We start from the raw sequence: 113,788 nt of genomic DNA, 5'->3' as shown, positions 1-113,788 counted from the left end.
GCAGAAAGAGGCTTTTCCCCCACCATTTCCATCTGATTTATGGTGGAATGAAGATCAATTAAACAACCATGTGAAACAATTCTCTGATGGTGCTCTATGTATAGAGATTGATGGACAAATCGTCGGATCTATGACGGGACTTATGGTTGAATTTGATATGCATCATTTGGAACATACATGGGAAGAAATCACCGACAATGGTTACATACGAAATCATAATCCTAATGGAAACACGTTATATGTTGTAGACATTTGTATATCTCCACGATTTCGTTCATTAGGATTGGGGAAACACTTAATGCAATCTATGTATGAAGTTGTTGTTCATCTTCGACTAGAGCGCTTACTTGGTGGTGGACGAATGCCGAATTACCACAAATATGTAAATTCACTCAATGCATCACAGTACGTTGAAGAAGTTGTCGCAGGGAACATTTATGACCAAGTCATCACTTTTTTACTTAAATGCGGACGTACACCAGTCGCACCAGTTCCGAATTATTTAGAGGACGAGGAATCTTGTCACTATGGATTATTAATGGAATGGAAAAACCCTTTTTCATAAAAAGAAGGCTTCAACGTAATGTTGAAGCCCCTATTTATTGAAATAGTACTAAGTATTTTTCATATCCTTTCTCCGCCATTTCATCTTTTGGAATAAACTTTAAAGCTGCAGAGTTAATACAATAGCGCAGTCCTCCATGTTCTACAGGACCGTCCTCAAACACATGACCTAAATGACTATCCGCTACAGAGCTGCGAACTTCTGTGCGACGCATTCCATACGAATCATCAAACTTTTCAACGATTTGTTCAAGTTGTATTGGTTTTGTGAAGCTTGGCCACCCGCACCCAGCGTCATATTTATCCCGAGATGAAAACAGAGGTTCACCCGATACAATATCTACGTAAATCCCCTCTTCCTCATGATTCCAAAACTCGTTTTGAAATGGAGGCTCAGTGCCATTCTCCTGGGTTACGTTATATTGCATCGGTGATAATTTGTCTTTTAGTTTTTCTTTTTCATCTTCCGTGTTCCAATGTTGTTCAATAAACGCTTCACGACCTGATCCTTTTTTATACATTTTATAGTGTAAAGGCTGTTTTTGGTAATATTGTTGGTGATATTCTTCTGCTGGGTAAAACGTAGACGCTGGCAATATTTTCGTTACAATTGGTTTCGAAAACTTTCCGCTTTTCTCTAACTGCTCTTTTGATTCCTCAGCTTTTTGTTTTTGTTCATCATCATAATAAAAAATAGCCGTTTCATATGACGGGCCCCGATCGTGAAACTGCCCACCTGGATCAGTTGGATCTATGAGGCGCCAATATATAGCAAGTAACTCATCATATGAAAAGACATTCGGGTCGTACGTAATTTGCACAGCTTCATAATGACCTGTATCTTGTGTTATAACTTCCTCGTAGGTTGGATTCTTTGTACGGCCGCCTGTGTAACCTGACACCACTCTTTTAATTCCTGGACGAGTTTCAAAAGGCTCAACTAAACACCAAAAACAGCCTCCCGCAAAGGTTGCTGTTGCATAAGTTTCATTTGCCATATTTATTACCCCCTCTTCTTCTGCTTATATTATACATATAATTTCGGTTTCGATATTCCTTCCCGTTGCTTTCTTTTTGTTTTTATTTCGTAATCTTCGTCTAGTAAAAACTGTTCTAAATCATATGAACTTTCTACACTATCTTTGAAACTACTTTCATCATCTATTTCTTTTGAAAAATTTTCACTCTCTTCCACCGATTCTTCAGTTGTATCATTTAACATTTTCCACATTTTCACCATAGTCGGTAAATTTTTTACCATCGGACCATACTGTTGAATCATCGGAATCGTTTGTTGGGCCAAATTAATCGCCTGTTGGGCATTTTTCATAATTCCATCAATTCCACCTGGACCGTACATACCCGGCCCCATGTGTCCACCAGCACCTGGATGATTCATACCACCTTGACTTGAAAACCGTTGCATCAGTTGTTGAAGTAACCCTCCACCTTGCTTCGGTCCGATTGGGCGACGTTGATGCATAGGCTGGAACTGAAATGGGTTGTGCGGTGAATGTCCTCTCGGTGGCCGCATTGGGGCTTGCCGATGATTTCCCATAGGAAATGGACTGTTTCTCATTCGACTTGGGGGCAAGATCATAACCTCCTTTTCACACGTATGCTACTTTACTGTACGATACAACGGTTAGAAAAGTGTAGGCGGTTATATGTAAATTTTGTACATATCACGAAATTTCCCAATCTATCGTTGGTTCCCCTATTGATTGCAAATAATTATTTGTTTTAGAGAACGGACGACTACCGAAAAAGCCTCGTCGGGCAGACAACGGACTTGGATGAGGTGCCTCAATAATCAAATGGTGATGATTGTGAATCATCCCTTTCTTTTGTTGGGCTTGCCTCCCCCATAAGATAAAAACGACTGGCTTATCTCGCTCATTTAACAAACGAATCACTTCGTTCGTAAATAAATCCCACCCTATTTTTTGGTGTGAATTCGCTTCATGAGCCCTTACTGTTAATACAGTATTTAATAATAATACCCCTCTTTTCGCCCAATCTACTAAACATCCATGATTCGGGATTGGACAGTTTATGTCCTCATGTAACTCCCGATATATATTACGTAATGAAGGAGGAATTTTCTCCCCCTTTCTTACAGAGAAACTTAATCCATGTGCCTGATTCAACCCGTGATAGGGATCTTGGCCTAATAAGACTACTTTTGTAGCGTGATAAGCCGTATAATGAAAAGCTTGAAACACTTCTTCTTCCTTTGGATATACTGTAGTATTGCGGTATTCTTTTTCTAATGTTGATTTTAACGTTTGAAAATAAGACTTTTGAAATTCACCTTTCAATATTTCATGCCAATCATTTGGTAATTGCATCGAACCGCCCTCTTACTTTCGTAACAAAATAAAAACAGACACAAACAGTGTGTCTGGTAAAAGTTTACCACGCTTCGATGGGATGCTCAATGTATCTACATTTTAGTTTACGCTATATAACGAAACAAGTTGGTACGTACAAACCGTCTTTTGTTCAGCCATCGCTAATTTCTTTACTTTGGCTGTTCCTATTTGGTCTGAATCTTCGTGTCGCATGATATCAATAGGTTCATCTAACGGAAACAGTTTATAGCCATCAAAAACAATTTCAAACGTATTATCTTCCTGATTCACCCGTTGCTCTCTTCCCCTCGTAATAATACGCCATTCTACCGTTAATGGTATTGACATGCAGACCCCTCCGTAATTTTGATATCTCTATCTTACGCTACCGTGTATCCGTTTACAAGAGGGTAATACTTATGGAAATGATTTCGTTCTAACTGGAAACATCGCCAACACTTGTTCCTTATAAAATGTGCGATATCCTTTACGCAAATAACAATACCCATACCACTTTTGATTATTTTCGCCAATGATCTTCACCTTACGTTTGGACCATTCCCCTTGCTTGTTACAATAAATCATTTCGACAAATGGTTCTGTCCCGGCATGATTTTTTGAAAGCATTTAAAACACCTCCATCACCATTATACACGAACAAATGTTCTTTCATCCACTTTAATTCGAATATATGTTCGTATATAATGTATGTAAGAGGTGATGAATTATGCATAAAGACCGAGGAACGATAAAATGGACTTCCCTCATGTTGCCAGAACATGTTGAGAAACTAAAACATATGTGGGCAGACGAATATGATGTAAATCAACCGCCGTTACTTGATGAGCAGCAGCTTGAAGATATGAATCGAATTTGCGCACAAGCATATCACAACAAAACGATCGTCCAAGTCACTGCATTTGACCAACACGAAACGAAACACTTTACCGGAACCATTACAAGGATAAATGAGCAACGGCAAACTTTCACAATCACTACTCCTAAAGAAAACGTAATGATTCCCTTTTCGAGTATCATTCACATAGAATAAGCAAAAATTCCGCGAATGTCTCAAACATTATGCCAATTGACCACATATGGTATTAGTGAAAGTTGCAAAGGAGGGATAACAAATGTCACACACTTATAACCAAGGTTTTGTATTACTTGTCGTGCTGTTCATTTTGTTAATCATTGTTGGAAGTGCTTACGTTTACTAAAAACGTGTAACTCCGATACACTTTTTCACCACCGAAAACAATCTACCGTTTCAAATAAAAAACAGGTTCAGTTATAAACTGAACCTGTTTTATTCTTTTTCCTCTCTCTCATAAACATCCCAAAGGTGGTCGAAGACTCGCAATGCACCACTAAATGGTGAATTCCATTCAAAATAACGACTAACCTCGTCATATGAGCTTGACTGCTTCGGAAAATCATGGTCCTCAAACATCCAGTCTGCCAATCGTCTTTCTTCTGAATTTTTATGTGAACCACGATATCTCATCATAAAGTGATAAAATGAACGCACAATTTAACTCCTCTTTCATATCTTTGTTTTTACTCCACTGTTATTTGCTCCTCTTCTAACCTTAACTTTTTCCGATATGCAATTTCAGATGTAAAGATGGCGACTTCATACAATACGATTAATGGAGCTGCCACAAATAGTTGTAAAAAGAAATCAGGTGGTGATAGCATCGTACCGATAATGACCAAAACGAAATAAGCATATTTTCGGACTTTCTTCATTTTAGTAGGTGTAATAAATCCTAAGCTCGTTAAAAACATAGACACAATCGGAATTTCAAAAAAAAATGCAAATGGCAGTGTAATTTGTAAAAGAAAACGGAAGTATCTCCCCGCCGTAAACATCGTTTCGAACATTCCTTCACTCAAAGACAGAAGAAAGTTGAACACCATCTCTTGAATAATAAAATAACCGAAGCACAGTCCTCCGACAAACAATAGAAATACCGCCGGTATGTAGGCAATGGTAATTTTCCGTTCCTTCGGCGTCAAGGCCGGTTTAATAAATAACCAAACTTGAAAACAAATAACAGGTATGGTCAATGTAAACGCAAATATGCTGGCAATCATTAAATAAATCCAAAGGGCTTCACCAGGGCTTATGATTACCAGGTCGAATGTAAGATTCCGGGTAAAATATTGATAAATTTGTTTTACATAAATAAAACCGATCACAAAAAATGTAATAAAAAATAAAAATGACCAAATAAGACGCTTCCGTAACTCTCCTAAGTGTTCTGTTACTTCCATTTCTTGATCATTTAGAAGTTGTTCCTGCGACATGCTGGCACCTCCACGACACCTTCAAACGATAAGCTTTTGACGAAAAGAAGATGTAAGGCAAATTCCCTTACACCTTCAAATAGTTATTTTTTATTTGGATCTGATGCCTCGACTTTGTGTGCGTCATCCTTTTCGTCAGACATGACACCGCTAGCTGCCTTCTTAAACTCTCTTAACGATGAGCCTACTGCCTTTCCGATTTCTGGTAACTTTGATGGACCAAACACAATTAAAGCAATTACAAGGATTAAAATTAATCCCGGCACTCCAATGTTGGATAACATACGATCACCTCTTAAAGAGTAAGTAAAAATTAGTCTTTTTGATTAGAAATACGTTTTGTTTCTTTTTCATCGTCTGATACGTCATTTGTTAACTCTTTTGTTGATTTCTTAAATTCCTTTAACGTTTGCCCAGCAGCACGTCCTAGCTCTGGTAGCTTTTTTGGACCGAAAATGATTAAAGCTAATATGAAAATTAGAATTAAACCTGGTATCCCTATGTTCACATTCCATCACCTACCGTTATGTCAATTAATTCATTGTATCTATTATAAAATACGATGGCAAGCCTATTAATTTAATTGTACCCTTATTTTGGCCGACTTTCACCAAACATGCAAATATTTTCTCGAGAAAGGTGACAAATGTTTATGACTTTACATATTCACAGAAATAATAATTGTAAGGGTTTTTCTCATCTTTCGTTCCCTTTTCTTTTGAAATTAATTTCCATTGTGATAGGTCAACGTCAGGAAAGAACGTATCAGCTTGAAAATTACCTTCGATTTTTGTTAAATACAATTTATCAGCAAAGCGAATTGCATCTTTAAACAAATGATAGCCGCCAATGACGAATACTTCCTCTTCTGGGTGTTGTTCACTTAATTGATGAACTGCCTCCCAATTATGAATCACTTTGCACCCTTCCGCTTTAAAGTCCTTATTACGGGTAAGGATAATATTTTCCCGTTTCGGGAGAGGTCGTCCAATCGATTCGTATGTTTTACGTCCCATCACAATCGGGTGGTTGACTGTTTTCTCTTTAAAATACTTTAAATCATTTGGCAAATGCCATGGCAATTGTCCATCCTTCCCAATGCCGTTTTCATCATCTACTGCAACGATTAACGAAATCATATTTATTCCTCCTTGCTCTTCATTACACTGCAACTGGTGCTTTAATTGCAGGATGAGGGTCATATCCTTCTAATATAATGTCTTCTACGGAAATTTGGAAAATAGAGTCGATATGTGAATGAATCCGAATCGACGGTAATGGTTTCGGACTTCGAGTTAATTGCTCATGAACTTGTTCCATATGATTAGAATAAATATGAACATCACCAAACGTATGCACAAACTCCCCTACTTCCAATCCACATTCATAAGCAACAAGGTGTGTTAACAGGGCATAGCTAGCAATATTAAATGGTACCCCTAAGAAAACATCGCCACTACGCTGATAAAGCTGACAAGACAATTTGCCGTCTGCTACATAGAACTGAAACATCGTATGACAAGGTGGTAATGCCATTGACGGAATATCTTCAGGATTCCAAGCAGAAACAATTAATCTTCGTGAATGTGGATTGGTTTTAATCGTATGAATTACATCTTTTAATTGATCAATGGTTTCACCGGCAGAAGTTTTCCACGCTCTCCACTGCTTCCCGTATACATCCCCTAATTCCCCATACACTGTAGCAAATTCATCATCTTCTAGTACACGCTGTTTAAAAATGCGCATCTGTTCTTCATACAATTCACGAAATTCTTCATCCTGCTGTGCACGCAGGCCAAAGTTTGTCATATCTGGACCGTTATAGTCTTCACTTTCGACCCATTTTTTAAATGCCCATTCATTCCAAATATTATTATTATGTTGTAACAAAAATCTAATATTGCTATCGCCCCGTAAAAACCATATTAGTTCACTTACAATTAAACGGAACGGAACTCTTTTCGTTGTTACAAGAGGAAAACCTTCCTGTAAATTAAAGCGCATTTGACGACCAAAAACACCCTTTGTACCTGTTCCTGTACGGTCCATCTTTTCGGACCCATTTTGTAAAATGTCACGACATAGCTGTAAATATTGCTCCATCTTTTGATACACCCCAATACTAGATATAAGTTACTATTATTTTAACATCTAATTGACTATATTTGTTAACATCTTTGTTACAACTCGACATTCAAAACATAATTTCTATAAAGCCTCATATAAATGTTACATCTAAATTGAAAAGGTGGTGTTTTCAAATGAGTGGTATTGGCAAACACCCTGTGATTTTTGGGACCCTCGCTACTAGCTTAGCATTCTCCCAACCGTTTTCTGTTTATTTAGAGATAGACATTAAACAGCAGAACGAAAAATTAAAAAACGCAGGAACGTTGTCTTACGGTACACATAACGAAGCTGTTAACATACTGCAGCGCAAATTAAAAAAACTTCATTTATATGAGGGTGAGATTAACGGGAAATTTGATGTCATCACCGAGCATTATGTAAAACAGTTCCAACGAAAATATTTACTTAATGTAACGGGACGTGTGAATAAAGAAACTTTGCAAAAAATTACTGAGTTAGAACGGGAATTTTATTTAGCTCCCCTCTCTTCATTAGAAGAAACAACAGTCGATATGGGATATCATAGCGAAGATGTAAAAAAAATTCAGATGGCCTTACACTACTTTGGATACTATCAAGGAGAGTTTGATGGTATATATGGTCCATTGACAAAGCAAGCTGCTGAACTATTCCAAACAGAACATGACATTCCCGTTAAAACTGAACTTGATAAACAATTTGTTGAACATATGCAATCGATTGAGGAGAGAAATAAAGCCGTTGTTCATACCGTTAAGAAGATTCCCGATCAAAATCAAGTGAAACATAACGTAGCCACAAGTGATATCGTGTCTCTTGCGAAATCTTACTTAGGTACGCCTTACGTTTGGGGGGGCGAATCTCCGAGTGGCTTTGATTGTAGTGGATATCTACAATACGTATTTAAACAAAAGGGCTACCAAATCCCACGAACAGTATCAGATATATGGAACGCCACCGTTCCTGTAAACCAACCTAGTGTTGGAGATCTAGTCTTTTTTGAAACATATAAACCAGGACCATCCCATGCCGGCATTTACTTAGGTAACGGAGAATTTATTCATGCTGGCACAAGTGGTGTTACTGTCAGTCATATGAGTACCTCTTATTGGGAAACTAGATACTTAGGTGCAAAACGTGTTGTGCAGTAAGAAAAACGGGGAAGACATTCATTATATACGAATGTCTTCCCCGTTCCATTCTTTATAAAATGTTTTTAAGTAAAGTTCCATAAATTGATGCCGTTCTTCAGCAATTTTTTCACCTGTTCTCGTATTCATGTATCCTTTCAGTTTTAGTAACTTTTCGTAAAAGTGCTGAATGGTCGTTTTCCCTTTCGATCTGTAGGAAACATTGGCCATTTCTTCAGGTAAAGTTGGGTCGTGCATCGGACTTCCTTTACTCCCACCATATGCAAAGGTACGTGCAATACCGATAGCACCAATTGCATCTAATCGATCAGCATCTTGAACTATCTTCCCTTCCAGTGTCATAGGCACACGGTGGTTGCCTTTGAACGATATATCCATCGCGCTCCATATTGAGTCAATGAGAGATTGTGATAAATGGAAGGAGTGGAGTATTTCATTTACCTCTTCTTTTGCCTGATGAACGGAGTCAGTTAATTTTTCATCCGGAATATCATGTAATAATGCGGCCATTCTGCAAATAAACGTATCTCCCTTTTCTACTTTTGCTATTGTCTCGGTTAATGAATAAACACGTTTGATATGCCAGTAATCATGTCCTGTTGCATCCTTCATTAACCGTTTTTTCACCCACTGTTCCGTCTCTTGTAATATGACTTGTTTATCCAATTTCATGATCCTCCAAATAAATTCATTTGTCTCGGGTGTAACCCTTCATACTCAATTCCTAATAGGGATTGTAATTGTTTTGCGTTATTTGCTGCATCTCCTCCAGAATTATTGTTAAACAAAACTGTAATATGCTTACTATCTTCCTTCAATTGATGTAACCAGTTTCGCCACTGAAGGAGTTCATCCTCATTATAATTATAGAGAAAGCGCACTTCACGCCAATTGTGCCTACCGTTTTTCTTCCAACCATGGACATTACGTCCATGGAACCGTATTAATGTTTTTTCTTTATGTGTTGCTTCTAATACAGTTGGTATTGACCCTTGCCCTGCCTGAGGTTCGTCACATATCGAATGTATCCATCCTTCATTTTTCATAAAAGCAATTGTTTTAGCCGTTACATGATCCGAAGAAAACCAAGATCGGTTACGAAATTCTAACGCCAACGGTAAATCGGCTAAGTGATTTTTAATAAACCTCAACCGTTTAATATTCTTGTTAGTAAGATCAAACCAAGGGGGAAACTGAAACAGTACCATATCAAGCTTACCAGCCTGGATGACTGGTTGTATTGATTCCCGGTATTCCTGTAATAAATGTTTCACCTCTCCAACAGACCGTTCCACCCGATCATGACCTGTTAGCGCTTGAAATGCCTTAACGACAAAGGTAAAGGAATCCGGTGTTTCCTTTACCCACTTTTGATAATTACGTTCTGGTTGAATTGCATAAAACGAAGAATCAATTTCGACGACCGGAAAATGGGAGGCATACTCCATTAATTTTTGTTGATGAGAGGTACCATGCTTATATAGTGAATCGTGATCTCCCCAACCCGTTAACCCTATATGTATTGTCACACTATTGCCCTCCACTTAACTACATTCCATTCTTAACTTATATCATACCAAAAGAAGCACGAAATGTAGAAAGAGATTGCATTGTTCGACATAATTCGATGTTTTATTAGGAAAGTACATCCTAATGGGTAACTAAACTTAAATTGAGTTGACTCAATCGCTATAATAAGCTATACTAATGGGTACAAAGAAGATGTAAGGATTCATGAAAGAACGGGGAACTTCCATACGAAGTGAGAAGATGTTTTATGAACCTTCACTTCTATGGAAGTTGCCCTTTTTTTATTGTCATGCATCTTGTTTGTGAATAAACACATTTTTTGTGAAGTTTTAGGAGGATTTTGAATTATGCAAAACGGTGTTGTTAAGTGGTTTAACGCAGAAAAAGGTTATGGTTTTATTCAAGTTGAAGGTGGAGACGACGTATTCGTACATTACTCTGCAATTCAACAGGAAGGTTTCAAATCTCTTGAAGAAGGTCAAAACGTAGAATTTGAAATTGTTGAAGGCGACCGTGGACCTCAAGCCGCTAATGTTGTAAAAAAATAAATGTTTAACTCATAATAGAGATGGGGATAGTTGGAAAACTATCCCTTTTATTTTGCCAATTACACTTCCTTCAGTTGTTTTAATATTTCATTTTCCTGTGGAATTCGATACAACATTAAGATAATGTGCAAAATTGGAAATAAACAAGCCACCATATAAGATTGAAATAGTAAAGGGATAAAGAAAAATTCTAATCCTACTATAATATAATTCGGGTGACGTATGAACCGATATGGTCCCTTGCGAACTATTGGAGCACGAGGAATATAAACGATTTTCGTATTCCAATAACGTCCTAAAGATACTAAGCACCATAAGCGGAATGCTTGTAGAAAAAAGAACATAAACAGTAACGAGGGCTGTACCGTTTCCTGAAGGGCATGCCTGTAAATTGCTTCCAATAACAAAACAATGAGAAAACAAACATGCGTAAGCACAATCCACTTATAGTGTCCTTCATTCACAATAACGGCTCCATTTCGAATCATCCATCTTTCATTTCGCTTGGCCATGATTAGTTCAATTAAACGTTGAACAACAATGATAAGCCAAAGAATGATATAGATCATATACTTACCCACTCCACCTCAATAAGCTCTGAACTAAAACCCGGACCAAGTGCACTCATAATACTATGGGCCCCTTTTTCCATTCCCTCTACCATCGCATTATATAATACGTATATCACTGTTGGAGAGGACATATTTCCATGATTTCGTAAAATATCATGGGAATGTTGCAATTGTTTTATTGGTACGTTCAATACCTCTTGACATGCTTCTAACACTTTCGGACCACCAGGATGGGCAATAACGGAAGATAGGTGTTCCGTCGTTAAGTTCGATGAAGAAAGAAAGTCCGTTATATGTTCCCGCCAAAACGATCGTACAAGGTTAGGAATACTCTTGGCGAAAATGACATGAAACCCGTCATCTGCAAATTTCCATCCCATTACATCCAGTGCACCCTTCATTAACCTGGAACTAGAACGCTTTACATATGGAACAGTACTTTGTTTAATATCCGGTACAAACGGATGTTCACGACCTAACAGCAATGTTGCTGTTATCCCATCCCCAAACAAGACCGTGCCTATAAAATTACTTTTTCGTGTATCATGCTTTTGAAAGGAAAGGCTACAAAATTCTAAATTTATGACAACAGCACTTTTGTTCGGATTTGCTTTTAACCATTCTGATGCCTTAGCAATTCCGGAAACACCACCAGCACAACCGAGGCCCCATAACGGATATCTAACAACGTCTTGACGAAAAGGCATCTCGTTCATACAACGTGCATCAATAGAAGGTGTAGTAATTCCAGTGCTAGAAACAAAGAATAAACTATCCACCTCTTCAATGGGGAACGGTTTATGTAGAAATAGGTCTTTTCCTAAACAATCCCTTACGGCAGAAACTGAATAAGTGACCGCTTCTTGCTCAAATATATCGTTTCGATCTTGGAATGTATGTTCTTGTTGAAACCATTCAATAGGTACGACGAATTGCCTCTCATTTATAGCTGCATTATCAAAGGCGGGTAACACCCTCTCCAATTCACGTGTATTGCGTGGAAATAATTTCGCCATTAACTGCTTAGCAACATCTTGTGTGATCGTATGTTTTGGTATACTTAACCCGACAGAAGCAATATATGCCATGATTTCATCCTTTTTCTTTTTATGATGTGTAATGGCAATAAGATTATCCAAAAAAAGCCATATCTCGGTTAGGAGATATGGCTCAATCTTAAAATCCGTAAATCGTCATTCCACCATCTACAAAAAGAGTTTGACCAGTTATGTAGTCGCTCGCTTCCGAAGCTAAAAAAACGGCAGCCCCAGCTAATTCCTTTAATTCCCCAATTCGTCGTAAAGGGGTTCGGTCAACGATATCTTGTACATATTGTTCATCTTGTAATAATTTTTCGGTTAAAGCAGTTTCGAAATACCATGGTCCAATGGCATTGATTCGGATGCCATATTTTCCCCACTCTAAAGCTAATGTTTTCGTCATTTGAATTAAAGCGGCTTTCGTCATGCCGTAAACTACGCCTGTGCGTAATGCAACATGCCCTGCAACTGATGTAATATTGATAATTTTTCCGTAGTTCAAATCCTTCATTTTGCGGGCTGCAAATTGAGATAGGAAAAATGCGCCCTTCATATTAACATCCACAATTTTTTCCCACTCATCTTCGGAAACTTTTTCCGCTTCACTACGAATGTTAATACCGGCATTATTGACCCATACATTAATCTCTTTAATTTCGTCCATATGTTCAATAGCAGAAATGATTTCTTGATAATTTTGGACATCTCCGACTATAGTATGTATTGTAGTACCGAATGGAATTAATTCCTCTTTAAATCGATAAAGGTCCTCTTCAGTTCTCGAGATTAATACAACATTAGCTCCTGCTTCAGCATAACTGGAAGCGATGGCACGCCCTATACCTTTTGTAGCTCCTGTTATGACGGCTGTTTTCCCTTTTAAATGAAAATCTGGTAAGTATGTTTCCATCTTTATCACACTCCTTATGTACATTCTATCAAAGTTTTTGATCGACAACATATGAAGTTTACTGAATAAAAAAAAGGTTTTGAAGTTTCACCTTCAAACCTTTTTTTAAAATTGGTATATATCCTTATACTTATACTTCAAGTAATCCACTAAGTAATCAGGATTCAACCCTTCTCCTGTTACATCATGTAATATTTCCAGTGGTTTTTTCATCTTACCATGCTTATGGATATTGTCAGACAACCATTGCTGTATTTTCCGTAAATCATTGTTTTCCACTGCATGATTTACTTGAAATTGTTCATTCATAGCATGAAGGAATTGGGCACCATACATATACCCAAGGGCATAAGATGGAAAGTAGCCAAAACTCCCTCCTGCCCAATGTACATCTTGCAAAACGCCTTCTTGATCATTTTTTGGTCTAATTCCTAAGTACTTATCCATTTTCTCATTCCACAGAGAAGGTAAATCATTGACACTAATTTCTCCACTAATTAAAGCCTTTTCTAGCTCATAACGTAACATAATATGAAGGGAATAGGTCATTTCATCAGCCTCTACCCGAATAAACGATGGTTTCACTTCGTTAATTGCGCGGTAAAAATCATATTTTGACATTGAAGAGATGGATGCTGGAGCGTATTTTTTTAGTATATCAAACTGTTGATTCCAAAAAGGTTCACTTCGAGCAATGAAATTTTCCCAAAATAAAGATTGGGACTCATGGATACCATTGGAAGTTCCAGACGCTAAAGGTGTACCATACAACTTCTCATCGAGGTTTTGTTCATAAAGAGCATGCCCTCCTTCATGAATCGTTCCGAAAACGGCTATACGAAAATCTTGTTCATTATAACGAGTTGTAACACGTACATCCTTGGGATTTAACGAAACCATAAAAGGATGTACCGTTTCATCTAACCTACCTGCATGAAAGTCATAACCCATTTGTCGTAATACTTCTTCACTAAATGCCTTTTGGTTCTCCCTTGGAAAATTTACTAAGATGCTTGATGTATCAGGTTTATAAGGAGAGTTAATGACGGCTTCAAGTAATGGTTTTATTGAATTTTGTAATGTTGGAAATACATCATCCAGGACATCGACTGTAACACCGGGTTCATATAAGTCAAGTAAGGCATCATAAATATGATTATCGTATCCCCAATAGTTCGCAAACTTTATATTAAAGTCCACGAGTCGCTGTAAATATGGTTGAAACATTTTGAAATCCGATTTTTCTTTTGCTTCTTCCCATACTGCTTCAGACTTGGTTTGCAATTGAACATACTCTTTATATTCTTCATTCGGAATTTTCATATTACGATTATATTCTTTTTCACATTCAAAGATAGCCCTTTTTATAATTGGATTTTCAGTTGTACCTTTTAGATCTTCAATATAACCTTTCATTTGTTCAGAGGTGGATAGTTGGTGTACTTTTTGGGATAAAAATCCAATCGTTTCAGAACTTAAACTTACTGATTTTTTTGGGGCGTTCGTTCTTAAATCCCAAAACATTAAGGAAAGAGCTTCATTATAAGATTCGATTTCTTTCATATACGACAAAAAATGTTTTTCCTGCTTTGTATAATCCATCACAATCACTCATTTCTCATTTTATTCAAACGGATTTTCGTACCTTTTTTCCTAGTTCATCCATCATATCAAAAGGGGGGAAAGAGTGTAAAATCTATCTAACAATGTTGATGAAGGACTTTAGTCGTTTTAAGCGAAATGTAAACATACACTAATAAAAAAATGATAGGAGGAATATCTAGTGGGATTTATGAGTGGTATGATGGGCAACTCATCTGAAGTTGATCCAAGCAAAATTAAAGAAGAATTTCAAAATATCTTTGCTCCAAAAGAAGAAGTTTACAAGGGATTCCAGCTAATACGCGATCTGTTCATTTTTACAAATAAACGCTTAATATTGGTTGATAAACAGGGAATAACCGGGAAAAAAATGGAATATTTATCAGTTCCTTATGACAAAATTAATTACTTTAGTGTTGAAACAGCCGGACATTTTGATTTAGATGGAGAATTAAAAATTTGGGTAAGTGGGAAACAAGATCCGATCGAAAAACGTTTTAACAAGAGTGTCAATATATATGAAGTTCAGGCAGTGCTTGCAACATATGCCTGTTAACATACTCAACGTCGTATGGAAATCATTTACTATTGAATTATACAGCATACCTTTGTATTATATATATAGACCAATAAGAAAACACACCTGCAATGTGCGTTTCTCCGTTTGTCTCAAACCGTAGTATAAAAAAGGGATCTTTACATTCCACACATAACAACATGCCCATTAATCGGGAAGTTGAACTGTTTGGTGCGAGAACCCACCTGGTGATTTCCGGGTTTTGAGACATAAGGAAAACGGCAAAGCGGGGATACATATATCTTTCCATTTGTAGTACTCTTCCTATCATTAGGAAGGGTTTTTTGCATTTTATAGCTATATATTTATGGCATGCCCCTTTCGTGCTATACTAGTGGAAAGAGATTAGAGGTGAAACAATGAGAGTTAAATGTATTTTGTGTGATCAAGTGGACAACATTAGTGCCACTTCTTTACTCGCTAAGCAATTACGAAAAAGGCGAGTACAGTCTTACATGTGTACAGAGTGTCGTGAGCGTATTGAAAAACGTACGGAAGAACGAAAAGCGACCGGTAATTTCATCCTTTACCGTGAAAAAAAGAAAGATGATTATATCTAATATAAAAAACGTCCCTCTATGAAGAGGGACGTTCGTCTGCTACGTAATTCGGGAATTTTTCCGGTTCATCATCCATTTGATTTCGAATACATTCGATCAATTCTAGTGGAAAGCGAAATGAACGGGTTTCATCATTTGTCTCACATATTACGAGGTACATATCCTCTTTTTTTTCAACGTGTAAATCCTTTACTGCATGGTCCTCTGTAAGCATCGTACGAAATAGGGCTGCTGTATCTTTTGCTGCTTGATCTTTTGGACGGCTTTCCGCCACTAAATAAATCGTCAACCAGTTATACACAACATCTTGCATAGATTGCATGTAGCTACTACTCCCCTCATCCCTCTTCTACATTTCGTTTGCTTCTTTCAGTATGTAGACGGTAACGATAAATGCCTAACACGACAGCTGAAATTACGAGCACTTCCGCCATTGGTAAGAGAATGGCAAAAATCGTGATGACATAACAGCCTATCGCTAATAACATGTATATGATAAAAGCTTTTAATAATGGTAACTTTCGGGCAAAACCTAGTTTATATGTAATAAAAGAAAAGATATAGATTGTTAAATATAATAACCAAAACCCTGTCTCTCCTCCTATATTTTCAAGAAAAAAGCTTTCAATTGGGCGAAAACCTAAATCAGGTACTGTTTCCGTATTTTGCGCTGCCATGACTGTTCCTCCTTCATTACATTCCTCTCCATCATACTAAAACTTTTCAATTCATGCTACTATTAGAAATAGAATTCAAAATGTTGTCTTGTAGGAATGTTGAAGATTCTGTAAACTATAAGTGGGTGATAATTATGGGAAAATTCAATCTTAAAATGTTTTTATTAGCTGTATCTGTGATCTCATCATTTTCTTTAGTTGGTGTAGCCATTAGTTATCATAATGTTCTATTAACCATTTTCTTTTTCTTATTAGGTTTCGGGTTAATGGGGTTTGGATTAAAACTAAAGGGAAAGAAACAAACGACTATTTCATCATAAAAAAGAAGTGAGGCATTAGACCTCACTTCTTTTTTATTTTTCCCGAATGTAATGATTCACAATATCTTGATGGACCGCACGATTACAGGTAATAACCGTATTCTTTTCTAATATATTAATGGGGCTCCCATCTACTTGTGTTGTAATTCCACCTACTTCGTTTACAATGACAATCCCACCTGCTATATCCCAAGGAGACAGACGCATCGTAATATAAGCATCAATTATTCCTTCTGCTACAAAGGCAAACTCTAATGCAGCAGACCCGTATGAACGGGTCCCTCTTACCTTTCTTATAAGTTCATGAACTCCAGCTTCATCAAGGCGACGGTTGGGCATGGACCAGAAGGCATTCATTGCTAGTAAAGAATCTTCTAGTTTACGGTTTTGCCCTAACATTGGTAGTCGTTCTCCATTCTTATATGCACCTTCACCTTTAATCGCGGTATACAATACATCTGCCATAACATCGTAAATAAAGCCAATTAAGCCTTCGCCATCGACATAAATACCAATCGAAATAGCAAAATTACGCCTTTGGTGAACAAAGTTCATCGTGCCATCAATCGGATCAATAACCCAAATGACACCGTCAACTGAATGGATTTCATCCCCTAACCCTTCTTCTCCCAGGACTTTATGTTCTGGATATGTATGACGAATACGTTTTGCGAAGAACGCTTCAACTTTCTCATCTACTTCTGTTACAAGATCTTTTCGATCAGCCTTCGTATTAACTTCAAAGGGTTTTTCTACATCAATTCGTATTTGCTCTCCTGCTTCTAATATCCACTGTTTCCCTTGTTCAAATAACGAATGTAATTCTTTCCGCTCCATGATAAAACTCCTTTTTTATAGTATCGTTTCAATACATTTGCAAATATTCATATCTTACCCATTGTGCCGGTGTTCCATTTCCCGTTTCACTATATGCATGAAAATTGGGTTTTTTTATAGCATATGATAAAATTTACTAAAATGATAGGATTAAGCTCATACATATATAGAAGAAGGGAGTCACAATCTTGGAACAGTTTAATGGCTTTAATCAAAAAGATTTTGATGTTTTTACCATTACAGGTCTTGAGGAACGAATGGAAGTGCTAAGAGGAACCCTTTCTCCCAAATTAGCAGCATTAGCAGAGGAGATAGCTCCTGAATTGACATCATTAACAGGGGACGAAATGTTTGTCCATGTCGCAAAACATGCACGCCGAACGAAGAATCCGCCAAATGATACATGGGCTGCTTTAGCAAATAATAAACGTGGCTATAAAAAACTTCCACACTTCCAAATTGGACTTTGGGAAACACACTTGTTCATTTGGTTTGCTGTCATTTATGAAAGTCCAATCAAGTCTGACTTTGCTAAAGTCTTAAAGAAACACCAGTCAGAGGTAATGAATCACATACCAACTGAGTTTGTTTGGTCCATTGACCATACGAAACCAGAGTCAATTCCACATAACGGTTTATCGAGAGAAGATTTTTCAAGTATGCTTGACAGACTTGAAACAGTGAAAAAGGCTGAGCTATTGTGCGGTCTACATATTAACCGTCATGACCCAATCTTACAAAACCGCGATGAATTAGTGAATAAATGCGAAGAAACGTTTAAGACACTCCAATACTTATATCAATTAACGAAAGAAAGTTAATGAAAAAACCCTTGTTGTGACAAGGGTTTTACAATTTCACTTTCTCACCTTTTTCTAAGTTCCTGGCTTCTTTTACGACATGATAAGATGAATACCCTGAACCTTCTTCAAACTGTTTCATTAACTGCTTCTCTTCACTTTTACTTGGTACAATCTGTTTAAATCTCGTGTACGCTAATAAAAGGTCGTCCCGACTAACCCCTTTCTCATATGCTTTTTCAATCATTTGAAAAAAATTAACGACATCAATGACTTCTTCTTTTGACCATGTATGGTCAATCGGGTAATGATATTCCATGATATGTCCTCTCCTTCATAAACTCCACTGTTTCCGAATTTGATTAGATTCATCTATAATACGATCAAATAGTTGCTGTACAGTTGGTACATCGTTAATTCTTGCTGCCACCTGACCTGCCCACCCAAAACCTTGTCTTTCATTACCATCATATATATAACGTTTGTTTGCCTCTCCACTTATATACGATTTTAATGTATCGTACGTTTCACCTTGTTCCTCAAGTTGCAATATTTTATCAGTCCACTCGTTTTTTAATGCTCTTGCTGGTGCTCCAAGAGATCGCTTTATTATGACCGTTGATTTTTCATCTGCCCCAAGTAATGCTTGTTTATATGTATCATGTGCATGAACACACTCCTTCGTAGCAATGAACCTTGTACCCATTTCGATACCTTCAGCACCCAGAGCAAAGGCTGCCATTAACCCCTTACCATCGCTAATACCCCCTGAAGCAATAACTGGTATGGAAACAGCATCCACTACTTGCGGTGTTAACACAAACGTACCTACATCATCCCGACCGAGGTGACCTCCCCCTTCATGTCCAACAACCATCACAGCACTAGCTCCGAGTTCTTCAGCTTTCTCTGCCTGTCTTTTGGCTGCAACTAATACCAATGTTTTAATACCCGTACCTTTTACTAAGTCGAGTACAGGTTTAGGATTCCCCCCTGTTACGGATATCACCGGTACTTTCTCGTCAATTGCAACTTTTACCATATGCTCGAATGGACGTCCATGCTGACCGATCGCAAAGTTAACTCCGAACGGTTTATTCGTTAATGTCCGTACTTTGTGTATCTCTTTCTGTAGTGATTGTGAATCAGGTAAACTCATAGCCGTAATTTGTCCTAGACCTCCTGCATTCGAAACGGCTGCAGCTAAATCCGCATATGCTAAATGGGCTAACCCTCCTTGTACAATTGGATATGTAATATTTAACAGCTTCGTGACCCTCGTTTCATAAGACATGATCTCACCCCACAAATTTCCTCTTTTTTTCATGTTATCATGAATGAAATTGATATGTGTGAAAAACTAGTAAAGAGTAGTTGTTTTTGCTATAATTCATATGTTTTTATTCGAAGAAGAGGTGTTTAACGATGTCACAGTATGATACACCCCTGTTTACAGGACTTTTAGAACATGCGAAAAATAATCCAACTCAATTTCACATCCCCGGACATAAGAAAGGGGCTGGGATGGATGAACAGTTTCGGCAATTTATTGGCGACAACGCTCTGTCTATTGATTTAATTAATATCGGTCCATTAGATGATTTACACCATCCCCACGGTATGATTAAAAAAGCCCAAGAACTTGCAGCGCAAGCATTTGGTGCTGATCACACGATATTCTCCGTTCAAGGAACAAGTGGTGCTATTATGACGATGATTATGACTGTATGTCAACCAGGAGATAAAATTATTGTGCCACGTAACGTACATAAATCGGTTACGTCTGCCATCATCTTTTCAGGTGCTACACCTGTATTTATCCACCCAGAATTGGATGAGACATTAGGCGTATCCCACGGCATTACACCGAAAGCTGTAGAAAAAGCGTTAGAGGTTCACTCTGATGCAAAAGGAGTATTAGTAATAAATCCTACTTATTTCGGTATTTCTGCCGACTTAAAGCAAATTGTTGACATTGCTCACTCATACAGTGTTCCGGTTCTCGTTGATGAAGCGCACGGTGTACATATCCATTTTCATGATGCATTGCCTTTGTCTGCCATGCAAGCCGGGGCTGATATGGCAGCTACAAGTGTGCACAAACTAGGTGGCTCATTAACCCAAAGCTCTGTTCTAAATATAAAAGAAGGTCTTGTTTCACCAGAACGCGCCTTATCTATTTTTTCGATGTTAACGACTACATCTACTTCTTACATTTTATTGGCATCTTTAGATGCAGCAAGAAAACATTTAGCTACGAGAGGAAAAGAACTAATTGACCAAGCATTATACCTAGCTGACTATGCTAGGAAACAAATCAATTCTATTTCTCACTTATATTGCCCAGGAAAAGAAATCATCGGAAGTGATGCAAAATTTGATTATGACCCAACAAAGCTAATTATATCTGTAAAACAATTAGGAATTACAGGCTATGATGCTGAAGTATGGTTACGGGAGAAACATAATATTGAAGTGGAGTTGTCCGATTTATATAACATCTTATGTATCATTACTCAAGGTGATACCGAAGAAGATATTAATTTCTTGATTCAAGCTTTGAAGGAATTAGCAGTAGCATTTCAGCACCATGACCAAATTACTCAAGACATAACTGTGAATGTTCCAGAGATTCCTTTGCTTGCCCTATCACCTAGGGATGCTTTTTACTCAGAATCAGAATCTATACCATTAAGGGAAGCTGCAGGTAGAATTAGTGCTGAGTTTGTGATGGTTTATCCACCCGGTATCCCTATATTTATGCCAGGTGAAATTATTACAGAAGAAAATATTCACTACATTGACGAAAATGTTCAAGCAGGGCTTCCTGTACAAGGACCTGAGGATGAGACATTACAAAACATTCGAGTTATTAAAGAGTTTCGTGCATTTCAATAATGAAAATAAAAGCTGTTGTCCCCTGACAACAGCTCATTTTATCAACCATATTATTTCTTTTTACAACCGCAACCTTTTCCATACAACGTTGTTACTTTTTCATCTTCAAAATGAGCAATTACTCTTTGGCAATCTTGACAAACAATTGTACCCATTTCACGCCAACTCCCTTTTTTGATAGCGTTTTCACCCTTTGACTATATTTTAATATGTCACATTAAAGTTTTCAACCTTAAATTAGTATGACATATTTATTTTTTATAACTTTTAATACATTCTTTTTTCAAAACATATGAATAAGTATGTGAACAAATGTGAAAATATTCTGTCATATAAGTCCAGTACATGCTATTATACTTATAGTAGGTTCAATAGGAGTGATGAGATGGGAAGAAGTACGTATGTTTATCCAAAGAATCCAATCACATTACAGGATATTCAAGACCAACTTCAATACTATCAGGAAATCACAACAAAAACTGGAGAGCAATTAAATTGGAATTATGAACAACAAGCGTTCCCTTATGATATTCAATTGAAAGAATATGAAGGTCACCAATATTTATTATTAAAAGGGACATTAGATCGTTATAATTCCATATTAATTGGTGTCATTGATCAACCAAGTCAAAACGCAGTTCAAATTACACTCCCTTCTTCTGCCGAACACGGGGATAAAGGAAAGGCTAATGAACTGGCAAAATTTTTCGCTAAAAAGTTTAACGGAACATTACAATTATTTAACGGAAGGCTGATACAATAAACGACCCTTACTTTTCGTAAGGGTCGTTTTTTTAACCGTTATGGAGTTTGAATTAAATCCGGGTCGACGAACTGAAAGCCTTTATCTTGAATGCCTGTGACAATTTCCTCTAGGGCTTCATATGTCCATTCACGGTCATGCATAAGTAAATTTGCGCCGTTACTAAGAAGTTCGGTATTCACCATAATGTCGGCAATTGCCTCTTTTGTCATGTAATCAGCCATAAAATCATACCCGAAAGACCAATTCATCAGTGCCATACCTTCTTCTTTCACTAAGTTTTTCGCATAATCGGTATTAACACCATGTGGAGCACGGAAAAATTTCGGTCTTTCTCCTGTAATATCTTCAATTAAGTCACTATTTTTCATGATTTCTTCATACTGTTCCTCTTCCGAAATCGTGTCTAGACGGGTATGACCATAAGTATGGTTTCCGATTTCAAACCCCAACTCTGCAATTTGCTTAAGTTGCTCTCGACCATCACCCTTTTCAATAAAAATACCATTTACGAAAAAGATAGCTTTTACATCTAAGTTCTTTAACGTTTTAGCCATTTCCAGGGAGTACTTATCTGGTGCATCGTCTATCGTCATTAATACGACATTATGGGCGACATCTTCTTCCATAGGTTTAATACTCCAGACGTTGGAAACTTCATATAGGGGGGATTTCATCTCTTCTTCTTCAATCCCATTTTCATCAACATCTTCTTCGGGTTCATTGACCTCTTCATCATTTTGGTTTACATCTGGTTTTGTTTGCTCTTCAGGTTCTTGGCCTACCTGTGTATCCCCATCTAGATTGTCTGAATTTTTTGAACAGCCTGCCATTATTGTTGCAATTATGATGAGGCAGATGAATTGTCTCATATGTGTTCCCCCTTTTTTTGAAATTCAATGCTTATTACTTTCATTATACATAAGTATTTAGTATTATGGTGAAGGTTTGCGAAAAAATGTCCCCAGGCTACAAACATACCAAGCATAATATTTACGAAAAAACAAATGACTAACAAGAGACATATGAAAAAATGAACAAGAATTGAACTTAAGGGGTTGAATAATATGACACAACATGTATCACGCGTATTTTATATTGCACTCGTTGTTGCACTCCTATTTATTATATGGGGTATCATTCCGGCAGACACTTGGCCCAATTGGAATCTGGATACGGTAACATCGAAAACACAAACATTTATCGTCCAAAAGTTTGGCTGGTTTTATTTGCTATCAGCTACAGCGTTTTTAATCTTATCCATCTTTTTAATCTTCTCTAAGTATGGAAACATTGTACTCGGTAAGGATGGGTCGAAACCTGACTATCCATACATCACTTGGTTTGGTATGTTATTTAGTGCTGGTATGGGAATTGGACTAGTGTTTTGGGGTGTTGCCGAACCAATGTATCACTTTCATACACCACCAGTTCAAGGCGTAGAAGGGGCAAGTTCAGATGCAGCTAGAACTGCTATGCGTTATAGCTTTTTCCATTGGGGACTACATCCATGGGCCATTTATGCGGTCTTAGCATTAGCCCTTGCTTACTTCCAGTTCCGTAAGGATCAGCCTGGACTTATTAGTAGTGTGCTTACACCAATGTTCGGTGATAAAATGCAAGGTGGTTGGGGAACAACCGTTAACTTTATCGCAGTATTTGCAACAATTTTTGGTGTAGCTACATCATTGGGTTTTGGTGCCCAACAAATTAGTGGTGGGGTTGGCTACCTTTTACCAGGTGTTGAAAATGGATTTCCACTTCAATTAACCGTTATTATTGTTGTTACAGTTTTATTCTTGCTTTCAGCAATGACAGGATTGAACAAAGGGATTAAATACTTAAGTAATACAAACATTGTACTAGCCATTTTGTTAATGTTTTTTGTTCTTTTTGCAGGACCAACAAACTTAATCATGGATTTATTTACAACTACACTTGGTAGTTATGCTCAAAACTTGCCTTCTATGAGCTTTCGCATGACTCCATTTGCTGAAGGAAGTACTTGGGTTCATTCTTGGACTATCTTCTATTGGGCATGGTGGATCGCGTGGGCACCATTTGTTGGAACGTTTATAGCAAGAGTATCTAAAGGACGTACAGTTCGTGAATTTATTCTAGGTGTGTTACTTGTACCAACAATCTTCGGTGCACTATGGTTCTCCACTTTTGGTGGGTCTGCCATATCGTTAGAATTTTATGAGGGTCTGGATATTATGGGGGTAATGTCTGAGCAGGGTACAGAAGTAGCATTATTTACAGTACTAGAACAATACCCATTAGGCGCTTTAACGACAATTATTGCGATTTTATTAATTAGCACGTTCTTTGTTACATCTGCAGATTCAGCTACATTTGTTTTAGGGATGCAAACGACAAATGGTAGCCTGAATCCTAACAACAAAGTAAAATTCACTTGGGGCATCATCCAATCTGCAGCTGCTGCTGTGCTATTATGGCAAGGGGGATTAGGCGCTCTGCAAACTGCGTCAATTATCGCAGCCTTCCCATTTACCATTATCATGATTTTGATAATATTCTCCTTATTAAAAGAATTTAACGAGGAGGCGAAACAATATCCTTTACGCAGACGCCGAAAACATGAGGAAGTTAAATAAAGGATAATATTGAACATCTCTTTGAATGCGGTTGAAAGAGAAAAGTAATTGAGTCAGTAAATCACACAATACAAATAGCAAAACAAAAGGATCAGATTCTATAATCTGATCCTTTTTTGTCTCTTATCAACTGTCTTCTTCAACTAATGCCTCCCCTTTTGTAAAAACTGAGGTACGAGTTAGTAATTGCACACCGAAAGGCCTGTTATCTCATGGTTTCTCCAACCAACCGAACCCCTTAATGAAGAAAGTATTTATCGGTAAATATAATGAGATATCATACAGATATAGTTAATTTATGGATAAAATTGTTAAATATATAATATAATCTAAACTGAATATGAAATTTTTCAATTATGTAACAATTTGTTAACATGTCCAAAAATCGTTCATTAGTTTGATAAAATAGGATAAAACATCAAGTAGGTGTTAAAATGGAAACGAAGAAAATAACGAATACATTTATATGCTTAATGTTGCTTCTAACTACTTCATCTTGTGTGAGAACAGAGGCATCTGTTGATGTTGTATTGTACCAACCATATGATTTTGATGTTCTACTATTTTCTAATAAGCAAAATTATCAAGTTGAGGAATCCTACATAAATGCAATGTTAACATTACAAAGGAAAACAACGAAAAATGAAACTGTTTGGAAACAAACAATTATGGATACACCTCCCAATATTTCCATCCAAGAATACCCTACGCTTATCATCATGAAAGATCAACAAATCCTTATGAAAATATCCGGACCGAAAGAAAAACAAGATATTCTAGCTATTATTTCTGAAATTATTGTCGAAGATGACGTAGATATCTAATACGTGGTTCACAATCATATAAAAAAGCTTGAATCCCCAAGGATTCAAGCTTTTTACTTATAAGTTCAATTCCATTATTTGACGATATGAATTGGCATACCAAGTGCAGCTTCAGCTGCTTCCATTGTTACCTCACCTAATGTAGGGTGAGCATGGATAGTTAATGCAATATCTTCTGCTGTCATACCAGCTTCAATTGCTAAACCAAGTTCAGCAATGACATCACTTGCGCTAGGACCAGCAACTTGTGCACCAATTACTAATCCATCCTCTTTACGAGTTACAAGCTTTACGAAACCATCTGAATCATTGAGAGAAAGGGCACGACCATTTGCCGCGAATGGGAACTTCGCTGCATTTACATTATATCCCGCTTCTTTCGCCTCAGCCTCTGAATATCCTACTGTTGCTAGTTCGGGGTCAGAGAAGACAACAGCCGGAATACCTAAGTAATCAATTTCAGACTTTTCCCCACTGATAGCTTCAGCAGCGATTTTTCCTTCATATGATGCTTTATGTGCTAAAGGTGGTCCATCAACAATATCTCCGATTGCATAAATATTCTCAACGTTAGTACGACATTGCTTGTCAATTTTAATTAGACCACGGTCATCCATTTCAATCCCTACTTGCTCTAAACCGAGCTCATCAGTATTAGGACGACGACCAACTGTTACAAGTACATAATCTGCATCAATTTTTTCTTCTTTACCTTTTGCTTCATATGTTACTGTTACACCGGTTTTCTTTTCCTTAACACCTTTCGCCATCGCTTTCGTAATGATGTTAACACCTTTTTTCTTCAAACGGCGCTTTACTAAAGATGACATTTGTTTTTCGAATCCACCTAAAATTTCGTCTGAACCTTCAAGAATCGTTACTTCAGTTCCGAATCCAGCATAAGCATTCCCTAGCTCGGTACCAATGTAACCACCGCCGATTACAACGAGTTTTTTAGGTACTTCCTTTAAGTTTAATGCACCAGTTGAATCGAGCACACGGTCAGAATACTTAAAGGATGGAATCTCAATAGGACGTGAACCAGTTGCAAGAATTGCGTTTTTAAACTTATATGTCTGGGAGTTCTTTTCATCCATTACTTTAGCCGTATTTTTATCTACAAAGAAAGCCTCGCCGGATACGATGTCGACTTTGTTTCCTTTTAATAGGCCTTCTACTCCACCAGTAAGTTTGTTTACAACACTTTCTTTCCACTTTTGAACTTTTGAAAAGTCTAGTGATACACCTTCTGCTTTAATTCCCATTTCTTCAGAATGTTGTGTTTCTTCATATCGGTGAGAAGCAGAAATTAATGCTTTAGAAGGAATACAACCCACGTTTAAACATACTCCACCTAGTGTCCCTTTTTCAACGATTGTTACTTTTTGCCCTAGTTGTGCGGCACGGATAGCAGCTACATAACCACCAGGTCCTGCGCCGACAACGAGAGTATCAACTTCTACAGGAAAATCTCCAACTACCATACTTTTACGCCTCCATCATAATAAGTTGTGGATCATTTAACAAACGCTTAATATGATTCATTGCATTTTGAGCTGTTGCACCGTCAATCATACGGTGGTCAAAGCTTAATGACAGCGCCAATACTGGAGCGACAACAACTTCACCGTTGCGTACGATTGGTTTCTCAGCAATACGACCAATACCTAAGATAGCAACCTCAGGATGGTTAATAACTGGAGTAAACCACTGTCCACCAGCTGATCCGATATTCGTTATCGTACAAGATGCACCTTTCATTTCGTTTGGTGCTAATTTCCCATCGCGAGCTTTTACTGCCAACTCATTGATTTCGTTAGAAATCTCAAATACAGATTTACGATCTGCATCTTTGACTACAGGTACCAGGAGACCTTTATCAGTATCCGCTGCAATACCGATATTATAGTAATGCTTATGGACAATTTCTTCTGTTGCATCATCATAAGAAGTGTTAAATACTGGGTACTTCTTTAATGCTGATACAAGTGCTTTTACAACATAAGGTAGATATGTGAGTTTCACACCTTGTTCAGCAGCTGCTTCTTTAAACTTCTTACGGTGTGCAACTAATTCTGTTACATCAATATCATCCATTAGTGTTACGTGAGGAGCTGTATGTTTAGAATTAACCATTGCTTTCGCAATTGCTTTACGTATTCCACTAATCTTCTCACGAGTTTCTGGTAATGGACCTTCAGGAATCGGCTGTTTTGCAGCTGGTTGGTCAGAAGCAGTTTCAGTTGTTTCAGCAGCTGCTGCAGGTGCCTCTGCTTGTGCAGCCGGTTGGTCTCCACTTAAGAATCCATCTACATCTTCTTTAAGAACACGGCCGTTTTTACCTGTTCCAGTTACTTGACGGATGTCAACACCTTTTTCACGAGCATATTTTCTAACTGAAGGCATTGCAATGACACGTTTACCTTCTACATCTGCGCTGGCAGCAGGCTCTTCTTTAGTTTCGACATTAGCTGTCTCATTTCCTGCTTTTTCGATTTTTTCTTCTTTTGGTGCTTCTTCTTGGGCTGGTTCGGCTGATTCATAACCTTCTGCTTCAATTGTAATGATCGTGTCACCAACTACAGCTACTTCCCCTTCAGCTACTTTGATATCAAGTACTTTTCCTTCTACAGGAGACGGGATTTCAACAACTGCTTTATCATTTTGCACTTCGCAAAGTACATCATCTTCTTTTATTTCTTCGCCAACTTTGACGAACCATTTCACTATTTCGCCTTCGTGTATACCTTCACCAATATCTGGTAGTTTAAATTCGTAGGCCACAAAAATTCCCTCCTATTCTGTAAAATCCATTAAAAATTGATGGCTTGTTTCGCTTTTTCCACAATATCTTCATGATTTGGCAGCCATACTTCTTCAGCTGAAGAGAACGCATAAACCGTGTCTGGTGCAGCTACTCGTAGTACAGGAGCCTCTAAATGTAAAATAGCTCGTTCTTGAATTTCTGATACGATGTTTGCTGCTACTCCAGCTTGACGTTGTGCTTCTTGAATAACTACTGCACGATTTGTCTTTTGTACAGATTCAAGAATTGTTTCATAGTCGACTGGGCTTACTGTACGAAGGTCAATCACTTCTGCTTGAATTCCGTCGTTTTCCAGTTCTTCTGCAGCTTTAAGTGCTGAATGTACCATTGCTCCGTAAGCAACTAATGTAATGTCACTTCCTTCACGTTTAACAGCTGCTTTACCTAATTCAACTGTATATTCCTCTTCAGGTACCTCTTCACGGAATGAACGGTAAAGCTTCATATGCTCTAAGTATACAACGGGGTCGTTGTCACGAATTGCAGAAATTAATAATCCTTTAGCATCATAAGGGTTAGATGGAATTACTACTTTAAGGCCTGGTTGCTGTGCCACTAAACCTTCCAAGCTGTCTGCGTGTAGTTCAGGTGTATGCACGCCTCCGCCAAATGGAGAACGAATTGTGATTGGCATGTTGTATGTACCACCGGAACGGTAGTGCATACGAGCAGCTTGACCGTTAATAGCATCCATTGCTTCATATACGAAACCAAAGAATTGGATCTCTGGCACAGGACGGAAGCCTTCTAGAGCTAGACCAACAGCAAGACCCATAATACCTGACTCAGCAAGCGGCGTATCAAATACACGGTCTTCTCCGTATTCTTTTTGTAATCCTTCTGTTGCACGGAACACACCACCGTTTTGACCAACGTCTTCACCAAAAACGAGCACATTTTCATCGTTTTTGAGTTCCGTACGCATTGCATCAGTTATAGCTTGAATCATCGTCATTTGTGCCATGATCTATTTCGACTCCTTTGCTTGATATTCTTCCATTTGCTCTTTCAAGTTCGCTGGAAGTTCTTCACTATGCATAATTGAGATTAAGTCAGTTACTTTTTGTTTAGGGGCTTGGTCTGCTTCTTTAATCGCTGCTTTAATATCTTCTTTTGCTTGCTCGATTACTTTTGTTTCTTCTTCTTCAGACCAAATGCCTTTTGCTTCTAAGTATTTACGGAAACGAACTAGTGGATCTCTCTTCTCCCACTCGTTTTCCATTTCTTTTGTACGGTAACGTGTTGGGTCATCCCCGGCCATTGTGTGTGGTCCATAACGGAAAGTATCAGTTTCGATTAATGTAGGACCTTCACCTTTAATTGCACGCTCACGTGCATCTTGAGTTGCTTTGTAAACAGCAAGTACGTCCATACCGTCTACTTTAATACCAGGAATACCAGCAGCAACTGCTTTTTGTGCAACCGTTTTTGCAGCGGATTGCTTTTCAACTGGTACAGAAATCGCGAATTTATTGTTTTGAACAACAAAGATTGCTGGTGCTTTGTATGCCCCTGCAAAGTTGATTCCTTCATAGAAATCACCTTGGGAAGCTCCTCCGTCACCTGTATACGTAATTGCTACAGCCTTACGTCCACGCTTTTTAATACCTAGCGCCACTCCAGCTGTCTGGATAAACTGTGCACCGATAATAATTTGTGGACTAAGAGCTTTTACATCTTCCATTTGGTTCCCAATAAAGTGCCCGCGAGAGAACAAGAATGCTTTATAAAGCGGAAGACCATGCCAAATTAGTTGTGGTACATCACGATATGCCGGAAGCAGGAAGTCCTCCTTTTCAAGTGCAAAGTGCGTACCGATTTGGGATGCCTCCTGTCCCGCTGTTGGTGCATAGAAACCTAAGCGTCCTTGACGGTTTAACGCAATAGAACGTTGGTCTAATACGCGTGTAAAGACCATGCGACGCATTAGTTCCTTTAACTCATCATCCGAAAGCTCAGGAACTGCATCTTTGTTAATGACTTTACCTTCCTCATTCAAGATTTGAAAGGTTTCTTCAAATTGCTTTTCAATGTTTTTAAGGTTTTCAACTATGTTCAATTTCGTCACCTCTTCCTTTCTATAAAAGATGTTATCCATTGTTATGTTTCCCAAAAAACTATGGACAAGTACTCGTCTTTAGATACTTTTCCCTAATCGTTTGGATGAACGTATGTAACGAACAAATAACTGTTACATATAAATTTCATTAATTTATTAGTACAATTGATTACATAATGTAGTTTATCTCAAAACTAGCATAAACGTCAAACACTTTATATTAACTTTAGAATACGTATTGTAAACGGTTTTCCTGTTTTATAACAAGAACTTTTGTTTTCAATTCTGTATTAGTTCAGTTACCCTTCTGTATTAATCCTTCACCCAATTTTATTAAAACAAAAAACTGCCTATATGGCAGTTTTTGATAATGTCATTTATATTATTCGTCTTCTGAGTACTGAACATCTAGGCCAGCCTGTTCGTAAAATTCTTTCTTAAGTTCATTGTATTCAGATGTATATGTATTAAATTGCTCATTTGTCTCAAAAATCTTTTCATACATCTCATTGATTTCTTCAATCTTTGTTTCCAATACATCTTTTTCTAAATCTTCCTGTTGTAATAGCTCATATAGTTCCCGATCCAATGTAATGGACTGTGTATAAAAATCAAATAAATTTTGATAAGCGGCATAACGATCGTTCATTTTCGCTACTAAATCATTAGCAAGAGATTGCACATTTTCGTCTTCTAACTGGTCAATGTATTCTTCTGCTTGGTCGAATTCTTCTTTCGCTTTATCAATGCTATTCTTTTCTTTACTTAATAGTTCTTCACGATTATCCAAAATCGTGATAGCTTCGGAAGATAATTGTTGTATTTGATCTATATCGTTCATTCCTAACTCAATAATTTCGTTATAAAGATCTTTTTCTTTTTGTTCTAGTTCAACCATTTCGTCCTGGTGTTGTTCAAATTCCGCCTCTAATTCCACTGCTGTTTCAAGATGGTTGTACATTTGTTCAATAGCAGAAGGACCGTTTTGACAACCGGCAACAGTTAAGAGAACCAGTAACATGCTGATTAAGATCCCTTTTCCAATTTTCAATTTTGTTTTCCTCCTTCTATACATTGTCCCTTTACCAGTATACCACATATAAAAATCTCTAATATATATGTTTTAATAAAACGATTTAGAATTTTACCAGTTGAAAGAAAGGTTATGATACACTAATGAAGATAAAAGCGAGGAATGAGGAGTGAGGATAATGATTACAATGGATGATATCGTTCGTGAAGGTCATCCTGTTTTGCGAGAAAAGGCGAATGAAGTGCCTCTTCCCCCAAGTACAGATGATCAAAATACATTAGAAAAGATGCTGGAATACTTAAAAAACAGCCAAGATGATGAGATTGCTGAAAAATACAATTTAAGGCCTGGTGTTGGTTTGGCAGCACCACAAATCGGATTATCAAAGCGAATGATAGCCGTCCATTTCATTGACTTTCATAACAAGGAGTATAGTTATGGTTTATTTAATCCGAAAATTGTAAGTCATTCAGTTGAAAAAACGTATTTATCGTCTGGGGAAGGCTGCTTAAGTGTAGACCGAGAAGTTCCGGGTATTGTGCCTCGTTATAATCGAATTACAGTTAAAGCAACTGACTTAGAAGGAAAAGAAGTGAAGTTACGACTAAAAGGTTTTGCTTCCATCGTATTTCAACACGAAATTGACCATTTAAACGGTGTTATGTTTTATGATCATATCGACAAAGATGATCCTTTCACAGTACCAGAAAATGCTGTAGTTGCAGATCCATCATAAGATGCACAAGAAACGGGAACCTTCAAAAAGCAGGTTCCCGTTTCTTGTTTTTATATCAATCCGAACTTTCTCAATCCGTAGACAACCCCAAGCTCATCTACATGCTTTGTTACATAATCTGCGTATCGTTTCACTTCATCTTTCGCATTCCCCATCGCAATTCCAGTGCCAACATATTGCAACATTTCCCGATCATTTAACCCATCTCCAAAAGCAAAGGTGTTTTCTTGTTCTACTCCAACACGCTCAATTAATTTCTGAATGCCTAACGCTTTTGAACCATCTTTCGGGAGAACATCCATAGAATACTTATGCCAACGAATATAGTCAAAGAACGAATGTTCCTGTTCATATCTCTTTTGTTCATCTTCTACACAAAAAACAAGTGCTTGATAAATTTTTTCCTTTTCGAAGAAGGTTAGATCGACCTCTGGATACGAGATGTTAAGCGACCCTAAGCTTTCTGAAATATATGCATGCCCCTCCTCTGATACGGTCATCATGTCTTTTCCTATAAAAGCGACAGGATTTCCCTTAGCCAATGCGTCCTTTGATAACGACTGCAACAGTTTTGTTTGTAGAGGGTTTTCGTATACAACCTCACCTTCAAATACCGCTAACTGGCCATTGAAGCTAACATACGTATTAATATTTAATTGTTCACGAATATGCTTGTGCATAAATGGACCACGTCCAGTCGCAATAGCGGGATAAATCCCTTTCTCCCTTAACTGATCAACCGCTTCTATTGTTTCTTGTCGTACATTACCACCTTCTGAAATTAACGTACCGTCTATATCAAAAAATACAATTTGCTTGTTATTTCCCATAAGTAACCTCTTCTCTCCTTACATACCATTTAATTTTTGCTGTTGATAAGTAAACACCTAGTAATATAAATATTAATCCCGTTATCATCGATAGTGTTATCGGTTCACTTAAAATGACTGCTCCCCATATAATAGCAGAAACAGGGACAAGGTAGGTAACCGTTGAAGCAAATTCAGCACTACCTTTTTGAATTAAATAATATAACATTACGATGGCTAAACCAGAACCAAATGTACCTAAACTAATGAATGACAGGAAAATTTTTGGTTGAAAAATGAGTAAAGTATTCATGTTTCCGGAAAACATGGAAAAAATAAAACCAATCATTGCTGCAAATGAAATGGAAACTGTTGCGATGGCCAGTACGGATACGTCTTTCAGGTGTTTTCTCGTGTATTGAGCCGCAAAGCCGTAACATGCTGCAGCTAGCAACATTGTTCCAATTCCAAGGGCATTATCATTTGCTACAGAAAAATTCGAGAAATCTGTTAAGACAACAATTCCAGCAAATCCAATGATAAGTCCAAGCCATTGAACACCCTTAAGTTGACGTTGAAAAAAGACAAAGCCGATAATAGCCGTCCAAATAGGGGTTGTTGCATTTAATACGGACGCTAAGCTTGATGTAATTGACATTTCACTAAAAGCTATAAAAGCCCATGGTAGACTGTTGTTCATTAATCCGATCACGGCCAACTTTATCCATGGTAGAGCAATTAGTTGTCGTCTGTTTTTCAAAAGTAAAATAGCCCATAATATTGCGGCTCCAAATAGGCAACGCCAAAACACCACTTCCCATACCGAGAATTGCTCTACTAAAAGTTTAATAAATAAAAATGACGTTCCCCAAACTAGGGATAGTATAATTAGTACTACGTATAAGTTTCTCATTCTGACTCCTTTGTTTTACCTTAACAAATTTTCTTTGCGTAAATATGATAGGAACGTAAATTTTACGATAAAGATAAGTATATACTATGGGTTAGATAATGAAAATTCATAAATATGAACATGCGACTATTCAATTCTCGTTCATTTCGTACTATACTATAACTACGAGGGAAGGTCGGCAAACTTTTTTTACAATACGTTTTTTCAATTTAAAAGCTTTTCTAGAGAATTAGAAAGGAGATGTATGGTATAATGTTGAAACGTTTAAGGGAAAAGCTGAAAAAACGTTGGAAAGGTCTTTTAGGTCGAAAAAATTATGCATAATGTTTTCCTCCGTTTCTTTTTCAAACATTACTACCAAACACACACTATATAAAATGGACAGGACAAGGACATAGAATATATACATGTTAGGAGAGATTGAACAAATGGTTTTTAAAGTTTATTATCACGAGCCATCGGAGGAAGTACCGGTTAGAGAACGGACAGATTCACTTTACGTAGAGGCGGAAAGTGTTACAGACGTAAGACGAAAACTAGCTGATCGCAATATGAATATCGCACACGTAGAAAAGCTCGAGGAAGGACATCTTGCTTATGAGCAACGTTCAGAAGACTTTAAGGTGGAAAAAATCTGATGAAATTTGTAAAAAATGATCAAACAGCAGTGTTTGCACTAGGCGGTTTAGGTGAAATAGGGAAAAACACCTATGCTGTACAATTCCAAGACGAAATCATCTTAATTGATGCAGGGATTAAATTCCCTGAGGATGAACTGTTAGGAATTGATTACGTTATTCCAGATTACTCCTACCTCGTGCAAAACGTAGATAAAATTAAGGGACTGTTTATTACTCATGGTCACGAAGATCATATTGGAGGTATTCCGTATTTACTACGGGAAATAAACATTCCTATATATGGTGGAAAGCTAGCGATCGGCTTAATTAAGAATAAATTAGAAGAACACGGATTATTACGTGATGCAAAATTAAATATTGTGCATGAAGATGAAGTCGTAAAATTCCGCAAAACGTCTGTATCTTTTTTCCGTACGACACATAGTATTCCTGATTCGTACGGAGTAGTTGTAAAAACACCTCCAGGTAACGTTGTTCATACAGGAGACTTTAAATTTGATTTCACTCCTGTAGGGGAACCGGCGAACTTGTCAAAAATGGCTGAGATCGGTCGGGAAGGTGTGCTTTGCCTACTGTCTGATAGTACAAATAGTGAAATTCCTGGATTTACATTATCTGAAAGAGTTGTAGGAGAAAGCATTCAAGATATCTTTAGCAAAGTGGATGGACGCATCATTTTCGCCACATTTGCATCGAATATCCATCGCTTACAACAAGTTGTTGAAGCGGCTGTGAAAAACAACCGTAAAATTGTAGTGTTTGGTAGAAGTATGGAAAAAAATATTAAAGTTGGTCAAGAACTGGGATATATTAACGCACCGGAGAATACGTTTGTTGATAGTTCTCAAGTGAATCGTATTCCTAGTGATGAACTTGTCATTTTATGTACAGGTTCTCAAGGTGAACCAATGGCAGCTCTTTCCCGTATTGCAAACGGTTCTCATCGACAAATTCAGATTCATCCTGGAGATACGGTCGTATTTTCTTCTTCCCCTATCCCAGGTAATACCATCAGTGTAAGTCGGATCATTAATATGTTATATCGTGCGGGTGCAGACGTCATCCACGGTTCATTAAATGACATTCATACATCTGGTCACGGCGGACAACAAGAACAGAAATTAATGCTACGTTTAATGCAACCGAAGTATTTCTTACCAATCCACGGTGAATATCGTATGCTTGTTGAACATACGAAGTTAGCGATTGATTGTGACGTAGAACCCGATAACTGTTTCATTATGGATAATGGTGATGTTCTGGCTTTAGGAAAAGATCATGCTTCTATCGCTGGAAAAATACCTTCAGGTTCTGTTTATGTTGACGGTAGTGGTATAGGAGATATCGGAAATATCGTACTACGGGACCGCCGAATCCTTTCTGAAGAAGGACTTGTTATTGTTGTCGTAAGCATCAATATGAAAGAATTTAAAATTGCTTCTGGTCCAGACATTATTTCACGCGGATTTGTCTACATGCGTGAATCAGAAGATTTAATTAAAGAGGCACAAAATTTAGTAGCCAATCACTTAGATAAAGTGATGGAACGAAAGACAACACAATGGTCTCAAATTAAAAATGAGATAACTGATACAATTGCCCCTTTCCTTTATGAGAAAACGAAACGGAGGCCAATGATTCTTCCAATCATTATGGAAGTATAATTAGATTACAGGCGCATGAAGTTTGGCGTCTGTTTTACACAAAACAAAGCCAACCGTGTACACGGTTGGCTTTGTTTAATCATCATCGACGACTAAGTTTTTCTCAAATCGGGATATATCCTGATCAGCTCCAATTACAATTAAAACATCTTCCTCTAATATAGTTTCAGTCGCCATTGGTGAAACGATGATATCCTTTTTCCGCTTAATCGCTACAATGTTGCATCCATATTTAGCACGAACATCTAATTCTACAAGGGTACGGCCACTCATTTTCGTTCCAGCCTTCACCTCAACAACGCTATGATCATCAGATAGCTCTAAATAATCAAGAACATTACTAGATATAATATTATGAGCAATTCTTTTCCCCATATCTCGTTCTGGGTGGATAATATGATCTGCACCTATTTTACTTAACACTTTTTCATGATAATCATTTTGTGCCTTTACGGTAATTTTTTTTATCCCTAATTCTTTTAACATTAAAGTTGTTAAAATGCTCGCCTGGATGTTATCCCCTATTGCGACAATAACATGGTCAATGTTACGAATCCCCAGATCTTTGAGGACATTTTCATCAGTTGAATCTGCAATCACCGCATGTGAAGCGATATCCTTAAATTCATTCACTTTATTCTCATCTTGATCAATGGCTAAAACATTCATGCCCTCTTTACTAAGTTCACGGCAAATACTTCCTCCGAACCGTCCTAATCCGACTACGGCGAATTCTTTTCTCTTCATTATGTTGCCTCCATCTTACATAGTCACAAATTTAGTCTATCACATTCACATTTTATCATAAAATAATGCCTACATTGTCCTCCAATTCTACATTCAGGAATCGAAAAAATTTCTACATTAAGTAAGTTTTATACCTTAACCTACATATACAGAAATTCGATACCATTTGTTTGTTTATCGACTTGTATATCCACTATGATATAATAAGCATGCATTTCCCTAAACTTTCCTTAACATATTTTGCTAGAATAAGGATAATGGATGATGAAAAAAGGGGGAAATAAAATTAAGGCAAAATAATTTGTGATTAGATTGGAAAGATACATAATAAGACGAGAAAAAGAAAAACATTACGGGGGACAACTATGTTTATTTCATTTCCTTTACTGGCAGCACTACTCGCAATGGTTATTGCACAATTTATTAAAATTCCTTTGCACTTTATGGCAACCCGGGAATGGAAGCCCGGTCTCATGTTCAGTACAGGTGGCATGCCAAGTTCACATACGGCAACGGTAATGGCGTTAACGACTTCTATTGGATTATTAGAAGGATTTCATTCAAATCAATTCGCCATTAGCCTCGTACTAGCAGTTATTGTCATGCACGATGCAACTGGTGTTAGACGTCATGCTGGTCACCACGCTCAAATCTTAAACCAAATGGTTAATGACTTCAATATTATCGTTGATGTCATAAAACATCCAAACTTTAAAAAATACGAGACCCGAGAAAAGCTAAAAGAATTATTAGGCCATCAACCTGCCGAAGTCTTTTTCGGTGCGCTATTAGGGATTGTCGTAGGTCTTCTTATGTACGGATTTTATCCTCATATATAACAGAAATGCAACCGTTTTAATGATTAAATAGTTCCGATACCGTGGAGAAAATCCAAAACAACAGATGAAATAACATACGAAAACACATTATGTTTGACATCACAAATAACATTATAAACAGCATACAAAAACGCTTGGATTTTATTATCCAAGCGTTTGTTTGTAAAATTTTCTTGTTCAAGAAACGCACCCGTTAGTTTAATAACTTCAATTTTGTTTTCCGTTAAAAGACCGAACTAATAAAATTCCCGATAATGCTGTAAGAAGAATTTGAGTTTCCGCTAATAAAAACATTTCTATAAAAAACGGAATATTGGCCCCAAACCAAGCAACCCAATATATTCTAGGAATGAAACTTATAATTGCTAATAGTATAGCTGGAACAAGTAACCAATTTACTTTTAGATTCCTATTTAAGATGATGTTATTTAATCCATTCCATTCCACTAGCATGCCGAATAAAAAAGCCCATAAACTCATTTTCAAAAGTGGAATTTGCGGTTGGTAGGCTCTTTTCATTGCCTCTTTAGCTTCCCAATATGTTTCAGTTAATAGGTAAAGAAGAAGTAACATACCTATAACAACAAACAGAGTCCCCATCATTTTTTTAAAAATAGTAAAACCTCCTATAAAAATACTTACGTATAATAAAGTCTATTGTTTTCTCATCTTTGTTAAACATTCCTGCCTCGTTAGTACAATAATTTCAACAAAAAAGAGCTTATCCTTCTTGTAGATAAGCACCCGTTAGTTGATGGCTTCAAGTTTAAATTTTAACCTGTTTAAATCCCAACTATCTTCATCATAATTTTTGGTTACTGTTACTTTTACTCTTTGTCCTACCTTATAATCTTCTACGTTTGATACTCCGATGGGATGTGGCATTGACTCTATTTCATTACCAACTGATTCTTGTGAGTTGCTGATTTTATTATAGTCATTGGTCCTTCTACTTCAATATACCCGCCTTTTTTGTTAATCGAAATAATCGTCCCCTCTATAAGATACTCCTCTTTATTTTGTGAGCAACCAACCAATAAAAGTATTAAAAAGGCAACAAAAAGTATTTTTTTATCTATCATTCCTATATCACCTCTTTATTTTTCTTATTCCACTCTCGCCCCCCATTTAGCTTAACAAAAGGGGCAAACTTTAAAATTTCTCTTTTATGAATTCTAGGAAACAATCTTGAAGTTCTCCTTCAGTATCCTTCGAATCGAGAAGCAATTTTGGCTCTATTGTAGAACTTCCATCAATTATCCCAAGCATATTTGTATCAGCCATTGTTTGTTCAATGATTTTGAATAATATCTTTTTATGGTTTTTATCTAAGGATTTATAAAGTTCTAAAGTTTTTCTCCAATAATCATCAGGTTACCTTATTATTTCAGTCTTTTTATCAATGCTTTAATAATTACTAATATACCAAATACAATACCCACCGAATAAAAATAATTCAATTTTTCAAATGATTTAACATGCCAAAAGCTAAATCCAAAAGTATAGGGCATAGGAGGGTCAAGTGGTGGTATTCCTTGTTTTAAAAAGGGAATAGGAAAACCTAATTTTATAACATAGCCTTCCTGTCTTAAATTTGATAATTCCTCATGTGTTTGAACTCTTTTACCATCCACTAATGGAGTTATACCAACTAATACAATTGAAAGTAATCCTATCAAAACAAAGCTTAATATACTTTTTTTAATTTAATACACCCCCGAAAAACTAAGACCTTATTAAAGTATCAGCCTCGTAAGTTCAATAAGCGAGCAGCTTGTTACACTAATGCCCCCGTGAGTTTAAGTACAATTTTTCACAAACAATAAATTTTACCTTGTGACAGCAAGTAATAATGTAAGAGAATATTATTAGTATGCGATTCCTACACGTGATTGAACATAATCGCTACTTTCTATCTGACGATAAGTAAATTCTGCTGTATCAGGAACTGATATTTTCATACCACCTTCTGGCAAAAAATTACGTTCAATTCGATATTGACCTTCTCTTTCTCCTTCTGGCAAATATGTAGGACATACAATCGTCCAATCGAGTGTTGATTGTCTCAGCATATCGTAAACTTTATGATGTTCTTCTGCTGCACGGGTTGATTTGCGTTTTGATTCACTTGACTGATAACGGAGTACGGTTGGTGTAGTTCTACTTTGTAAGATCCCTGCAGTTCCTATTGTAATAATTCGTTGTATACCTTCGTTTTCCATTGTTTTGATAATTAGCGGCATACTTTCTGATAGAGTGGTTGTGCCATCAGTATTTAGTGCACTAATAACTACATCAATCCCATGCATTGCACGTACTATATCATTTTTACTTAAAACATTCCCTTGAATAATGGTTAAATTTTCACTATTTATTTGAATCTTCTCTGGAGTACGAACTAATACAGTAACATGATGTCTATTATGAAGGGCATAAGTTACTATTTGACTTCCAACTCGTCCAGTTGCACCTAAAATTAAAATATTCAAAGTAAAATCCTTCTTTTTACGATTTAAATATTACACTACACTATAAATGCTGTTATTTCGTCTATTTTAACTTAGGCAGGATTACTTTAAGTATATAAATTCAAACTACTTAAATTCTGAATAGCGAACTAATTTTCTTGACTTTAAAGAAGTCGCTCAACAAACTGGATCGTTTGTTGAATACAAGTTAACAGCACTCTTACACTAACCTGCCCCTTTAGTACAATAATTGTTATGTGGTCTTATTATATCAGTAGATAAGGTAGAACGTAACTGCCCGTGGGACATTAATCCCGTCAACTAAACCGTTTGCCGCCTACTTGTAGAAGCATGTTTGAGACTGGTTGGGACCTAGATCTCGTAAACAAGCGAAGCAGTGATACTACAATAGGCATTAGGGGTTACTGGCAATTTTCAAAGTTTATAGGGGGAGATAGAGATGAATCCAGTCGTTGGTCTGAATATTCAAAAGGGGAAAGTGTTTTGGAAGAGTTTCAAAGTCTCTCATACACTTGAGGGACTTAATTTACTAATAGAATTTCTTGAGGAGTGTAAAGAAAGAGTCTGGTCAACAGCCCCCAGTCATATTAAAGTCAACTGGATATTACCAAACCCCTGTTGTTCATTATTTCGAGGAACGTGGTTATCTATTAATTATCATCAAACCTTTAATTTCATACAAAGCTAAGAGTTTGAGGAAAGTTAAAACGGATGCCATTAATGCCTACCTTCTTTGTGAGTTGTTCTACAATTAGAGCCTCATAAAAAACGTGGGTCCAGCTTTAAAAACCTCATAATCTCACGAGACAACATGAGAATATCACTGGAGTTGCGATTCAAACAAAACTTCAATTTCAGTCAGTGTTGGAACATGATCTCTTTTCACTTGTTTGTGAATTTACAATTTCCTCAACAAGTTGTATTAGTTGATCTTTATAATAACAATTGCTTGTTTTATAAGAATTATCATAGGAAATAGCAAACCATTTAGCAGAGTAAAAATCGCTTTGCCAACAACTATTGTCAATATGCTATTTCGGTTGCACTTTTGTATCCTAATTCAAGGGTTAATATCGTGAAATCTTTGATATATAAGGAAAATGAGGAGACCAAATCATATACGATTTGGTCTGCTATGTCATAAGTTTCTCCACAGAAACAGAACTACATTTTTAATGATACGGTTGCTTTTTTGATGCTGTTGTTAATGATAAAATCCAATCCTTTAAATCTACAATTCGCAAATGCTGGGGTCGTGATTCTGTTCCAGTAATGATGAGTGAGACGAAAGAATCTTGTCCATGAAGACCACCATGACTACCTCCACCTAGATGAGTAGGAGATCCCTCCCCAATAAATTCATACCCTGGTGAGGCGTTCGCCACAACATAATCCCCATCATGGGACCTGAGACTGCTTAGGAGGCGTGCTAGCGGATCGGGATATTGACCATATAAAAGGTTATTGCCAAATGTTCGGATATCTAATAAAGAAATGTCCCCTTCCAAAGTCCAGTTTTGGTTATACTCATCAAATAGTGGGCCACCTTCTCGGAATAAAAGTTCCCCGTCTTTCAACCCTGATTGAACATGAATAACTCCATTTTCTTCCCAAGTTATAATGTCAATCCGTTTATCCTGTTTCAACCTTTCCACAATCTTACGTTTTGGGATGATATCCGGATGTAATGTATAAATAAACGACATCCGTTCATTTACTCCTAATACTAGTTGGTCCTCGTTTGTAATTTGTTTTCCTAGCCGCGGAATTCTATATTTATAAAACATTTTCCGTAAATCAATTAACCCATCCTTTTTCGTATCCATCACCCAGGCTTGTCCATTATCCCCCATCGTAATCCAGACATTTTCTTTAATAGCTTGTTCCCAAGAGTCAAATGAAGATAGCATATGTTGTACTTTTTTATCTACTGTTTGCAAACCAATTGCATCTCTTCTTCCGTGTTTATGAACACGTTGGTCAAAATCTGGCAAATATACAACGGTTACGGCTGGGAGTGACGTTACTGCCTGCTTTAAATGAACAAACTCTTGAGCTGAATATGTATCGTTAAACCCAAATTTATTGATCAGGCCTGAATGTTTACGAGCTAATTTAGCTAGTCCTCCATATATAAACCATTGAGGTGCGTTTATCGGTTCATCCTCTCTACCTGTCATATAGGAAAGAACTTTCCCATATCGAAACCGTTTCTTATGATTGCCACGGTAAATGAGCGCATTTATTGACGCCGTAGGTAATCCCTCATCGGCTAATTCTTCATGAATGGTCTTTACATCAGGACTAATATGATCTTGATTCATATGATACAGTACATCTTTGAAAAATTGTCGCATCCCTAATTTTCGAATCTCACGCCCACTACTACCATAATTTATAATCCGATTTTCATTCGCGTGATACCACACTAACCCGGGAAGTCGATGTTTGTCACAATACTTGCCTGTCAGCAGTGTAGTGTCTACGTTTACAGACATAGTTGGAAACGGACTGACTAAATTCGGATAATATTGTCCATTTTCCTTTAAAAATTTTAGTGCAGGCACTTGGTCTTCCTGAATAGCCAATTGTAAAGGTTCATCCATTAACGTATCTATAACGAGTAAAATCACCGGCTTTTGGGTATTTCCTTCTGACTGGTGCATTCCGACCATCCTTTAATTTCCTTATACTCTTAATATGGCACAAAACGTTTCAATTCATTCATCTGAATAAATTAAATAAACGTTAACTAATAATACATGTTAGAAAGAAGGTGAGAAGGGATGCATAAGATACATATGTTGACCTTTAACATTCATCATGGAAAGGGTCAAGATAAGGAATTGAATCTAGAAAGAATCGCGACCGTGATCCAATCAACCAATGCACAAATTGTTGGTCTAAACGAAGTAGACAAACATTTTTCAGAACGGAGTAATTTTTTCGACCAAGCTTATCGTCTTGCTAACAAGCTAAACATGGAATTTGCATTCGGCCCTGCTATTACGACGAGTAAGAAAGAACGCGACCATAAACTTCAATATGGTAATGCTATTTTATCAACGTACCCGATTGTAGGTTATGAAAATCATCCTTTTGACTTTTTACCTCGTATTGTTGAGGATCGTGCGTTATTAGAAGCAGCCATTCAACTAGAAAATCGAACTACGTTGCGAGTGTATGTAACTCATATTAGCTTCGCCCCTTTTCTGCATAAAAAACAAACGGAATTTGTTATTAACAAGGTGCGAAATCGCGGTGGCCCTGCAGTTATAATGGGAGATTGGAATATGAAACCCACCACGAAAAGTTGGGATAAAGTTGTGAAACATTTTAATGATTCATGGGTCATAAAAAACGGCAATGTGGCTGGAGGTTATACGTACCCTTCTCACCGCCCACGCATGCGATTAGATTACATTTTTACTACGAGTGACATTGATGTCATGCATACAAAGGTCATAAAGCAAGATGAAGATGCTTCAGACCATTTACCTTATATGGCAACTATTCAAATTTAAATTTTTCGAAAAAGAAAAAACATGTGAGTATCCACATGTTAATACGTTTGAATTTGAAAATTATCTTGTAAAACATACCAATTTTGGGAGAAGGCATTTCCTAGAACCCAATAACTAACGCCACGTAAATTCAACTCTTTTACAAGGTCATATTTGGCTTGAACACTACGAGCATCTTCATACCAGACTACATGTTCTCTTCCTTGGTCATCTCGATAATTGTAATAAGGGGATTTTGCCTTTTCATCGAATTTTATCTCCACTTGGTATTGGTATGCACGTTCAATTGCCATCTGTGGACTTAAAGCTGGAGCTCTACGACTAGGGTCATAAGGTAATGTCCAATCATATCCATAAAGGGGCATTCCCATCATAATTTTCTCACTGGGCATCTCAGTTAGCGCATATTGAATCACTTTGCGCACTTCACTTAACGGGGCAACCGCCATTGGCGGACCACCCGAATACCCCCATTCATATGTCATTATGACAACAAAATCGACAATCTCACCGTGTGCCTTATAATCGTGGGCTTTATATAATAAACCTTGTTGTTCTGCACTTAGTTTCGGAGCTACAGCTGTAGAGACGGAAAAGCCTAACGGATGGAGTCTGTCAACTACTCGACGTAAAAATTGATTATAGTGTTCTCGATCCTCTGGATATACGTATTCAAAGTCAATATTTAGTCCAGTAAATCCTTCACGTTGCATCACCTCAATAATTTTCGTTATCAATTGTTCTTTAGCCTCTTCATTATGAAGAAGTTCCCTTGCTAAGTCAGAACTGAAGCTTCCTTCTCGAATGTTCGTTATCACCATTAATGGAGATACATTTACTTCTTGTGCAACAGCAGCTATTGCCGCTGTATCAAATGGCATCAGCGTTCCATCAGCACCTACTTCGTAACTAAAGGGACTAATGTATGTTAAGAATGAACTTACGTTACGTAAAATTTGCTGCCCTCTTTCCGCAACATTGATTATATAACCATTTACATCAATAACCGGTCTTACCCGCCTAGGAACGATAAGACGCTGCCCAGGACGAATAAGTGACGGATTAGTAAGTCTATTCATATTTGCTAATGTTTGGAACGGAACACTATAACTTCTTGAGATTCGCCAGAGGGTTTCCCCGGATTGTACTACATGCTGGCTAACTGGGACACGTAATACTTGGCCTGGTTGAATTACATTTGGATCATCTAATTGATTTTCCACTAATAGTGCATCTATCGTTAAGCCGTATTGTTGGGCAATGTTCCATACCGACTCACCAGGCTGGACGATGTGGTTATGTTCAGTAGGAACGATGATTGCCTGCCCAACTAATAATTGATCTGGACTAGGTAAATCATTGACTTCGACAAGCTGTTGAATGGGAACCCCGTATCGTTGGGCAATTTGCCATAAGCTTTCTCCACGTTGCACGACGTGTATATTCACCAGATGTCCTCCTTCAAAAAAACAGAAGTTATACACATATAACCAAATTATGTATTGGAAGGGAGGATTATGTTAAAGAAAAAACCATACCTTACATATTGTAAGATATGGTTTCGGACTAAATATTACATGGCGTCTAACATTTGGAATTGGGCTTTTACGAGTTCATAATACTCACCTTGACGTTGCATAAGTTCGTCATGACTACCTTGTTCAATAATTTTACCATGGTCAAGCACAATAATGTTATCTGCCTCACGAATCGTAGATAATCTGTGTGCAATGATAATCGATGTTCTACCTTCGAGTAAAACACGAAGTGCATCCTGAATTCGTTTTTCCGTTTCTGTATCAATACTAGCTGTTGCTTCATCTAATATTAAAATTTTCGGATCTGCTAACAATGCACGGGCAAAGGACAATAATTGTCGCTCCCCGACGGAAAGAATATTACCTCGTTCCTCTACTTCTGTTTCATATCCGTCCGCTAACCTTTGAATGAAGTCATCAGCACCAACCACTTTCGCTGCTTCAATAACCTCTTCGTCTGTTGCCTCCGGATTACCAAATCGAATGTTTTCCATAATTGTACCAGAGAAAATAAATGTATCTTGTAATACGACGCTAATATTTTGACGTAAGCTATCTAATCGGACGTTCCGTAAATTATAACCGTCTATTTTTACTTCGCCTTCAGTCGGATCATAGAAACGACTAATTAAATTAGCAATTGTTGTTTTCCCTGAACCAGTATGGCCAACTAAAGCTACCGTTTGGCCTGCCTTCATTTCTAATGAAATGTTGTGTAAAGCTGTTCGCTTTTCATCATAGGAAAACTTAACGTTATCAAACTCAATATGCCCTTTCATATTTCTAAGTTCGACGGCATCTTCTTTTTCCTCCACATTTGGCTTTTCATCTAAAAATTCAAAAATACGTTCAGATGAAGCCATTGCCATTAACAACTGATTATAAATTTGACCAAGACGGGAAATTGGTTCCCAGAACATACCTAAATAAAAAGCAAAGGCTACGAAAACCCCGGTCGTTAAACTACCACTTTGGATTAGATGTGCACCATACCAGATTAAAATAACAGTTCCGATAGCATTACTCATCTCGACAAAAGGACGGAACGTTGCGCTTTTACGCGTAGCCTGGCGCCAGTATTCAAAGTTATCAGAGTTCACACCGTTAAAAAATTGGGCATTTTCTTTTTCTTGTGCAAATGACTGTGTTATCCGCATTCCTTGAAGACTTTCGTTTAAATGAGAGTTTAATCTTGATTGTTGGATACGAACTTGTTGCCAAGAACGACGGATTTTCTTACGTAACTTAGTTGAAATAAAGAACATGATTGGTAACACAATCATGATGGCTAATGCAAGGTCAGGACTTAAAATAAACAAAATGACGAGAATGCCAATTAAGGTTACTGCATCCATCAATAAGTTAATGATACCGTTCGTAAACAGCTCTTGTAACGAGTTAATATCATTCATAATCCGAACTAATATTGAGCCTGCCGAACGAGAATCAAAAAAGCGATGGGATAATTGCTGAACATGAGAAAACAAATGCTTCCGCAAATCAAAAATAACATTTTGCCCTAACTTGTTAATCCAACGAATACGGAAAACATTCCCTAAATAGTTCAAGAAATATAATAAAGCAATAGTTGCAACTAATATAGTTAGTAAGTTTGTATCACGATTTGCTAGTGCTACGTCAATTGCATATTTACCGATAATAATTGGGACAGCCAGTCGAACGAGTGTAGAAATGAGCATGGCTAGCAAAGCCGCCGGCAACAATGTTTTCGCATAAGGCTTCATGTAACTTAACAATCGCACCATTTGCTGCCAGTTAAATGGTTTATCAATTGCTTGATCTACAGTGTAAAAAAAGCGATTTAAATGTTTATTTTCTGTTTCTGTTTTCTTCTGTTTCATACTTCCCCCCCTTACCCTTTCTGACTTTGCATAATTAGTTCTTTATCTTGATACTGAATGTCATAAATACGCTGATATGGTCCGTTATTTGTCAACAGATGTTCGTGTTTACCACGTTCTACAATTTCCCCATCTTCTAACACTAAAATTTCATCAGCATGTTTTAATGAGGAAATACGGTGAGCAATAATGAATGTTGTACGATCCTTCATAACTTCTTTTAAAGCTTTTTGGATTTTAAATTCTGTTTCCATATCAACCGCTGACGTAGCATCATCTAAAATTAAGATACTAGGGTTTATACAAATTGCCCGGGCAATGGCAATTCGTTGTTTCTGTCCCCCAGACAATCCCATACCACGTTCACCAAGCATTGTGTCATAGCCATCAGGCATTTCCATAATAAAATCGTGGGCTTGCGCTCGTTTCGCTGCATCAATGACATCTTCCATTGAAGCATCCGGATTTCCGTAACGAATATTTTCTTTTATGGATGTTGAAAAGAGAAAAGATTCTTGTAAAACGAAACCGATATTTTTACGTAATGTTAGTAGCGAATAATCTTCAACTTCTACACCATCAACGAGCACTTTTCCTTTTTCAGGCTCGTAAAAACGAGTAATTAATTGTGTAATACTCGTCTTACCTGATCCGGTTGCCCCTATAAGTCCGACAACTGTTCCTCGAGGAGCATCGAAGGAGATATTTTTCAATGCTTCATCATCGTCTTTTACATAGGTTAGCGTAACATCTTCAAAGGTAACGTGCCCTTCTAGACGTTCTTTCACAATCGCATTCTCTTTCTCTTGGATATCTTCTTCTGCCTCTAAAATCTCTAGCAAACGTTCCCCGGAAGCCTTTGCTTGCGAGAACATATTAATGACAAACCCTAAATTCATTAGTGGCCACATAATGTACCAAACCAGACTGAAGAATGCCACTAGTTCACCAAGGCGTACATCACCTTGAATGACTAAATATCCACCAAAGGAAAGTAAAGCAACAACACATACATTTCCGATAAACTCCATTAATGGAAAGTACTTCGCCCAAACGTCAGCTGTCTTTAAAAAGTTTTGTCGATAATTTTCATTTCGATCTGTAAAACGGTTTATTTCAAAACCTTCTCTAGATAAGGATTTTACGGTGTTAATTCCACTTATGTTTTCTTGTACTCTCGTATTCAACTTACCGAAAGATTTACGGATTCCCCGGAATGCCGGATGCACCTGTTTATCGAACTTGAAAACTACAACAGCCAAAAACGGCATTGCAGCCATTGTGACAAGAGTTAAAGGTACGGAATAATAAAACATGACAGATAAACTTAAGAAAATTAACAAGGTGATCCGAATGACTTCAGAGAACCCGAATGATAAAAAGAAACGAAACCCTTCCACATCCGCTGTTAGTCGTGACATAATATCACCTGTTTTTGCATTATCGTAGTATCGGAACGGTAGACGTTGTAATTTTTTATACAAACCATCTCTCACTTCATATACTGACCTAATCCCGAAATAGTCACCTAAGTATTGATGAAAGAAGGTTGCAAAACCTTTTATAACCATAATAACGATAAAGCCAAATGCAATATATGGTATATAATCATACTTTTCTCCTAAGATCACTTCATCGATGGTAACTTGAAGAATCATTGGATAAATAACTGTAATGGCTGTTACGAATAACAAAAAAACTAATGATAAGAACAAAAACCGTTTGAACGGCCAATAATAGTGCATCAATTTTTTAAATGTATCCAAAGTTCTCCCCCCTTTTTTTGTTTCACTTTTTTGCACGTATATATAAATATATCGGGAATCGAAATAAATTTCTACCCTTTTATCTGAATTTAACCAATTTTTAGGTCGACAAGATTTTACATTATATAGACGATTAACCGTCAATTACTTTCAGTAAAAAGATACATCCTTGGGAAGGATAATCATAAAGAGGAAAAAAGGCAGGTGTTCAAATATGGATGTACATGAAGCATACGACCAGCAATATGAACCCGGAGACATCGTATATGTCATTTATCGAAATCCTCATATTCAAAATGTAGCAAATATTCAAGAAGCAGCCATTGTGCAAAACCCAGACCATGAAGAAGAAATTTCATTATTTTTATATGAAACGTATTACCCTGTGTCAGATGAGTTAGCTATTTTTAAAACGAAGGAAGAAGCACTTGAAGCTTATGAAACGTACTTCGGGGATTTAGAAGGAGCGAATGAATTATGGTAAAGCCGTTCGTACCCCAGCTGGTTTATATTGAGCCACGCGCCCTTGAATACTCCTTAGGAAAAAAATTAAAGGAAAAGTTCGAAAAGGATGGCATAGAAATACGTGAAACTACTTCACATAACCAAGTACGAAACTTACCAGGGGAAAACGATTTTCAAAAATACCGAATTGCTAAATCAACACTAGTCGTTGGGGTAAGGAAAACATTAAAATTTGACACGTCCAAGCCTTCAGCAGAGTATGCCATTCCACTGGCAACAGGGTGCATGGGGCATTGTCATTATTGCTATTTGCAAACAACAATGGGAAGTAAACCATATATTCGAACATACGTAAATGTCGAAGAAATATTTGATGCAGCAGATCAATATATGGAAGAACGAGCTCCAGAGGAGACACGTTTTGAAGCATCTTGTACATCTGACATTGTTGGAGTCGATCATCTTACACATTCGTTAAAACAGGCGATCGAACACTTTGGCAAATCAACTTATGGCAAGCTCCGTTTCGTAACGAAATTTTCCCATGTGGACCACTTACTCGATGCCGATCATAAAGGGAAAACAAGATTTCGATTTAGTGTGAATGCAGATTACGTCATTAAATACTTCGAACCTGGCACTTCTAGATTAAAGGACCGAATCGAAGCTGCTGCCAAGGTCGCTGAGGCCGATTATCCTTTAGGATTTATTGTTGCGCCTATCTATTTATACGACGATACTTGGAAAGAAGGGTATAAGGAACTATTTGAGCAACTTGATGCCTACCTTCCACACCATGCCCGTAAAAACCTTACGTTTGAATTAATTCAGCACCGGTTCACGAAACCGGCAAAAAATACCATATTAAAAAATTATCCTATGACAAAGTTGGAAATGGAGGAAAATAAACGCCAATATCGTTGGGGGAAATACGGGATTGGAAAGTACGTTTATCCGAAAGAAGATCAACAGGATATGAAAGAAACTCTTAGTGACTATGTGCATAGCCACTTCCCAGAAGCTGAAATTGCTTATTTCACGTAAAAAGCCCCAAAACATGATTGGGGCTTTTATCGTTATTATTTTGGTTCACCTAAAACACGATTCACACGCTTTTCTAACATTTTCATGCCTTTTCCTCCTGCTTGGAAATGGCGAAGCTTTCCTTCCTCATCAAATACGTAATATGCTGGTACATATTGATTTTCAAAGGCATCTGTTAGTTTATGTTCATTATCTACAAATATAGGTTGTGTGATTTCATGTTGTTCCGCCACTGCTTTAATTTGATCAAGATCTAAGTCTTTTTCAGAACGAGGCATATGGACTGCAATAACATTTAGTTTATCTTGATATTGATCACGAAATTCATTTACCTTCGGCATTGCTTCTTTACATAAGCCACAACTTACAGACCAAAAGTGGATTAGGGTTGGCTTATCTCCTACCAAATCTTCTCTAGAAACCGATCCGTTAAACCAAGCTGTTTCACCTGATAATTCGGGCATTTCATCACGTAAACGCATCATTCTACCTCCCTTAGACAGATTAAGTAAAAAAGGTCTAACAACATAGTGTTAGACCTTACTAGTTTCAAAGATTATACAGTAAGGGTTTTTTGACCTGGCTTCCAGTTAGCCGGGCAAAGTCCACCAGTTTGAAGGGCTTGAAGTACACGTAATGTCTCATCAACATCACGGCCAACATCATTATGGAATACAGTTTGGTACTTCAATTCACCATCAGGGTCGATAATGAATAGACCACGAAGTGCGACACCTTCTTCTTCAATTAGAACACCGTATTCACGGGATACTGCATGATTGGTGTCAGCAGCTAGAGGATAACGCAATTGCTCTAGACCATTGTCTTCACGGCTAGTGTTAATCCATGCTAGGTGTGTGTGGATTGTATCTGTAGATACTCCAACAACCTCTGCATCTAAGTCTTCAAATTCGTCATAGCGGTCTGACATTGCTGTTATCTCTGTTGGACATACAAAAGTGAAGTCCATTGGATAAAAGAACAATACAGTCCACTTGTCATTTTTCATATTTTCTTCCAAACTAACTTTTCCAAACTCTTTGCTTGGCAATACAGCATCCATTTCAAAGCGTGGTGCTTGTTTTCCTACCATGCGTTCTGCCATATGTAATCCCTCCATTTGTTGTTTGTTGTCGGCACAGAAATTATTATAACGAGACTATTAATTGAAGTCAATTTTTATTAATAATTAATGTAATCTGTACAAATCTTACCAATTTTATACCGTATTATGGGCATTACGTCTAATAGAATTCATTTTTTTCACAACCATTTTCAGTTAAAATATAGAGAATATGATTAACGGTTGCCAATTCGTGGAATAACAAATACCGTACATATTGGAAATGAGCATTAGGAGGAGAACAAAATAGAATGGAATTTTTCGCAAATTTAAACATTGACTTCGACTCATTAATCCAACAGTTTTTCGCTGTTAGTCTTAAAATCATTCTCATATTAATTGCATACGCTATTGCCAAACCATTAGGAAGAAAAATCATTACAACGTCGATGACAAAGATGACGGAACAACAAAAATTGTCTGAAGGAAGAGCAAAGACATTAGAAAAATTAATGCTAAGCACGTATTCTTATGTTTTATTTTTCATGATGATTGTTACCGTTTTAAGCATTTTACAAATCCCTATTGGACCGCTATTAGCCGGTGCAGGAATACTTGGGCTAGCCATCGGGTTTGGGGCGCAAGGTCTTGTAAGTGATGTCGTTACAGGTTTTTTCATATTATTGGAACGTCAAATTGATGTAGATGATTATATATCTGTAGCAGGCCTTTCAGGAATTGTTGAAGAAATAGGGCTTAAAACGTTAAAGCTACGTGATTTTGATGGCACACTACATTATATTCCAAATCGAGACATATCTAATGTGAGTAATCATTCTCGAGGAACGATGAGAGCACTAGTAGATATAGGTATCGCCTACGGTGAAAATATTGATGAAGCTGTCAAAGTGTTAAAACGTGTTTGCGAAGAGTTTGCGGCCAGCGATGAACGAATTGAAGAAGGACCGGACGTATTAGGGGTACAATCTCTCGGGTCATCTGATGTAGTCATTCGTGTAATAGCAAAAACCGTAAGCATGGAACAATGGAGCGTAGAACGGGCACTAAGACAAAAGCTAAAAGAAGCACTAGATCAAGCAGGGATTGAGATACCTTTCCCACACCGTGTACTCATTCAACAAAAGTCAGAAAGCAAATAATTCGCAAGCGTGTAAAGTTGAATTATCTATTTTACACGCTTTTTTTTTGCAAACGCTCGTGAGGGATACTTAATAGATGAAATGGGTATAAAAATAGGTTATTTCATAGGTACCATTACGGAACACTGAAGTATAATAATGATAGAAAACTGTGGTTCATAGATTATAGACTCTAGGGGGGAAGGTTATGAAATTTACATTATCGAAATATTTAACGAAGGAGGAATATCAAACACTTCATTTACTACGAAAACGAATAAAAAAATGTAAATCTACAAAAGAATTAAGCGCGATGCAAACTTCCTATCAACTATTACAAAAGCTTGCATTCGCCCGATATGAACATGAAAAGCGACAAACTCAATATCAACAACCTCCGTTAGGTAAACTGGTTCAGGATAGTGATGATTATCCAAATTCATTACGACAGTTTTTCATAAAACATCAAACATATCATAAATTGAAAAACCAACTTATGAGTGCCCAAACGAATGAGGAAGCTAAACGTTATTATGAAATGGCTAAAATATATATTGCAGAACAATTATTAAGCAAGGACATTACCTTCATAGAAAGGATGACTGAACAGGTTAACAATCATGTAATCGAAGGTATTGCGAAAAGATCAGACCAATATACAGAAATAACAGGAGATAAAAGTGACGAGCAGGCACGAGAGAAAATCCACGATCTAAAAGATGGTAACGAATCAATTGACAAATGATTTCATTAATCATCCCGGCGAACTTCGATTTGTTTAATTTGCCCTCCTTCTTTGTTTACCACAGTAAAACGAAAATCTCCATAATGTACTGTTGTCCCCTCTTTCGCATCAATATCTTGCGTATATATCCAACCAGAAATTGTATCAATTTCATGATTGTCCAATTCAATATCAATGAGTTCATTTAAATCTTGAATCGACATTTTTCCATCAACAACGTAATGTTCTTCATTTACTTTTTTATATGGAAGCTGTTCTTCGTGGTCGAATTCGTCACGAATTTCTCCTACGATCTCCTCTAAAATATCCTCTAATGTAACAAGCCCTGATGTGCCACCGTATTCATCCATTAGTATGGCTAGTTGTGTACGCTCTCTTTGTAATTTGACAAGGAGTTCATGTATAGGGATATTTTCAAACACTTTCATCACAGGACGGATAAAAGGTTTTATCGATTCGATTTTCATTCCATCTATAAATATTTCCTTAATATGAATCATACCAATGACATGATCCCGATCCCCTTGCACAACGGGATACCTCGTATATCTTTCGCTTTTCATTTGGGCGATGATGGACTGTAAAGAGTCCTCAATATCAACAACGGCCATGTCTGTTCTTGGAATCATAATCTCTTTTGCTGTACGATTATCAAACTTAAAAATCCGGTCTACATACTCATACTCAGAGCGATTAATTTCCCCTTTTTGAAAGCTTTCCGATAAAATATGCCGCAATTCTTCCTCGCTATGAGCTTCTTCTTGCTCGTTAGCCGATTTAAAGCCGAACATCCGGACAACTAAGTTACCTGAGCCATTTAAAAGCCATATGAAAGGAAACATTATGCGGTGAAACCATATTAATGGTCGTGCAAAACGAAGCGTAATGGCCTCTGCCCTTTGAATAGCTACTGTTTTCGGAGCAAGCTCACCTAAGACAACATGTAAAAAAGTTACAAACAAAAATGCAATTAAAAAGGATATTGTATGGGCGACCGTCTCTGGTATTTCCGCCATGTGAAACAAAGGGTATAGCAAATGATGGAACGTCGGCTCACCAAGCCATCCTAATCCTAACGCTGTCACTGTAATCCCGAGCTGGCATGCAGACAAATAATCATCTAAATGATCTACGACGTGTAAGGCCATCTTTGCCTTGGGATGACCTTCTTCCAACAACATATTTAACTGACTTTTCCTCACCTTTACAATCGCAAATTCACTTGCAACAAAAAATGCAGTTAACACAAGTAGAACGACTACCATAAACATGTTGAAACCGATCATAGCCTTTCTCCCCTATATATGTCTTTATGATGAGAAAAAAAGCAGCTTTCCGCTGCTTTTATGATCCTTGCTGCTCTAATCGTTCTTCTACTTCATGGATGACATCTTCTGCTGTTAAACCTTTCGCTTGAATAACTGCTCCACCTGGTACATCCGCTGTCATCCCCATCACATTTTGATCTAAGCCAGTTACTACACAACATTCACAATTTGCTGCATCCTCCATACGTTCAAGATCAACAACATCGTAACCCTTTTCTTGTAGAGCTTGTTTTACATCTGTTAATGATTGCTCAACACCAATGCGGTTCATGACAATTCCTCCTGTATTGATTATTGTCTCCCCTATTCTACCCTACAGATGTAAATCTATTCAGTCATGGACAGTGAGTTGATGAATCATTTCGGTAACGACTTTCACCCCTACTTCTAATGCTTCTTCCTTAGGGTTTAACCGGCCGTTATGTAGACCGAAATCAGAATTAACACCTAACCAAAACATAAAACCAGGTATTTCTTTCAACATGTAACCAAAATCTTCACCAGTCATCGCTGTAGGTGCTTCTACAAATCGAACCCCAACGTTAGATAGGGTTGATGAAAATTGGTCTACATACGTACGGTCATTATATACTTGATAATAATTCGAGCCGTAATCCACAGTTCCTTGACAATCATAACGGAGTTCAATCGCTTCTATATACTTTTCGATTTTTTCTTTAATAAAAGTCATTGCTTCAGGTGTTAACGTTCGAATTGTTCCTTCTAAACGAGCATGTTCAGCAATTACATTTTGAACAAATCCACCTTCCATTTTGCCAACGGTTATAACTGCTGAATCTAGAGGATCAATCATCCGTGCAATAATTTGTTGAATATCTACAACAAATTGGCTCGCTGCGACGACCATATCTTTTGTCTTATGCGGGTATGCTGCATGACCACCTTTACCGTGAAAATCAATAAATAATTCACTAGTATTTGCAAACAATAACCCTTCTTTTGATGATACGGTACCTACTGGCAGTTCAGGTGCAATATGAAGAGCAAATACTGTATCAGGGCGCCATTTTTTCATTGTGTCCGTTTGTAACATCGGTAATGCGCCACCTGGCCCTTCTTCGGCAGGTTGGAAAATAAATAAGACGTTATGTTTTGGTCGTCTTTCAGTCAAAGATTTTAATGCACCTAACGCAATCGTCATATGAAAATCATGCCCGCAGGCATGCATATTCCCCTCGATTGTTGAAGAGAATGGAAGACCGGTTTCTTCCTTAATCGGCAATCCATCAATATCTGCCCGATATCCGATTGTTTTCTCCCCTTCAGTTCCTTCTAATTTAACAAAGATTCCTGTTTTCCATGTTTCTACTTTTATATGTTGTTGAGGAAGACTGTTTATAAATTGCATCAAATAGGCATGCGTTTTATGTTCTTGAAAGCCTAATTCAGGTATTTGATGTAAGTCCCTACGAATAGTCTGTAACTGTTTTCGTTCCATCGTTTTAATCACCCCGGTCCAAAGTATAGAGAAAAAGCAGGAGTGATTAGCTCCTGCTTTCTACTTATTCTTCATCTAGTTTACGAAGCTCTTGTTTGATTTCAGTTTTTGATCGCGTTTGTTCATCAATTTCTTTAATTACTTTAGCTGGAGTACCTGCAACTACTGTATTTGGTGGTACATCTTCGGTAACGATTGCCCCAGCTGCAACAACGGCTCCTTTACCTACTGTAACTCCTTCTAAAATAACCGCATTAGCACCGATAACAACATCATCCTCTACGATTACCGGCTTAGCACTTGGTGGTTCAATTACACCTGCTAAAACTGCACCTGCACCAACGTGACAATTTTTCCCTACTGTTGCGCGTCCACCTAACACAGCATTCATATCAATCATAGTACCTTCGCCTACAACAGCACCAATGTTAATGCTAGCACCAAGCATAATAACTGCACCATCGCCGATTTCTACTTGGTCACGAATTATAGCGCCAGGCTCAATTCGTGCATTAATCCCTTTTAAATCTAATAATGGAATAGCTGAATTACGACGGTCATTTTCGACTACATAGTCTTCAATGGAACCTTTATGTACATCTAAAGCTTCTTTTACCTCTTTCCATTCACCGAAAAGGACACCGCTATTGTCTTCAACAAAAGCTTGAACATTGCCAAAGTCTAGCCCTTTCAAATCTTGTCCTTTAACGTATACCTTTACAGGTGTTGATTTTTTACTGTTTGATATAAATTGAATAATTTCGTTTGCATCCATCATTTTCATGATTGCTACTTCACCTCTTCTTCATTGTTTCCTTTACTGTACCAAAATCCTCGTTATTTAGACAAGTAAAATTATGTTTCCTCTTTTTTCGGAAGTTGGGTAATCAGGAGAAAACTAATAATTGCTAAAATAAATAACCCAATGTAAACAACGTGTAAACCGTCTGCTAACGCATTCTGTAAGACTTGGCGTACATTATCATGTAAACTTTCTCTCCGCTCGGCATCCATTAAAATATTGGTGGAGTCTACAGATACCGTTTCCTCTAATTGATGTGTTTCAATTGATTGTAAAATTTGCTTATTTAATAAACCACCTAATAGTGCTGCACCTATGGCACTACCCATCGTACGCATGAACATATTTGTCGCTGTAGCGATCCCTCTAAGTTTCCAACCAACAGTCGTTTGGATGGAAACGATGAATGAAGTTGTTGATAGCCCCATCCCGATTCCGATAAAAAATGAGCCCGTACCAGCCCATATCGGTCCTTTTTCTGGAGTTAATGTAAGAAAGAAAAGCCCACCTATCATTAATGATAAGCCACCTAATAATGCCGTTGTTCGAAATCCGATTTTCATATATAATCTGCCGGCTAGCGTAGCAGCGATTGGCCAACCAATGGAAAGAGTCGTTAATGTGAAACCTGCAACCGTCGCGGAGCGTTCCATCACTCCTTGGACAAAAGCTGGTAAATAACTAGCCATACCGATTAAAATCATACCTGTTGTGAATGAAGTTAAGTTGGCGAATAGGATCGTTCGATATTTCCAAATATGAAAGGGCATCATCGGATTTAACGCCCGCTTTTCTTGAATAAAAAAGGAGGTTAGGCCTGTAATGAATATAAAAATAAGGCCGTACATAATAGGCGAGTTCCACGGAATACTTACTCCACCTTCAACCAATATCATGACGAGGGAACTAATAGAAACGACCATGAGTACCGAACCAATGTAATCAATATGTCGTTTTTCTTTTTCAATCTGTTCATGAAAGAAAAATACAATCCCAATAATGGCCAGTAACCCTAATGGAATATTCATCAAGAATACGTAATGCCAACTTAAGACATCTACAAAAAAGCCTCCAAGAACGGGGCCAGATACGGCAGAGATCCCCCATACACTGGATAAATAACCCTGTATTTTAGCCCTCTCCTCTTTTGTGTATATATCTCCAACAATGGTTGTCGCAATCGGCATTAACGCTCCGGCACCTATCCCCTGAAAAAAGCGTGCTGCCACTAACATTTCCATCGAGTCTGCCATAGCACATGCAGTAGACCCTGCTAAAAAAACACAAACACCGATAATGTAAATTGGTTTCCTCCCGAATATATCGGACAGCTTCCCAAAAATTAAGACTGTTCCAGCATTTGTTAATAAATATGCAGAAAAAACCCAACTATAAGAGGAAAATCCACCTAACTCTGAAGCGATCGTCGGCATGGCTGTAGAAACGATGGTCGCTTCTATTGCAGCTAAAAACATCCCAACCATAATTGCTGCCAATACAAAAGGACGTCGAGTCTTTTTTTGTACTTTCCTATTCTCCATCATCGTTCCCCTTGCTATATGAATTTGTTTATCTCTTCTCCTGTGCAATTTTTATATGGAATTCACTTGAAATGAGAAAAAATTGTTGGCATAACTGCCAACAATTTTAGCTTGAACTGATTTGTTTATTCTCATGTACATACCGGTTAAAACGTTTTAAAATTACTCGTCGAGTTAAAATACCATCGAACGTACCATTTTCTCCAACAACGCAAACAAATGGATGGTTAATAACCAGTTTTAAACCTTTTAAAAAATCATCATCCCGCTTTAATGTTGGGATATTCTTTTCCATAACATCTTTTACCGTATGTTGAGACAACTTTTCGACTTCAAATCGCTCAATTCCTAAAATGCTATCAATAATCATTGTTTTACTTACGATACCTTCAAACTGAAAGTTTCCACTTATAACAGGTACAGCAGAGTAGCCTGTTTTTACTAATACTAACAAAGCGTGTTCCAATGGGTTTAGACTTTGTACATGGGCTACCTTTTCAGCAGGTATCATTAAATCTTCTACTTTAAGTTTTTGTAATTCTGTGCTTTGTAAGTCTAACATCTCTGTCACTCCTTTTTCGCACAGGAGTAAAACGCAACAAATACGTTCACAACAATATTTTAACATATATGGTTATCAATAGACTACTTTCCCATTTATGGCATGGTAAAGAAGGCTGAAGAAACCGATAATATTAATACCGGTTATCACTTTTCATTTTGTCGGAAAGTTGATGCTGCACATTTATTTCTATAGGACTTAATGATTTTTTATGACAAAGTGGACAGCTTTGGGGATACCTTGTAACAATACAACAATGGGCACAATAGTAAAACATTTATGTCACCTTCTTATCATTACATTCTTATATTATAAAATATGAGTGAACTGTCCTTGAGGTTAATAAACAACGTTCTTTTAGATATTACTCCTGCACAATATATGCTTCGTATCAATCGTAAATATTATAGGCCCGCACCTACATAGACAGATTATGAATGGAAAGGAGAAACCTTATGGGCCACGATCATAGTCACCATCACGGACACCATCATCACCACACAAACAATAAAACAGCGTTAAAGTGGAGCTTTATATTTATTTTTAGTTTTATGATAATTGAAGCAATCGGCGGATTATTGACAAACAGTTTAGCCCTTCTTTCAGATGCAGGTCATATGTTTAGTGATGCCTTTGCGTTAGGATTAAGTCTATTTGCAATGAGCATTGGTCAAAAAGGTACGTCTGCTGCCAAAACCTATGGGTATCGGCGATTTGAAATCTTAGCTGCTTTTTTTAATGGATTAACACTACTTCTTATTTCTGTTTATATTGTTTATGAAGCACTTCATAGGTTTTTCGCTCCTCCACAAGTCAGTCCGGCGATGTTATACATTGCAACGACTGGACTAGTCGTCAATATTATTGTTGCCTGGATATTAATGAAGGGAGATACGAAGGATAACTTAAATCTTCGTAGTGCGTTTCTTCATGTATTAGGGGACCTCCTAGGCTCGGTCGGTGCTATTACAGCAGGTCTGCTGATTTACTTTTTTAATTGGAATATTGCAGACCCAATTGCAAGCATGATTGTAGCCGTTCTTGTATTTGTAAGTGGCATTCGTGTTTTCTTCGCATCGATACACGTTCTTATGGAAGGTAAGCCCCAACATATATCATATGACAAGCTAAAAGACGAATTACAATGTCTTCCCGGCGTTTGTGCCGTTTATGACATGCACATATGGTCCATTACTTCCGATTTCCCGGCTATGAGCTGCCATCTTGTCGTTACGGATGATATTGATCGAGATAAATTGCTTGAAGAAACAAAGGAAATGTTAAAAGATAAATTCCACATTTCCCACTCAACTATACAAGTCGTTGGCAAACAAGCTTACCATATCCATCACCAGGACCGATGTCACTGACACGATATAAGAAATCAAAAGAATCGCCCCACTATCAATCAACGGGGCGAATCCATTTTTATGACACATGCTATTTTGAACATCAAGAAAAAATTCCCCACTCATTCATGCTATAGGTACCTGCTTGAAACATATTTACACTTATATTATTTTCGGTATCAATTTATAACCTTTTTGTTGTTTTAATATATGGGTTTGCGAAGTTCATTATGTTTCTCTCCATACAATTGTCCACAGATCCCTCCATGGACGTTAGACTAACGCGTTTCTCGTTTGGGAACTTTTTTAAAAAGAACACTGTTGAATCCGTCTTATATATGCGGGGATTTATGTATCGTTATGCAGGCAGGTTATCGGGAACTGTTATTCATTTTTCCAATCCTGTTTTACTTCGTAAAGAAGTACTTACGCTTAAAATGGATATTCATTTAACCATTGACCTCCGTCTAAAGTTACGACTTCCCCATTCATATAAGATGCTTCGTTGGAAAGAATAAAGTTGGCCAAGCTTGCAACCTCCTCAGGTTGACCGAGACGTTGTAGTGGGACTGAACCGACCGTTCTTTTTGCTGCTTCCTCAGATTCCCATAACCGCTCGGCCCCTCCTGTTCGATCTATTGGACCAGGTGCAATGGCATTCACCCGTATCCCATATTTTCTCCCCCACTCAACCGCTAATGTTCGGGTTAAAGATAAAACACCCGCTTTGGCCGCGGCCGAATGAGCGACTCCTACACCAGCATTCCAAGCATACGTTGCAACCATGTTTAAGATGGAGCCTTTGATTTTATGTTTAATCCAATATTTTCCTACTTCTCGACTACAATAAAAGGTTCCATTTAATACGATGTCTACGACAGCCTTCCAGCCATTAACTGACAAATTTTCAGTCGGAACGATAAAGTTACCAGCTGCATTGTTGACTAAACTGTCGATTCTCCCAAATGTATCGACTGTCTCCCTGACCATCCGCTGAACATCTTCATAACTTCGTACATCCATCGTTATGGAAAGTACGTTACCACCAGTTTGCTGTTGCAGTTCCTCTCTTGCCTTTTCTAGCTTCTTTTCATCACGACCAGTTATAACAACTTGACGACCTTCTTGTAGAAATCGATCCGCCATGAATTTTCCCATTCCGCTTGATCCACCAGTTACGATCACAACACTGTTCTTCACTTTCTCCTCACCCCTTCTTAAAACCAGTTACCATTCTATTCCATATCACACAAAAAAATCCCTTCCCTCCTTCACTTAGAAAAAAGTTCAATTATATATATGGCGTGTTATAATGGGATACGCATATGACAGGAGAAACGAAGGATGGAAGATGACAAATGGTTGAGAAGAACACGCTCACTAGGCGCTCTTTTATAAAACGTATGACAACCAGCTTATTCGGACTTTTTGGTATTGGCGGAGGCACCTATTACTACGCAAAACATTTGGAGCCTGCAATGATACATATACAGCGGGATAGCATTCAATCTGATAGCATCCCCGCTGATTTTCATAATGTGAAAATTGTTCAATTTGGAGACACACATATTGGATTTCATTATGATATTGACCAGCTTGAACATTTGGTGAAAGAAATAAATGCAGAAAAACCGCATATTGTTTTGTTCTCGGGAGACCTTGTAGACAATCCTATGCAACTACTGCATAGTGAGTTTCGACGAATTGTGAATGTCCTAACTAAAATTAGTGGTCCCTACGGAAAATTTTGGATATATGGAAACCACGATCATGGTGGCTACGGAACTGAAACAATTGCTAAATTAATGGAAGAAAGCGACTTTCAACTATTACAAAATGAATCGTCGGAAATACAAATCGGAAACAGTAAAATCAACATAGCTGGATTAGACGATGTCATCTTAGGCAAACCCGATTTGAATAAAACATTTGCAGATATAAATCTTAATACCTTTACACTTTTATTATGTCACGAACCAGATTATGCAGATCATACTGTTCAACATCCAATTGACTTACAGTTATCTGGTCATAGCCATGGTGGTCAAGTACGAATTCCGTTTTATGGTCATTTATATTCCCCACCTTTTGCAAGGAAGTACGTGGATCGCCAATATACAATCGGTCAATATCCGCTGCAACTATTTATCACAAGAGGTGTTGGTACAACCCGATTACCATATCGGTTCCTATGTAAACCCGAGTTTAATGTTTATACGTTACAATCTAACCAAAGCTAAATTACAGTTTAGGTAGAGAGGCCACTATGATCTCTACCTTTTATAATATGGTTTATGTATAATGAGTAATAAAATTGTCAAATAATCTGAAAACCACCCTTCATCAACGTGGTAAAATAGGCGTAGAAAGATATATAGGAGGTCTTTTTGGAATGAAAACAGTGTTTAAGCTACTTGCATTTAGTTTTATACTTATATTAGCAGCGTGCGGTGAGAATAGCACAAAATCTTATGAAGGTGATTTTTCCTACAAAATCAACTCATTTTCATACATCAACCAAGATAAAAAAGAGGTTTCATTAGAAGATTTAGAGGGTAACTTTTGGGTAGCGAACTTCATTTTTACTAACTGTGACACCATCTGTCCACCTATGACAGGTCATATGGCTAGACTACAGCAACAAATCATTGAAGAAGATTTGCATGATGAAGTTTCATTCGTATCGTTTTCTGTTGACCCTGAGGTAGATGATCCGGACACATTAAAAGAATTTGCTGACCAATACAATCCAGATTATTCAAATTGGCATTTCTTAACAGGATACAGCCAAGAGGAAATTGAGAGTTTCGCCGCTGACTCCTTCAAAACATTAGTCTCAAAGGTAGACGGACATGATCAAGTCAATCACGGCACTAGCTTTTTTATCGTCACCCCTGATGGTAAGGCAATTAAGCGTTATAAGGGTACCGACGCATCATCTATGCAAACATTAATGGCAGATCTAAAAGATTACTTACAATAAATAACGGGAGGCTTATCTCCCGATCATCAAAGGAGAATACTCATGACGAAAGGAAAAAAACCTTCCCCGCAACAAATTGCTGAAGCTTTATCTGTTGTCAACCGACACGCTAAAGCAGCTCCTGATCCCCGGCACTTATATGACCTAAAAAAGAATGCTATACAAAAACTTTTAGAAGAACATAAAGCTGAAAAGGTTGGACTCCATTATTCAAACCATCCGAAGTTTAGCCAACAACACTCCACTCTTCTCATCCAAGTTGGAGATTATTCTTTTCATATTCCTCCTTCAAAAGAAGATATGAAAAGTGTTCAACACTTAGGGCATATTGACGGATCATATCGCAACCCGAAACCGCAGCTATCTTTAAAGCGAGCAAAACTCGTTTTATACGATTATCTAGGATGGGAGAAACCATTGCGGAAACATCAGCGGACAACCTCTACGATCCAACCATTCGGCTCAACACGACGTCCACGCCTTCAAATGAGAGATAAATATGGTCGCTTCTTATAAAAAACCTCACAAAAGTGAGGTTTTTGTTATTTCAAACAATAACTTAGTCATTTCGAATGATAAGGTATATAATGAGACCAATGACAGGAAAAAACAACGTCCCAATTAAGACAACAATCGCATATTCTTTACTGTTCCCTTTTTTGATTGCATCTTTATATGCCCAAATACTTGTAATAATGTTTAATACGATGAGTACAAGACCAAAAAGTAAAATATATATAAGAAACGCACTTAATGCACCAAAAACAGAAAGCATACTTCCCTCCATCATCATCAAATTTCCCCCTTACGTTAATTGCAGTATTCATAATTATTTTACCATAATTGAATTTGCATGCTGGGAAATTTCATATAGGAAATATACCTTCCAACTGACATCACATGTTCTTATGGGGTTGATATGTATTTCGTTTTTGACGGCTTTTCAAATATTTAATGAGTGATGAAATCAAGTGTGTTAACCCTAATAGTAAACCAAAAGCTAATACTGACAATAGTCCACTCGTCATATCAGAAAATTGCATCACTCCGGTATTATGAACTCCCTGATACAATTCCAAAAAAGTCATCCCTAATAACATAATGATTCCACAAATCCAGTATGTAAGCACTTTGCCCCAATTCACGTGCATTAACCAACGAATAACCGGATGTAATAAGTAATATAAGAAAATAATCGAAAAAAGTCCGATGACAAAATGCACCATATCAGCCGTAATACCTAAGGGACCAAGTTTACCTGTATCGATAAACCATCCTAATACCTCTGAATTAGCCATAGAACAAACCTCCTTCCACATATTACTAATATGGTCGGCATTTTTGTTCTTTTTTAAACCTTTTTTAAAAAATACAAGTTGAATGCATCGCAAAATTGAAATTTTACCGTATAATCATGTAATGTAGACTTTTATTACAAAATGATTTAACGACAAAGGTGATGCAGAATGACATCAGTTTTACTCGGAAGTACATTGTCAGCCCTTGCAACAGGGTTGGGTGCACTGCCAATTTTATTTATGAAAAATGTTACGCATAAATGGCGTGATATTTTACTGGCTTTCGCTGCAGGAATTATGATGGCAGCTTCTTTGTTAAGTTTAATACCTGAATCATTAGCATCAGGAAACTTTATACAACTTGCAATTGGAATATTTTTAGGTGTACTTGTCCTTACGATATTAGAAACAAACATGCCTCATATACATGTGGAAGATGCTTCGAAAAAAATTGAAATTGATCAAAAAGCAATGCTTGTTGTAGCAGCTATTACGCTCCATAACATTCCGGAAGGATTATCTGTCGGAGTCAGTTATGCAGGAGGAGAAGAACAGCTAGGGAATTTAGTTGCCTTGGCGATAGGCTTACAAAATGCCCCAGAAGGGTTTCTAGTTGCCCTTTTCCTAGTAAATCAAAACATTAATCGCTTTGTCGCCCTTGGTATTGCCACGTTAACAGGTGCAATTGAAGTCGTAACCGCACTCGGTGGATTTGCGCTAACAAATATTTTTGCTTCACTAGTGCCTTACGGATTGGCCTTTGCAGCAGGAGCTATGTTATTTATTATTTATAAAGAATTAATTCCCGAAAGTCATGGGGATGGATATGAACGGCAGGCGACATATTCGTTTATTGTCGGGATTTTGTTTATGGTATTATTGATTCACTATTTTGAATAATCCACTTGATCTATTCAAGTGGATTTCTTTTTTGTTTTCTTTTGCTACAATAGGAACATCAGATGGTGGAATATCATGAATTGAAACAAATTATGGAGGGTAACGATGGAACATCTACTAAATAGTAACGTTAAAAACATCGAAATATCTGGAATTCGTAAATTTTTTAATTTAGTGGCTGGGAAACAGGATGTTATTTCTTTAACGATTGGACAACCTGACTTCCATACACCGAACCACGTCAAAGAAGCTGGCAAGAAGGCAATTGATGAAAACTTTACAACATACACACACAATGCTGGAATGCTGCCGTTAAGAAAAGCGATTAGCCAGTTTGTAGCCGAAAAATATAACCTTATATACGATCCAAACGACGAAATTATCACAACCGTTGGCGCTTCACAAGGTATTGATATTACCTTCCGTACCCTATTAACACCTGGTGACGAAGTAATTTTACCTGCACCGATTTATCCTGCATATGAACCGTTAATCCGTTTAGCAGGTGCGAAACCCGTTTTTATAGATACGTCGAAAACGGAATTTAAACTTACTGTTCAACAGTTACAAGAATATGTAAATGAACGGACAAAATGTATTGTCCTTCCCTATCCTTCGAATCCTACCGGGGTTCGGTTAACAGATGCTGAATTACATGACATAGCGCAGTATGTAAAAGGGAAAGATCTATTTATTATGGCCGACGAAATTTATAGCGAATTAACTTACGGTCGCTCCCATAAATCAATCGCAACATTTGAAGAAGTCAGATCGCAAACAATCGTAATACAAGGCGTATCGAAATCTCACTCCATGACGGGGTGGCGCATTGGCTACGTATTAGCACCTAAAAATATTGCAAAGCATATGTTAAAGGTTCATCAGTATAATGTTTCCTGCCCAACGTCAATTAGCCAAAGAGCAGCGTTAGAAGCTTTAACAAATGGGAAAGATGATCCTATTCAAATGCGTGATACATACGAACAACGATTAAACTATGTATATGATCGATTAGTAAATATGGGGCTTGAAACAATTAAGCCAGAAGGTGCTTTTTATTTATTTCCGAAGTTTCCAATTCAGAATTGTACATCCTTTGATTTAGGAGTAAGGTTAGTTGAAGATGCAGGAGTTGCATTGGTACCTGGGGATGCCTTTTCCCATTATGGAAATGGATATATGAGGTTATCATATGCTTATAGTATGGACACATTAAAAGAAGGATTAGATCGAATTGAACTATATTTGTCAAAAGAAGATAACGTTTAAACACAAAAAGCAGCGTTTTTTTCCGCTGCTTTGTTTTTTTTCCAAATATCTAATTATGCTTGTTGCGTTCCAAAAGTTGATATCGATTTAATAATTGATCAAGTTCTTGGCTCATCTGAACCGACTCATCGTTGGAAAACCCTTTTTTTGTGGCTACTTCCATTAGTTGGCGCCGAAGTAATTCGATTTCAATTAAGAGACTTTCCAAACTTTGGCTAGACGCCACTCAGTTCCCCTCCTAATCATGGACTTGCAAGTACTTTCTCAATGTGTTGCTTTTTTTTCTTCTAATTTACTTTTCAAGTACAAAGCAATCAAGTCGTCTAGTTCTCTACTAACTTTTAGCGTATGGGAACTTTCTAAGCCATAACACCCCGCCGTTTTGACCATAATTTTTCTTTTTCTGCTAATTTCTTCCTTTAGTGCACTTAAGCTTATAGCTGTATTCTGTGACCTTCTCATATTCCCCAATCTCCCTATCTTTTCTTTTTCCAGTTTTTCAAAACACGCTTTTGATTATGACAAATGGACTATGAAAAGTAAATAGAATCGCAAAATAAGACAAAATTTTTCGAAAAATGTGTGAAAATTGGTGATTCCCTGTACTAAAGGGCTATTTTTCGACATACATTTTGTCGTTTCGTGGCATCGAATCTATTAGGGATGATAGAATCAGTCACCTAAGTGCGTTCATATTTCCTGTATACCCTCATTCTCCTTTTAATAAACAATGTCATGACAACAAAACTTACAGTAAAATGTTTAAATTTTGGACAGTTAAGGTAATATTTTAATGTATGTTTGTGGTACGATAGTATATGTACGTTTCAAGAAAGGACGGGTAAAACTTGTTAAGGGAAATATGGGAATGGGGAAAAGCCATCATCATTGCATTAATGCTCGCCTTCGTTATAAGGTCTTTTTTGTTTGCCACTTCTGTAGTGGAAGGTGCAAGTATGTATCCAACATTGGAGAATGGTGAACGTGTTATTTTTAACAAGGCAGTTTACCTTGTGTCAGAACCTGACCGTGGAGATATTGTCATTATTCAACGACCTACGAAAAACTACGTAAAACGAGTTATCGGTTTACCAAATGATACAATTGAAATTCGAGATCATGTACTCTACATAAATGGTGAGCCTGACGAGCAATTATACCTAGGTGAAGAAGAGATTCAAGCAACAGCCGACTATGGACCAGTGGATGTACCTCCAGAGAATTATTTTGTGATGGGGGACAACCGATCCATCAGTAAAGACAGCCGTAATGGTCTTGGATTTATTGAAGAAAGTGAAATTATCGGTAGATCGGAAATAGTCATTTACCCGTTTCACGAGTTTGGTTGGACGCGTTAAAAAAAGAATAGTGAAAAAGCGGATTGAGACTAAATCAATCCGCTTTTTACTGTCTTATCTTTTCGGGTAAAAGGTGGATGGATTCAATTAAAACGTCTAGTTTCCCCTCAATACGGTGTAACAAATAAAAGGTTACCATGACAGGAAACCCTACCTCAGGTATCCATCGAACCCAGTCTCCCATTATATCTCCTCCTATTAGTTAAGGGGAGCTTGTCCCGCTCCCCTTGTCATTATGAAAGCTCAATTTCATATACATTTCGTTCTACAATACGTGCTCCACTCTTCTCAATAAGATCACCGCCTGATGACGTAAACGTATTTTGAGCAATGAGTTCATCCATTGCCTGATTGACTAAATCAGGGTCTGCCGGGTCTACTGGGTTATCGAGTGTAACAGTAACGGTTCTCCCCTCTTCGTTTAAAAAACGTAATTCCAATCTTTTCGACATCTTCTTTCCCCTCTCTTACATGACGAATCGGATTACTGACTAATAATTACTGATGAGTCGTTCCGTTCAACTCGGTACAGTGAATATTGTTGTAGTGGCTCTAATGCGACAGCAATTGCATGAAGTTGGTCGGGAGTTGATTCTGGTTTAATGTTACGGAAGGTTTTTGTCCTTAATATTTGATTTCCGTTGTCATCAAGCCCTTCGTCAAATATTAACTGTAATTGGGAACGGACTTTCTCTTCTACAGCCAATATTCATCACCTCCTTCACTTATAAAATCGGTGAAGGTTTGTACAGCGTGTCTATAAATTGGAAAGTTTAATCAAATGAAATTATGCACGAATTACAGTAAAATAGAAGTAAGGTTCGTCGGACTGTGAATCAATCATAAAAAAATCCCAACGCCTATGTAGCGTGGGATTTTACAATTCCATGTTAAGCATGGTCAAATATACAAAAACCAATATTTACTAGTAAAATAATGACTCCAATAATCCCTAACGCCGTTTCGACCAAGTTTCACACCTCCTATTGTTTAGTAACCTAATGTTATTGTACCAAAAAATGTAGGAACAAATAATCAATTTAAACACTTTTCAAATTTTCTGTCGAAATGGTATTCCAAACTAGTTCGCCTATGTTAAAATCTAGTATGAAACGATACAACTTACAAATCCTTACATTTAAAAAGAAATCAGGTGAGAAGTGATGGCACACTGCCCATATTGTAGTACAGAAGTGAATAATGACGAACAATATTGTATTAAATGTGGACGAGAACTGCCTACTGACCTAGAAGAACGACTGCGTCAAAAAAGAGAAGAACGTGCATCAACATCATTCTTCCATAAATGGTGGCTCTTACCAATCGGAGCTCTTTTCCTTGCAGTACTGCTATTTACCGGAACTTATTTTTACCTTGATGCCCAAACATCAAAAGCAAAAGAACTGTATGAAAATGGAGCTTTATTAGCTGTTGAAGGTCATTACTCTGATGCAAAAGAACTGTTCGAACAAGCAATGGAGGTAAAAGGTAACTTCTCCGAGGCACAGGATACGGCCAAATTTATGGATATCGCCATTAACATTCAACAACAATTAACTTCTGCGAAAAAGCTAATGGACGAAGGCGCTTATCAACAAGCCGTTGACATAACAAAGCAAGCCGAAAATAAATTAAAACATTACAATGGACAAGTGGTTAGCTTATTACTAGAAGATATCTTAGCAACAAGAAATGAAGTGAAAACAGCTGAGGTAGAGAAGCAATTGGTCGATAAGCCAACCATAGAAGATTTAAAACTTTTATTGTGGCAAGTCGAATCGATTCAAAGCGAAAAGGCTCAAGAATTAGCATCTGAAATACGCAAACGCCTCGTTGACCACACCTATTCGTCTGCCAACGAACTACTTAAGGTAAAGCAGTTTAACACGGCACTCGGTGTGGTAAAGGATGGGTTAAAATATGCACCGGATAATGAAAAATTAACAAGTATGAAAACAACGATTGAAAAAGAAAAAGTCGCTTTTGAAACTGAACAACGGAAACGAATTGAGCAAGCTATGAATGCAGCTGAACAAGAATATGAACGAAATAAAAATGATGCAATTGAGATTATTTCCATAGAAACACAATTAGAAGAATACGGTGGTTTAGTTGTTAGAGGCATTATCGAAAGTGTAGCAACGGTTCCCATTTATTCAGTCTCAGTTTCTTATAAACTATTAAATGAAGACAAAGAAGTTATGGAAGAAAATGAAGTATATTTATATCCAGAAACATTATATCCGAACGAAATAGGACAGTTTGAAATTAATCATTTTGATATTGAGGAAGAACTTACAGCCGAGATTGAAACGGTTAAGTGGTTCTTAGATTCTCAATAATTACTCTCCGAAAAAATTGGAGTGAGAGCATGGACAAACATCAATTAAAATGGCCATTATTAGCAACTGGAATTATTTTATTTATAGTAGTTATGGTAATCTCTTCATATTGGCAAACATGGGTACAACAAAGTGTACCTGTTAGCAATGACATTGCGGAACTCGTAAGCGATTCTTCATCAGAACCAGATACGAAGGACTTAAAAACAATTATTCACGAATCACAAAAGTTCGTCGTCCAAATTGAGGCTGAAGGTGAAAGCGGGCAAAGTATTGGATCTGGTTTTATTTATAACAACCAAGGCGATATTATTACGAATGCCCATGTCGTTCAAGGAGCTGATTCCATATACGTAAAAACGTCAGATGCGCGAACATACCCTGCTGCATTAATTGGCATAGGAACGGAGGAAGACGTAGCACTTATCCGTGTTCCCCAATTAATCGACCGAAGTCCGAATTCTGTAAATCCAGACTTCGAAGCAGATATTGGTGATGAAATTATTGCTGTTGGAAGCCCTCTTGGCTTTCAAAATACGGTAACAGTTGGCATTATTTCTGGTAAAAACAGAAGTTTTTCCATACAAGGCTATGATTACAATAATGCCTATCAAATCTCTGCCTCAATTACTAACGGAAACAGTGGCGGTCCGTTAATTCATCGACAAACAGGGCAAATTATCGCCATAAACTCAGCTGGAACGAAAGAAGGAACGATGGGGTTCAGTATTCCATTAAATAATGTATATGACCTAGTTCAAATGTGGACCGACCAAGCTGAAAATATGGATCTTGAATTTAATGTAGATTCATCGATATATGATAAAGTATCTCCAGAGCAACTGGAAGAAGAAGCGAAATATATTATTGATTATTTCTTTAAAAGCATTAATTTACGAGATTACTTCAATGCGTATGCTCTGTTAGGTAGTGATAGGCAAAATGAAACGAGCTACCAAGAGTTCCGGGAAAACTACATTCAAATTATGGAGATTAACAAGCAAATAGTAAATTACGAACTGTTATCAAATAATAGAATGAAATTTACAATTGAAGAAGATAGAAAAATGCGTGAACAAGGTCAAGGTGTTGTCACCGAGCATTATCAAAGTGAATTTACTGTTGGTTACGAAAACGATCAAATTAAAATATTACATGATACACAAACACTAATCTCAATTACAGAACATGAGTCAGAGCCAAACAGAGAAGAATAAAAGATCATCCCGGATTTTTCCGGGATGATCTTTTATTGTGAATTTATCTCAACTATCATGAATGGATCACGATCATGATCTGTTACGATGATTACATAAAACATTCCCTTTTTCGTCGTCAAATTTGATAACGTCTTCCATTTTTGATGTCCCATATAAAAATCTAATACAACATCTACACGTGGTGAAAGTTCAACACATTCCGTTTTTTGTTGATAATGAATGTTTTGTAACGAATCACCATAACGCGCCCGAATCGATATTTCGCCTAACGCAGGAGCCAAATGAATCACTTGCAGAACTGAATGATACGGAGAATACCGTTCATAAGGAATTTCTATTCCGACGAAGCAGAGTCCCTTTTTCCCATCGTAATATACACATAAGTGATCTTCCAGCAATTTAGACGGTATTTTAACATTACACTTCTCTTCCCTCTCTACGAATTTATCATCATGTACCGGTTCAAGTCGAACTCCATTATTCATGAGCACGGTTTTATTCGAACTGTTAACAAACATTTTATCCCCGCGGTTTACATACAATTGAGTCATTGTTTCATCTCATCCCTTTCATTCATATCATGTGTATGCACAACCTTTTTCAAAATATGAATAGAACGTTTCTTTTACATCTTTTCTCATTTGTTCTTTGATAAGATGAATGTAGAATCTGCTAAGGAGTAAAGCCATAAAGATACGAACATTTATTTCGATCACAACACTAATTTCTACATGCGATTTGGTATGCTTTTCTCCTTTATTCCTTGATGAATGAAAAAAGGAGATGCAATTAGCATGCTAATTGCACCTCCAAGCGCTATGTTATTTAATCTTTTCTCTGTCTCACACGAACCCGTTACGATTTGTAAGCGGGGGTTCTACCTATATTTGTTGACTTCCCTTTTTACCATTTAGAGAGTAACTAGCCGTGATATTGGCATTTAATGAATGGGAAACCGAACAATATTTATCTTTTGATAGCTGAATTGCTCTTACGACTTTATCCTCAGGCAAATCACCTTCAAGTCTGTAATGAATATGGATATTTGTAAATCGTTTCGGGTGGTCTCCGGCTCGTTCTCCATCAACTTCCATTTCAAATGAATCTGGCGTTAAGCGCATTTTTTTTAATATTGATATAATATCAATTCCGGTACACCCTGCCACCGCATTTAATAATAACTCCGTTGGTCGAGGGCCATTGTTTTGCCCCCCTACCTCTGCAGAAGCATCCATTTGTAAAGAATGACCCGATGGTGTTGTACTTGAAAAGCCCATATCTCCTGACCATTCGATTTTTGTTTGCATGTAATTCCCTACTTTCATATTTATTTCTTATCCTACTCATTACTGTAATCCATTTTTCATATATTATGAACCAATTTGCTTGCACTATTGCACTCATTTTTTTATTCCTGAACCTCCACCAGCCTTCTTATTCAGTTGTCATCTACCACATTAAATACAACTAAAATGTACGTTGTGCCAGTTCTTTTATATCTTTCATAATTTGATCCGTGTTCAACGGCTTCTCTGTTGTTGCCATATCATATATAGCGCGAATGTGATGATTAGGATCTACGAGGTAGACCGTCGTACTATGAGCGACAAATCCATCACTCGTTTTTTCATAAACCATTTGAAACTGTTTTGCAATATCCCTAGTTTGATTAGGTGTGGTTCGAACCCAATACCAACCGTTATCGTCATTTGTAAACGAACTCGCATAATGTTGAATTATAGATTTTGTATCGTGTTCCGGATCTAACGTAATGGAAACAAATTCCACTTGTTCCCCTAACATATCTTGTAACGGGTGTACCATATTTGCCATATACTTCATCGTAAGCGGACATACGTCCGGACATTTCGTATAGAAAAACGTAATTAATTTTATTTTTCCATTATCCAGTTCGTATGACTCGCCAAAGACATCTTCTAAAGTAAAAGGTTCTACCTCTCCGATGACAGTTAAATCGTCTTGTTTCGGCCATAGCCAATAAAGCAAACTAAAACTGATCGTGACTAAAAGTATTAAAATGAATCCCCATTTTTTACGATTCATACATAATCCCCCATATATTTTCCATTCGATAACAAAATCACTTGATATTACCATATGAAAATCACGAAAAATTGGGTGTGTGTTTGCACTATCGTTACACCATTTTTTTACGAAAAAAAATTATTCTTAATTATCGCAACGCATGACAATCATCCATACAAAAATGTTGCATCATCATATTTTACTAATGTAATCAAAATAAATTTAAAAAAGGAGTGTATGAATTTATGTCCCATCGTAGAAGAAGAGATGATGACGATAGAATCCAGTTTGATGATACTGGGAACTGTGTTTGCGACGTTGTACGCGCGATTGCTGATGCACAGGACAATGTTGTTGATGAGTGTGATGTAAGCTGCAGACGTTCCATTAACAACCTAGTATCTCCAGTAAACCGTAACAACTTAAATACAGTTCCATTCATCCTATACGGAAAAGAATTAGAACCATTTAGAGGGTTCGGTGTTGATTTAGAGAATGATAACGGTACAACAATCTTTGACTGTATCGACAGCTTCATCTTCCGTGTAAACTCTGTAGATGACGACTGCTGCGCAACGCTTGAACTTCTAACTTTCGACGAAGATCAGCCTGATGCACCTGGTGATCAAGCAGGTTCAGACGATGCAGAAGATCCTTGTGAGCAACTTGAAGGTGAAGATGTAAGAGACTTACGTCGCACTGGCGTATGTATTACAGTTGACTTAACTTGCTTCTGTGCAATCTCTTGCTTGCCAGCTGTTGATTTAAGATAATTTCCCTAGTAAAGGAGCCGGTCTTCGGCTCCTTTTTTTATAGACAAACATCTATTTTCATGGAAATAGTGACGCTTGTTCCTATCATGATTAATGATTTTTCATAAAATATAGTAACCTATTATAAAGGGTGACGCTTTATGGGATGCGGTTGCGGTAAAAAAAGAAAAAAAACGTTCAAAAAAGTAGGTTGTTGTTCACTTTGTAATCATCGACATCTTGTTCCAAAAGTCCATTGCCGATGCCGTCGCTTCTTTTTTGATGATCCTTGTGGCTGCAAAAGACATGTTCACCATCCATGTCATTGTAAAAGACATGTTCACCTCAATCCTTGTTGTTTGAAACATCATATGCACCACGATCCTTGTCCCAAACACCACCATCACCATTCACACTGCTGTTAAAATTCATCTAATCACTACAGCGAGGCCTTGTGTAGGCCTCTTTTTTATATAAAGTAAGCTATACTTTTTTACCTATATAATGATGATGGTCCATTCCATTTTTTACATATTTCATAGACTAGTATTGTAGAAGAAAGGAGCAGGATATATGAGTCATTCATTTGATGGATTTTGTAATTGTCAACATCATTGTGACTCCCATCACCCGAATCATAACCAGTTTTGTGCTTGTGGTAGTCATATACGTCATTCAACAATGGATTTTAGAAGAACTCCTTCAAGAACACACACGATCTCACCATTACGAAGAAACAGTGAATGTTTATGCCCCACATGTTCAAGAGGAAGATTTGATAAGCCCGGTAAATTGACACCACTAAGAAGACAAGACGGTCAAAATATGACACAAATGAGTCGTAATTTTCAACAACAAGGCGACATTGTTCGAATGCAAGATGGGAGAAGAAACATTATTTTCGTATTATAAAAAGGAGGAAAGAACATGAGTGATAATTTCTGTTCTTCCTGTGGAAAACCGCTTCGCCACTTTGATGATCATCACGGGCATCATCATGGACACCATGAACATCACCATCATCATGGACACCATCACGGGCATCATCATAAGCGGGATGAGCATTTTTGTGAGCATTTCATTTGTGATGATCACTTCAAAGTCCGTGTAGGGGGACTTACGAGAGGTTTGAATTTTCGCCTGCAACAACTCATCGGTTGTAAGGTTAAAATGACAGTAGAATGCGGCAATGAATGTGAAGACATACTTGCAGAGGTATGTTTCGTTGGACACAATTTTGTCGAAGTAAAACAACTAGAAAAACTAGACCGTCTAGATGACCCATGGGAATCTTCTGATGAATTGATTGAATCTTGTGAACCGGAAGATGAGGGTGATGTGGATGACGAAAAAAAGGGGTTAAGAGAAAGGAAGAAAGAGAAAGAGAAAGAAAAAAAGAAAAGAAGAAAGAAACAGAAAACGATGTTTAAAATTTTCCCAATGGATGCAGTCAAAGGACTAGAGGTTAAAGATGATGAACATTGTGACTGTGAACATGACTGTAATTGCTGTCACTAAGAAGCGCATTTAGGTATCCTAAATGCGCTTTTTTTTATGTATGTTTATGATAATGCTTTTCGTTCACATCCCACATCACACGACCAAAAAGTGTTCCTGCTAACATAAAAATTATAAGAACAAAAATCGTTTTTAAAGGTGTGTTTGAAAGGTCAATAGGTGTTCCAGAGCCATTTGTCCAATGATGTTGAATAAACATAAATAGAATACCAGTAGGAACCCCCCATCCAAGCACGCCATGAATAAGTATGAATTGCTTCATCCCTTTTTGTCGAGTTTTTCTCCACCTAGTAATCCATCTTGTACCTTTTCCCATCATATCTCCTCCTCACATCATTATAAAAGATAAACAAAACAGCTGTCGAATTTACGACAGCTGTTTATATTTTATGAAACTAATTTCTTCTAATAAAATGTTAATCCTCCCACTTTTACGGTTGTTTATGATTAATTCATCCCCAATCACTTCCTCAATTTCTCCTTGTACCGTTTTGTCATTTAATCTAATATCTACTGCCTGGTCTATAATTGTTTGTAAGTGAATTCGTAAAGGCATCTTAAAAAAAATTTGAATTAACTCAGGTGATGCAGAAACAACCTTGCCAAACTGGAATGTAATACATCTTCTTAAACAAGGATCAACATCTATTAATGAATTCCCTTCATGAGAATTAGCAAAACGATTCGTAAGTTTCAAATTACAGACCTTCATATATGGAACAATAATCGCCGACTTACCTTTCCTTAAAAGAACGAAGTCCTGGCCAGCCAAAAACACCCTGCCTTTCAATATTGTATTTTTAGGTTCTTCCCAACGATTACGTTCTTCAGGACCTTCTAGTGCATCTATTTCAACGCTTACCTCTGTCCCGGTTGAACCATTAAACGCTCTCTGCAAGGCACGATTACGTTGTTCTTCTACGTGGTCATCTTCTCCGTTTAATAAGGAAACATCAAGGAGAAATTCATTTGCTGCATGTATTTTCGCCTCTAATGGTTCTAACAACTCCTTTGACAAGCAGGAATTTTCTGAAGGAAAGAGTAATGTTTCAGATCGTTCTGGACAACAGTCTTGCGGAATACAAAAATCGTCATGTCTAGAATCTTCAACTTGATCACAGCAAAACTTCTTATTTTCCACTGAGTCCATTTTTATAACTCACCTCCCCCTCTACATTTTGAAAAGAAGAGGGAACATTGCGCTCCCTCTTACTTTTTTAAAGGTGGTAAATGTTTTTGTAGTGATGGATGGACTCGCATGATTCCCCACATTCCTTGTTCAAGATCCCACATAATGTTTCCAGAACGATACATATAATCACCTGGATAATGATAGTAGCTCCCTGCACCATAGAATAATGCTAAATCAATGGTATGACCTGTAACGATTTCCCCTTCAATGGATTTAATTTTAGAAAATAAATCCTGTTCATCTGAATTCCAATAATGGCCGTGAAGATGGAACGTATGAGCCCTCCGTCGTTCGGATGGATTTACAAGTCTTATTGTAACAGGATCTCCAGGATAGGCTTCATACAGAGGAGTGGAAGGATCACCATGAGCTTTGGAACTAAATAGTTCTTCTAAATCCGGATTACGTTGCAATCGATTGATAAGTCGTTCTGTTCGGTATTGGAATCCTCTTGATCCAAAATCATACGTATCTACTTCATCTGCTTCTTCGTCTGGATCTAGTAATATCCCATCAATAGGATCAACAATAAGCTGGTTTTGCTTATCAACTAACCGTGCTCCGTCATACATTACAAGTCCAAACTCTCTTATTTCCGGTAGGAAAGGGTGTTGCAACACTGCAGACGATCCTTGCTTAATCGGTTGTAACGTATATGGGTTAAGTGCTTTCGTCCCCCTCGGTTCAGCGATAAACATGCCGTACGTGCCAAGGGAGCGGTGATTCCGAATATCTGCCATATCCCACATACCGCAAGCTCCTAACGGTAAATCTACAAACCAACGGTACGTTACAGTTTCTCCTGGTCCAACAGTTTGATCATAATTAAATCCGACTGTTTCCCCTGCTGATGTTTTTACATCATATTGAATTAATTGTGGGTGTAAAGAAATTCGAACAGAAGGTGGATAGAAAGCCTGCTCTTTCACGGGCGGATATGGCCATATTCCATCCTGAAACGGGAATTTATCGAAATCAAGTAAACTTGTTAAATTAACTTCGACGATATCCCCATGATTTGCTCTAATGACTAACGGCTCAGGGCTTAATTCACCAGCCATAATCGCATCCACATCTTCTTCTAAGGCAAACACAATACCAAACGGATCATGCTCTCCCCATTTGCTATATTCAATAGGTGTGTGGAACGCAACAATATCAAAGCGTTTTACTGGTGCATGATTGGGTGCTTCTTCGGGTATTGTGATGACTTCTGCTTTCGGAGGTGGATCACCTGTACATTGTGGTAACGCCTTTGTTCTTGGAGGTGGTGCCTCTCGATCAGGCAATGGAATAAGGGTATCTACTTCCTCATCAAAGGCTCGGATTAGCCCCCATAACCCATTCCAAAGGTCTTCTTCTGTTTCAAACGTCCATAAATAATCTCCGGATCTTGGAACCTCAATCTCAAAAGTAAACGATTCGGATATGCCAATATGCTGCTGTGAAGTAAACTTCGTTTCCATATCTGGTCGCTCTAATCGCCACCTTAAGCCGTGGATATTAAAACTGTGTGATTCCTCGTGTGCACCTTGTAGGAGTCGAACCCGAATTGGATCCCCTTCATAACAGTGTAAAATTGGCGTTACGGGGTCTCCGTTTACATAGGAACTAAAGGAGTATGCAGGGTCGCAATCTTCCCCTAACCGGAATTGAAGGGGTTCACACTTATAATTTACGCCAAATACACCCGGGTCATCTTGAGAACCTGGGAAAGGTGGAGGGTTTAACGGATTGCCATCAGAATCAAATAGTAAAGCAAAATCATGAACCATTAATGCAAGATCCCGGTAATCTGGAATAAGTGGATGAACTGCTGTAACTTGGCAACCATGATCCACTTCTTCTCCTGTTTTTGAATCTAAAAACTTTGTAAATCTCGTATGAATAACCCCTGAGCCAAATAGGCCGTGTTGTTGATGATAATTGGCAAACAAATGATCATGGAAAAACCAAGCCTTTAATTCTACATCAGCAAAATATTCGTACTGAATGGTTTCCCCTGGTAAAACACTAGAGTCATAGTTCCAGCCAACATTCGCACCATCACATACTAATCCGTCAAATTTCACAAAATGGACGTGCAAACCTGCTTCATAAGTTCTCGTTACAAGTTGGAAGGCATCTCCATCTCCAACATTTGGCAATCGATTTGTAAAATTAATCCGTAAACAAGTTCCAGCAGGTGCATGGATAATAAGTGGCTCTGGCTCTTTTTTACCTGAGCGTATATCTTCAATATCTTCGTCTAACACAAATAAACGTCCTTTTGGATCATTCCACCCTTGCCGGTTATATATAAGCGGATGTTCAATGACAGATATATTAAATTCCTTAACAACAGGCGCTTCTGCTATACCACAAGGGTCTGCAAATACTGCACCTGGTCTAGGATTCGGTACTGCTGCATTTCTTTCTAATTCTGTTAAATCTCGCCCTCCAACGACACCCAATGGTGGTCTCGGTGCCTTACACCCAACTTTTCCTGGAATAAAATTCGGAAAACCTGGTCTATCTTGCGTCGGAGCCGGTGGTGCGGGTCGGTCTGGAAGTGGTTGCAACGGCTTAATGGGTACACCGTTAGGATAACATTGGCTCCCATCTTGTAACGTATCAAAGATTCGATTCATCCCCCACATTCCAACACCGAAATGAGGATATAAATGGCAATGAATAATAACGTCACCAAAAGAGCCTTGTAAACTTCCAAGTCCGTATAGTGGTTTTATATCGTACCATGTCTGTGGGCTTACTGACTGGGAATCGAAAATTTCCGATTCAACATTGGTTGGGTCTCGAAACCATTGGTGAACATGATAATGAAACACATGGGTTTCTTTCACACCAGCATGAACGAGACGTATCTTTGCGGGGTCACCTTTATAACCACGTAAAATTGGTGTCGCTGGATCACCAAACACCCACGAATCATGGTGCACTTCCTCACCACTACAATCCGGACAAACAACCCCTTCTTCAAGTAATCGGGCCCTGTTTTCCATCGGCTCATAGCGATAGTTAACCGCATGTGTTGACTCCCGCTCTTGGTTTGTCATTGGGTCCAACGGTTTGTTGCCAGTTAAGTCTAGCGTAGGCATTTGGTCGTGGAAAATCCAAGCGTACTCACGATGTGACGGTAAATACGGATGATGAATGTCTGCGTATAAACCGCTATTCATCGGCTCACCTGTTACTGGATCCGTCCACCACGATCCCCTCGGTTCCACGAACAAAGCCCCAAATAAACCGTTAATGTTTGTTCCACGTTCACTGCTATCCGGAACACCTAAGTCTGAAAATAAATAAACCCCGTCGTGGGTCATTTTTAATCGATATACAATTTGTTCTCCTGGGTCAATAATTGAGTTTTCATTGTTTCCGACATTAGCTCCATCAGATGTCATTACATCATAGTCCGCTTCTTGAAAGTGCATACTTGCAGGAACATGAAGTTTATTTTCAAATAAAATTTCTACTTCATCCCCTACATTAGCCCGGATCACGAGGGGTTCCACTAGGTCTACTGGTGTAAATGGATTCTTTCGTACGAGTTCTTTTACTTTTTGTTCGTTTTCCTTTAACACGTACATCATGCCATGTGGATTGTAATCCCCAAAATTGTTGAGTACAATTCGAATTGGTATGGCAACGACGTGATAAAAACGTTTCAATTGTACTTACCCCCTTTCGTTATAAACCATCTATTAATTCAGGAATTTTTGGTCCATCTTCCCGTTCAATATAAAAGGCTTCAATATGGTGAATGTGAACATGCCAATGTCGATTTTCCAGTTCTGAAACGAATGTCGTCTCGACATCGACAACAACATAGTCTTCCACAATTTCCACAATCGTGCCAATAAATATAAACGGAAATGATGGCGTCAAAATTAACACTTTATGATCTACGCCTGCTTTAAAATGTTCGATTAACGCTTCATCATGAATATTATTTACCGTTGGAAATGACATGTTGGAAAAATTACCATTTGTCAATGTGATACCTCCTAACCAATTCAATTACGCAAGTGGAAAACGATTTTCACAATCAAACTCGGTTGTAAAGTGAGCAATTTTTTCTAGTGGGATACTAAGTGGTATCGGAAATTTAAAAAAAGGGGCATTTACAAGCTTAATGTTTACCGGGTGTAGTGTTAAATAGCCAAGCTCTACTTCTGCAATCTTCCCACAAAATATCGGTCGAAACGTTTGCCCAAACAAATGTAATTGATCGGTATGTGTAATAATTAAAACGTCTTCATCTTGCAACTCTTGTAGCTCACGAAATAGTTCATCTTGAATTTCATGTTCCATTACAATCCCCCCTTACGTTACATTACATCACTTACTCGTGCTTTTTTATAATTGTTATAAAAAAGAATCTCGTTATACACTATTCCAATATACGGAAACTATATAGTTAAAACGTCTAGATCTTAATTCATTTGTCTGAATAATTTTAATGATTGTCGTAATATCGTAAAAAAACGAATCGTTTTTACAAACATCACATCTTCAATGGGTAGCATAAATGTGCCATATATATTTTTCACTTGAATGTCTTGTGATCTCACACCAATTAATCTGCCAAACTTTTTATCTCCTGCTTTCGTATACAACTCAATCCACGTATGCTTCCATGATTGTAAATTTGTATATAAGGTTTCTTCGAAAAACTGTTGTTTTAATATATCCCGCTTTCCAACCGTTTCACCAAAGTTGGTAGTCAGTTTATTGCGTAAATCATTATCGTACAAAAAATGCTGGTGACTGTTGGAATAAGCTGGTATACCAAAAGGGATATTGGCTGATTCAATTGCCTTATAAGGTATCCACAATCGGTCTTTTAAACTCGTTAACATAACAAAGTCCCGGCCAACAGCACTTACTTTCCCTTCAGTATGAATTGATTCAATTCCCCATTTTAAGTACACTTCTACTTGTTGGTTTCGTTTCGATTTGAAAAATTTCCGCAAAGTTAACGTCTTACCCAATTTAGGGTCATGCTTTGCAATGTTAAACAAGTTCGATTTATCCATATATTCCATAAAGAGCCGATTCTCTTCCGTAGACGTACTTGCTGTCGGTGATGTCAGCCCTTCCCCTTTTCTCCGATTCCATTCATTAATGACATCTTCTTTACCCTCTTCTTTTCGTCGTTTTTCTTGTAAAACTTTCATATATTCGTCTAATCTTATGGGCCTCTGTTTTTCTTCCAACTTCACCCCTCCCTCTATAAAATTTCTATATTCATAATTTATGTATTTTCATAAACTTTGCTAAAACAATGGCAACAGGAATAATGTCACATTAGCCCTTTTTTAGTAGGACTTCCTACAAGTCTAGCCAATTCGATGTAGTTCTACATAAACTATTGTATTAAATTGCAACGTTTGTGGGGAAAGGTGTGTGAAACATGAACTGTACATTTAGGGAAATATTCCAAGACGCCGAACTATACCAACATTCTTTAAACAAATTAGAACCAATTCCTACACTCCCAGTTGAAAAGAAAAAATATGATCTTGCATTTATTTTGTATAATAAACAATTACAACCGTTTGAGAACATTACTCATCATAACGAAAATCAATTCGCAGGAACGAAGCTGTTACAATTAAAACATTTCGATCAAAAAAACAATTGCGTCGTATTAGTTCCGTTTCCATCTCACCGCAGTTATTCACCCGTAATCATTCCTCTTACCTCTGTATGTGCAGTACAGTGTTTTTTAATTGAAAAAAAACTCGTAGACCGGATAAAACAAATACCTCGTACAAAAGCAGCAAGTATTAATCCATCTCCAACTAAGGTGAGTTTGTTAACGAGAGCTTTTACTCGACTGTTAACTAGTTCATGGTTCCCTAAAGGAAAGGTTCGAAAAAAGAGAAAACAAAAGCACTACAAAGATGTCGAGAAAATAAGCGAAAGCTTAGATAAACCACAATTAGCGAACAATGAACCACTGGGCCATATTCCGAGTTCTGAGAATAAAAAGGAAATGAGTCAACCCAGGGAGATAAAAGATGATCACAAAGAAATTCATACTGAGGAATCATTTCAAAAAGATAAAATGGATGTATCTATCGGAAAGGAAATGAGTCAACCTAAGGAGATAAAAGATGGTCACGAAGATATTCATCTTGAGGAATCATCTCAAGAAGACGCAATGGATTGTGTAACTATCGAAAAGGAAATGACCTATCGAATTATCCCAATTGATTCCATTAAAGCAATCGAGTATTACATTGAGGATGACTAAGTAAAGTACCCAATCTTTTTCACCTTCATACACTGTATTATATGGAGATAAATACGAGGTGTTTTCAATGGTTTCAACGTTAGGAATAATACTTTATGGTAATTTTGTTCTTTTAACATTTGTCTATTTATATCTTTTCCATATTCGTCGACTTATTGGGTTTCAGTTAGGTATGAATATATCCATCATTGCTGGAGGATTTGTTTCGATTATTACTGGGGTTATTCTCATATATCAATTTCCATTACATTTCGTACCAGTCACAATGGCCTCTACAATTATCGGCTTTGTTGTAGGGGGAATGTTTGGTGCCCTATTTGACTATCAAACATTTCTAACAGGGTATGGAAACGGTTTAATGATGGGGATAATGGCCCCTATGGTTGGTGCATCTGCCAATTCAAGTACATCCTTTATTATATTTATCGAGACCGTATTCATACTCTCCCTAATCGTTATTCTCTCTTCGGCTAAATCAAGTTAACGAGGTGAACATAATGAAGGTCTTATTCATTTTACTTTTCACCATAAACGTCATCTCAACATTTCTATTATTTCGCAGTTTCTACCGAAAGCGAAAATTATTTGATGACCGATTTGGTATGACGATTACAGCGACAGTTACAGTCGTCATTAGTACAATGTTATCTATGCTCATATCCTTCATTACGTTAGCTCCTTTTATTACAGTGGTTGTAATAGGTGTATTGATTGGTGCTTTAATCGGAATCTCGTTTGGATGCCTTGTTAAATTTCAATCGGTTGTAACTGGCTTCACACATGGGACCATTGGCGGTTCAATGGGAGCAATGCTTGGTTCTGTTATCCAAGATCCTACATTATGCAGTCTACCATCATCTTACCTTCAGGAAGTTATGAAAAACATGATTTATTTCAGTATGTTCGGAACGTTTTTAATCTTCATGACAATCATCCTCATATCATATACGATGAAAGTATAAGTTTTGCTTTTCCGTTGAATTCGTTTACTCCTTTATCAAATAGAATCATAAACTATTGTAAATAGAAAAGGAGGGAATTCTATAGTGGAATGGAATGATATGAAACGTTTATGTCGCCGTTTTGCTAGAATATTAGACGGTCAAGGTAGTGTAACGGAAAATGGAGTGTGTGTAGTAGAACGTTCACGTAATTTACGTTTTACAATTGAGGGGATTCCAACTCGTTCTCCACTCGTTGTTCCACAACTATTCTCGTTCGAACGAAAAGGACGCACATTTTTAAACTTAGGTGAAACGGTAGTATTACAGCGTGAAGTGAACCCACTTTTACGGGAATTAAAAAGAAGAGACATTACCGTTACAGCATTACACAACCATTGGTTGTTTGAAGAGCCTCGCGCAATGTATTTACATTTCCAATCTACTGACGATGATCCCATTACATTCGCGAAAAAAGTAGCTGAATCTTTTCGTGTCCTTGAACATTAATAGAAAGGAGGGATTGCCGTGTGGAAACACAAAGAATCACGTCTACTGAAAAAGCCAAGAAGACGTGTTTATGTTACTCTTCAAAACGGAGAGCAGATTTATTGTAAAAAGTTATGGCAATTGGGAGAGACTATCCTAAAAGGACACACGAATTATGGAAAAAATATGTTTCCACGTTCAGGATGTAAAGGCGATAACTACAAAACGATATAGTTCAGCTAGGGATATGAAACCGAAGAATATAGCTAAAGAAAAATCCTCCAACGTACCTTCCCCTCAAAAGGAAAGTCCTCCTATGGAACCAAAAACATCTAAACACAAAGAATGCTCTCCCAATGAATCAAAAGCACCTGTTCGAGTAGATAGCAAACCGACTGAATCAAATGCAACTTCTCACAAAGTAGGAACTCCATCCCAACCTGTATTAACGAAATCAAGTAACATCCATGAGCAAAAAGGAAAATTTTCAAAGAGAATAAACAAGTTACGAAGTCAAAACGGGAATGCAAGTATAGTTAATAGCGGCAATAGTTATATGTCAACGTAAAAGCGCTTGGTTTCCCATGCGCTTTTTTTCATTATGATATAAAAAATTTCATCAATCTTCCTTTTCCCCGTTTTGGAGGGATTTTATCAACCCTTCAAACATATTTCGATTGTCTTCCATTTGTTTTTCTAACCTTGTCATTAACGTTTCTGCATCCAAGTTTGTTTTCATTTTATCACCGATCATATATTGAAAGAAAAGAACGAGGGCATACGCAATTCCTGTATTATCAACATAGACAATACCATTTCCACTCTGCTTCACTGTTGAATTTCCGTTTTCATTCCGTAAATCGTTCGTAATCGGACCTAGCATTTGATCTACATATTCTCTCACTCTATCTTCAATTAGTTGGTCAATATATGCCTTTATTTGATCTTCTTTCACTTCTTCACCCTCCTTTCATACTTACGTATGTATATAATAGGGAAACGTGTATTCACGTTCCCCCTAATGAGATTAAGATTGACGACCTGTATTTGCATTTGCGTCAGCTAAGACACCAGCAAGCGCATTTGCAATTTCGGATTCAAATTCTGTTTCAACTTTAGCGTTTCCACTGTTTTCTAGATATGCGTTTCCGTTTTTCATTTCTACTTTCATTTTTTGGTCTGGATCAGTTATTTGGAAGTTTTCTTGATTTTGTTTTTGTCTTACTCTTTGGATTGCGACTGCAATCGCTTCCGCTAAAGCTTCAGGGCTTAAGAAACCACCATTTCCTGTACCACCATTAGGACCACTCATTCTGTTACCCTCCTTTCTACTTTCTACTCCACCATATGTGTTTTATAAAAAATAGAATGTGCACTTACTATAGAATAAGAAAATTATGCCAATAATCACGAATAACAACATAACTTTTTTCGATAATCTGGGTATACGTCCATACACATATGGAGAAAATGCCATAGGATATGAGTGTAAAATCCCTACGGAGGTGAATAAATAATGCACTTCGGAAGTTATGGTGGATACAATGCTTGTGGTTACGGTTATGGATACGGCGGTTATGGAAACGGATTTGCCTTAATTGTCGTATTGTTTATCCTGTTGATTATTGTTGGTGCAGCTTATTACAACTAATATTCCCGCTATCGTATACAGCCTCCAATAATAAAAAAACGCCCCTTGCTTTTTGCGGCAAGAGGCGTTTTTTTGCTTATATGGCATATTTTCTCGAAAAAAAGGATTCTGCTTTCGTAGCACAGACAGGTTTACTAAAATAAAATCCTTGCATTTCATCGCACTTTTCGTTTTTTAAAAACTCTAACTGTTCTTTTGTTTCTACACCTTCAGCAACAACTTTCATATTTAAAGAGTGAGACATATTGATAATCCACTTAACGATTGCTTCATTTTGTCCCCGTCCTTCACGAATAAATAATTGATCAATTTTTAATTTACATAGTGGAAACTGACTTATATATTTCAACGATGAGTACCCTGTTCCAAAGTCATCAATGGAAACTTGAATGCCCAGTTTATGTAAACCGCTTAGCGTCTCCAAAATATATTCCTCATTGGCCATCGCCATACTTTCCGTAATTTCCATTTCTAAATACTTTGGTTCTAAATTTGTTTTTTCTAAGATATTTCCAACCTTCTCCACCAGGTTTTTTTGGAGAAATTGCTTCACAGACATATTCACACTAACTTTCACCGGTGGATAACCTTTATCTTGCCATTTTTTATTCTGTCTGCATGCTTCTTCAACCACCCATTCACCAAGTTCCTTGATCAAACCTGTCTTTTCGGCTAATGGGATAAATATATTTGGTGAAATGTTTCCTTTTTTCGGATGATTCCACCTTAACAACGCTTCAAAACCGATTAACTTTTTTTGTTTTATATCGATTTGAGGTTGGTAATGAAGGGAAAATTGCTTTTCCTTAATGGCTTTGTGCAATTCATTTTCAATTGTTAACATTTCTTTAAAGTTTTCGGTAATGGAAGACTCAAACAATTTATAATGATTGCGTTGTTTTTCTTTAATTACATACATAGCCGAATCGGCATGTTTAATTAAATCATTTGGCGTTGACCCGTTTTCAGGAAACAAACTAATTCCGATACTAACGGATGTGTAAAGTTCAAACCCTTCTACCCGAATTGGCTCTTGGAAAGCTGCAATTATGTTTTCCGCAAAGTGCTCTGCATCTTCTTCCGTAGTAATATTACGTTGCAATATAAGAAATTCGTCTCCACTCATCCTCGCAATAAAGTTGTTGCTATCAAGCAGCCCTTTTAGTCGGTTTGCACATGCTTTAAGTAGTTGATCACCAAATTGATAACCTAGTGTATCATTAATTTGTTTAAAATAATCAATATCCATAAAATGAACGGCTAATTTACCATGCTCTTCTTTACATTCTGACATCGCTTCTGACAATGTTTTATGAAAGAAGTTTCGATTCGGTAAATCGGTTAATTCATCATAATAAGCCATAAATTCAATATGTTGTTCGTTAATGATACGCTCTGTTACATCCCGTACCACAATAATCGACAGCATCTTATCCTCAAACGGGAACGGTTGAGGAGAAATTTCTAAGTAGATGGTTTCTCCATTACACTTTCTCCCTTTCCCAATATATGGACGATTCTCATGTTGATCCGGGTTCAATTCAATATAATGCTTTGAATGAATAATATCATGTATTTGCTTTTTTACTAAAAGCTCACGGCTATATCCGAACATGTTGGCAAAAGAACGATCACAATCAATAATTTGGCCGTTATCATGAATTACCATGCCTTCATCAGTATCACTCATAAGTTGATTTAACGTGCGGTACAAATGATCTTTTTCTTCATTTAAAGGCTGCAAAAATAAGCAATACAGATGACCTGCTTTAATACTTTTCACTTGTAACAGTGCATTTTTGTCATGTTGTTTATTCATAAAAAAACTAGTGCTCTCTCTCTTTTCGACCGCTTTCATATCAATTAAATGTGCAATTGTATCTGTTCCATCTGACTTAATATTTAGCAAGTAACAAGCCTGATCATTCGCATAAACAACCGTACCATGCAAATTTATGAACAAAATTGGGTCTGTTATTTCGTCTAGAAACCATTTTGGTACTGGAAGATGATTGCTTGATTCACTTGCATCATGAGCCATATTTTATCCCCCTAGGCGGTTGCGAGTTTAACCGATAATGATTTTTTCTTTCGGATAGTGATAGGTACCCTTTGTCCTCTCGTTCTTAAATGTAAACAAAAAGGTTAAAATTCCAATTCGTCCGATAAACATTAACATCATTAAAATTATCTTTGATAATGTCGTTAACTCTGGTGTAATACCCATGGAAAGTCCACAAGTTCCAAAGGCTGATGCAACCTCAAACATAATAGAAATAAGAGAAAATTCTTCGACAATTGATAGTAACACGACAGCAATGAAATACGTGATAATCGCCATTAACGTTACTACAACCGCCCTAAATAAATCTTCATGATGAATTTCCCTTCTAAACACGGAAACATTTTGACTCCCTCTGGCGAAGGTCAATATAAAAATAATTACTAACGCGAAGGTTGTTGTACGAATTCCTCCACCTACACTACTAGGTGACCCTCCAATAAACATTAATGCCGTGAGAACGAGTTGTGATTGCTCCGTATAAAGACTTACATCCATTGTCGATAATCCTCCACTTCTGGAGGTTGTCGACTGAAAAAGGCTATAAAAAACTTTTTCATGCCATGTTTTATCAGCATAAAAATGATTCCACTCCATAACGAGTAGTAAAACAAAGCCAACAATTACGAGAACGAAATATGTAAAAGTGGTTACTTTCGTAAATAAAGAGAAACGCATAAATTTCCGATCTTCTACAGATGAGAATAGGTATTGTTTCACTTCAATTAAAACAGGAAAGCCAATAGCTCCTAAAATAATCAAAAGAATGTGAATAAATTGAACAAAATAATCATTGCTAAATGGGATTAATGATTGACCAGTAATGTCAAATCCTGCATTTGTCGTCGCACTTACAGATGCGAAGAACCCTTGGTAAAAAGCTTCCTGCCAAGTAGGAAAATAGCGTAAAAAGTACGTACTTAAAATGAGAAACCCTAATAATTCAATTAGTAAAACTAAAGAAAGAATTCCTTTAATTAATTTCACAACGCCTTGGAATGATGTTTGGTTTTGGTCTGCCATAATAAGCTGACGTTCTTTTAACCCAATTTTCTTTCCAATTAATAGCCATATAAACGTCCCTAAGGTCATAATACCAATTCCACCGAATTGCAGGACAAATGCTAAAAAGAATACCCCAATTTCATTAAACGTATCAACAATCGAAATGGTTGATAGACCGGTTACACTTACTGCACTAACCGACGTAAATATAATATCTAACATCGTAAACTCGGCGTCGGGTCGATGCCCTATCGGTAAACTCAATAACAAAACCGCTAATGTTACTGCCCCTGCATAGAACAGTGCGATTGTTTGAAAAGGTGTTCGTTGTTGAAGCCAACTTGATAGCCGTGCCTGTTTATACATAATCTTTTTCTCCCTTAATATCAAAAATCCTGCTATTATTCATAACTTCTTCTATAGTGTATACAATAATTTATCTATTTCTGTATATTATTGGAATTTCCTCCCGAAATATGAACCCGCCTTTATGGCGGGAATTATTAGGATGACGTTCCTTGTGCTTTTTTGTTACGTTTTTTAAACATTTCCAATAATTCTTCACCTTGATAACCTTCTTCGATTAACTCTTGTAACATTTGTTCAACTTGTTCCTGTTTTCTGTCGACTAATTTGCCAATACACAAGACATTCATATGTTCACCAATATCGTTAAGAGACACTACCCTTGTTAAGACCGTTGCTGGAGGGTTTGTCTTTTTCGTAATTTTCACTTGCATTAGGATTTCACGATCGTCTTCCTGGCAATCCCGAAAAATACGAAAATATTTTTTGTCCATGTACGCTTCTACCAACCACTGGTTCCCATCATCTTCACGGTTAATAATTAAACCGTCAAGCAATTCAATTGGCCGTACATGTAATTCGTCCCCCATTTTTTCTAACAAGTCCATTGAGACAAGTTTAAAGGTTTTCATCGTATCATCCTCCATTTACTTATCCCCATTATAAAACGTAATTTCCTTCCATTCAAAAAAACATGATAAAAAAATTCATTCTCTTGAAAAAAACAAAAGAATGAATGATCATTTTACCCTGTTACACGTTCGTTTTCTTCTAAGTATTGTTCAATTTTATCATCCAACCGTTTTATATGATGTTTCGCATCTTCAATATCCATTTGCTTATAATGGTGCTGTCCCCCAGGCTGTTCGTCCATTTCATCTGCCTTAGCAACAACTTCTTGAAGGGGGGTACGGGACGATTCTACCGAAAACGGTAAATATGAATCCGTATGGAGTAGGACGGCCAAAGAAATTTCTTTTGCTACTTTTCGGTTTTCCCCTAATCGAATTAAAAGCTTATGAGCTCTTTCGGCCCCCTTTATAGCATGAATGTCGTGTTTACGATATTCATCATAATCCCATTTCCCATCACGGTACCACTCATAATGACCAATATCATGTAAAAAAGCGGCTTTTGTTGCCATATCTACTTCCACCCTATTCTCAACCGCAAGGCGGAAGGCGTGATATGCAGTGGACACAGCATGATTAATTCCAGATCGTCGTAAGTATTTTTGGGTTATGCGATGTTCAAAAATGTTTAATAACGTAACCTTCCGCAATGGAATCCCTCCAATAGTTTTTCAAAATAATATATCACAGTCACTTCGTCTTAGACAAGGTCCTTCATTTGTCTCTACCTTATGAGTTGGGTATGATAATGATACGTAATTATAAATGCGGGGAGTGTATTCATTGAGTTTCGAAAATGACACAGTCATCATTACAGGTGGTGCAAACGGAATCGGTAAAGGCCTTGCCTATACATATGCAAATAAGCAAGCCACTGTTATTTTAATCGATATTGATAAACAGAATGGGATGAAAGTGGCGAATGAATTGCGTACAGTTCATGATCGGATATTTTTTTACGAATGTGATATTCGTAATCCAAACGATATTGAGGCGACAGTACACTCCATCTTAGGAGAGGTTGACGTCCCTACTATCTTAATCAATAATGCCGGCATCAGTGCCTTTCAAAACCTATTCGATGTCACCGTTGAACAATGGGATAATGTGATAAACACAAATTTACGTAGTGTATTTTTATGGTCTCAAAAAATGGCTCACATTTGGAAGGATCTGCAGATAAAAGGCAGAATTGTCAATATTGCATCAACGAGAGCCTATATGTCTGAAAAAGATTCAGAAGCTTATGCTGCGACCAAAGGAGGCATTGTCGCCCTTACACATAGCTTGGCCATGTCCTTATCTCCATATTACATACGAGTAAACTCTATTAGCCCTGGGTGGATAGAAACGAATCAATATGATAAATTACGGGATATAGATCATGAGCAACATCCGTCTAGACGGGTTGGAAAACCTAGCGATATCGGAAAATCTTGTTTATACTTAACTGATGTGCAAAATGATTTTGTCAATGGTGAAGATATCGTCGTTGACGGGGGTATGACACGAAAAATGATTTACGAACATTAAGGAAGGATGATAACGATGCGCGTTGTCCATAACATCGCAGAATTAATTGGTGATACACCTCTAGTCAAATTACAAAAGTTAGCACCCGAAGGCGGTGCAGATATTTATTTGAAACTTGAAATGTACAATCCTAGCCGGAGTGTCAAAGACAGGGCAGCCTTTAACATGTTATTAGAAGCAGAAAAATCTGGTGACTTAAAACCAGGCGCCACGATTGTAGAACCAACTAGCGGAAATACTGGGATCGGATTAGCTATGAATGCTGCTGCCCGTGGATATAAATCCATCATCGTTATGCCTGATAGTGCAACAAAAGAGCGGATTAACTTATTAAAAGCTTACGGTGCAAAAGTTGTGTTAACTCCATCAGACAAGAAGATGCCAGGTGCCATTGAAAAAGCGAAAGAGTTAATAAAAGACATTCCGAACAGCTTTATGCCAATGCAGTTCGAAAACACAGCAAACGCAGATGCACACCGACACACAACAGCTCGAGAAATCATTGAAGCGATGGATGAAATCGGCAAACCCCTCTCCGCATTTGTTGCGACTGCAGGGACAGGCGGAACAGTAACAGGGACAGGAGAAGAGTTAAAGAAACATTTCCCAAACTTAACAATACATGTAGCTGAACCAGCAGGTTCACCAGTATTATCTGGTGGAAAACCAGGGAAACACAAACTTGTGGGTACAAGCCCTGGCTTTATTCCTGACATTCTAAATCAGGAAGTATATGACGAAATATTTCAAATAAAAGATGAAGATGCTTATGACATCACGAGAAGACTTGCACGTGAGGAAGGCATCTTAGTTGGTGCTTCTGCCGGTGCTTCTTGTTATGCTGCGATTCAGGTAGCAAAACGAAAATCACCAGGTGATGTTATTATCGCAATTGCACCAGATACCGGTGAACGCTATTTATCTGGTGACCTATTTCAGTTTGATGAGTAACAGTAAACCCGAGTCCTAATCTGACTCGGTTTTTTTACATTGAGAGAAAATTTTGTTCAATATAGACGTAACGCCTCTACTTAAGTTTAATCCGAGTACGAAATTTTCTAGTACGAATCTTCCATTCGTGCATGTCGGTTTCAAGCCTTATTATTTCAATAAAAAACCGAACCTATTAAGGTTCGGTTGCTTCATTTTTGGTATAAACGGTTCGGAAAAGTAGCATAGAGCCGATGATAATAACCATTAACACGAGGAAAATATCGCTATAAGCAGCGGAAGCTCCACTTTGAGCCAATATATTAATGGATTGTTCTGGACGATGGATATCTAATGCTTTTCCAATAAGAGCACCACTTAGTGCCCCAGCTACAAAATTCATTAAATTGAATACCCCCATCCCAACCCCTGTTTCTTCCTTAGGTAAAATGTTCGCAAGTAAATCTGCTGAAGATGCTTGAACTAGTGGAAAGTTCATCATAACAAGAATCATACATGCACTTATAATAAACACACTTAAACCAGCCACGACGGAAATGATCAATAGTCCAACACTTAACAAAATTAATGTTGCAATTAAAACAAGACGACTCCCTTTTTCGTCTACTAACCGGCCACCTTTTTGTCCAATTAACGCCGCGCTCATTGCGCCTGGGAACATCACTAGGCCAATCCCCATTGTTGTTAAAGCATGAACATCACGTAACATAATCGGTAATGTAAACATCATTCCGAACAAACAAAAAATACTAAAGAAGCTCGTTATAACAGTTATGACATAATTTCGATTTTTAAATAAGTGGGGAGGCACAAAAGGATTTGCCGCTGTTTTAGATCGCCAAAGGAATAAAAATAACAATAGGACAGTACCGATAAAGGCTGTACCGATTCCCATCGTTATGCCTATTAACAACGTAGAGACCGTCCCACCAATAAAGAACGCTCCTATGAAATCTACCTTTGCCTCTTTTTTCTCTTCATGGGGGAAGTTTTTACGTAAAAACGGTAATGAAATAATAATTAGGGAAGATGTTAAAAATAAGTATTCCCAGCTGAGGGATCCGGCAATTAATCCACCAATAATTGGTCCAATTCCAGATGCAAACGCCATTACCGATGATATGATTCCGAGTATTTTCCCTCTTTCTTTTGGAAAATAACGAATGGGCGCTAAAAAAACAAGTGCAGGTAACATAGACGCACCCACCGCTTGTATGACACGAGCCACTAAAACCATCGCATAGGACTGGGCAAAAAATCCGAACAACGAACCAATGAAAAACACTGATAAACCGAATGTAATTAACGTTTTAAACGGGTAAAAATCTGCAAGCTTTCCATAGGTTAGAGCACCAATTGCATAAATCATAATATATCCCGTCATAACCCAACTAACTTCAGAGGGCATTAAGTCGAAAGCATTTGCGATATCTGGGATTGCAATATTAAACATAGTACCGTTCATAACGGAAAACATAAGTACCATGCAAAGGGCAACAATAAGACCTTTTGGATTTTCTATATATATTTCATTATCATGGTTACTTGGTGTTTCACTCATACGTGTTTCCCCCTAGGAAGTAAAAATTTCGATTATCGAAATATACTTTATCGTTTATGACGATTACTTTCAATTAATATGTCTTTCATTATTCATAATTCTAAAGGAGTGTTACGAAATGATTTATGATGTAGCAGTGATTGGTGCAGGTCCATCAGGAGCAAGTGCTGCCATTTTTCTTGCAAAAGCAGGCAAAAAGACATTACTCGTCGACCATGGGAAAAGCATAACTAAAAAAGCATGGATTAAAAATCATTACGGTATTAAAGAGATTGATGGTCCTGAACTATTAGAAACTGGTATGCAACAAGCGAAAGCATTAGGTGCCGAGCTAAAGACAGATGAAGTAGAGTCCATCAGCCATGAAGGTCATCACTATATTGTGAAAATGGGGAAGCATGAATACGAAGCAAAACATATTTTATTAGCTACAGGCCTATCAGTAGCACTAGGAGAAAGCTTAGGTCTAAAGATTGTTGATGCACAAGAACCGCGAGTGGCGAAAAACATTAAAGTCGATCAACAAGGAAAAACGAACAAAAAAAATGTTTGGGCTGCTGGAACTGTTGCAGGTGAAAGTGTCCACACAATCATTACGGCTGGACACGGTGCTAAAGTTGCCGTCAATATTATTAGTGAGTTAAATAGTGAACGTTATGTAGATCATGACATTTTACAAAACAAAGATTAATGCATAGGGGGATTCGATGTACTTTCAATTTAAAATCTTTTCTGATTATATATCGAGTAGTCGGTGCTCAACCGTATGAACCATTTGTTCAAGTGTTACGTCAAATCGAACATGATGAACTATAAAGAAAGCCCGAAACAAAACTGTTTCGGGCTTTTTTTATTTGTTCTGTAATAGTGCACGAACTTCAATCGGGAGCACACCGTAACCGCCTAGAAAGGATAATTGTGCTCTATTGGCATTTCTATTATTTACCCATGTATTGATCTCCCCCATCGCTCCTACTTGGTGGTCTACTAACAATAGTGGTGCATTATTTATTGCAGCAATTGGTGACCCAGGCAGAGCATCAATAAAACTTTTACCACTTGAAAAATAAATATCTTGATTATTATATTCATCTTGAAAACGATTAGCAATTGCCAAACTCGTTTCGTATCGGTTCGTCCCTGCAATTCGTTCAATGGTTAATACACCAGCATTACGTAGTTGCTCTTCAACGATGCTCGGAACGGCCCCTTCACCACCAATAATGAATGCTTCAAGAGGTTTTCGTTCATTGATAAATGTAAGTACTTCAGTCGTTAAACCGTTAGGACTTGAAAATAAAATCGGTATTTGATTCATTCCGGCATACGGAGCAATTGATAGTGCGTCTGGTGATGTTGCGTTTCCAGTAGCGATGATAACAGAAGTACCTTGAGGCACCTGTTCAGCAATACGCACTGAAGTTTCATAACGACTTGTTCCTGCAACTCGAATTACTTCATAACCATTTTCCCTTAAGTGATCAGCAATTGAAGCCGAAATGGCTCCTTCTCCCCCTAGCAAATAAACAGTACTTGGATTGATCCTGGCAATCTCGTTACGAATGCTACTTGGTAGTTCATCCCGTTTGGTTAATAGCAATGGAGCATTTTGCTGCCTTGCTAACACACTGCCTGTTAGAGCATCAACTGGAATATCACCTCTACCTAAAACGATCGTATCTGCCCTATCAGGCCAACCAAATTTAGAAACTCGTACACTTGTTTCGTAGCGATTAGTCCCATATAAGTTGATGCCATAGGAAGTTTGAATCAACCCATATCCAAAAAGGTCATCTCGCCCTCCACTTCCTAAATCATGAACATTTTGTTGAACAATTTTGCGCATTTGTTGAACGGTTAAACTTAGATTTGCCTCTTTAATGAGTGCCAGATGACCAGCGACAAATGGTGAAGCCATCGATGTTCCACTAGATGTTTGATAGGTGTTATTTAAATGGGTACTTAATATCCGACTTCCTGGAGCTGCCACTTCAACTGTATTCCCAATGGAGGAGAAACTTGCAATATTATTATCTGTATTTGTCGCACTAACAGCTATAACTGAATCGTATCGAGCCGGATAATCCACTGTATCCCCGTTTCCTGCTCCGTCATTTCCTGCAGCCGCAACTAGTATGATTCCATTATTGTAAGCTTTATCAACTGCTGCCTTCAAAGAGCTTGCTCCAAAGTCCGTTCCTACACTTAAATTAATAATATCCATTTTATTTGTGATTGCCCAATCAATACCAGAAACCAAATTGGATAAATAGCCATTCCCACTTTCGTCTAACACTTTCACACTATACAATAGCGAATCTGGGGCAACGCCAACTATTCCAGTGTTGTTATTCTTCGCACCGATAATACCAGCTACATGAGTACCATGGCCGTTATCGTCAACATGGGAATCGGTATATCCTACAAAAGACTTTCCTCCACTAATCACTAAATCTTCATGAGGGGCAATACCTGTATCTACTACAGCTACTTTAACCCCTTTTCCGGTAAAATTTGATCGCCATGCTAAGGGCCCATTAATTCTGGTAATTCCCCAATCAATTTGTTGTTCTTTAATTTTAACAATCATATCCTCTTCTACATCTTGCACTTGTTCTTCATGCTCTAATTGTCTAATATTTTCTTCTGGCACAATTGCTGTTACCATCGAAATCGATTCCGCCTCGTTTACAATTGTTCCATCCAATTCCTCAATTAATTGACGGTCAACGTCTCCTTCAAATAAAATATTGACCATCTTACCTTCAACAACGGAGATTTGTTCATTATTGCCATTTACCGTAACTTTTAATGAACTGGAAGCATCTTCTTCAATACTGGAACGATAGTAGACAGCATAATCTTCTCCTTCTTCGACAATGGTTTGTTCAAATATTTCACCTTCGGCCTCATCACTGCTGCTCGTTCGTAAATATCCTTCCCTCTTGCCAACCTGCACCCGCTCTTGTATCCATTGTTCTACTTCAGCTTCTTTTTCTACAATATTTAACACATCTGATTTTGATAAATCTCCGAATTGGTCGCTCTTTTGACATGCACTTATAAATGTTACGACACATATTCCAACGACAAATAGATATTTTTTCACATTATCACCTATTTTCAATGCCTATTATTTGTTTAATGCTTTCATCATAATGTTCAGTCGTACATGTTCTGGAATCGGTCCATTTCCACCTAAAAATACTAATTTCGGTTCTATTGTTATGTCTTGTTCTAACCAAGTGGCCAATACTTCGGGTAATTGCTCTTTACGATCCACAAGTACGATCGGTCGATTGGCGTGAGCGGCTAGAGGTGATCCAGGAAGAGCATCGATAAAGCTTATCCCGCTAGCGAAAAAGACTTCACTTTTATCAAATTGTGACGTATACCGTTTTGCAATCGCAATACTCGTTTCATATCGGTTTGAACCCGCAATCCGCTCAATGTCTGTAATACCTATTTGCTTAACTTGGGATTCAACATTGGCGGATACAGCACCATTTCCCCCAATGATTGTAACCTTAGTAATCCCGTTTTCCTGTAAATATTGAATGGCATCTGAAGATAATTGTTTAGTATCGGTCAATATAATCGGGATTTGTTCCATACCCGCATAAGATGCAATAGACAAAGCATCCGGGGAATGTTCATTGCTAGTCGTAATAAAAACTTGGTTATGACTAGCATTCACCGCCGCTGCAATTTTGACTGAAGTTTCATGCCGATTTCCGCCGGCTATTCTTTTCGTAGTTATTCCACTTCTTTTCAATTCTTCTTCTACTTGTGAGGAAATGGCGCCACTTCCCCCCAGAAGATAAACTGTGTCAGGATTTAATCGTCTCAATTCCTCTTGAATAACCACTGGAAGCCCATTTGTTTTCGTTAATAATAAAGGGGCATTATACTTTTTGGCTAACACGCTCCCTGCAAGGGCATCAACGGGTACATCGCCTCTACCCAGAATCACGGTTTTTGAACCAGTTTCCCATCCTGTTTTTGATATGGCCACACTTGTTTCATACCGATCACTTCCTTCAAGGTTTGTAGTACCAATGCTTCTTAAATACGCGCTAGCTACATACCCTTTATCCCCTGTTGATGTAATGACCGGTAACCAAGTGTAATTTCCATTTGTTATTGTCTGACCAGTAATTTTGACTGATGTACCAGTCGGTAATGTTTTCACAATATCTGCACTTGTCGAAGCATAGCTTCTTAAATTAACATTGGACGTCGTCATCGAATATTTACGCCCCTCGTTTTCTACTTCCGAATGCGTCATAGCCCACTCTTTATAATGATCCCATATAGAAGTAGTCGCTTGTTCAAGACTCCAACTTCCAGTTCCTTTTAATTCATATTTGTGGACTAAATCCATCTTTGCTTTAATGGAGCGGTCATTTTCATACCAAATATGATAGGTTCCCGGACCCAATGTTCTTCCTGCAAAAGAAAATGGTGGGTCCTCATCTTTAATCGTGACAACCGCTTTCGGTGATTGGTAGCCCTCATCATAAGATAGTGTTGTTTCGTATTGATCTACCATTTGCTGTACTCGATAATTAGAAATTCCCGATCCACCAGATGTTGCCCCTTCCTTCCAATAACGGCCATAGAAAGGAACACCGAGTACAATTTGTTCAGGGGAAACACCTTCATTTAAGGCAAATAAAATCGAGTTTTCAACAAATGCATAACTCGCAACAGGCCCTTCCGGGCTTCCGGGATAGCTTTCATCGTAAGCCATAATCATTAAGTAATCAGCATACTTACTTAATGCATGATAATCATATGACCCATGCCATCCCTTATCCCATCCTTTAGGATTTGCAGCTACCGCTACGGACACTTCCTTATGTGCAGGAATTTTTTCCCGAAGAAGCCGAACTAAATCGGTATAGGCATCACGATCAATATCCGTAACATTCTCAATATCAACGTTTACACCATCCAAATTGTACTGTTCAATAGCATTGGCGATTTCATTAGATAATTGTTCACGATTTTCAAGGGCCGCCCGCCCGATAGATCGGTCCCAATGATTCGATAAAAAGGGGACAACTTTCATACCACGTGTATGCATTTCGTCAACGAAAGTGCGATCTACTTGCCATGACAATTTTAGCGAACCGTCTTCATGCAAATCGAAATAACTTGGAGATACTACATTTAATGAGTTATTCGTTTGATCTACATTTCGAATAAAATCTGTCGTTCCACCAACAAATAAATAGGACATATTGAAATCAACACTATGAGCTGACAGTTCCGAATCTCCAATCGGAACCGTCGTTAACAGCATTGTACCAACGAGAATATTAACTTTCGTGATCTTAAGCCGCTTATATTTTTCTTTTATCGATTGTACAATTCGCTTTGTTGCTGATGGCTCTCTTATTTTTTCGAATTCACTGGAAAATTCATGGAGAAAAATTGTTTCATCTATGTAAACATTAATTGTATATCCATCGTCGTTAGGAATCAGTTCATAACGTTGTACATTCATTTTTCCCACCCTCTCTAACTTTAGGGTTTGTAGTTAACGCCAATTTCATAACAGAAAAAACCTCGGCATTTTGCCGAGGTTACTTACGATAAACAGCTATGAAACTGTCATAGCCCGCTTGTTTTAGTTGCTGAACCCGCTTTTCTGCATTGTCCTTCTTCTGAAATGACCCTGTTACTACACGGTGATATACTGTATTTTCATACTGATAGTCTGTAATAAAACTGTCATAGCCCGCTTTTTTTAGTTCTTTAACTCGTTTTTCTGCGTTATCTCGATCTTTAAAAGACCCTGTCACTACACGATAATAAATACTTCCCGATGCGTCTCCACTATCCTGTTTCGGTGCTTTATATGGGAGGCCAAAAAATTCTAAAATCCCTTTTGTGTGTTCAATTACCACTTCGTGTTGAAAGTCTTTATCTATCATGAGCATTGCTTCTCTTTTGTTGTCCATAAATCCATTTTCCGTTAAGACAGCGTGCATCGATGTTTCCCGTAAAACGTGAAAGTTTGCTTCCTTAATTCCCCGATAATTTTGATCGGTACCTTGACGCAAATATTTTGCAATTGCTTTAGCTAAGTCTCCTGTCCGCTTATTCTTGTAGCCATTGTAAACATATAACTCAATACCAGATGGACTAGGTTCCTCAAAGGATCCGTCATAGGCATTGTAATGAACGGAAACAAATACAGCCACTACGTTTCTGCTTCCGTATTTGCTTTGATATTCCCGATACTTCTGATTGGCAAAGTCAGTTCGTTGCTTTAATGGAACGTCTTTATCCCCTGGTGCGGTTAAATAAGCATCAACATTATGGCGCTTTAGTTCTTCTACAATTTTCTTCGCTACTGGGGCATTAAATTCATTTTCTTTTATGGAGCGTCCTAGTTCCTCAATATACGGTGTTCGCTTACCTGGAGTATCCATACCATGCCCATCATCAATAAAGGCTAAATACTTCATTCTTCTCCCCCCTATTTATAGTATCGAATTAGAGAGACTGAAGTGTGCCCCTCCTTGCTTATACTAAATTTTGTTTGTTTGGAGGAGGGTCTCCCTAAATTCTATTGTATTCATCTGCTATTTAATAGAAACTGCCAATACACTATTTTTACTTATAAAAAACAAACCTGGTCAACCTATGACAAGGCTTGCACTCATAATGTCCATACAATAGGGCAAGATTTCACAATCCATTTCATCATGAACCTTTATTATTAGTAGTAGAAATTGATGGGATATTAGAATGTTCGGCACTGTGGGACCAGTTGACAACTACGTCTATAATTTGTCGAATTGGTATGCTGAATCCAATCGATCCCTGTTCAGCCACTGCGGAGTTAATGCCGATAACCATACCATTATCTCTTAACACAAGTGGACCACCACTGTTCCCAGGGGCAATTGGTGCTGAAATTTGAAAGACATTTTCATAGGAATATTGATCAATATCAAAATCCCGTTCTACACCACTGATAATCCCAGTCGTCACTGTGTTTTGTAATCCTAGTGGACTTCCAAGCGCTAAAACTTCATCACCTAAATCTCCACCGTATTGGTTAGCTAATTGAAGAGGGGTTTCTCCTCTTAAGGCCGGAACTCTAATGACGGCAACGTCTAAACGATCACCAGCCCCAATGACAATCCCTTCAAGTTCACGCTCATCAGCGGTTTTAACTATAACGTTAGTAGCCCCCCGAACAACATGACTATTCGTCAATATGTCTCCTTGGTCATTATATAAGAAACCTGAACCAATGGAACCACGGCTAGGTACTTCTATCATAACCACTTTTTGTTGAACTTCATTTATGACATCTTTAACATCCTTTTCCTCTGTTTTACCTTGGTCTCGTTCTTCTTTCACATCTTCTGTAGCTACAATGGTAGAACTAGCAGACAGTTGTGAACGTACATAATCCTTTACAAAAAAATAGCCAAATACTCCTGCTCCTATAATAAGGCCGGTAAGAATGGTGCTGATTATCCATTTCATATGTTTGTTGCTCCCCTTCTTAATATAGCGTCCAAACCATTTCATTGATTTCTACTTCAACTTCACCATACCCATCAACACCTGATTCGTACGTGAAAAACTCCCCTATTTCATTTGGGGCCAAAATTTCCGGTGTAGCAAATGTATAGTTATATGTCAGGACATTGCCCGCTTCATCATAAACCGTGTAGTAAAGTATGATTTCTCCCATATTAACCGTCCCAGTATTATGTACAAAACCTTTAATTATGAGATCATTTTCGTAGTCAAAGTAAATTTCCCACTCACCGAGCTGAATACCTTCTGTCTGGTTGTATAAGTCTCTTGCCGCTTCAGCCTCCATCGTTTCTTCTATACGTTGTTGCTCTTCTCTTTCAAAACGATCTTTCGCTGTTACGATATTTTGTTTCAGTTCAGTAAGTTCTTCATTATGAGTTACATGTTGTAATGCCATTTCGACAACATGCAATGCATCTGCAAACTGATTTTGTTCAAGTTTCTCGTATGCCTCATCCCGTGCTACTTCGACAATTTTATGAAGTATGTCAGCCTTCACACCACTCGATATTTGTGTCCGAATATGTTCAATAGTTGTTAGTTGCTCTATTAATTCTTGTAATGTTGAACTGTTTTGGATATCACGGCGTACTAATTCTACTGTTACCGTATCTTGAATGACATTTATTTTATTTAAAAGAGGTTGCTGTAACACCGGGTTAAATTGATGTACATTTTCCCTTAATGTGGAAAGGCGATGACCAACCTCAACAAGTGCTTCCTCTTTTAACAGGTCCTTTGCTTGATTCATTTGTTCATCATATGTCATCGCTTCTTCAACTAAGACTAAATTTTGCCTTAGCGTGGCAAAGTCATTTCTTAATTTCAAAGCCTCGTGGAAAACCTCTTTCGCTTCGGCAAACTTTCCTTCTTGTGCTAACATTTCCCCTTCTTCGAGGTAAGACAGTACTAGTTTATTTACTTTATGTTCATGAACATAAGTAGAACTAACAACTCCAAGCATTAAAATAAATGTTAAAATCGGTATGAGTATTGCGAGAATTGTCGGCAATCTCTTATCCTTTAACGTTCTCCCAGAATCAGTAGTTTGCTGTGAATATTGAGTTTGGTTTTGAACAGGCTCGGAGTTATATTGATTCTTCTCATTTTGATATAAAACATTACTTTTTTTGTTAGATGTATCTATTTGATTACGCTTTTCCACTTTCATACCACAATTAGCACAAAAACTGCTATTCTTTTCTAGTAGATTACCACATTGAGTACAATACATCCTAATCCCCCTTGCACGGTGACAATTAAAATATTATGTAATTTAGTATACATGAGCCCTTTCTATTAAACTAGGTATATATACAACAAAACCATTTCTCCTCTAGCCTGTGTAAATGCTTTGATAGAAAAAATAAAAACACGCCCCATTTTGAAGCGTGTTTAAATGCTGATTTTAAGCTTGGTCTCGTGTCAAAGGAGTAGTCCCTTTATTTGGAGCCAGTTGTAACCAACCTCTTTTCCCTAACAATGCTTTACATTTCGTCGCATATTTCATCATTTCGGTAAAAAATTGAAAATATAGCTCCGCTAAATCTTTACGACTAGCTTTTGCAATCGCTGTACCACAAATGGTTACACATGCAGTCAATTTTGCATTTACCGTTTGCGCAATATCCCGATTATTTTGTAATTGTTTAGATGTGATGACATCGGTCTGTTCAGTCGATTTCTTTTCCTTGTCTTTAGATAGGTATAACTTTTCTTCTTCCATAAATGTAACGAGCTTGCTTCGCTGCCCTTCCGTCAATTCCTGTACAACTTGAATAAACTGCACGAGTTCCTCATCTTCTTGTATATCAGTCGAATCCGTTATACCTTTGAATTCCTCTAACATCGACAAGTATGTCCAGCAGTACATCGTATCACTAATATGTAACGATTTCCCCTTTCGATATTCCCCTTTCTCCTGATCGATTGATTTGTTTGTCATGTCTATTTCCCTCCAGTTATGTTTGAACGTTCCTCTATAGGATGGACGATAAATGACAAATTCATTCGCAAATTAGATAGATGTGCATAACATCCCTCTTTATTCCGAGTAAATTAATAAGTATAATAAAGAATAGAAAGGAGGAGAACAAATCATGGGAATACCTAAACCACTCGTAAAATTCAACCAATTATTTATCGTATTCACTGTAACGACTGGTATATTTATCCCGTCTATGCTAATTCTCCCTTTTATCATCGGACTCATTACAGTTATAACAAAACGTAACCCAATCATACTCATGACAAAGCCACTATTACGGAAACAAACTAACGAATATATACTGGAAGATCGTGATCAACAATTATTTAATCAATGGATTGCTACCATTTTAATTGGTTTATCTATACTGTTTTATTCCCTTGGCTACTCAACAGCCTCAATCGTATTAAACCTTATGGTTATTTTGGCAGCTGGAATAGCTTTGTTAGGTTTTTGTGTAGGCTGTTTTATCCGGTTCCGGTATATCATGTGGAAACAGAAACGAAAATCCGTTTAATGAAACATTAATTTAAGAAAAAACAACGCGGATTGATCCGGGGTATACTAGAATTACAAAATTGCAAATAAAACGTTAAACAACATTAGTTATAACACTCAATTCAGCAACGTAAACACATCATAGTTAGCATAGAAAAACGCTCCGAATATGAAAAACTGGGAGCGTTTCTTTCTATTCTCTTGTTAAACTTAACACGACAACATGAAAGTCTATCCAGCACGTCAAACTATTAGCTAGTTTTAACTTGAATAAAAACATTCGGATTTATTTTTTCAACAACTGTCAATTATTGCATTGGTAGCCAACTTACTTTCCAAACGTCTTGATTAGTATCCTTGATTAATCTAAATGCATTTAGTGATTGGTTTGATGTCTCCCAAGTAATTGCTGCTTCATTCTCATCTATATATTTAACTTTAAATTCTTCGATTTGTTGTAATTCATCATATAATTTTTCATCATTATCGGTAAAATTAGCTCCAAAAAATTCGGGATCTCCATAATACTCTTCTTTAGATGGAGTAAAGTATTTTTCGCCCTTTATATAAAGGTTGTAAATCGTTTCAGAGTCTTTTACGTTTTTAGCGTGAAAATATAACCTAAATATATCCAAAGGGGTTAAATTAATCATGCAAAATACTCCCTCCTCTTATAAAAACGTACTAAATAGACGGAAATAATGAAAAAAGGTTTCATAAAAAAGAAAAAAGTTACAAAGCACTTATTATTCGGGGAGCTTGTTCCTTTATATCAACAAAAAAATAGCATTCCAATTCTATTGTCATCGGAATGCTATTTGGCTTATTTTCTGTTTTGTACTCTTAAGCCGAACCCGTTAGATTTGTCCGGGTCGTTTTTCTTTTTCTAGATTCTGGCGATTCAATCCTTTTCCATTCCTCTAGGAAAATTCAAACGTTGGCAAACTACAATTAAAATAACCTCTTTACCAATAATTGGGTTCCATATAAACTATTACGTATCAATACAAAAAGGTGGAATCGACATGAGAATTGAATTTCTTGGTACAGCGGGTGCAGTTCCGATACCTCGTCCCCTTTGTCAATGTTCAGTTTGTGTAGAAGCAAAAGAAAAAGGTATACCCTATAGCCGTACTGGCCCTGGCTTGTTTATTCACGGACCAAATTTATTATTAGATACTTCTGAACATAGTTACGAACAACTTAATCGATCAAATATTACTACTATTGATGGGGTATGTTATTCCCACTGGCATCCAGACCATGTCCAAGGGCTACGTGTGCTTGAATCAATGAATGCGGATTGGTTACACTTTCCCCCTAACCATCAAACAACTGATGTATACTTGCCAGAACAAGTAGCGAAAGACTTTCAACATCGCTTAGGAATTCATGAGCATTTACAGTATTTCAGCGATGAAGGGTTTATCCGTCTCCACCTACCTCAAGATGGAGATACCTTTGAATTAAACGGATCTACCATCCTTCCTTTTCGTTTAGCGGAAGATTATGTTTATGGTTTTTTACTGGAGGAAGAAAACAAACGGGTGTTGATTGTGCCTGATGAATTGTACCAATGGACACCTCCAAAATCATTGCAAGGTATTGACGTAGCAATTTTACCACTTGGTATTTGCGAGTTTCACCCGTTAAATGGAGAGCGACTCATTCAAAAAGACCATCCACTATTGCAGTCGGAAGCTACATTTGCTTATACATTACAAGTAGTAAAACAATTGCAACCGAAAAGAACGATTATTACTCATATTGAGGAACCTGATGGGCTTAGTTATAACGATTTTAAAGTGTTGGAAAAGAAGTTGCGTGAAGATGAATACAATATCGAATTCGCGTATGATACGATGAAAATCGATGTGTAAAAAACAAACGCCCTAAAGTGTTTTGCAATCTGTAGAGAAAGTCTCGGCAGCTTGATTTTTATACATACACTTTACCATTCACCGCAACGGTTAAATAGGCAAATTGAAAGATTTAGGTTTAATGTAAAAGCTGTTCGTTTAGATGCTGGATACTTAACTAATCCCTTTTGCCCTGGTTAAGCCCAAAGGAATATATTTGGAGTCATTGCAAAAGGAGAAGAACCCACTTACACGACTACTGATCGTGATGGGGATCAAAGGCAGCGAATACCGCGAGACTCCGGCGGAAAAACGAGCGACCCGAGACCCCGCAGGCGCTTTTCCGGGGAGGCTCGGGCGTTCGTCCGCGGAAAGCGAGTGGTATTCGCCCTAAATCGAAGGACAAAATAAAAGCTTGTAGAAAAACCTAGGTTTCTCTACAAACTGCAAAACGCCCTAAGAGCGTTTTGTTTGTTAACTTACTTGTAACACCGTTTGTAAGTATTGACTATCTCGTTCTTCTATTTTCAACCCTGCCTCTTCAAGCTTTTGTAAGAGCATTCTATCAACCGCGTACGGATTTTTCTTTTTTAACGCTCGTAACTCACCCCAGTTTGTCATCAAAAAGTAACTTTCCTTGCCTTCTCGAATACGAATCTCTACATTTCCGTTTCCATGTTTATTTATTTCAGCTAACACGATCCGACCTTGTTCCTTTAACTCCCGGCGGATACAATCGAGTACATGTCTTGTAAATACGTCGATATCCATTTGTTTTGCCATAAAACCTCTGTTTGCGTCCATAGTAACGACTCCTTTAATTGCTGTTTTACAATTCTTTACAAGGGTCCATAATAAAAAAGGCTCCTTTCGCCGAGGGCAAAAAGAACCTTTAGAACCGTTTCCGTTCCTTATCACCCAAAGCGACAGCTTTGCTGGTTGGAGCACCTTGCATAGGCAGGTTGCTGTGGAATCGTCGAGCCAGTTCTCTCATCCACTCTTGATAAGTATTGTATTGTAATAAAAACATATCATATTTAAGTTAAACGTTCAAGTTGATTCCATTTTATGATACTGGCTTATGCTTGTTGATTTTCAGACTCATTGGTTTTTTCCAATATGTGCACACGTCTTATTTCCCAACAGAAGATGATCAACAAGGAGATAAGGGTACCTAAAATAAAGTAATCTGGGTGAAATTTCCGGTCTAACGTTAATCCTCCGGTAAAACCAGCTATAACACCAATCGATACACTAAGCATAATTCTTACCAATCCCCTCAACACCTTCCGCTCTATTTTAACCTCCTTAATCGTAACATAAGACTCCATTCATTTATTTTAAAAGATTATTAAGAATTAGTGAAAATGTTACAAGTTTATGTAACATAACGTGACACCAAACATAAAAAATGTAATAATATGGAATGCAAACCATTTCAATGTCCTAGTATGAAAAGACAATATCATTAATAAAAAAAGAAAATACGTTAAAATTGTAAATAGCTGTAACATGACAAGCCATTGTTCATATGTAACCATCATTGGTACCATCCCCCCCATTAACGAGGACATTATACATTGCGTAACGCCATTTAATATCGTATTTACTGCTAGACTATTTGTAGTTGTTAGAATAATGGAAACCCCAATTAAAAATGCAATAAAGAAAGACACTAATGTACTTACATAGAGATTTGTTACTATGGCTATATAAAATGACATTATCATACCAAGACAAACATTTGCCACATGCCGATCACTACGCCCTCGCATTATTCTCATAATATAAATCACCATTAAAAGCATCCATAACCAGATGACGATATTCCATACATACATGCCCACACCTAACATCCTCCCTCCTATACAGTGTATTCAGTTCCATTCCAGGCTTGAACAAACTAGTTTCGTATTTTTTAAAAATCACCTATATTAACTGAGTAAGACCACACCGATCTTCCTGCAACCTGTCATTCCATACGATGTGACTAGTAATACTATTTGAATCTCAACTAACTATCATATTTTGGAATCTGGAATTCGTATAATAAAGAAAAAACGAAAAAAGGGGAATGTAGAGATGGTAGTCTTGTGTAATAACTGTAATACGACATTATTTAAGGAATGGCTTTGGTTTGAATGTAATAACTGTCGTTTTCGCGTTTGTGGACCTTGTCATGAAAAAATCGACTTTCGCTGTCAGAAATGTTGTTCCGGATATTTATACCAAAAGAGATAATCACTTGTTTTATTTTTCATGAGCCGCACGGGTTTCCAACTGTTGTGAAAGAGGACAACTGTACTATAATGAAGTATAACTAATTTTCACGAAATGGATTGATGGAGGGTGGAAGTGGATTTAAATTTAATTTAATAACGAAATGGCATTTTATTAAAGTTAATTGCTTCATCCATTTTCATCACCGTTTTGCTCAACACCATATTTGATACTACAAGCTACACACCTAATAAGCATCGAAAAATTAAGGACATCCCATTTTGGGATGTCCTTAATTACCTTACACCTTCACCTAAATGTTTCGCACAATTTAACACCTGTAACGACCATTTATCGGCTTGTTTTTGTAAAACTGAAATGGATGTATTTGAAAAGCTTACATCAAACGTTTCATCCTTCATCAAACCTATCATTAACTGATTCAATGTAGCTCCATGACTTATAAATAAAATGCGCTTGTTAGGATGTTGCAGGCAAACTTCTTCCACACAGTCCACACTTCGTGAGCGGGCCTCTTCATTCGTTTCGCCACCGTGATCAAACTGTTTCCATTGTGGTCCCCACTTCTCAATCCGCTCTTCTTTCGTTAATCCTTCCACTTCACCAAAGTACATTTCCCGCAGACGTGTATCTTTTATAATTGGAATTTGGAGAAGGTTGGCAACCGTTTTCCCAGTAACATATGCCCGAGACAAATCACTACTAACGACCATGTCCCACTGTTCTCCTAGAAGACGTCTTGCCAATGCTTGTGCTTGGTTTAAGCCATCCTGATTTAATGGGATATCTGTTTGGCCTTGTGCCCGTCGTTGAACATTCCAATCTGTAACGCCATGACGAATTAACCCAATTGTAGTCATGTCGGTTCTCCTCTCCAACCTTTACTCTTTTGTTAATGCTATCGTTTCAATTTCAACCTGAACGTCCTTCGGAAGCTTGGATACTTCAACTGCTGAACGTGCTGGCATAATGTCACCGAAATATGTACTATAAATTTCGTTAAATTGAGCATAATGATTTATATCCGATAGAAAAACCGTTGTTTTCACTACATCTTCCAAAGATGATCCAGCTTCTTCCACAATAGCCTTAATATTTCGTAGTACAAGTTCTACTTGATCAGCAAACTGCTCGGGGATTTCACCTGTTTCATGATTTAACGGGATTTGTCCAGATATAAATATGTAATCCTTTGTTTTAATCGCTTGTGAATATGGTCCAATTGCAGCAGGTGCATTATGACAAACTACTTTTTCATTCATTGTCCTCATCCTCCATTTCTTTTACGGTTCATTTTAGCAAAAAGTTAGACTTTTTCGTACATTTTCGGGAATATTTTTTCAAGATTTTGATTGAAATGTATTCTCTAACCAATGAAGATGCCGACAATGTAGACGTTCATCGATAGTATGTGAAATTGTCGAATGTACGACCTTGTTCCGTTATATTTCTCATTACTTCATTAAATTAAGAACATTATGGATAATACTGCTCCTTCACTTTTTCCATTTCCTCCTTCACTTTATCAAGGGTATCAGTAGCACTTTTCACCCAATCTCGAGTCACTTCCAAAAAAAACATAGCATCCTCAATTTCACCTTGTTCCATTAATTGCATAACCCGTTTATAATTTTCCCCTACGTTCGTATAAGAATAGACGGTATCTTTTAACATTCGGTGTGCTTTTGTCAGAGGCAATGGTGGTTCTGTAACTTCCTTTAAAAATTCCTTTTCTAATTGTTTTAATGTTGTCCCAATATAATAACCCATATTTACGTAATCTTGATCCTCATACATCTTAACGTTATCTTTTCCTTTTTTTGCATGATTCAAAAATGCTTCGTTTCGCTCATCCAGAATAGTTAAGAAAGTAAGTACTTTTTCACCGTATTGCTCAACTTCAAAATAAACATTTTGCAAATGTGCATTTTTTTCATTTATTAATGATTCTACTCTTTGTGCTTGTTTCGTTTCAGCTTCACAGGCAGTGAAAAGGGTCATTATAAGTATGAAAGTTACTGCCCATCCCCGGCAAATGACTGGAATTCGTCTTTGATCATTGAACATCCTCCACCCCACTTCGTTTGTTCCGATGGAAGGTAATTACAAAAAAATCTCCATACTACATACATATAAAAAAGGGGTGGTGTCCTATACCTACCTTCTCTCTCGACAAGAATCGCATATAGTAAAAAAATACTAAACGTTAGTTTTACTTCTTTTACCATATATATTTTTAAAAACTAAACGAAAAATATGACAAACGAACAAAAAAGGAGGGAAAAACATGAGACTTACATTTATAAAATTGTTTAGTCTTACTATAATGCTTACAGGTTTAGTTGCTTGTAATACTGGTGATTATGTCATGGATGATCGTCAGAGAAACAATAACAATGACAATATATCAAGTATGAATACAAATATGTCTAGTGAAGACTATCCGCATACACGAGCAAAAGTCATTCAAGAAGCTAAGTATGAGTTCTACACATCAGAAGACCACGGTAATTCAAACCAACACGGACAACAATCAGGGGATCAACAAATACAACAACGTCAAAATCAACAAAATGGAAATATTCAACAACAAGGTAATAATCAGTCCCAGCAACCGCAACAACAACAACAAACGAATGAACAACAAAGTCAAGGTGGACAAGATGCCGAAGGTTTAAGCGAATTTGAACGTAGAGTAGTGGAGTTGACAAATGAAGAGAGGCGAAATAATGGCTTATCCGAGCTAAAAATTGATACACAATTAAGTGGTATTGCTCGTACAAAGTCAGAAGATATGCAAGCAAATAACTATTTTTCACACACGAGTCCAACGTACGGGTCTCCGTTTGATATGATACGTGACAATGGTGTTGATTATCAGTCTGCTGCAGAAAACATTGCACAAGGACAACAATCGCCAGAAGAGGTTGTCCAATCTTGGATGAATAGTGAAGGCCACCGCAAAAATATTTTAACAGAAGAGTTTACTCATATTGGCGTTGGTCATGAAACCGAAGGAAACCATTGGACACAAATGTTTATTCAAAAATAAAGAAAAGCCAAAGCATCAATTGCGATGTCTTTGGCTTTCTGATGATATTATAACGTCATGAGGGGTCGCTTATGAGCCGATCTGTCTACATCATTTCCGGGCCCTCCGGAACCGGAAAGTCAACAATTGCCCACGCTTTATCAAAACAAATTCCTAACTGTGCACTAATCCCAGGTGATTTTATTCAAGAAATGCACTTGAACGGTAGAAAGAGAAGTTTGAAAGAGTACCGTCTTATTTGGGATAACATTTTTATTTTAACGAAAAACTTTTTAACGTATGGAATTGATGTCATTATTGATTATAAAACTCTTCCCGATGAGGCAATGTGGCTCAAAGAAAAAGTATCACCACTTCACGTTTCAGTTGTATATGTGATTTTATTTGCAACTGATTATGAACAGGTTGAAGAATGCAATATAACTGATGAAATAAGCAAAAAACAATCACATAAATATACGTCTTACCTTCAAACTGTAGATGTTCTTAACGAGAGCAATATAGAGTCCATCATTTACAATATTCGGCATAATTCTAAATATTGTTTATAGTTACCTACACTCGTTCAAGCATTCTTTGTAAAGCTAAGCGGGCAAAGTGAGCTGTTTCGTCTTCTACTTTTATTTCATTCACAGGTTTACCCATTTCGATCATGTCTAATGCCCAAACAAAATGTGGTAAATCAATTCGGTTCATCGTAAGACATGGACACATATTTGGATTTAAGGAGACAATATGTTTATCTGGATTTGATTTTATTAATCGATTTACGAGGTTCATTTCTGTTCCGATTGCCCAGCGACTATCTTTTGGAGCATGATTAATGGCATCAATAATTTCTTTCGTAGAACCCGATGTATCAGCTGCTTGTACAACGTCAAAAGTACATTCAGGGTGAACGATTACGTTCATATCGGAAAATTGGGAACGTAAAGCATGAATATGCTCAACGGTAAATTTTTCATGAACTGAACAATGACCTTTCCATAAGATCACTAAAATATTTTGTTTATCTCCTTCATATATTAATTCTTTTTTCAGTGGGTCCCATACTGCCATTTGTTCTAGGGGGACACCTAATTCATATGACACATTTCTACCTAAATGTTGATCAGGAAGAAACAAAATGCGCTTCTTTTGGGAAAGCGCCCATTTTATCATTCGTTTCGCATTCGAAGAGGTAACAGTAGCTCCTCCATGTTTACCAACGAATGACTTAATGCTAGCAGTTGAGTTTACATAGGTTAACGGCATTATTGTGTCATCAAATGTATTCTGCAATTCTTCCCATGCGTGGATTGTCTGGTGAATATCAGCCATATCAGCCATAGAACATCCCGCCCTCATATCAGGCAACACAACTGTTTGATCTTCATTTGTTAAAATATCAGCCGTTTCAGCCATAAAATGTACACCACAAAACACAATATATTTCGCTTTTTGATTTTTTTCAGCCATTTGAGCTAATTGCAGTGAATCTCCGGTATCATCGGCAAATTGGAGAACCTCATCCTTCTGATAATGGTGTCCCGGTATGTATAAATTAGGTCCTAACTTTTTCTTTATTTGTTTTGCACGTATTTCTAACTCCTGATCTGACATTTCCTTATATCGGTTAGGAATTTGCGAAGGTTCCAAAACATCTAAAACATTCATTTATTAGATTCCTCCCTTAAGCGAAAGCTTATATCTAGACTAGGGGCTGAATGAGTTAAACACCCCAGGGAAATAAAATCTACTCCTGTATCACGATAGAGAGAAAGATTTTCCAGGTTGATACCACCGGAAGCTTCTGTA

Annotated in this window: 132 protein-coding genes, 1 other RNA gene, 3 pseudogenes and 1 riboswitch (2 of these 137 only partly in view); of the genes and pseudogenes, 49 read left to right on the top strand and 87 right to left on the bottom strand. The window is 37.4% G+C overall.

Annotated features, from left to right (window positions below):
* Nucleotides 1–565, top strand: partial view of a GNAT family N-acetyltransferase gene (locus NLW78_RS04555; RefSeq protein WP_254495800.1) — the 3' portion only. 101 nt of this gene lie to the left of the window's left edge; the window shows 565 of its 666 coding nt (coding positions 102–666); its start codon lies off the left edge, out of view; its stop codon occupies nt 563–565.
* 34 nt (nt 566–599) lie between these two features.
* Here the strand turns inward: NLW78_RS04555 and msrB are convergent, their stop codons facing one another.
* The 5 genes from msrB to NLW78_RS04530 all read right to left on the bottom strand — a co-directional run bounded on the left by msrB (nt 600) and on the right by NLW78_RS04530 (nt 3,545).
* Nucleotides 600–1,562: a peptide-methionine (R)-S-oxide reductase MsrB gene (gene msrB / locus NLW78_RS04550; protein ID WP_254495799.1), complete on the bottom strand. Its 963-nt coding sequence runs from the start codon at nt 1,560–1,562 to the stop codon at nt 600–602.
* A 29-nt stretch (nt 1,563–1,591) separates the two neighbouring features.
* The gene (locus NLW78_RS04545; RefSeq protein ID WP_254495798.1) at nt 1,592–2,158 is read right to left on the bottom strand and encodes a VrrA/YqfQ family protein; all 567 of its coding nucleotides are present in this window, start codon (nt 2,156–2,158) and stop codon (nt 1,592–1,594) included.
* Between the two features lie 91 nt (nt 2,159–2,249).
* Nucleotides 2,250–2,915 (bottom strand): uracil-DNA glycosylase, encoded by a 666-nt coding sequence (locus tag NLW78_RS04540; protein ID WP_254495797.1) that lies wholly within the window; start codon nt 2,913–2,915, stop codon nt 2,250–2,252.
* Between the two features lie 102 nt (nt 2,916–3,017).
* Nucleotides 3,018–3,266 carry a DUF2584 family protein gene (locus tag NLW78_RS04535; protein ID WP_254495796.1) on the bottom strand — a complete coding sequence of 83 codons (249 nt, stop codon included), beginning with the start codon at nt 3,264–3,266 and terminating at the stop codon, nt 3,018–3,020.
* Nucleotides 3,267–3,335: 69 nt separating this feature from the next.
* Complete coding sequence (locus tag NLW78_RS04530) at nt 3,336–3,545, bottom strand: WYL domain-containing protein (RefSeq protein ID WP_254495795.1); 210 nt, start codon at nt 3,543–3,545, stop codon at nt 3,336–3,338.
* 100 nt (nt 3,546–3,645) lie between these two features.
* On the opposite strand from NLW78_RS04530, the gene NLW78_RS04525 reads away from it, so the two are divergent.
* Nucleotides 3,646–3,969, top strand: a complete 324-nt coding sequence (locus tag NLW78_RS04525; protein ID WP_254495794.1) for a YolD-like family protein — start codon at nt 3,646–3,648, stop codon at nt 3,967–3,969.
* A gap of 82 nt (nt 3,970–4,051) precedes the next feature.
* Nucleotides 4,052–4,138, top strand: coding sequence for a YjcZ family sporulation protein (locus NLW78_RS15640; RefSeq protein WP_254496090.1), 87 nt, complete (start codon nt 4,052–4,054; stop codon nt 4,136–4,138).
* 89 nt (nt 4,139–4,227) lie between these two features.
* Here the strand turns inward: NLW78_RS15640 and NLW78_RS04515 are convergent, their stop codons facing one another.
* The 6 genes from NLW78_RS04515 to NLW78_RS04490 all read right to left on the bottom strand — a co-directional run bounded on the left by NLW78_RS04515 (nt 4,228) and on the right by NLW78_RS04490 (nt 7,337).
* Nucleotides 4,228–4,449, bottom strand: a complete 222-nt coding sequence (locus tag NLW78_RS04515) for a YozE family protein (protein ID WP_254495793.1) — start codon at nt 4,447–4,449, stop codon at nt 4,228–4,230.
* A 29-nt stretch (nt 4,450–4,478) separates the two neighbouring features.
* Nucleotides 4,479–5,231, bottom strand: coding sequence for a twin-arginine translocase subunit TatC (gene tatC, locus NLW78_RS04510; RefSeq protein ID WP_254495792.1), 753 nt, complete (start codon nt 5,229–5,231; stop codon nt 4,479–4,481).
* 83 nt (nt 5,232–5,314) lie between these two features.
* Complete coding sequence (tatA, locus tag NLW78_RS04505; protein WP_254495791.1) at nt 5,315–5,515, bottom strand: twin-arginine translocase TatA/TatE family subunit; 201 nt, start codon at nt 5,513–5,515, stop codon at nt 5,315–5,317.
* Between the two features lie 29 nt (nt 5,516–5,544).
* Complete coding sequence (gene tatA / locus NLW78_RS04500) at nt 5,545–5,739, bottom strand: twin-arginine translocase TatA/TatE family subunit (RefSeq protein WP_254495790.1); 195 nt, start codon at nt 5,737–5,739, stop codon at nt 5,545–5,547.
* Between the two features lie 142 nt (nt 5,740–5,881).
* Nucleotides 5,882–6,370, bottom strand: coding sequence for a dihydrofolate reductase (locus tag NLW78_RS04495; protein WP_254495789.1), 489 nt, complete (start codon nt 6,368–6,370; stop codon nt 5,882–5,884).
* A 22-nt stretch (nt 6,371–6,392) separates the two neighbouring features.
* A complete protein-coding gene (locus tag NLW78_RS04490; protein ID WP_254495788.1) occupies nt 6,393–7,337 on the bottom strand; it encodes a thymidylate synthase in 945 nt (314 codons plus the stop codon).
* A 158-nt stretch (nt 7,338–7,495) separates the two neighbouring features.
* On the opposite strand from NLW78_RS04490, the gene NLW78_RS04485 reads away from it, so the two are divergent.
* Entirely contained in the window at nt 7,496–8,494 is a 999-nt protein-coding gene (locus NLW78_RS04485) for a C40 family peptidase (RefSeq protein WP_254495787.1), read from the top strand.
* A gap of 21 nt (nt 8,495–8,515) precedes the next feature.
* On the opposite strand, the gene NLW78_RS04480 is transcribed toward NLW78_RS04485, so the two are convergent.
* Nucleotides 8,516–9,160: an HD domain-containing protein gene (locus NLW78_RS04480; protein ID WP_254495786.1), complete on the bottom strand. Its 645-nt coding sequence runs from the start codon at nt 9,158–9,160 to the stop codon at nt 8,516–8,518.
* A 2-nt stretch (nt 9,161–9,162) separates the two neighbouring features.
* Nucleotides 9,163–10,023 (bottom strand): DUF72 domain-containing protein, encoded by an 861-nt coding sequence (locus NLW78_RS04475; protein ID WP_254495785.1) that lies wholly within the window; start codon nt 10,021–10,023, stop codon nt 9,163–9,165.
* A gap of 348 nt (nt 10,024–10,371) precedes the next feature.
* On the opposite strand from NLW78_RS04475, the gene NLW78_RS04470 reads away from it, so the two are divergent.
* Nucleotides 10,372–10,572 (top strand): cold-shock protein, encoded by a 201-nt coding sequence (locus NLW78_RS04470; protein ID WP_254495784.1) that lies wholly within the window; start codon nt 10,372–10,374, stop codon nt 10,570–10,572.
* Nucleotides 10,573–10,631: 59 nt separating this feature from the next.
* Here the strand turns inward: NLW78_RS04470 and NLW78_RS04465 are convergent, their stop codons facing one another.
* From NLW78_RS04465 to NLW78_RS04450, 4 genes are all read right to left on the bottom strand, one after another.
* A complete protein-coding gene (locus tag NLW78_RS04465; RefSeq protein WP_254495783.1) occupies nt 10,632–11,141 on the bottom strand; it encodes an isoprenylcysteine carboxyl methyltransferase family protein in 510 nt (169 codons plus the stop codon).
* A complete protein-coding gene (locus tag NLW78_RS04460) occupies nt 11,138–12,232 on the bottom strand; it encodes a type III polyketide synthase (RefSeq protein WP_254495782.1) in 1,095 nt (364 codons plus the stop codon). The genes NLW78_RS04465 and NLW78_RS04460 overlap by 4 nt, the downstream gene beginning before the upstream one ends.
* An 88-nt stretch (nt 12,233–12,320) precedes the next feature.
* A complete protein-coding gene (locus tag NLW78_RS04455) occupies nt 12,321–13,094 on the bottom strand; it encodes an SDR family NAD(P)-dependent oxidoreductase (protein WP_254495781.1) in 774 nt (257 codons plus the stop codon).
* 105 nt (nt 13,095–13,199) lie between these two features.
* The gene (locus NLW78_RS04450) at nt 13,200–14,696 is read right to left on the bottom strand and encodes a carboxypeptidase M32 (RefSeq protein WP_302328412.1); all 1,497 of its coding nucleotides are present in this window, start codon (nt 14,694–14,696) and stop codon (nt 13,200–13,202) included.
* A 181-nt stretch (nt 14,697–14,877) separates the two neighbouring features.
* On the opposite strand from NLW78_RS04450, the gene NLW78_RS04445 reads away from it, so the two are divergent.
* From NLW78_RS04445 to NLW78_RS04435, 3 genes are all read left to right on the top strand, one after another.
* The gene (locus tag NLW78_RS04445; RefSeq protein WP_254495779.1) at nt 14,878–15,252 is read left to right on the top strand and encodes a PH domain-containing protein; all 375 of its coding nucleotides are present in this window, start codon (nt 14,878–14,880) and stop codon (nt 15,250–15,252) included.
* Nucleotides 15,253–15,333: 81 nt separating this feature from the next.
* Nucleotides 15,334–15,510, top strand: a non-coding RNA gene (ssrS, locus tag NLW78_RS04440) — 6S RNA.
* A 122-nt stretch (nt 15,511–15,632) separates the two neighbouring features.
* Entirely contained in the window at nt 15,633–15,833 is a 201-nt protein-coding gene (locus NLW78_RS04435) for a YlaI family protein (protein ID WP_254495778.1), read from the top strand.
* Between the two features lie 16 nt (nt 15,834–15,849).
* Here the strand turns inward: NLW78_RS04435 and NLW78_RS04430 are convergent, their stop codons facing one another.
* Both NLW78_RS04430 and NLW78_RS04425 read right to left on the bottom strand, forming a co-directional pair.
* Entirely contained in the window at nt 15,850–16,155 is a 306-nt protein-coding gene (locus NLW78_RS04430) for a hypothetical protein (RefSeq protein WP_254495777.1), read from the bottom strand.
* 16 nt (nt 16,156–16,171) lie between these two features.
* A complete protein-coding gene (locus NLW78_RS04425) occupies nt 16,172–16,510 on the bottom strand; it encodes a YlaH-like family protein (protein ID WP_254495776.1) in 339 nt (112 codons plus the stop codon).
* Between the two features lie 134 nt (nt 16,511–16,644).
* Between NLW78_RS04425 and NLW78_RS04420 the strand changes: the two genes are divergently transcribed.
* Nucleotides 16,645–16,830: a DUF5325 family protein gene (locus NLW78_RS04420; RefSeq protein WP_254495775.1), complete on the top strand. Its 186-nt coding sequence runs from the start codon at nt 16,645–16,647 to the stop codon at nt 16,828–16,830.
* Nucleotides 16,831–16,863: 33 nt separating this feature from the next.
* Here the strand turns inward: NLW78_RS04420 and NLW78_RS04415 are convergent, their stop codons facing one another.
* A complete protein-coding gene (locus NLW78_RS04415; RefSeq protein ID WP_254495774.1) occupies nt 16,864–17,667 on the bottom strand; it encodes an inositol monophosphatase family protein in 804 nt (267 codons plus the stop codon).
* Nucleotides 17,668–17,855: 188 nt separating this feature from the next.
* Here NLW78_RS04415 and NLW78_RS04410 point away from each other — a divergent pair, with 188 nt between their 5' ends.
* A complete protein-coding gene (locus NLW78_RS04410) occupies nt 17,856–18,488 on the top strand; it encodes a YktB family protein (RefSeq protein WP_254495773.1) in 633 nt (210 codons plus the stop codon).
* Between the two features lie 28 nt (nt 18,489–18,516).
* On the opposite strand, the gene NLW78_RS04405 is transcribed toward NLW78_RS04410, so the two are convergent.
* Entirely contained in the window at nt 18,517–18,786 is a 270-nt protein-coding gene (locus NLW78_RS04405; protein WP_254495772.1) for a UPF0223 family protein, read from the bottom strand.
* A gap of 15 nt (nt 18,787–18,801) precedes the next feature.
* Complete coding sequence (locus NLW78_RS04400) at nt 18,802–19,761, bottom strand: NAD(P)H-dependent flavin oxidoreductase (protein ID WP_254495771.1); 960 nt, start codon at nt 19,759–19,761, stop codon at nt 18,802–18,804.
* Between the two features lie 131 nt (nt 19,762–19,892).
* On the opposite strand from NLW78_RS04400, the gene NLW78_RS04395 reads away from it, so the two are divergent.
* A complete protein-coding gene (locus NLW78_RS04395; protein ID WP_254495770.1) occupies nt 19,893–21,365 on the top strand; it encodes an aminotransferase class I/II-fold pyridoxal phosphate-dependent enzyme in 1,473 nt (490 codons plus the stop codon).
* Nucleotides 21,366–21,415: 50 nt separating this feature from the next.
* Here the strand turns inward: NLW78_RS04395 and NLW78_RS04390 are convergent, their stop codons facing one another.
* Nucleotides 21,416–21,520: a GapA-binding peptide SR1P gene (locus tag NLW78_RS04390; RefSeq protein ID WP_254495769.1), complete on the bottom strand. Its 105-nt coding sequence runs from the start codon at nt 21,518–21,520 to the stop codon at nt 21,416–21,418.
* 230 nt (nt 21,521–21,750) lie between these two features.
* Between NLW78_RS04390 and NLW78_RS04385 the strand changes: the two genes are divergently transcribed.
* Nucleotides 21,751–22,128 (top strand): DUF1885 family protein, encoded by a 378-nt coding sequence (locus tag NLW78_RS04385; protein ID WP_254495768.1) that lies wholly within the window; start codon nt 21,751–21,753, stop codon nt 22,126–22,128.
* Nucleotides 22,129–22,166: 38 nt separating this feature from the next.
* Here the strand turns inward: NLW78_RS04385 and NLW78_RS04380 are convergent, their stop codons facing one another.
* Nucleotides 22,167–23,000, bottom strand: coding sequence for a polysaccharide deacetylase family protein (locus NLW78_RS04380; protein WP_254495767.1), 834 nt, complete (start codon nt 22,998–23,000; stop codon nt 22,167–22,169).
* Nucleotides 23,001–23,195: 195 nt separating this feature from the next.
* Between NLW78_RS04380 and NLW78_RS04375 the strand changes: the two genes are divergently transcribed.
* Entirely contained in the window at nt 23,196–24,746 is a 1,551-nt protein-coding gene (locus NLW78_RS04375) for a glycine betaine uptake BCCT transporter (RefSeq protein WP_254495766.1), read from the top strand.
* A 434-nt stretch (nt 24,747–25,180) separates the two neighbouring features.
* Nucleotides 25,181–25,570 carry a hypothetical protein gene (locus NLW78_RS04370; protein WP_254495765.1) on the top strand — a complete coding sequence of 130 codons (390 nt, stop codon included), beginning with the start codon at nt 25,181–25,183 and terminating at the stop codon, nt 25,568–25,570.
* Between the two features lie 74 nt (nt 25,571–25,644).
* Here the strand turns inward: NLW78_RS04370 and lpdA are convergent, their stop codons facing one another.
* The 5 genes from lpdA to NLW78_RS04345 all read right to left on the bottom strand — a co-directional run bounded on the left by lpdA (nt 25,645) and on the right by NLW78_RS04345 (nt 31,507).
* Complete coding sequence (gene lpdA / locus NLW78_RS04365) at nt 25,645–27,054, bottom strand: dihydrolipoyl dehydrogenase (protein WP_254495764.1); 1,410 nt, start codon at nt 27,052–27,054, stop codon at nt 25,645–25,647.
* 4 nt (nt 27,055–27,058) lie between these two features.
* Nucleotides 27,059–28,354 (bottom strand): dihydrolipoamide acetyltransferase family protein, encoded by a 1,296-nt coding sequence (locus NLW78_RS04360; RefSeq protein WP_254495763.1) that lies wholly within the window; start codon nt 28,352–28,354, stop codon nt 27,059–27,061.
* A 29-nt stretch (nt 28,355–28,383) separates the two neighbouring features.
* Entirely contained in the window at nt 28,384–29,361 is a 978-nt protein-coding gene (locus NLW78_RS04355; protein ID WP_254495762.1) for an alpha-ketoacid dehydrogenase subunit beta, read from the bottom strand.
* Nucleotides 29,362–29,364: 3 nt separating this feature from the next.
* The gene (pdhA, locus tag NLW78_RS04350) at nt 29,365–30,495 is read right to left on the bottom strand and encodes a pyruvate dehydrogenase (acetyl-transferring) E1 component subunit alpha (RefSeq protein WP_254495761.1); all 1,131 of its coding nucleotides are present in this window, start codon (nt 30,493–30,495) and stop codon (nt 29,365–29,367) included.
* A 343-nt stretch (nt 30,496–30,838) separates the two neighbouring features.
* The gene (locus tag NLW78_RS04345) at nt 30,839–31,507 is read right to left on the bottom strand and encodes a YkyA family protein (RefSeq protein ID WP_254495760.1); all 669 of its coding nucleotides are present in this window, start codon (nt 31,505–31,507) and stop codon (nt 30,839–30,841) included.
* Nucleotides 31,508–31,667: 160 nt separating this feature from the next.
* Here NLW78_RS04345 and def point away from each other — a divergent pair, with 160 nt between their 5' ends.
* Nucleotides 31,668–32,225, top strand: a complete 558-nt coding sequence (gene def, locus NLW78_RS04340) for a peptide deformylase (RefSeq protein WP_254495759.1) — start codon at nt 31,668–31,670, stop codon at nt 32,223–32,225.
* Between the two features lie 50 nt (nt 32,226–32,275).
* Here def and NLW78_RS04335 read toward each other — a convergent pair whose 3' ends face one another.
* Both NLW78_RS04335 and NLW78_RS04330 read right to left on the bottom strand, forming a co-directional pair.
* Nucleotides 32,276–33,055 (bottom strand): Cof-type HAD-IIB family hydrolase, encoded by a 780-nt coding sequence (locus NLW78_RS04335; protein WP_254495758.1) that lies wholly within the window; start codon nt 33,053–33,055, stop codon nt 32,276–32,278.
* Nucleotides 33,045–33,947, bottom strand: coding sequence for a DMT family transporter (locus NLW78_RS04330; protein WP_254495757.1), 903 nt, complete (start codon nt 33,945–33,947; stop codon nt 33,045–33,047). The genes NLW78_RS04335 and NLW78_RS04330 overlap by 11 nt, the downstream gene beginning before the upstream one ends.
* 428 nt (nt 33,948–34,375) lie before the next feature.
* On the opposite strand from NLW78_RS04330, the gene NLW78_RS04325 reads away from it, so the two are divergent.
* Nucleotides 34,376–34,585 carry a DNA-dependent RNA polymerase subunit epsilon gene (locus NLW78_RS04325; RefSeq protein WP_254495756.1) on the top strand — a complete coding sequence of 70 codons (210 nt, stop codon included), beginning with the start codon at nt 34,376–34,378 and terminating at the stop codon, nt 34,583–34,585.
* Nucleotides 34,585–36,252, top strand: a complete 1,668-nt coding sequence (rnjA, locus tag NLW78_RS04320; RefSeq protein WP_254495755.1) for a ribonuclease J1 — start codon at nt 34,585–34,587, stop codon at nt 36,250–36,252. Before NLW78_RS04325 ends, rnjA begins: the two co-directional genes overlap by 1 nt.
* A gap of 75 nt (nt 36,253–36,327) precedes the next feature.
* Here the strand turns inward: rnjA and NLW78_RS04315 are convergent, their stop codons facing one another.
* Entirely contained in the window at nt 36,328–36,999 is a 672-nt protein-coding gene (locus NLW78_RS04315; RefSeq protein ID WP_254495754.1) for a potassium channel family protein, read from the bottom strand.
* Between the two features lie 365 nt (nt 37,000–37,364).
* Here NLW78_RS04315 and NLW78_RS04310 point away from each other — a divergent pair, with 365 nt between their 5' ends.
* On the top strand, nt 37,365–37,838 hold the full coding sequence (locus NLW78_RS04310) for a divergent PAP2 family protein (protein WP_254495753.1): 474 nt from the start codon (nt 37,365–37,367) through the stop codon (nt 37,836–37,838).
* 207 nt (nt 37,839–38,045) lie between these two features.
* Here NLW78_RS04310 and NLW78_RS04305 read toward each other — a convergent pair whose 3' ends face one another.
* The 4 genes from NLW78_RS04305 to NLW78_RS04290 all read right to left on the bottom strand — a co-directional run bounded on the left by NLW78_RS04305 (nt 38,046) and on the right by NLW78_RS04290 (nt 40,327).
* Nucleotides 38,046–38,357, bottom strand: a complete 312-nt coding sequence (locus NLW78_RS04305; protein WP_254495752.1) for a hypothetical protein — start codon at nt 38,355–38,357, stop codon at nt 38,046–38,048.
* A gap of 371 nt (nt 38,358–38,728) precedes the next feature.
* Nucleotides 38,729–38,920, bottom strand: coding sequence for a putative periplasmic lipoprotein (locus NLW78_RS04300; RefSeq protein ID WP_254495751.1), 192 nt, complete (start codon nt 38,918–38,920; stop codon nt 38,729–38,731).
* Between the two features lie 300 nt (nt 38,921–39,220).
* Nucleotides 39,221–39,472, bottom strand: a complete 252-nt coding sequence (locus NLW78_RS04295) for a hypothetical protein (protein ID WP_254495750.1) — start codon at nt 39,470–39,472, stop codon at nt 39,221–39,223.
* 234 nt (nt 39,473–39,706) lie between these two features.
* Nucleotides 39,707–40,327, bottom strand: coding sequence for an NAD(P)-dependent oxidoreductase (locus tag NLW78_RS04290; RefSeq protein WP_254495749.1), 621 nt, complete (start codon nt 40,325–40,327; stop codon nt 39,707–39,709).
* A 439-nt stretch (nt 40,328–40,766) separates the two neighbouring features.
* Here NLW78_RS04290 and NLW78_RS04285 point away from each other — a divergent pair.
* Nucleotides 40,767–41,218: pseudogene (locus NLW78_RS04285) on the top strand (IS110 family transposase); the annotation flags it as partial.
* A 281-nt stretch (nt 41,219–41,499) separates the two neighbouring features.
* On the opposite strand, the gene NLW78_RS04280 reads toward NLW78_RS04285, so the two are convergent.
* Nucleotides 41,500–42,993, bottom strand: coding sequence for an alkaline phosphatase family protein (locus tag NLW78_RS04280; protein WP_254495748.1), 1,494 nt, complete (start codon nt 42,991–42,993; stop codon nt 41,500–41,502).
* A 120-nt stretch (nt 42,994–43,113) separates the two neighbouring features.
* On the opposite strand from NLW78_RS04280, the gene NLW78_RS04275 reads away from it, so the two are divergent.
* Nucleotides 43,114–43,851 (top strand): endonuclease/exonuclease/phosphatase family protein, encoded by a 738-nt coding sequence (locus NLW78_RS04275; RefSeq protein ID WP_254495747.1) that lies wholly within the window; start codon nt 43,114–43,116, stop codon nt 43,849–43,851.
* Between the two features lie 38 nt (nt 43,852–43,889).
* Here NLW78_RS04275 and NLW78_RS04270 read toward each other — a convergent pair whose 3' ends face one another.
* The 3 genes from NLW78_RS04270 to NLW78_RS04260 form a co-directional block, all read right to left on the bottom strand.
* Nucleotides 43,890–45,299: a glycoside hydrolase family 18 protein gene (locus NLW78_RS04270; protein WP_254495746.1), complete on the bottom strand. Its 1,410-nt coding sequence runs from the start codon at nt 45,297–45,299 to the stop codon at nt 43,890–43,892.
* Between the two features lie 125 nt (nt 45,300–45,424).
* Nucleotides 45,425–47,251, bottom strand: a complete 1,827-nt coding sequence (locus NLW78_RS04265; protein ID WP_254495745.1) for an ABC transporter ATP-binding protein — start codon at nt 47,249–47,251, stop codon at nt 45,425–45,427.
* 11 nt (nt 47,252–47,262) lie between these two features.
* On the bottom strand, nt 47,263–49,017 hold the full coding sequence (locus NLW78_RS04260; protein WP_254495744.1) for an ABC transporter ATP-binding protein: 1,755 nt from the start codon (nt 49,015–49,017) through the stop codon (nt 47,263–47,265).
* A gap of 214 nt (nt 49,018–49,231) precedes the next feature.
* Between NLW78_RS04260 and NLW78_RS04255 the strand changes: the two genes are divergently transcribed.
* The gene (locus NLW78_RS04255; protein WP_254495743.1) at nt 49,232–49,501 is read left to right on the top strand and encodes a transcriptional regulator SplA domain-containing protein; all 270 of its coding nucleotides are present in this window, start codon (nt 49,232–49,234) and stop codon (nt 49,499–49,501) included.
* On the top strand, nt 49,495–50,526 hold the full coding sequence (splB, locus tag NLW78_RS04250; RefSeq protein WP_254495742.1) for a spore photoproduct lyase: 1,032 nt from the start codon (nt 49,495–49,497) through the stop codon (nt 50,524–50,526). The genes NLW78_RS04255 and splB overlap by 7 nt, the downstream gene beginning before the upstream one ends.
* 35 nt (nt 50,527–50,561) lie before the next feature.
* On the opposite strand, the gene NLW78_RS04245 is transcribed toward splB, so the two are convergent.
* Nucleotides 50,562–51,008, bottom strand: coding sequence for a TlpA disulfide reductase family protein (locus tag NLW78_RS04245; RefSeq protein ID WP_254495741.1), 447 nt, complete (start codon nt 51,006–51,008; stop codon nt 50,562–50,564).
* Nucleotides 51,009–51,082: 74 nt separating this feature from the next.
* The gene (locus NLW78_RS04240; RefSeq protein ID WP_254495740.1) at nt 51,083–51,631 is read right to left on the bottom strand and encodes a peroxiredoxin; all 549 of its coding nucleotides are present in this window, start codon (nt 51,629–51,631) and stop codon (nt 51,083–51,085) included.
* Between the two features lie 269 nt (nt 51,632–51,900).
* Between NLW78_RS04240 and NLW78_RS04235 the strand changes: the two genes are divergently transcribed.
* A complete protein-coding gene (locus NLW78_RS04235) occupies nt 51,901–52,749 on the top strand; it encodes a mechanosensitive ion channel family protein (protein ID WP_254495739.1) in 849 nt (282 codons plus the stop codon).
* A gap of 187 nt (nt 52,750–52,936) precedes the next feature.
* A complete protein-coding gene (locus NLW78_RS04230) occupies nt 52,937–53,473 on the top strand; it encodes a hypothetical protein (protein WP_254495738.1) in 537 nt (178 codons plus the stop codon).
* A gap of 5 nt (nt 53,474–53,478) precedes the next feature.
* Here the strand turns inward: NLW78_RS04230 and NLW78_RS04225 are convergent, their stop codons facing one another.
* The 6 genes from NLW78_RS04225 to cbpB all read right to left on the bottom strand — a co-directional run bounded on the left by NLW78_RS04225 (nt 53,479) and on the right by cbpB (nt 59,165).
* Nucleotides 53,479–54,759 carry a hemolysin family protein gene (locus tag NLW78_RS04225; RefSeq protein WP_254495737.1) on the bottom strand — a complete coding sequence of 427 codons (1,281 nt, stop codon included), beginning with the start codon at nt 54,757–54,759 and terminating at the stop codon, nt 53,479–53,481.
* A 58-nt stretch (nt 54,760–54,817) separates the two neighbouring features.
* On the bottom strand, nt 54,818–55,072 hold the full coding sequence (locus NLW78_RS04220) for a YkuS family protein (protein ID WP_254495736.1): 255 nt from the start codon (nt 55,070–55,072) through the stop codon (nt 54,818–54,820).
* Nucleotides 55,073–55,132: 60 nt separating this feature from the next.
* Entirely contained in the window at nt 55,133–56,260 is a 1,128-nt protein-coding gene (locus tag NLW78_RS04215) for an N-acetyldiaminopimelate deacetylase (protein ID WP_254495735.1), read from the bottom strand.
* A 64-nt stretch (nt 56,261–56,324) separates the two neighbouring features.
* Nucleotides 56,325–57,044 (bottom strand): 2,3,4,5-tetrahydropyridine-2,6-dicarboxylate N-acetyltransferase, encoded by a 720-nt coding sequence (gene dapD / locus NLW78_RS04210; protein WP_254495734.1) that lies wholly within the window; start codon nt 57,042–57,044, stop codon nt 56,325–56,327.
* Nucleotides 57,045–57,115: 71 nt separating this feature from the next.
* Complete coding sequence (locus NLW78_RS04205) at nt 57,116–58,603, bottom strand: MDR family MFS transporter (RefSeq protein ID WP_437181943.1); 1,488 nt, start codon at nt 58,601–58,603, stop codon at nt 57,116–57,118.
* Nucleotides 58,604–58,709: 106 nt separating this feature from the next.
* On the bottom strand, nt 58,710–59,165 hold the full coding sequence (cbpB, locus tag NLW78_RS04200; RefSeq protein ID WP_254495732.1) for a cyclic-di-AMP-binding protein CbpB: 456 nt from the start codon (nt 59,163–59,165) through the stop codon (nt 58,710–58,712).
* A 455-nt stretch (nt 59,166–59,620) separates the two neighbouring features.
* Between cbpB and NLW78_RS04195 the strand changes: the two genes are divergently transcribed.
* Nucleotides 59,621–60,535 carry a cation diffusion facilitator family transporter gene (locus NLW78_RS04195; RefSeq protein WP_254495731.1) on the top strand — a complete coding sequence of 305 codons (915 nt, stop codon included), beginning with the start codon at nt 59,621–59,623 and terminating at the stop codon, nt 60,533–60,535.
* Between the two features lie 411 nt (nt 60,536–60,946).
* On the opposite strand, the gene fadH is transcribed toward NLW78_RS04195, so the two are convergent.
* Complete coding sequence (gene fadH / locus NLW78_RS04190; protein ID WP_254495730.1) at nt 60,947–61,714, bottom strand: 2,4-dienoyl-CoA reductase; 768 nt, start codon at nt 61,712–61,714, stop codon at nt 60,947–60,949.
* Nucleotides 61,715–61,872: 158 nt separating this feature from the next.
* Here fadH and NLW78_RS04185 point away from each other — a divergent pair, with 158 nt between their 5' ends.
* The 3 genes from NLW78_RS04185 to NLW78_RS04175 all read left to right on the top strand — a co-directional run bounded on the left by NLW78_RS04185 (nt 61,873) and on the right by NLW78_RS04175 (nt 64,013).
* Nucleotides 61,873–62,754 (top strand): metallophosphoesterase, encoded by an 882-nt coding sequence (locus tag NLW78_RS04185; RefSeq protein ID WP_254495729.1) that lies wholly within the window; start codon nt 61,873–61,875, stop codon nt 62,752–62,754.
* A 152-nt stretch (nt 62,755–62,906) separates the two neighbouring features.
* The gene (locus NLW78_RS04180) at nt 62,907–63,497 is read left to right on the top strand and encodes an SCO family protein (RefSeq protein ID WP_254495728.1); all 591 of its coding nucleotides are present in this window, start codon (nt 62,907–62,909) and stop codon (nt 63,495–63,497) included.
* Between the two features lie 42 nt (nt 63,498–63,539).
* On the top strand, nt 63,540–64,013 hold the full coding sequence (locus tag NLW78_RS04175; RefSeq protein ID WP_254495727.1) for a YkyB family protein: 474 nt from the start codon (nt 63,540–63,542) through the stop codon (nt 64,011–64,013).
* 43 nt (nt 64,014–64,056) lie between these two features.
* Here NLW78_RS04175 and NLW78_RS04170 read toward each other — a convergent pair whose 3' ends face one another.
* Nucleotides 64,057–64,290, bottom strand: a complete 234-nt coding sequence (locus NLW78_RS04170) for a hypothetical protein (protein WP_437181942.1) — start codon at nt 64,288–64,290, stop codon at nt 64,057–64,059.
* 103 nt (nt 64,291–64,393) lie between these two features.
* Nucleotides 64,394–64,795 (bottom strand): hypothetical protein, encoded by a 402-nt coding sequence (locus tag NLW78_RS04165; protein WP_254495726.1) that lies wholly within the window; start codon nt 64,793–64,795, stop codon nt 64,394–64,396.
* Nucleotides 64,796–64,963: 168 nt separating this feature from the next.
* Here NLW78_RS04165 and NLW78_RS04160 point away from each other — a divergent pair, with 168 nt between their 5' ends.
* Entirely contained in the window at nt 64,964–65,695 is a 732-nt protein-coding gene (locus NLW78_RS04160; protein WP_254495725.1) for a ZIP family metal transporter, read from the top strand.
* 105 nt (nt 65,696–65,800) lie between these two features.
* On the top strand, nt 65,801–66,964 hold the full coding sequence (locus NLW78_RS04155) for an aminotransferase A (RefSeq protein ID WP_254495724.1): 1,164 nt from the start codon (nt 65,801–65,803) through the stop codon (nt 66,962–66,964).
* A 49-nt stretch (nt 66,965–67,013) separates the two neighbouring features.
* Here the strand turns inward: NLW78_RS04155 and NLW78_RS04150 are convergent, their stop codons facing one another.
* Together NLW78_RS04150 and NLW78_RS04145 are read right to left on the bottom strand one after the other, a co-directional pair.
* Complete coding sequence (locus NLW78_RS04150; protein ID WP_254495723.1) at nt 67,014–67,190, bottom strand: Spo0E family sporulation regulatory protein-aspartic acid phosphatase; 177 nt, start codon at nt 67,188–67,190, stop codon at nt 67,014–67,016.
* A gap of 38 nt (nt 67,191–67,228) precedes the next feature.
* The gene (locus tag NLW78_RS04145; protein ID WP_254495722.1) at nt 67,229–67,426 is read right to left on the bottom strand and encodes an aspartyl-phosphate phosphatase Spo0E family protein; all 198 of its coding nucleotides are present in this window, start codon (nt 67,424–67,426) and stop codon (nt 67,229–67,231) included.
* Between the two features lie 434 nt (nt 67,427–67,860).
* Between NLW78_RS04145 and lepB the strand changes: the two genes are divergently transcribed.
* Nucleotides 67,861–68,322, top strand: a complete 462-nt coding sequence (gene lepB / locus NLW78_RS04140) for a signal peptidase I (RefSeq protein ID WP_254496088.1) — start codon at nt 67,861–67,863, stop codon at nt 68,320–68,322.
* Between the two features lie 46 nt (nt 68,323–68,368).
* Here the strand turns inward: lepB and NLW78_RS04135 are convergent, their stop codons facing one another.
* From NLW78_RS04135 to NLW78_RS04125, 3 genes are read right to left on the bottom strand one after another with little or no spacing between them, the layout of a single operon-like run.
* Nucleotides 68,369–68,506: a YvrJ family protein gene (locus NLW78_RS04135; protein ID WP_254495721.1), complete on the bottom strand. Its 138-nt coding sequence runs from the start codon at nt 68,504–68,506 to the stop codon at nt 68,369–68,371.
* 49 nt (nt 68,507–68,555) lie between these two features.
* Nucleotides 68,556–68,774 (bottom strand): DUF2922 domain-containing protein, encoded by a 219-nt coding sequence (locus NLW78_RS04130; RefSeq protein WP_254495720.1) that lies wholly within the window; start codon nt 68,772–68,774, stop codon nt 68,556–68,558.
* A gap of 32 nt (nt 68,775–68,806) precedes the next feature.
* Nucleotides 68,807–69,028: a DUF1659 domain-containing protein gene (locus tag NLW78_RS04125; RefSeq protein ID WP_254495719.1), complete on the bottom strand. Its 222-nt coding sequence runs from the start codon at nt 69,026–69,028 to the stop codon at nt 68,807–68,809.
* 457 nt (nt 69,029–69,485) lie between these two features.
* On the opposite strand from NLW78_RS04125, the gene NLW78_RS04120 reads away from it, so the two are divergent.
* Both NLW78_RS04120 and NLW78_RS04115 read left to right on the top strand, forming a co-directional pair.
* Complete coding sequence (locus tag NLW78_RS04120; protein ID WP_254495718.1) at nt 69,486–70,664, top strand: PHD finger domain-containing protein; 1,179 nt, start codon at nt 69,486–69,488, stop codon at nt 70,662–70,664.
* Between the two features lie 29 nt (nt 70,665–70,693).
* Nucleotides 70,694–71,881, top strand: a complete 1,188-nt coding sequence (locus tag NLW78_RS04115; RefSeq protein ID WP_254495717.1) for a S1C family serine protease — start codon at nt 70,694–70,696, stop codon at nt 71,879–71,881.
* A gap of 32 nt (nt 71,882–71,913) precedes the next feature.
* Here the strand turns inward: NLW78_RS04115 and NLW78_RS04110 are convergent, their stop codons facing one another.
* The 3 genes from NLW78_RS04110 to NLW78_RS04100 form a co-directional block, all read right to left on the bottom strand.
* Nucleotides 71,914–72,435: a hypothetical protein gene (locus tag NLW78_RS04110; RefSeq protein ID WP_254495716.1), complete on the bottom strand. Its 522-nt coding sequence runs from the start codon at nt 72,433–72,435 to the stop codon at nt 71,914–71,916.
* Between the two features lie 330 nt (nt 72,436–72,765).
* Entirely contained in the window at nt 72,766–73,191 is a 426-nt protein-coding gene (locus NLW78_RS04105) for an OsmC family protein (RefSeq protein WP_254495715.1), read from the bottom strand.
* 160 nt (nt 73,192–73,351) lie between these two features.
* On the bottom strand, nt 73,352–73,948 hold the full coding sequence (locus NLW78_RS04100) for an SCO family protein (RefSeq protein ID WP_254495714.1): 597 nt from the start codon (nt 73,946–73,948) through the stop codon (nt 73,352–73,354).
* A gap of 227 nt (nt 73,949–74,175) precedes the next feature.
* Here NLW78_RS04100 and NLW78_RS04095 point away from each other — a divergent pair, with 227 nt between their 5' ends.
* From NLW78_RS04095 to NLW78_RS04085, 3 genes are all read left to right on the top strand, one after another.
* Complete coding sequence (locus tag NLW78_RS04095; protein WP_254495713.1) at nt 74,176–74,703, top strand: CotY/CotZ family spore coat protein; 528 nt, start codon at nt 74,176–74,178, stop codon at nt 74,701–74,703.
* A 552-nt stretch (nt 74,704–75,255) separates the two neighbouring features.
* Nucleotides 75,256–75,594, top strand: coding sequence for a hypothetical protein (locus NLW78_RS04090; protein ID WP_254495712.1), 339 nt, complete (start codon nt 75,256–75,258; stop codon nt 75,592–75,594).
* 15 nt (nt 75,595–75,609) lie between these two features.
* Nucleotides 75,610–76,200 carry a hypothetical protein gene (locus NLW78_RS04085; protein WP_254495711.1) on the top strand — a complete coding sequence of 197 codons (591 nt, stop codon included), beginning with the start codon at nt 75,610–75,612 and terminating at the stop codon, nt 76,198–76,200.
* 34 nt (nt 76,201–76,234) lie between these two features.
* Here NLW78_RS04085 and NLW78_RS04080 read toward each other — a convergent pair whose 3' ends face one another.
* From NLW78_RS04080 to NLW78_RS04055, 6 genes are all read right to left on the bottom strand, one after another.
* Nucleotides 76,235–76,516: a hypothetical protein gene (locus tag NLW78_RS04080; RefSeq protein ID WP_254495710.1), complete on the bottom strand. Its 282-nt coding sequence runs from the start codon at nt 76,514–76,516 to the stop codon at nt 76,235–76,237.
* A 51-nt stretch (nt 76,517–76,567) separates the two neighbouring features.
* Nucleotides 76,568–77,350, bottom strand: a complete 783-nt coding sequence (locus tag NLW78_RS04075; RefSeq protein WP_254495709.1) for a hypothetical protein — start codon at nt 77,348–77,350, stop codon at nt 76,568–76,570.
* Between the two features lie 59 nt (nt 77,351–77,409).
* Nucleotides 77,410–81,063, bottom strand: coding sequence for a multicopper oxidase domain-containing protein (locus NLW78_RS04070; RefSeq protein WP_254495708.1), 3,654 nt, complete (start codon nt 81,061–81,063; stop codon nt 77,410–77,412).
* 19 nt (nt 81,064–81,082) lie between these two features.
* A complete protein-coding gene (locus NLW78_RS04065; protein ID WP_254495707.1) occupies nt 81,083–81,388 on the bottom strand; it encodes a hypothetical protein in 306 nt (101 codons plus the stop codon).
* A 24-nt stretch (nt 81,389–81,412) separates the two neighbouring features.
* Entirely contained in the window at nt 81,413–81,706 is a 294-nt protein-coding gene (locus tag NLW78_RS04060; protein ID WP_254495706.1) for a hypothetical protein, read from the bottom strand.
* Nucleotides 81,707–81,828: 122 nt separating this feature from the next.
* Entirely contained in the window at nt 81,829–82,611 is a 783-nt protein-coding gene (locus NLW78_RS04055; RefSeq protein ID WP_254495705.1) for a hypothetical protein, read from the bottom strand.
* Between the two features lie 197 nt (nt 82,612–82,808).
* Here NLW78_RS04055 and NLW78_RS04050 point away from each other — a divergent pair, with 197 nt between their 5' ends.
* The 5 genes from NLW78_RS04050 (at nt 82,809) to NLW78_RS04030 (ending at nt 85,652) form a co-directional block, all read left to right on the top strand.
* Nucleotides 82,809–83,654: a hypothetical protein gene (locus NLW78_RS04050; RefSeq protein WP_254495704.1), complete on the top strand. Its 846-nt coding sequence runs from the start codon at nt 82,809–82,811 to the stop codon at nt 83,652–83,654.
* A gap of 67 nt (nt 83,655–83,721) precedes the next feature.
* The gene (locus NLW78_RS04045) at nt 83,722–84,138 is read left to right on the top strand and encodes a hypothetical protein (RefSeq protein ID WP_254495703.1); all 417 of its coding nucleotides are present in this window, start codon (nt 83,722–83,724) and stop codon (nt 84,136–84,138) included.
* Nucleotides 84,139–84,151: 13 nt separating this feature from the next.
* The gene (locus NLW78_RS04040) at nt 84,152–84,616 is read left to right on the top strand and encodes a hypothetical protein (protein ID WP_254495702.1); all 465 of its coding nucleotides are present in this window, start codon (nt 84,152–84,154) and stop codon (nt 84,614–84,616) included.
* Between the two features lie 99 nt (nt 84,617–84,715).
* Complete coding sequence (locus tag NLW78_RS04035) at nt 84,716–85,105, top strand: DUF1259 domain-containing protein (protein ID WP_302328454.1); 390 nt, start codon at nt 84,716–84,718, stop codon at nt 85,103–85,105.
* A gap of 154 nt (nt 85,106–85,259) precedes the next feature.
* Nucleotides 85,260–85,652: a hypothetical protein gene (locus NLW78_RS04030; protein ID WP_254495700.1), complete on the top strand. Its 393-nt coding sequence runs from the start codon at nt 85,260–85,262 to the stop codon at nt 85,650–85,652.
* A gap of 51 nt (nt 85,653–85,703) precedes the next feature.
* Here NLW78_RS04030 and NLW78_RS04025 read toward each other — a convergent pair whose 3' ends face one another.
* Together NLW78_RS04025 and NLW78_RS04020 are read right to left on the bottom strand one after the other, a co-directional pair.
* A complete protein-coding gene (locus tag NLW78_RS04025; protein WP_254495699.1) occupies nt 85,704–86,039 on the bottom strand; it encodes a hypothetical protein in 336 nt (111 codons plus the stop codon).
* A gap of 72 nt (nt 86,040–86,111) precedes the next feature.
* On the bottom strand, nt 86,112–86,396 hold the full coding sequence (locus tag NLW78_RS04020) for a hypothetical protein (protein ID WP_254495698.1): 285 nt from the start codon (nt 86,394–86,396) through the stop codon (nt 86,112–86,114).
* Nucleotides 86,397–86,654: 258 nt separating this feature from the next.
* Between NLW78_RS04020 and NLW78_RS04015 the strand changes: the two are divergent.
* Nucleotides 86,655–86,735, top strand: a pseudogene (locus tag NLW78_RS04015) (YjcZ family sporulation protein); the annotation flags it as partial.
* Nucleotides 86,736–86,811: 76 nt separating this feature from the next.
* On the opposite strand, the gene NLW78_RS04010 reads toward NLW78_RS04015, so the two are convergent.
* From NLW78_RS04010 to NLW78_RS03995, 4 genes are all read right to left on the bottom strand, one after another.
* On the bottom strand, nt 86,812–88,776 hold the full coding sequence (locus NLW78_RS04010) for a sensor domain-containing protein (RefSeq protein ID WP_254495697.1): 1,965 nt from the start codon (nt 88,774–88,776) through the stop codon (nt 86,812–86,814).
* Nucleotides 88,777–88,803: 27 nt separating this feature from the next.
* Nucleotides 88,804–90,168: a TrkH family potassium uptake protein gene (locus tag NLW78_RS04005; RefSeq protein WP_254495696.1), complete on the bottom strand. Its 1,365-nt coding sequence runs from the start codon at nt 90,166–90,168 to the stop codon at nt 88,804–88,806.
* Between the two features lie 137 nt (nt 90,169–90,305).
* Nucleotides 90,306–90,740 (bottom strand): YwpF-like family protein, encoded by a 435-nt coding sequence (locus tag NLW78_RS04000; RefSeq protein WP_254495695.1) that lies wholly within the window; start codon nt 90,738–90,740, stop codon nt 90,306–90,308.
* A 113-nt stretch (nt 90,741–90,853) separates the two neighbouring features.
* Nucleotides 90,854–91,390, bottom strand: a complete 537-nt coding sequence (locus NLW78_RS03995; protein ID WP_254495694.1) for an HD domain-containing protein — start codon at nt 91,388–91,390, stop codon at nt 90,854–90,856.
* 133 nt (nt 91,391–91,523) lie between these two features.
* Between NLW78_RS03995 and NLW78_RS03990 the strand changes: the two genes are divergently transcribed.
* Complete coding sequence (locus NLW78_RS03990; protein WP_254495693.1) at nt 91,524–92,273, top strand: SDR family NAD(P)-dependent oxidoreductase; 750 nt, start codon at nt 91,524–91,526, stop codon at nt 92,271–92,273.
* 15 nt (nt 92,274–92,288) lie between these two features.
* A complete protein-coding gene (gene cysK / locus NLW78_RS03985) occupies nt 92,289–93,224 on the top strand; it encodes a cysteine synthase A (RefSeq protein ID WP_254495692.1) in 936 nt (311 codons plus the stop codon).
* Nucleotides 93,225–93,399: 175 nt separating this feature from the next.
* Here the strand turns inward: cysK and NLW78_RS03980 are convergent, their stop codons facing one another.
* The gene (locus NLW78_RS03980) at nt 93,400–94,785 is read right to left on the bottom strand and encodes an MFS transporter (protein WP_254495691.1); all 1,386 of its coding nucleotides are present in this window, start codon (nt 94,783–94,785) and stop codon (nt 93,400–93,402) included.
* A gap of 121 nt (nt 94,786–94,906) precedes the next feature.
* Here NLW78_RS03980 and NLW78_RS03975 point away from each other — a divergent pair, with 121 nt between their 5' ends.
* Entirely contained in the window at nt 94,907–95,476 is a 570-nt protein-coding gene (locus tag NLW78_RS03975) for an NAD(P)/FAD-dependent oxidoreductase (RefSeq protein WP_254496087.1), read from the top strand.
* A 159-nt stretch (nt 95,477–95,635) separates the two neighbouring features.
* Here the strand turns inward: NLW78_RS03975 and NLW78_RS03970 are convergent, their stop codons facing one another.
* The 6 genes from NLW78_RS03970 to NLW78_RS03945 form a co-directional block, all read right to left on the bottom strand.
* Entirely contained in the window at nt 95,636–97,894 is a 2,259-nt protein-coding gene (locus NLW78_RS03970) for a S8 family serine peptidase (RefSeq protein WP_254495690.1), read from the bottom strand.
* A gap of 24 nt (nt 97,895–97,918) precedes the next feature.
* A complete protein-coding gene (locus NLW78_RS03965; RefSeq protein ID WP_254495689.1) occupies nt 97,919–100,297 on the bottom strand; it encodes a cell wall-binding repeat-containing protein in 2,379 nt (792 codons plus the stop codon).
* 79 nt (nt 100,298–100,376) lie between these two features.
* Complete coding sequence (locus NLW78_RS03960) at nt 100,377–101,264, bottom strand: N-acetylmuramoyl-L-alanine amidase (RefSeq protein WP_254495688.1); 888 nt, start codon at nt 101,262–101,264, stop codon at nt 100,377–100,379.
* A 238-nt stretch (nt 101,265–101,502) separates the two neighbouring features.
* Nucleotides 101,503–102,297 (bottom strand): S1C family serine protease, encoded by a 795-nt coding sequence (locus tag NLW78_RS03955; protein WP_254495687.1) that lies wholly within the window; start codon nt 102,295–102,297, stop codon nt 101,503–101,505.
* 19 nt (nt 102,298–102,316) lie between these two features.
* Nucleotides 102,317–103,588, bottom strand: a complete 1,272-nt coding sequence (locus NLW78_RS03950) for a zinc-ribbon domain-containing protein (RefSeq protein WP_254495686.1) — start codon at nt 103,586–103,588, stop codon at nt 102,317–102,319.
* A 174-nt stretch (nt 103,589–103,762) separates the two neighbouring features.
* A complete protein-coding gene (locus tag NLW78_RS03945) occupies nt 103,763–104,299 on the bottom strand; it encodes a DUF3231 family protein (RefSeq protein ID WP_254495685.1) in 537 nt (178 codons plus the stop codon).
* Between the two features lie 154 nt (nt 104,300–104,453).
* Here NLW78_RS03945 and NLW78_RS03940 point away from each other — a divergent pair, with 154 nt between their 5' ends.
* Nucleotides 104,454–104,858, top strand: coding sequence for a DUF4395 domain-containing protein (locus tag NLW78_RS03940; RefSeq protein ID WP_254495684.1), 405 nt, complete (start codon nt 104,454–104,456; stop codon nt 104,856–104,858).
* A 289-nt stretch (nt 104,859–105,147) separates the two neighbouring features.
* On the opposite strand, the gene NLW78_RS03935 is transcribed toward NLW78_RS03940, so the two are convergent.
* A complete protein-coding gene (locus tag NLW78_RS03935; protein WP_254495683.1) occupies nt 105,148–105,492 on the bottom strand; it encodes a hypothetical protein in 345 nt (114 codons plus the stop codon).
* 372 nt (nt 105,493–105,864) lie between these two features.
* Here NLW78_RS03935 and NLW78_RS03930 point away from each other — a divergent pair, with 372 nt between their 5' ends.
* Nucleotides 105,865–106,719, top strand: a complete 855-nt coding sequence (locus tag NLW78_RS03930) for an MBL fold metallo-hydrolase (protein WP_254495682.1) — start codon at nt 105,865–105,867, stop codon at nt 106,717–106,719.
* 453 nt (nt 106,720–107,172) lie between these two features.
* Here the strand turns inward: NLW78_RS03930 and NLW78_RS03920 are convergent, their stop codons facing one another.
* From NLW78_RS03920 to NLW78_RS03895, 6 genes are all read right to left on the bottom strand, one after another.
* A complete protein-coding gene (locus tag NLW78_RS03920) occupies nt 107,173–107,502 on the bottom strand; it encodes a hypothetical protein (RefSeq protein WP_254495681.1) in 330 nt (109 codons plus the stop codon).
* A 104-nt stretch (nt 107,503–107,606) separates the two neighbouring features.
* Nucleotides 107,607–107,708, bottom strand: a riboswitch (SAM riboswitch).
* Nucleotides 107,709–107,777: 69 nt separating this feature from the next.
* Nucleotides 107,778–107,972, bottom strand: a complete 195-nt coding sequence (locus tag NLW78_RS03915) for a hypothetical protein (protein WP_254495680.1) — start codon at nt 107,970–107,972, stop codon at nt 107,778–107,780.
* A 96-nt stretch (nt 107,973–108,068) separates the two neighbouring features.
* Nucleotides 108,069–108,545 carry a hypothetical protein gene (locus NLW78_RS03910; protein ID WP_254495679.1) on the bottom strand — a complete coding sequence of 159 codons (477 nt, stop codon included), beginning with the start codon at nt 108,543–108,545 and terminating at the stop codon, nt 108,069–108,071.
* A 669-nt stretch (nt 108,546–109,214) separates the two neighbouring features.
* Nucleotides 109,215–109,799, bottom strand: coding sequence for a histidine phosphatase family protein (locus NLW78_RS03905; RefSeq protein ID WP_254495678.1), 585 nt, complete (start codon nt 109,797–109,799; stop codon nt 109,215–109,217).
* A gap of 21 nt (nt 109,800–109,820) precedes the next feature.
* A complete protein-coding gene (locus NLW78_RS03900; RefSeq protein ID WP_254495677.1) occupies nt 109,821–110,201 on the bottom strand; it encodes a RidA family protein in 381 nt (126 codons plus the stop codon).
* A 214-nt stretch (nt 110,202–110,415) separates the two neighbouring features.
* The gene (locus NLW78_RS03895) at nt 110,416–111,006 is read right to left on the bottom strand and encodes a hypothetical protein (RefSeq protein ID WP_254495676.1); all 591 of its coding nucleotides are present in this window, start codon (nt 111,004–111,006) and stop codon (nt 110,416–110,418) included.
* 220 nt (nt 111,007–111,226) lie between these two features.
* On the opposite strand from NLW78_RS03895, the gene NLW78_RS03890 reads away from it, so the two are divergent.
* Both NLW78_RS03890 and NLW78_RS03885 read left to right on the top strand, forming a co-directional pair.
* Nucleotides 111,227–111,991, top strand: a complete 765-nt coding sequence (locus NLW78_RS03890) for a CAP domain-containing protein (RefSeq protein ID WP_254495675.1) — start codon at nt 111,227–111,229, stop codon at nt 111,989–111,991.
* Nucleotides 111,992–112,062: 71 nt separating this feature from the next.
* A complete protein-coding gene (locus tag NLW78_RS03885) occupies nt 112,063–112,542 on the top strand; it encodes an AAA family ATPase (RefSeq protein WP_254495674.1) in 480 nt (159 codons plus the stop codon).
* A 4-nt stretch (nt 112,543–112,546) separates the two neighbouring features.
* Here the strand turns inward: NLW78_RS03885 and nadA are convergent, their stop codons facing one another.
* A complete protein-coding gene (gene nadA / locus NLW78_RS03880) occupies nt 112,547–113,647 on the bottom strand; it encodes a quinolinate synthase NadA (RefSeq protein ID WP_254495673.1) in 1,101 nt (366 codons plus the stop codon).
* Nucleotides 113,644–113,788, bottom strand: a pseudogene (locus NLW78_RS03875) (beta/alpha barrel domain-containing protein); its annotated part runs 266 nt beyond the window's last position; the annotation flags it as partial. The gene nadA and the pseudogene NLW78_RS03875, both read right to left, overlap by 4 nt.

The organism is Salirhabdus salicampi (assembly GCF_024259515.1).
Classification (GTDB): domain Bacteria; phylum Bacillota; class Bacilli; order Bacillales; family Alkalibacillaceae; genus Salirhabdus_A; species Salirhabdus_A salicampi.
Note: the sequence above shows the minus strand (reverse complement) of the source record. Positions and strands in the feature narration are given on the sequence as shown.

What these genes read in the sequence shown, in the direction of transcription:
- msrB (WP_254495799.1), bottom strand. Translation starts at nt 1,562, where the DNA reads ATGGCAAATGAAACTTATGCAACAGCAACCTTTGCGGGAGGCTGTTTT.
- NLW78_RS04540 (WP_254495797.1), bottom strand. Translation starts at nt 2,915, where the DNA reads ATGCAATTACCAAATGATTGGCATGAAATATTGAAAGGTGAATTTCAA.
- NLW78_RS04535 (WP_254495796.1), bottom strand. Translation starts at nt 3,266, where the DNA reads ATGTCAATACCATTAACGGTAGAATGGCGTATTATTACGAGGGGAAGA.
- NLW78_RS04530 (WP_254495795.1), bottom strand. Translation starts at nt 3,545, where the DNA reads ATGCTTTCAAAAAATCATGCCGGGACAGAACCATTTGTCGAAATGATT.
- NLW78_RS04525 (WP_254495794.1), top strand. Translation starts at nt 3,646, where the DNA reads ATGCATAAAGACCGAGGAACGATAAAATGGACTTCCCTCATGTTGCCA.
- NLW78_RS15640 (WP_254496090.1), top strand. Translation starts at nt 4,052, where the DNA reads ATGTCACACACTTATAACCAAGGTTTTGTATTACTTGTCGTGCTGTTC.
- tatC (WP_254495792.1), bottom strand. Translation starts at nt 5,231, where the DNA reads ATGTCGCAGGAACAACTTCTAAATGATCAAGAAATGGAAGTAACAGAA.
- tatA (WP_254495791.1), bottom strand. Translation starts at nt 5,515, where the DNA reads ATGTTATCCAACATTGGAGTGCCGGGATTAATTTTAATCCTTGTAATT.
- NLW78_RS04495 (WP_254495789.1), bottom strand. Translation starts at nt 6,370, where the DNA reads ATGATTTCGTTAATCGTTGCAGTAGATGATGAAAACGGCATTGGGAAG.
- NLW78_RS04490 (WP_254495788.1), bottom strand. Translation starts at nt 7,337, where the DNA reads ATGGAGCAATATTTACAGCTATGTCGTGACATTTTACAAAATGGGTCC.
- NLW78_RS04485 (WP_254495787.1), top strand. Translation starts at nt 7,496, where the DNA reads ATGAGTGGTATTGGCAAACACCCTGTGATTTTTGGGACCCTCGCTACT.
- NLW78_RS04470 (WP_254495784.1), top strand. Translation starts at nt 10,372, where the DNA reads ATGCAAAACGGTGTTGTTAAGTGGTTTAACGCAGAAAAAGGTTATGGT.
- NLW78_RS04465 (WP_254495783.1), bottom strand. Translation starts at nt 11,141, where the DNA reads ATGATCTATATCATTCTTTGGCTTATCATTGTTGTTCAACGTTTAATT.
- NLW78_RS04460 (WP_254495782.1), bottom strand. Translation starts at nt 12,232, where the DNA reads ATGGCATATATTGCTTCTGTCGGGTTAAGTATACCAAAACATACGATC.
- NLW78_RS04455 (WP_254495781.1), bottom strand. Translation starts at nt 13,094, where the DNA reads ATGGAAACATACTTACCAGATTTTCATTTAAAAGGGAAAACAGCCGTC.
- NLW78_RS04450 (WP_302328412.1), bottom strand. Translation starts at nt 14,696, where the DNA reads ATGGATTATACAAAGCAGGAAAAACATTTTTTGTCGTATATGAAAGAA.
- NLW78_RS04435 (WP_254495778.1), top strand. Translation starts at nt 15,633, where the DNA reads ATGAGAGTTAAATGTATTTTGTGTGATCAAGTGGACAACATTAGTGCC.
- NLW78_RS04430 (WP_254495777.1), bottom strand. Translation starts at nt 16,155, where the DNA reads ATGCAATCTATGCAAGATGTTGTGTATAACTGGTTGACGATTTATTTA.
- NLW78_RS04425 (WP_254495776.1), bottom strand. Translation starts at nt 16,510, where the DNA reads ATGGCAGCGCAAAATACGGAAACAGTACCTGATTTAGGTTTTCGCCCA.
- NLW78_RS04420 (WP_254495775.1), top strand. Translation starts at nt 16,645, where the DNA reads ATGGGAAAATTCAATCTTAAAATGTTTTTATTAGCTGTATCTGTGATC.
- NLW78_RS04415 (WP_254495774.1), bottom strand. Translation starts at nt 17,667, where the DNA reads ATGGAGCGGAAAGAATTACATTCGTTATTTGAACAAGGGAAACAGTGG.
- NLW78_RS04405 (WP_254495772.1), bottom strand. Translation starts at nt 18,786, where the DNA reads ATGGAATATCATTACCCGATTGACCATACATGGTCAAAAGAAGAAGTC.
- NLW78_RS04400 (WP_254495771.1), bottom strand. Translation starts at nt 19,761, where the DNA reads ATGTCTTATGAAACGAGGGTCACGAAGCTGTTAAATATTACATATCCA.
- NLW78_RS04395 (WP_254495770.1), top strand. Translation starts at nt 19,893, where the DNA reads ATGTCACAGTATGATACACCCCTGTTTACAGGACTTTTAGAACATGCG.
- NLW78_RS04390 (WP_254495769.1), bottom strand. Translation starts at nt 21,520, where the DNA reads ATGGGTACAATTGTTTGTCAAGATTGCCAAAGAGTAATTGCTCATTTT.
- NLW78_RS04385 (WP_254495768.1), top strand. Translation starts at nt 21,751, where the DNA reads ATGGGAAGAAGTACGTATGTTTATCCAAAGAATCCAATCACATTACAG.
- NLW78_RS04380 (WP_254495767.1), bottom strand. Translation starts at nt 23,000, where the DNA reads ATGAGACAATTCATCTGCCTCATCATAATTGCAACAATAATGGCAGGC.
- NLW78_RS04375 (WP_254495766.1), top strand. Translation starts at nt 23,196, where the DNA reads ATGACACAACATGTATCACGCGTATTTTATATTGCACTCGTTGTTGCA.
- NLW78_RS04370 (WP_254495765.1), top strand. Translation starts at nt 25,181, where the DNA reads ATGGAAACGAAGAAAATAACGAATACATTTATATGCTTAATGTTGCTT.
- lpdA (WP_254495764.1), bottom strand. Translation starts at nt 27,054, where the DNA reads ATGGTAGTTGGAGATTTTCCTGTAGAAGTTGATACTCTCGTTGTCGGC.
- NLW78_RS04355 (WP_254495762.1), bottom strand. Translation starts at nt 29,361, where the DNA reads ATGGCACAAATGACGATGATTCAAGCTATAACTGATGCAATGCGTACG.
- pdhA (WP_254495761.1), bottom strand. Translation starts at nt 30,495, where the DNA reads ATGGATAACATCTTTTATAGAAAGGAAGAGGTGACGAAATTGAACATA.
- def (WP_254495759.1), top strand. Translation starts at nt 31,668, where the DNA reads ATGATTACAATGGATGATATCGTTCGTGAAGGTCATCCTGTTTTGCGA.
- NLW78_RS04335 (WP_254495758.1), bottom strand. Translation starts at nt 33,055, where the DNA reads ATGGGAAATAACAAGCAAATTGTATTTTTTGATATAGACGGTACGTTA.
- NLW78_RS04330 (WP_254495757.1), bottom strand. Translation starts at nt 33,947, where the DNA reads ATGAGAAACTTATACGTAGTACTAATTATACTATCCCTAGTTTGGGGA.
- NLW78_RS04325 (WP_254495756.1), top strand. Translation starts at nt 34,376, where the DNA reads ATGGTTTTTAAAGTTTATTATCACGAGCCATCGGAGGAAGTACCGGTT.
- rnjA (WP_254495755.1), top strand. Translation starts at nt 34,585, where the DNA reads ATGAAATTTGTAAAAAATGATCAAACAGCAGTGTTTGCACTAGGCGGT.
- NLW78_RS04315 (WP_254495754.1), bottom strand. Translation starts at nt 36,999, where the DNA reads ATGAAGAGAAAAGAATTCGCCGTAGTCGGATTAGGACGGTTCGGAGGA.
- NLW78_RS04310 (WP_254495753.1), top strand. Translation starts at nt 37,365, where the DNA reads ATGTTTATTTCATTTCCTTTACTGGCAGCACTACTCGCAATGGTTATT.
- NLW78_RS04305 (WP_254495752.1), bottom strand. Translation starts at nt 38,357, where the DNA reads ATGAAAAGAGCCTACCAACCGCAAATTCCACTTTTGAAAATGAGTTTA.
- NLW78_RS04300 (WP_254495751.1), bottom strand. Translation starts at nt 38,920, where the DNA reads ATGATAGATAAAAAAATACTTTTTGTTGCCTTTTTAATACTTTTATTG.
- NLW78_RS04280 (WP_254495748.1), bottom strand. Translation starts at nt 42,993, where the DNA reads ATGCACCAGTCAGAAGGAAATACCCAAAAGCCGGTGATTTTACTCGTT.
- NLW78_RS04275 (WP_254495747.1), top strand. Translation starts at nt 43,114, where the DNA reads ATGCATAAGATACATATGTTGACCTTTAACATTCATCATGGAAAGGGT.
- NLW78_RS04265 (WP_254495745.1), bottom strand. Translation starts at nt 47,251, where the DNA reads ATGAAACAGAAGAAAACAGAAACAGAAAATAAACATTTAAATCGCTTT.
- NLW78_RS04255 (WP_254495743.1), top strand. Translation starts at nt 49,232, where the DNA reads ATGGATGTACATGAAGCATACGACCAGCAATATGAACCCGGAGACATC.
- splB (WP_254495742.1), top strand. Translation starts at nt 49,495, where the DNA reads ATGGTAAAGCCGTTCGTACCCCAGCTGGTTTATATTGAGCCACGCGCC.
- NLW78_RS04245 (WP_254495741.1), bottom strand. Translation starts at nt 51,008, where the DNA reads ATGCGTTTACGTGATGAAATGCCCGAATTATCAGGTGAAACAGCTTGG.
- NLW78_RS04240 (WP_254495740.1), bottom strand. Translation starts at nt 51,631, where the DNA reads ATGGCAGAACGCATGGTAGGAAAACAAGCACCACGCTTTGAAATGGAT.
- NLW78_RS04235 (WP_254495739.1), top strand. Translation starts at nt 51,901, where the DNA reads ATGGAATTTTTCGCAAATTTAAACATTGACTTCGACTCATTAATCCAA.
- NLW78_RS04230 (WP_254495738.1), top strand. Translation starts at nt 52,937, where the DNA reads ATGAAATTTACATTATCGAAATATTTAACGAAGGAGGAATATCAAACA.
- NLW78_RS04225 (WP_254495737.1), bottom strand. Translation starts at nt 54,759, where the DNA reads ATGATCGGTTTCAACATGTTTATGGTAGTCGTTCTACTTGTGTTAACT.
- NLW78_RS04220 (WP_254495736.1), bottom strand. Translation starts at nt 55,072, where the DNA reads ATGAACCGCATTGGTGTTGAGCAATCATTAACAGATGTAAAACAAGCT.
- NLW78_RS04215 (WP_254495735.1), bottom strand. Translation starts at nt 56,260, where the DNA reads ATGGAACGAAAACAGTTACAGACTATTCGTAGGGACTTACATCAAATA.
- dapD (WP_254495734.1), bottom strand. Translation starts at nt 57,044, where the DNA reads ATGAAAATGATGGATGCAAACGAAATTATTCAATTTATATCAAACAGT.
- NLW78_RS04205 (WP_437181943.1), bottom strand. Translation starts at nt 58,603, where the DNA reads ATGGAGAATAGGAAAGTACAAAAAAAGACTCGACGTCCTTTTGTATTG.
- cbpB (WP_254495732.1), bottom strand. Translation starts at nt 59,165, where the DNA reads ATGTTAGACTTACAAAGCACAGAATTACAAAAACTTAAAGTAGAAGAT.
- NLW78_RS04195 (WP_254495731.1), top strand. Translation starts at nt 59,621, where the DNA reads ATGGGCCACGATCATAGTCACCATCACGGACACCATCATCACCACACA.
- NLW78_RS04185 (WP_254495729.1), top strand. Translation starts at nt 61,873, where the DNA reads ATGGTTGAGAAGAACACGCTCACTAGGCGCTCTTTTATAAAACGTATG.
- NLW78_RS04180 (WP_254495728.1), top strand. Translation starts at nt 62,907, where the DNA reads ATGAAAACAGTGTTTAAGCTACTTGCATTTAGTTTTATACTTATATTA.
- NLW78_RS04175 (WP_254495727.1), top strand. Translation starts at nt 63,540, where the DNA reads ATGACGAAAGGAAAAAAACCTTCCCCGCAACAAATTGCTGAAGCTTTA.
- NLW78_RS04170 (WP_437181942.1), bottom strand. Translation starts at nt 64,290, where the DNA reads ATGATGATGGAGGGAAGTATGCTTTCTGTTTTTGGTGCATTAAGTGCG.
- NLW78_RS04165 (WP_254495726.1), bottom strand. Translation starts at nt 64,795, where the DNA reads ATGGCTAATTCAGAGGTATTAGGATGGTTTATCGATACAGGTAAACTT.
- NLW78_RS04160 (WP_254495725.1), top strand. Translation starts at nt 64,964, where the DNA reads ATGACATCAGTTTTACTCGGAAGTACATTGTCAGCCCTTGCAACAGGG.
- NLW78_RS04155 (WP_254495724.1), top strand. Translation starts at nt 65,801, where the DNA reads ATGGAACATCTACTAAATAGTAACGTTAAAAACATCGAAATATCTGGA.
- NLW78_RS04145 (WP_254495722.1), bottom strand. Translation starts at nt 67,426, where the DNA reads ATGAGAAGGTCACAGAATACAGCTATAAGCTTAAGTGCACTAAAGGAA.
- lepB (WP_254496088.1), top strand. Translation starts at nt 67,861, where the DNA reads ATGCTCGCCTTCGTTATAAGGTCTTTTTTGTTTGCCACTTCTGTAGTG.
- NLW78_RS04135 (WP_254495721.1), bottom strand. Translation starts at nt 68,506, where the DNA reads ATGGGAGACTGGGTTCGATGGATACCTGAGGTAGGGTTTCCTGTCATG.
- NLW78_RS04130 (WP_254495720.1), bottom strand. Translation starts at nt 68,774, where the DNA reads ATGTCGAAAAGATTGGAATTACGTTTTTTAAACGAAGAGGGGAGAACC.
- NLW78_RS04120 (WP_254495718.1), top strand. Translation starts at nt 69,486, where the DNA reads ATGGCACACTGCCCATATTGTAGTACAGAAGTGAATAATGACGAACAA.
- NLW78_RS04115 (WP_254495717.1), top strand. Translation starts at nt 70,694, where the DNA reads ATGGACAAACATCAATTAAAATGGCCATTATTAGCAACTGGAATTATT.
- NLW78_RS04110 (WP_254495716.1), bottom strand. Translation starts at nt 72,435, where the DNA reads ATGACTCAATTGTATGTAAACCGCGGGGATAAAATGTTTGTTAACAGT.
- NLW78_RS04105 (WP_254495715.1), bottom strand. Translation starts at nt 73,191, where the DNA reads ATGCAAACAAAAATCGAATGGTCAGGAGATATGGGCTTTTCAAGTACA.
- NLW78_RS04100 (WP_254495714.1), bottom strand. Translation starts at nt 73,948, where the DNA reads ATGAATCGTAAAAAATGGGGATTCATTTTAATACTTTTAGTCACGATC.
- NLW78_RS04095 (WP_254495713.1), top strand. Translation starts at nt 74,176, where the DNA reads ATGTCCCATCGTAGAAGAAGAGATGATGACGATAGAATCCAGTTTGAT.
- NLW78_RS04090 (WP_254495712.1), top strand. Translation starts at nt 75,256, where the DNA reads ATGAGTCATTCATTTGATGGATTTTGTAATTGTCAACATCATTGTGAC.
- NLW78_RS04085 (WP_254495711.1), top strand. Translation starts at nt 75,610, where the DNA reads ATGAGTGATAATTTCTGTTCTTCCTGTGGAAAACCGCTTCGCCACTTT.
- NLW78_RS04080 (WP_254495710.1), bottom strand. Translation starts at nt 76,516, where the DNA reads ATGGGAAAAGGTACAAGATGGATTACTAGGTGGAGAAAAACTCGACAA.
- NLW78_RS04075 (WP_254495709.1), bottom strand. Translation starts at nt 77,350, where the DNA reads ATGGACTCAGTGGAAAATAAGAAGTTTTGCTGTGATCAAGTTGAAGAT.
- NLW78_RS04060 (WP_254495706.1), bottom strand. Translation starts at nt 81,706, where the DNA reads ATGGAACATGAAATTCAAGATGAACTATTTCGTGAGCTACAAGAGTTG.
- NLW78_RS04050 (WP_254495704.1), top strand. Translation starts at nt 82,809, where the DNA reads ATGAACTGTACATTTAGGGAAATATTCCAAGACGCCGAACTATACCAA.
- NLW78_RS04045 (WP_254495703.1), top strand. Translation starts at nt 83,722, where the DNA reads ATGGTTTCAACGTTAGGAATAATACTTTATGGTAATTTTGTTCTTTTA.
- NLW78_RS04040 (WP_254495702.1), top strand. Translation starts at nt 84,152, where the DNA reads ATGAAGGTCTTATTCATTTTACTTTTCACCATAAACGTCATCTCAACA.
- NLW78_RS04035 (WP_302328454.1), top strand. Translation starts at nt 84,716, where the DNA reads ATGAAACGTTTATGTCGCCGTTTTGCTAGAATATTAGACGGTCAAGGT.
- NLW78_RS04030 (WP_254495700.1), top strand. Translation starts at nt 85,260, where the DNA reads ATGGAAAAAATATGTTTCCACGTTCAGGATGTAAAGGCGATAACTACA.
- NLW78_RS04020 (WP_254495698.1), bottom strand. Translation starts at nt 86,396, where the DNA reads ATGAGTGGTCCTAATGGTGGTACAGGAAATGGTGGTTTCTTAAGCCCT.
- NLW78_RS04010 (WP_254495697.1), bottom strand. Translation starts at nt 88,776, where the DNA reads ATGGCTCATGATGCAAGTGAATCAAGCAATCATCTTCCAGTACCAAAA.
- NLW78_RS04005 (WP_254495696.1), bottom strand. Translation starts at nt 90,168, where the DNA reads ATGTATAAACAGGCACGGCTATCAAGTTGGCTTCAACAACGAACACCT.
- NLW78_RS04000 (WP_254495695.1), bottom strand. Translation starts at nt 90,740, where the DNA reads ATGAAAACCTTTAAACTTGTCTCAATGGACTTGTTAGAAAAAATGGGG.
- cysK (WP_254495692.1), top strand. Translation starts at nt 92,289, where the DNA reads ATGCGCGTTGTCCATAACATCGCAGAATTAATTGGTGATACACCTCTA.
- NLW78_RS03980 (WP_254495691.1), bottom strand. Translation starts at nt 94,785, where the DNA reads ATGAGTGAAACACCAAGTAACCATGATAATGAAATATATATAGAAAAT.
- NLW78_RS03965 (WP_254495689.1), bottom strand. Translation starts at nt 100,297, where the DNA reads ATGAATGTACAACGTTATGAACTGATTCCTAACGACGATGGATATACA.
- NLW78_RS03960 (WP_254495688.1), bottom strand. Translation starts at nt 101,264, where the DNA reads ATGAAGTATTTAGCCTTTATTGATGATGGGCATGGTATGGATACTCCA.
- NLW78_RS03955 (WP_254495687.1), bottom strand. Translation starts at nt 102,297, where the DNA reads ATGAAATGGATAATCAGCACCATTCTTACCGGCCTTATTATAGGAGCA.
- NLW78_RS03950 (WP_254495686.1), bottom strand. Translation starts at nt 103,588, where the DNA reads ATGTATTGTACTCAATGTGGTAATCTACTAGAAAAGAATAGCAGTTTT.
- NLW78_RS03945 (WP_254495685.1), bottom strand. Translation starts at nt 104,299, where the DNA reads ATGACAAACAAATCAATCGATCAGGAGAAAGGGGAATATCGAAAGGGG.
- NLW78_RS03940 (WP_254495684.1), top strand. Translation starts at nt 104,454, where the DNA reads ATGGGAATACCTAAACCACTCGTAAAATTCAACCAATTATTTATCGTA.
- NLW78_RS03935 (WP_254495683.1), bottom strand. Translation starts at nt 105,492, where the DNA reads ATGATTAATTTAACCCCTTTGGATATATTTAGGTTATATTTTCACGCT.
- NLW78_RS03930 (WP_254495682.1), top strand. Translation starts at nt 105,865, where the DNA reads ATGAGAATTGAATTTCTTGGTACAGCGGGTGCAGTTCCGATACCTCGT.
- NLW78_RS03920 (WP_254495681.1), bottom strand. Translation starts at nt 107,502, where the DNA reads ATGGACGCAAACAGAGGTTTTATGGCAAAACAAATGGATATCGACGTA.
- NLW78_RS03905 (WP_254495678.1), bottom strand. Translation starts at nt 109,799, where the DNA reads ATGACTACAATTGGGTTAATTCGTCATGGCGTTACAGATTGGAATGTT.
- NLW78_RS03900 (WP_254495677.1), bottom strand. Translation starts at nt 110,201, where the DNA reads ATGAATGAAAAAGTAGTTTGTCATAATGCACCTGCTGCAATTGGACCA.
- NLW78_RS03895 (WP_254495676.1), bottom strand. Translation starts at nt 111,006, where the DNA reads ATGTTCAATGATCAAAGACGAATTCCAGTCATTTGCCGGGGATGGGCA.
- NLW78_RS03890 (WP_254495675.1), top strand. Translation starts at nt 111,227, where the DNA reads ATGAGACTTACATTTATAAAATTGTTTAGTCTTACTATAATGCTTACA.
- NLW78_RS03885 (WP_254495674.1), top strand. Translation starts at nt 112,063, where the DNA reads ATGAGCCGATCTGTCTACATCATTTCCGGGCCCTCCGGAACCGGAAAG.
- nadA (WP_254495673.1), bottom strand. Translation starts at nt 113,647, where the DNA reads ATGAATGTTTTAGATGTTTTGGAACCTTCGCAAATTCCTAACCGATAT.